This window comes from Elusimicrobiales bacterium (assembly GCA_041651175.1).
Taxonomy (GTDB): domain Bacteria; phylum Elusimicrobiota; class Elusimicrobia; order Elusimicrobiales; family Elusimicrobiaceae; genus JAQTYB01.
In genome coordinates this window covers 1-110,415 of record JBAZJT010000007.1, presented here as the reverse complement: position 1 = coordinate 110,415, position 110,415 = coordinate 1, and the positions used below count along the sequence as shown (strand labels likewise).

Genomic DNA, 110,415 nt, shown 5'->3' with positions numbered 1-110,415 from the left:
GCAGGAGAAAAAGGAAAGGCTGGCAAAGGTTTACAGACCAGCGGAAATGTGTTAAAAATGCATTAAGGGCGGGTCAATTTTCGTTGCAACTAATGGGTCATTTTTGGTTGCAACTTTACACCTTCAGGGTAAGATATGCGGGCGTGGTCTCAAAAAGCGTGGCTATCGGTTTTCCGTCGGCGTTCACCATTTTTACGGTGTTCTCTTTTTTCTTGTATTCGCCGCGATGAAGCTCATCTTTGCAGGCATATTTCAAAAGCTCTTTGTGAAAATGCTTTATCACGCTCTCGCTGAAGCCTATATGCCGCCACGAGTCAAACACGTTCTCCAGCAGTTCGTAATATCCTTTGACTTCCTGCTTGTCGCGGTTCAGAAATCTCTGCAGCGAGAGGCCGCGCACCAGCTTTTCCACGTCCTCATCGGACAGATGTGCGCCTTCGATACGCGTGGACGCGCCGGTGGAGGTCACCAGCACGGAGCGTTTCAGCCGCCCCAGAACTTGCGGATTAAGCTGCGCGCCGGCTATCCAGCGGCCTTTCAGCTCGTCTATCTGGACCAACTTGCTCCAGATGGCGGCAGGGATATTTTCAAGTCTTTGCTCAAATCGTTTGTTTCGGGTCATATATAATCCTATATTCCAACCATATAAGATTATATAAGATTACGGACCGGTTTTTTGTTTAACTCTCTTCCCGCTGGCGTAAGAGCCGATGCTGTAGCATTCCATCATTGAATCTTATATAACCGAAGCATAAGCTTCAGGGGGGGATACAATGGAATTAACCGCAAAAGACAAAGATTTCGAGGCTGCCAGAAAACGGCTGGAAGCCGAGTATGGTCACGAATTCACCGATGAGGAGGTGTGCAAAGCTATAGAAAGGCGCGAAAGACTTTGTGAGCTTATGCGCAGCTTCGAGTTAAAGCGGCAGGCCCTGCTTGAACGTCTGAAAAGCGAACCCAAAGGATTCCATTTAACGGAAACTTACCGGTGCCGCATCTGCGGCGACCACGTTAGCGGGGATGCCAGTTGGTTTGATCATAATGATCCCAAATGCATGCTGTGCCAAAAGGCGGTAGATGACGGCGTGGTTCCGCCGGAAGTCTGCCACGATGACGCTGGCTGGTATTCGATGGATGGGTTGACGAATCTTTACGAAGTCGGAAAGATGACGGTAAATAAATTGTTGCGCTTGGGCAAACTCAAGGCGAGGGTCATTCTCGATGCCGATGGGAACCCCCATTTTTACGTCTTTTTGATAGCGGAGAACTTGCCCGTGCTCGGGGCAAAACCGGAAATCGTAGGCATACGGGTTAGCCCGACCTGCACGACATACCAACGGCCCCTGCCGCGGGAATTGTTGGTGCCGGGTGTTACGATACCGAAAAGGCGCGCCACAGGCCCAAGAAAACCAGTTCCGCTCCCCCAAAACTGGGTGTGTATCTCGATATTCAACAAAAATTTGTGCGAAACGCCAATCCGCGACCAAAATGACACTATTTGGGACTGGACTGGCCGTCCGGATTCTGTCGCCCCAGAAAAGCGGGAAAGTATCGAAATGTAGCTTTGGTTTGGGCGCAATCGTTCAAAAGACCGGAGAAGGCTGCATCCGGTCTTGCTTTCATTTGTTGGAATAGCGTATAATTTTACTGCAAGTATGTTTTATAATGACTATGGGTAGATATATGGATATAAAACCGGCGAAAGGCCGATATCTTGAGATTTTGTTGCGGTCGCCCAAAACTGTCTTTTCCATAAAAGACATCGCTTTGCTATGGGCTGAAAACAGGGAAGTCAATATCCGGATAAGATTGAGCAGCTATGCAAAAAACGGGAAATTAATCAGAATCCATCGAGGCATTTATGCCAAAGACAAGAATTATGACAGGTTTGAGTTGGCTACCCGAATCTATACACCCTCCTACATCAGCTTTGAAACGGTGTTAACCCGCGCCGGAGTGAATTTTCAGTATTACGGGAACATCTTTGTTGCTTCTTATGTCACACGGGAAATAGAGGTCGACGGGCAGAAAATATCGTTTTTGCGCATGAAGGATTATGTTTTGAGCAACACGATTGGAATTGAACATCCAAACGATATCGCCACCGCAACAAAAGAGCGGGCGTTTTTGGACAGAATTTATATCAGCAAGGATTATCACTTTGACCAGTTGGATGTTTTGGATTGGGATAAGGTTTTTGATATTTTGCCGATATACCGCAATAAAAAAATGGCCAAAAAAGTTGAGGAGTATTTCAAGCATTATAAAAGAGAATAAGGCGGATAAAACCCCATGACATTAGACTATCCGAAGCACAAAAACATTTTGTTGCAGATACTGAAAGACATTTTTTCCGACACGTCTATCGCTCCCTATTTGGGATTTAAGGGCGGCACAGCGGCGTTGATGTTCTATGGCCTTAACCGCAGCTCTGTTGATATTGACCTCGACCTGTTAGACGAAAAAAAGAAGCGGGAAGTGTTTGAAAAAATCCGGAAAATAGCCGCAAGTTACGGTAAAATCGTGTATTCAAGAGTCAAACGATTCAATCTTGTGGCGATTATCTCTCATGATTTGAAATCCCAGAACATTAAAATTGAAGTAAATTGCCGGGATTTCGGCTCAAAATACGAGTTGAAAACATTGCTCGGCATCTCAATGCTGGTGATGGTTAAAGAAGATATGTTCGCCAACAAGCTGATGGCGATGTATGAACGCATCGGCAAAACAAGCCGCGATGTTTACGATGTGTATTTTTTTGCGAAAAACAACTGGCCGATAAACAGGAAACTGGTTGAGGCCCGCGCCAAACTATCTTTCAGTGAAGTTCTGAACAAGTGCGTCAAGTTATTGGAAAACATGGACAATCGCCACATCCTTGACGGCCTCGGGGAAATGCTTTCCGAACCTCAAAAAGGCTGGTCCCGCGCGAAACTACGGACAGAGACAATATTTTTGTTAAAAGCGTGGCTGGAAAGCGAAAAAAATTAGCGCGACGGTAGCTCCTATCGTGCGGATAAGTTTTGTCCAAAGGAAATCGATGAGTTGGCCGCCGTTTCGCGCTATCACGCCGACAGGCTGCGCCGCAGAAGCAGACTTCTGTATTCTTTCCTTGCCGAAACGCCTCTTTTTTCATGCCGCAAATAGGACATTGCTTATGTGAAGGTCAATAATTCAAAAATCACATTAACCCCAGAGGAAATTTGGACGATTGGAAATGCCCAAAACCGCGGAAGTTATGAAAGTATGCAATTATGATGAAATACTTTCTCCCAAAAATTTCGATTCACGAATTGGTTACAAATGCTGGCAGGAAAGATTTCACCGAGTGGTTACATCAACGCGTTCCTTAAACCAGTGGAATTGGGCGGTGAAAGTTCTTGATATTATACAGTCTGTCCCGCCAGTTTGCTAAAATCTACATGTGCTTGTGAGAACCGGCCTGTCGCTATGAAATGTCTGAATGTGGAAATCAAAGCAAGATGTGAAAATCCGCAGTTGATACGTTCAATCCTTCGTAAACATAAAGCGGAATTCAAAGGCACGGATAAACAAGCCGATACTTACTTCAATGTGAAAACAGGCAGACTGAAACTCAGACAGGGCAATATTGAAAACGCATTGATATATTATGTCCGCCAGAATAAAAAAGGACCTAAAGCTTCTTTCGTTCGCATTTTCAAAACGGTAAACGGGCCAATGCTGCGGGAGGTGCTGGTGTTGGCGCTCGGTGTGGCTGTTGAAGTTAAAAAAAAGCGGGAGATATATTTCATAGGCAATGTTAAATTCCATATAGATAATGTGCCGGGACTGGGTAATTTTGTGGAAATTGAAGCCAGAGATGAAACAGGGCTTGTCGGGCGCAAAAAACTGCTGGAACAATGCAATTCTTATCTGAAGCTGTTTCAAGTGCCAAGCGGCAACCTGGTGTCCAATTCTTATAGTGATATCATGCGCCAGAAGTTTGGTGAAAGAGGCCAAACCCTATGACATCATCAACCCCCCGTTTCCCGTTCGGCGAGAACTGGGCGGATTTTCTTAAAACCGTTGACGAGGAGAGGATTGTCTCGGCGCAGGCTTCGCTTGCCCGCATGCTGCGCGCGGATACTTTGTCCGGCAAAACTTTCCTTGACATCGGCTGCGGCAGCGGCATATTCAGCCTTGCGGCGCGCAGGCTTGGCGCAAAAACGGTTTCTTTTGATTTTGACGGGCGCGCCGTTCAATGCGCGGAGACTCTCAAACGGAAATATTTCCCGTCGGACGACGGCTGGCGGATAGAGCGCGGCTCCGTTCTGGACGGGCGGTATCTGGCCTCGCTTGGCAGGTTTGATATTGTTTATTCCTGGGGCGTGCTGCATCACACCGGCAATATGTTTGAGGCGGTTTCCAACGCGGCGGGGCTTGTCGCAGGCGGGGGGATGTTGTGCATTGCGATTTACAACGACCAGGGCGGCAGCAGCCGGCGCTGGCTTAAAATAAAGCGGCTCTATAACGCGCTGCCGGTTTCGCTGCGTCCGGTTTATGTGGCTTTTGTCGCCGCGGCATTTGAGTCTAAATACGGGCTGGCGAGATTGCTGCAGGGGCGCAATCCTCTTCCGTTTGCCGGCTGGCGGAGCAGGAAGCGCGAACGCGGGATGTCCGTCTGGCATGACTGGACGGATTGGGTGGGCGGGTATCCGTTTGAGTTCGCAAAACCATGCGATATTTTCCGCTTCGTCCGGGATATGGGGTTTACGCTGGTTGATATGAGCACCACAACGGGCTACGGCTGCAACGAATACGTCTTTGTGAAAGCCGCGTGTCCCGTGCCGGACAAATTGTAGAATTACTGGCGGATTGTTGCGCAATCCTTTTCCCGCTGAGAGGTTTTGCCCGTATGAGTTCGCTTGCGCTTGTTGTTATAACGCTTATTGTGTTCGTGCTGGCGTACCGGTTTTATGCGGCGTTTATAATCGCCAAAGTGCTGGCTTTCGAGCCGGAGCGCGCCACCCCCGCCCATGAAAAAGCCAACGGCTACGATTACAAGCCCACAAACCGCTGGGTTTTGTTCGGCCATCATTTCGCGGCGATAGCGGGGGCCGGGCCGCTGGTGGGGCCGGTGCTGGCGGCGCAGTTCGGCTATTTGCCGGGGTTTTTGTGGATACTTGTCGGCTGCGTGCTTGCCGGCGCGGTGCAGGACATGGTGATACTTTTCGCCTCCGTGCGGCTGGGGGGCGCCTCGCTTGCCGAAATCGCGCGCAGCGAAATAAGCCCCGCCGCCGCAAAAGCCACCGGCGCGGCGGTGCTGTTTATACTGATAACCTCGCTGGCGGGGTTGTCGCTTGTGGTGGTAAACGCGCTGGCGGAAAGCGCGTGGGGGACTTTTTCCATCGCGGCGACCATCCCGATAGCCATGTTCATCGGGCTTTACATGGAAAAGCTGCGCCCCGGCAGAATCCGGGAAGCCTCCGTAATCGGCGCGTTGCTGGTGCTGGGCTGCGTGATAGCCGGCGCGCCGGTGGCGCAAAGCGGGTATGCGGGCTGGTTCATGTTCTCCAAAACCCGGCTTTCGGTGATGCTGGCGGTTTACGGGCTGCTGGCCTCGGCCTTGCCGGTGTGGCTGCTGCTTGTGCCGCGGGATTATTTAAGCTCTTACCTTAAAATCGGAACAATCGCCATGCTGGCGGCGGGGATAGCGTGGGTCAACCCCGCCATTTCCGCGCCGGCTTTCAGCGCTTTTGTCCACGGCGGCGGGCCGATTGTGCCGGGCAGCGTGTGGCCTTTTGTCTGCATCACCATAGCCTGCGGCGCGATATCCGGGTTCCACTGCCTGATAAGCTCCGGCACCACGCCCAAGATGATAAGCAGCGAGAAAGACATCCGCTTTATCGCCTACGGTGCGATGCTGGCGGAGGGGTTTGTCTCGGTCATGGCGCTGATAGCGGCGGCGGCGATGTCGCAGGGCGATTATTTCGCCATTAACACCCCGCCGGCGGTGTTTGCGAAACTGGGGCTGGCCGTAGACCGCCTGCCGGAGCTTGGCTCCGCCGTGGGCGAGAGTTTGCAGGGCCGCACCGGCGGGGCGGTGTCGCTGGCGGCGGGGATGGCGCAGATTTTCTCCGCCGTGCCGGGGATGAAAAAGCTGCTTTCGTACTGGTATCACTTCGCCATAATGTTTGAGGCGATGTTTATTCTGACCACCATAGACGCCGGCTCCCGCGTGGCGCGCTATCTGGTGCAGGAGATTTTCGGCTATGTTTATAAACCGTTCGCGCGGGTGGACTGGTGGCCGGGCGTCATCATATGCAGCGTCTGCGTCAGCGCGGCGTGGGGGGCGATGCTGCTGGCGGGCAATATCACAACAATATGGCCGATGTTCGGCGTGGCCAATCAGCTGCTGGCGACGGCGGCTCTGGCGATAGGCACCACTTTCATACTGCGGCGCAAGGGGCTGCGCTGCGCGCTGGTAACTTTTGTGCCGTTTGTTTTCATGCTGGTTACAACCGCGGTCGCGGGTGTTTTGAATATCTCCGGCAATTATCTGCCGCGCGGCGACGCGCAGGGATATGTCAACGCCGCGCTGACCATGGTTATGCTTGCGCTGGTGGCGGCGGTGTCCGTCAGTTCGGGTTTAAAATGGATGGAATTGCTAAAAAAATAACCGCCGAATTCCGTTCCGCGGCGGCGCGGATTTTGCTGAACCGGTATTTCTTTTTTCTCTGCGCTTTCACGGCATATCTGATTATTCTGCGCCAGATGCGCGGCCTGCCTGTGTGCTTTCCGATGTTTTTCACGGAGGGGCCGCTGGTGCTGGCGATATACTGGTACTGCGTACGCATTCTGCGCCCCGTCAAATCCCGCAACGTGCTGGCGGCGCTGCCGGTTTTCCTGATATATGCGGTGCACGACGCATATTATCACGGCTATGGCGAGATGTTCCGTCTTGCCTATCTGCATGACGCGGCATTGCTGCTGGAGGCGTTGCCGGCGGGCTATTGCGCCGTTTTGCTGGCGGTTTTCGCGCTGCCCTGCGCGCTGTTCCTGTTTTATGTGGACTGGCGGCGGAAATACCGGCACCTTGCCGCTGCGGCGCTGGCTGCGGGATTGTGGCTGTTGTTTCCGGGGGTTTTTGTCCGTGCCTTTGCGGCGATTAACACCCTTCCGCACGACTGGGACGATTATGCCAACGCCAGCGACCGTGGCCGGCTGACGGTGATGCTGAACCGCGAGGCGCTGCGCCGTTTTGCGCTGCATGGGCTTGCAAAATTCAGGGATGGCAAGGATTTTTTGCGCGACGCGCGCGAACAGTCGGATTTTATACGCAAATACGGCAGCGGGCGCAATGTCCATCTGGTGATGCTTGAAAGTCTGCTGGACCCGGCGCTTTTCCGGGGGCTGGGGCTTTCGCACGACCCGTATCATCCTGATTTCAGGAAGTTTTTCGGCGGCAATATGGGATTTTCGGTGTCGCCGGTTTTCGGGGGGGAGACTCCCCAGGCGGAGTTTGAGCTTCTGTGCGGCGCGCCCGCATATAAGCGGCTTTACAGCATGGAGTTCAACGGTTTTACCGGCGCGCCGGTGCAGTGCCTGCCGAATGTGCTGCGCGGCGCGGGGTACCGCACGGTGGCCTCGCATCCGTATGTGCCGCAGTGGAATAATTATCTGCGCGCTTATCCGGCGCTGGGGTTTGGCGAGATGTATTTCCCGAAGCGTTATTTCAACGGGCCCACTTATTTTTCCATCAAAGGCGTTTCCCCGGCGGAGGGGCTGCTCTTTGACGGCGATTTGTTCCGCCAGACTTCCGATTTCCTGGAAAAGAGCAAAGGCCCGCTTTTTGACTACATCGTGGGCATATACGGACATTTCCCGTTCAGGCTGGACGCGAAGCTGCGCCCGCCCTTTATCGCCATGACCGCGGGCGGACAGCAGCTTGTGCGGGTGGTGAACCAGTTTTACTACCGCACTCAGGCCATATCGGAATTTGTCCGCCGGACCGTGAAACGCGAGCCGAAATGTCTTATCATCATGGTGGGCGATCACCTGCCCTCCGTGGACGGCGGGGTTGAAACCTACCGGCAGTTGCGCTATCTGCCGGAAAGCGCGGACCCGGTCCATACCACGCGGATTCTGATAGTAAAAGACGGCAAGCCCGTGAAGTATCCCGTGCTGCGCCACAGCGATATCCCAGCCGTGATAGCGGATTATCTGACCGGCGGGAAGTATTGCAAAAAATGGCGTTGCGCATACATGGGCAACCCGCCTGCGGAGGAGGAAAGCCTCTCCCGCTACATGCACATAATGGCCGACGGAGTAAAATAGCAATCTGCCGGAAAAAAGGAGCTTATATGGAAAAACTGCTTGCCGCATTGTTGTTTCTGCTGCCGTGCGAGGCGTTCGCCTGCGGCGCCTTCCGCCTGAAGGCGGCGGACGGGACCGTCATCAGCGCCCGCACCATGGAGTTCGGCTACGACGTCAAATACGCGCTTGCCGCGTCTCCGCGCGGCAGGAACTTTGCCAGCCCCGGCCCGGCGGACAAGCCGGCGATGAAGTGGAAATCCAGGTACGGCTATGCGGGTGTCTCCGTTTTCGGCAATGACGACATGATTGTGGACGGGATGAACGAGGCCGGCCTTGCCGCCAGCGGCCTCTGGTATGACGCCGGCGCGAAATGGCCGGAGATAAAACCCGGCGCGGAGGACAAAGCCCTCGCCCACACCATGCTTATTTCCTGGCTGCTGGGCAGCTTCGCAAATGTCGCCGAGGCAAAAGCCGCCCTTGCCAATACCACAGTGTTCGGCCTTTATGTGCCGCAGATGAAGGCGGTTCCGCCGTTGCATTTTGCCGTCTATGACGGTTCCGGCGCGGCCATTGTCATAGAAGCTGCAAACGGCGAAACCCGCGTTTACGACAATCCAATCGGCGTGATGACCAATGCGCCGGATTTCCCGTGGATGGTCTCCAACCTGCGCAATTATACCGGGCTTTCGCCCGCGCTTGCCCCGGCGGCGGACTATTCCGGAGTCAAACTGCTTCCCACGGGCCACGGCAGCGGGATGTCGGGGCTTCCGGGCGACATAACCCCGCCCAGCCGCTTTGTGAAGCTGGCCGCGATGCTGCATTTTGCCGACACTCCGGCGGACGCAAAAGCCGCGCTGAATCTGGCCGAGCATGTGTCCAATGGTGTGGATATAGTCTCCGGCATGGCGGTGGACCGCGACGAGAAAGGCGCAATCGTTTCCAGCGAGACGACGCAGTGGGCCGCCTTCCGCGATTTGACCAACCGCATCCTGTATCTGCGCACATACGACAGCATGACTCTGCGCAAAGTGGACCTGGGCAAACTGGATTTTTCAGGCGGGGTTAAACGGACGGCGCTTTACGGCGATGCGGAGGCGGTCATAGACATCACAAACCGCTTTTCCGCCCCTGAAATTGCCAAATAACGCGGATGGCTCAAGCGCGGCATTCCGCCTGTGGCGGGATGCCGCTTATCGGAAGGTTTTAAGCAGGGTTTTGCCCGCCGGGGCGCCCAGTATGTTGGCGGCCAGCCGGGAGAAACGGGCGGGGTCGTCGCTGGCGTAGATTTTTACGGAGGCTTTTCCGGCGGCGCGCGCCATTCTGGCGCGCGCCAGCAGCGCGGCGGCTTCTTCGGCGACGGCTTGGGCCGAATCCACAAGGGTTGCGCCGCGTCCCGCCGCTTTTGCGATAGCTTCCTTTATAACCGGATAATGCGTGCAGCCGAGTATAACGGCGTCCGGCCTGCGCGGTTTGAGGCGGTTCAGGTATTCTTCAGCCGTGAGCTGCGTTATCCTGTTTTGCCACCAGCCTTCTTCCACCAGCGGGACAAAAAGCGGGCAGGCGAGTTCTGTTACGGTGGCGGTTTTGTCCAGCTTTAGTATCGCGCGGCGGTAGGCGCCGCTGCGGACGGTGGCTTCGGTCCCGATTACGGCTATCCGTTTCGAGCGGGAAACCGACAGCGCGCGTTTTGCCCCCGGCTCTATCACGCCGATGACCGGGATGGGAACAGCTTTTTTCAGCGCGTTCAGGGCCAGCGCGGAGGCGGTGTTGCAGGCCACTATAAGCAGTTTTATCTTCCGCGCGCACAGAAAGCGCGCTATTTCCAGCGAATAGCCCGTTACCGTCTGCGCGGACTTGGAGCCGTAGGGGACATGCGCCGTGTCGCCGAAATAAATCAGATTTTCACGCGGCAGGGCGCGGCGCACCGCTTTTAAGACGGTAAGGCCGCCGAGGCCGGAATCAAAAATTCCAATCGGGTTGTCGTTTCGCATTGATTACATCTGTTCCGGCGCGCTTACTCCCAGCAGATCCAGCCCGCTTTTCACGACAGATTGCGTCGCCCTGCATAAAAACAGCCGCCCCATGCTGATTTGCTGGCTGCCTTTATCAACTACGCGGCAGTTATCATAAAACTGGTGGAACACGCCCGCCAGTTCCAGCAGGTAATTGGCCAGATGATGAACCGTCAAATCCCGCGCGCAGAGCTTTAGCGTCTCGTCAATCCAGAGCAGTTTGCAGACAAGCGCGCGCTCCTGCGGGGCCATGTCGGCCCAGATGCGGTGATGCGCGAATTCTTCGCCGTATTTCAGCCCGTTTTCCTCCGCAGTCTTGAAAATGGAGCATATGCGCGCGTGGACGTATTGCACATAATAAACCGGGTTTTCCTGGCTGCGTTTTTTTGCCAGGTCTATGTCCAGATTAAGATGCGTATTCGGCGCGCGTAGCGAGAAGAAGAAACGGCAGGCGTCTACTCCGATGTCGTCAAGAATTTCCCGCAGGCTTACGAATTCTCCCGCCCGCTTGGACATTTTCACGGCAACGCCGCCTTTGTTGAGCAGCACCATCTGGTGCACGATAAATTCCAGATTCTCCGGCGGCATTCCAAGCGCGGACATGCCGGCCTTCATCCTCGGCACATAGCCGTGATGGTCCGCGCCCAGTATGTTTATAAGCCGTTGCGCGCGGGAAAGCTTGTCGCGGTGATAAGCGAGGTCGGTCAGAAAATAAGTCGGCCTTCCGTCGGCGCGGACCAGAACGCGGTCCTTGTCGTCGTCTGCGGATTCCTCGGCGGTTGAGCCGAACCAGACCGCGCCGTCCTTTTCGTAAGTCTTACCGCGCCGTTTCAGCTCTTCCAGAGTTTGCATGACTGCGCCGGACTGGTGCAGTTCCGATTCCCTGAACCAGCGGTTAAAACTCACCCGGCAGCCGGCCATGTCGCGCTTGTGGGTTTCCAGCAGCTTTTCTATGGCGAATGCGGAAAACTGTTCGCTGTTCCAGCCGGAGGCCTCTGGCGGCAGCTCTTTTGCCATATCGCGCAGATAATCGCCCTGATAGCCGTCTTCCGGCGGCTCCTTGCCTTCGTATCTGGCTTTCAGCGAGACGCCCAGCAGTTTCGCCTGCGCGCCGGTGTCGTTTATGTAGTATTCGGCGGATGTGTCATAACCCAAAGCGCGGAAAATGCGGACCAATCCGTTGCCCAAAGCGGCGGCCCGCCCGCTTGCCAGATGCAGTGGCCCCGTCGGATTTGCCGATACGAACTCCAGCAATATTTTCTCCCCGGGCGCATTGTCCAGACGGAAGGCGGCGTTCCCCAGAGTTTCAAAAACCGCGTCTTCCGAAAATTCCACATTCACATATCCCGGCGGCGCAACCGAGACGGAGGAAACCATTCCGATGCTCTTGAACGCCTCCGCCGCCAGTTTTGCAAGCTCCAGCGGCGGTTTTTTGAAGGTTTTGGCCGCCGTCATCGCCCAGGGGATTGAGACATGCGCTTTTATATGCGCCGGCGGAAACTGGCAGGAGACGGGCGGGCAGGTTTTGGCCGCCTCGCCGAAGGTTTCAAGGAGTTTCTGGTTTGCCTGTGCGGTGAAGTTATCCAGTTTCATAAAGGTTGCGCGGCCATTGTCATGGCTATAAGCCGCTTGAGCGTTTCGGGCGACTGGGCTTTGAGCAGGGCCTGCTCCGCCCGTATGCGCCCCTGTACAACCAGCGCGGCAAGATTCTGGTCCATGGTCATCATGCCGAATTTTTTGCCGGTTTCCAGCGCGCTGTAAATCATGTGAGCCTTGTTCTCCCGTATAAGCGAGCTTACGGCATTGGTGTTGGCCATGAATTCCCGCGCCGCCAGCCTGCCGTTGCCGTCGGCGGAAGGCAGCAGTATCTGCGCCACCACGGCGCGCAGGGTAAGCGCGAGCTGTGTGCGCACCTGCTCCTGCTGGCCGGGGGGGAAAACGTCTATGACGCGGTCCACGGTGGAGGCGCAGTCCTGCGTGTGCAGCGTGGCAAAGCACAGATGCCCGGTTTCCGCCGCGGAGATGGCGAGCTGCATGGTCTCCAGGTCGCGCATTTCGCCCACCATAATCACGTCCGGGGCCTGGCGCAGCGCGCGGCGCAGCGCCTCCTTGAACGATTTGGTGTGCTGGCCCACCTCGCGCTGCATGATGACGCAGTTTTTAGGCTCGTAGACGTATTCCACAGGGTCTTCTATGGTGATTATGCTTTTGCGGTATTTGCGGTTGATAAGCTCCACCAGGCAGGCCAGGGTGGTGGACTTGCCGGAGCCGGTGGGGCCGGTTACTATCACAAGCCCGTTTGGCAAATCGGTAAGCGCGGACATCTCCGCCGTAAGCCCTATCTCCTCCGGCGAGGGGATATGCGCCGGTATCACGCGGTAGACGGCGGAAAGCCCCGTCCGCTGCGCCAGCACGTTGACGCGGAAGCGCGAGACCCCCGCGATGGTAAACGAGTAATCCAGCTCCCACTCGGCTTCAAAGCGGGCGCGCAGCGTCTCAAAAATCCCGGAATATATCAGCGCCTTGCATTCGTCCGCGGAAAGGGGGGAGGCGCCCGCCATCGGCAGCACCTGGCCGTTGACGCGCGCCATCGGCGGCCTGCCGGAGACCAGCATTATGTCGCTTGCGCCGGAGGCCGCGCCCGCTTTGAGTATTGTCTGGAGGTCCTGGCTCATTTGCGGGACATTTTGCGGGGCGCGCGCTTTGCCGGAGCTTTGCGTTTGCGCGCGGGTGCGGCGAAGCTGTATATTTTTTCCAGCGCGTAGAACTCGCGCGCCTGCGGCGTCATCAGATGCACCAGCACGCCGCCGTAATCCAGCACGCGCCAGGCCTCGCTGTCCGCGCCGTCGCCGTGGAGCCGGAAGATGCCGCGCTCCTTGAATTTCTTTGAGATTTCATGCTCCACCGCCTCTAGCTGCGGCGCGCTGTCGCAGGAGGCTATCACCACATAATCGGCCAGCGGCGACATTTCGCCCATTTTCAGCACTTTTATATCCTCGGCCTTCTTGTCATCGGCGATTTTGGCGGCTTCATCGGCAAGCCTTTTGAATTGAGCGGCTGTTTTTGCCATATCATCCTCTCTGGTATTTGCGGCGCATGAGCATGTCGCGCATTTTGTTTTCGCGGTTGTAGCGGATATTGTCCAGCATGGAGTTTGCCAGGCAGCCCAGCGTGGACAGCGCCACGGCCAGCGCGCGCCTGTCCTGCTCCGGCAGCGGCCCGGGCGCGGCGAAAACCATAAACCCGTCGGGACGTTTTTTGCCCGGAAGAATCACGGTGTAGGCGCGGTCGCCATGCCAGAAGTTGGGGATGTTGTCCCGTATCTGCGCCAAGTCGCGCGGCGGGGTGAAATTCTCGCCGGTCAGCGCGGACACGGACAGCTCCTCGTTGAACCGGTCGTAGATATAAAACCCGGCGGACCAGCCGCCTTCCAGATAGGGCATCGCCTCGTTCAGCAGGCGGGCGGCAAAAGCTTTTTCGTCCTCAAATTCCGCGAAGGCAAGCGCGCTTATGTCATAAACCATCGCCAGTTCGGCGGAGGTTTTGCGCAGCCGTCCGCTTACCGCCTGCAGCATCGCGCGCAGCGCCGCCATGCCGGATTTCGGCGAGCCGTGGAGTATTTCCAGCAGCTTTTCCCCCTGAATTCCGGCCAGAACGGAATCGGCCAGCGCCACTGCGCGGGCCGAACGCGGGCCGGTGTCGTCGGACAGCACGGCCATTTCCCCGAAAAATTCGCCGCCGCCCAGCACGGCCAGCGTTTTGAATTTGTCTATGGCGATGCTTTTTTCTATGGCCACCGCGCCGGAGAGCACGAAAAACACGTCCGTTCCGGGGGAGCCTTCCTTAAACAGCACTTCCCCCGCGGCCAGGCCGCGCCGCGAGGCGGCGGCGGCTATCGCCGCGGCGCAGTTGTCGTCAATGGCGGCGAAAACAGGAATTTCTTTTATCGCCGAAAGCTCCGTCATGTTCAGTTGTCGTCCCCCAGGGAGGAGGAGGCCGCGACCCCGGTTCCTCCGCAAAGCTGCCTGAACGTTTCGGCGCTGTGGGCCTTGGAGGCGGCCTCGTCGTATGTTATCAGCCCGCGGCGCACCAGATTCGCCAGCGATTTGTCCATGGAAACCATGCCGAATTTGGCGCCGGTTTCTATGGCGTTGTATATCATGTGCGTCTTGGATTCGCGAATCAGGTTTGAGATGGCTGGGGTTATGGACATGAATTCCCGCGCGGCCACGCGGCCCCGCCCGTCGCGTCTGGGCAGCAGCAGCTGGGATATCACGCCCTGCAGCGTGGAGGCCAGCTGTATGCGCACCTGCGTCTGCTGATGGGGGGGGAACACGTCTATCATGCGGTCTATGCTGCTGGGCGCGTCCTGTGTGTGCAGGGTGGCAAGGCACAGATGCCCGGTTTCCGCGGCGGTGAGGGCAAGCTGGATGGTTTCCAGGTCGCGCATTTCGCCTATCAGCACAACATCCGGGTCCTGGCGCAGCGCGGCGCGCAGCGCCGCCGAGAAGGATTTCGTCTGCTGCCCCACCTCGCGCTGCCGGAATATGGATTTCGCGTTGGTATAGACGAACTCTATCGGGTCCTCTATGGTGAGAATATTGAGAGCTTCCCGCTGGTTTATGATTTCCAGCAGCGCCGCCAACGTGGTGGACTTGCCGGAGCCCGTGGGTCCCGTAACCAGAATAAGCCCGCGCGGTATGTCGGCCAGCGCTATCATCGGCGGGGAGAGGTCTATCTCCTCGGCCTTGGGGATTTTGGAGGGGATTACGCGCAGCACCGCCTCCACCCCGTTTGTCTGCATGAAAACGTTTATGCGGAATCTGCCCAGCCCCTCCACGCCGAAGGAACAGTCCAGTTCCCAGGTTTCCTCGAATCTCTGGCGGTGGGATTCGAACAGCACCGCGTAAATGACGGCTTTGGTCTGCTCCGTGTCCATTGCCGGAAATCCCGGCACCGGCGCTATTTCGCCGTTGCGGCGCATCATGGGCGGCTTTCCGACCACGATATGAATGTCGCTTGCCCCCATGCCTACGGCGACCCTCAGAATGGCTATCATGTCCATTGGCATAATTATCCCCTCTTTTAAGCTGCTTCCATTAGGGTAGCATTTCCTGCGTTTTCCAGCCAGATGTTTTGCAGTCCATTCCCACTATGACTGTGGCGTCGGTGAAATTGAGGCCTCGCTTCTCCGATATTATCCTGCCGGAGACTATTCCCAGGCTGCGCGCCAGGCGGCTGGCGTCGTCAATCCTGCCGGAGCGGTCTATTATGCGGCTGTGCGGCAGCAGTTCCCCGTAATTGTCAAAACGCAGCACGTCCACTTTCAGCGGGCCGGTTTCGCTTATGCGGCGCAACTGCCGCGTTACCAGCGCCGCCATGTTTTTGTGCCCGCTGGCGTTGAGGACTTCCACCGTAAGCGGTTTGCCGGCGGACTGCGGCGCCTCCGGCACATTCGCGGCGGCGATGACGAAATCCGGCCACTCAAGCCGCGACAGTTCCATGACTATGCCGGCAAAATCGGCAAGCCCGATATTGCAGCGTCCGCCCAGCCGCCCCCCGATGTATCCGCTGAAAAAATCCGCCGCCAGCAGGGGCCTTGCCCGCCAGTTGTTGAAGCGCGTTTCCATTCCGTCAATGGCGGCCTGCCGGTCCGCGTTGCAGGGAACGTAATAGAGAACGCGCCCGTCGGGGCGGCGGAGGCCGGCCTGCTCCAGCGCCTGCGCGGCCCGCGCCGCATTGGTGGCGGAGGCGGCCCCGCCGCGCGCCATGCTGATAAAAGCTTTGCCCTCCGCGCTGTTGTAGGAGATTATCGCAGGGGGCGAGGTCAGCAGCGCCACCTGCACCGGGCGGCCTTTTGCCAGCCCGCGCGAAAAATCGGAGCGCAAATGCGCCGCCGCCGCGTATAGCACGGCGGCAAACGCCGCGCAGGCGATGGCGCGGCCTAGAATTTCGCCGACGCGCCGCCGGTCAGGGAGTTCCATAGCTCAATTCCTTTGGGGCAAAGCCATTTGCCGGTTTTTATCACCCAGGCCAGCTTGATTCGCGCTGTTTCCAGCAGCGCGGCGTCAATGTCGCGCAATGCCAGCGCGCGCAGCCGCCCGGCATGGCCGAAACCTCGGTCCTCGGAGGCGGCGTCGGAGACAAAAACGATTTTCTCCAGCAAAGACATCCCCGCGCGGCCCAGCGTGTGGTTTTCAATGGCGGATAATATATCCGCATCCCTGACGCCGAAGCTGCGCCGCGCAACGTCCGCGCTGATGTGCGAATGCAGCATCCCCGGCTGGCGCAGCGCGGTCTCGCGCAGCAGGGTGTTTTTCAGAACGCCGTATTTGCGGCAATATCTCAGCATCCACGGGATGTCCCGTTTTCCGGCGTCGTGCAGCAGCCCGGCCAGCGCGGCGGCATCCGCCGGAACGCCGTGCCGTTCCGCCAGGCGCGTTGCCAGCGCCGCCGTGCAGCGCGTATGTTCGTACCTGCCCGGCTTGAGCGCGGCTTTAAGCTGCCTGTGAATATCCAGCCCGTAAAGCCCATGCCGCCTGATATATTCCGCGGCCCGCGCCGGCACGTCCGCCGGAATTTCGCCGGAGCAGTAAATCCCGGCGCGCAGCGCGGTTGACGACACCGCCGGGAAGGCGCCTTTTAGCGGCATATAACCGCAGGCCGGGCGCAGGGCGCGGATGTCCGGCAAATCCTTCCTTTGCCCGACCACGATTTTGGCCCGCCCGCAAATCTCCCGCCAGTTGCGCCAGCGGGAGAAGCCGGCAAAGCAGTCGCTTCCCATAAGCAGATAAAACTCCGCGCCGGAATGCCGTTTGCCCAGCGCGCGCAGAAGCTGATAGGTATAGGTTTTTTTTCCGCGCAAAAATTCAAAATCGTCAATGGCAACCCTGTCGCCGGCGGGAATCAGCGCAGCCGCCAGTTTTTTCCGGTGGATAAATTCCGCCGCGGAGCCGTCCTTGAAAGGCGACACGAAAGCCGGAACCATAATGCATAAATCCGGCTTTACCTGCGTCAGCGCCGCCGTCAGAAGCCCGCCATGCCCGCGATGCGGCGGGTCAAAACACCCGCCATAAACAAGGATTTTTGTCATACTGTCCGTCTGCCGCGGATTCTAAGTTCTACCCCAAACCTCTGCGGATGCGCATATTATCCAAGGAACGTCTTCCAATTTTTAACCGGACGGATGTGTCCTGCTTGATGATTATACAAAATCGCTATTGTGCCAAAATCCGGCTGAAATAAGAGGAGGGTGGTTTTTTGGAATATTCTGTGGATGAAACGCCGTTAAATTATAAGGAAAAGCCGCTTTACGACTGGGAAGTTTTATCCGCAGAGGCAACACGGATTTACCGCAGATTTCCCGGACTTATTCTTAGCCTGAATGTTTCAGTTGGTTGCGAGGACCGAGGCGAAAAAGCGCGAAATAATGCCGAACAAAATTATCCGCGCGCGCCTCACTGCGCGAAAGGATAATTTTGTGAAGGCAGTATGAAGCGATTTTTCGCCGAATCCCGCAATCCAACTGAAACATTCAGGTTAACAACCAATTTCCCGCAAAAAAACGCCCCCGCTTTCGCGGGGGCGCAGGAGACGCGCGGCAACGCGGTTACTTGGAGACCAGCCACTGCGCGAATTTGGGCCACTTGCCCGCCTTGGCAAAGGCAAGCTCGTCGTAATTCTTGTCGTAAGTCTCGGCAGGCAGATACACCGCCAGGCCGTGCGAATCCGCATAATCCGACGTAACCCTGTTATGCCCGACGACGCTGCCGGACAGATAACTCATAAGTTCCGAGGCGGCGTCCTTTATTTTCTGAGCCGTATCCGCCGGAGCGGAAACAAGGGAGACGAAATGGTACAGGTCGGCGTTATCTTTATAACTGTAATTCACCGCGTAATGCTGGGTTGCGGCACGCGCCTTTCTGACGGCCTCCTTGTCGCCTGAGACCATAACGGCATCCGCGAACGCATCCATCTTTTTCACCAGCCCCGGCAGCGCGTCGCTGTTCACATACGACTGCGTGCCCATATAGGTGTAATGGTCCGTATAGCTGTCAACCGCAGCCTTGGCCAGCGCCTTGGGCGAGAGGTCGGAGGCGCGCGCTTTCTGGAGGAAAGCGTCATAGGTGTAGCCGTCCCCGGCTTCCAGCTCCTCTGAACCCACTACATAGGAGGCGTAATTTTTAATCTCGTAGGCGACTTCCGCCATCTGCATAAGGCAGGCGTCTGAGGCGTAAACATCAATCTTGCGGCCCATGGATTTAAGCAGCGCGCCCATTTGCGGAGTGTTGATATGGTTTCCCGTCTCGTCGTCTATGGAGATTATTTTGGCCGGCTGATTGTCCATGGCCTTGGTCCAGCCGCCGCCGTGATTCCAGAGGATGTACATGTAATGCTCGGCGGGATATTTAGCCATGGCCCACTTGCCGAAATCGGCGGCGTGTTTGTAATCACCCATGTCGCATTTGGGGATGTTTTCCAGCACGGGAGAGGAGATTTTGTCGGTGTCGTCGGCCTTCTGCACCAGATAGCGGCGGCAGCCGGACCATTTGCCGTCGTTGGCGGCATTGCCCATGCGCCCGAACTCCACCACTATCTGAATGTCCTTGTCCGAGCCGATTTTTTCCATCTGGTAAAAGTTCGTGAAGGCGAACCGTTCCAGGTCGTTCTTGCCGTTCATGAAAACCATGACGGTCCATTTCGCCTGCTGCGCCGGTTTTGCGGACAGGGAAGCGGGAGACGGGGTCGGCGCGGGCGGCTCGCCCGAGCGGGAGACAGCCTCGGATACGGAAACACGGCTGGCGGCTTTTGCGTCCGCGGGCGCGCTGTCGTAGCTGACCGCCGCCGCGGCGCAGGACTGGAACACGGCTGACACGAACATTGCCATCACAACGTTGCCGGACATGGACAGCCTCTCTTGGGCGGCGGTCTGGGTGCTGCGTCCGCCCGCCCCAATTATACAGTTTCCTGTTGAAATGTCAATGCCCTAAATCAAAGAGATGGCGGCATCCTTTCCAAGGACGCCCGCCATCTCTATTTTGCAGCCTGCCGGAAGAAACGGACCGCGGATTGACGCGCGGGGTGCTACCCCATTCGGCACATAACCCTGACTGCGCCGGGATCCACACTGCATTTGCCTTCGGAAAAGGAGGCGGAAAAATCTATCCACTCACCGGTATGTTCGGCGGAGGAGTATTCCCGCTTGCCGTCAGCCCGCGTGCGAAAGTATAATTTTTCCACTTCCATCTGGACGCCCAACCTGTTTCCGGAAATAATTTTGCCGGCGGCTTTCGCGCGTGTCGTGTAACCGGTTCCAGGACCGTTTATTCCGATATCCGTGTCAAATTCCGTTCCCATGAGTTGCTGAGGGTCGCTTATGCCGCCCAGCACCTCACTCAATGTCGCCGCTCCGCAGGAAACCGGGTCGGCCTTCACTTGCGGTGAAATTTCCCAAAGCGCAGAGACCGCATCTGCAAGAGCACGTCCGGCATAAGCGTCCAGATAATCCAGCGTATCCGCATTCGCCTTACCGGGCTGCGCCGCCGCGTTAAATACCGTCGCAAAAACAACCGCAACCGCCATTGCCACCAGTTTGCTACGCATCTTTTATCTCCTGACTGATTTGCGCCCAGTCCGCTATTCGTCCCGACGCAGCCGCATATAGTATCGCAAAGACGCCGGACGATGGCATGAGCCAAAAGTCCTACAAATTGTTACAATGCCTGCATGGCAATGGAACGGACGCTTGTGCTTATCAAACCTGACGGCGTGGCCCGGCGGCTGGCGGGGCTTACGCTGGACAAGCTGGAATCCTCCGGCATGGAGCTTGTGGCCGCGGCGGTGGTGAGGCCAAGCGATTCGCTGGCCCGCGCACATTACCGCGAGCATGAAGGCAAACCGTTTTTTAACGGCATAGTCAACTTCCTCAAGGGCGACCTGCACCCGCAGTCCGGCGGCAGGGTTTACGCCTTTGTATTCAAAGGCGAGGACGCCGTGACAGCGATACGGCATGTGGTCGGCGCGACCAACCCCGACGAGGCCGCGCCTGGCACCGTGCGCGGCTGTTTCGGCAAAATCCGCAACGGGCTGATGGAGAATGTGGTCCACGCCTCCAGCGGCGCCGCCGACGCCGAGCGCGAAATAGCGCTATGGTTTCCAAACCTCTGAAAACATTCCTGCTGGCATTTGCGGCCGCGGCCTGCCTGTGTGGTCCCGCGCGGGCGCAGGACGATTCTTACGAGGAAGCCGGCTATCAGGATTCCGGGGAGGAGACCGGCGCGCCCGCGGCGGAGGCCGCTCCGCCCGGACGGCAGTCCGGCATCACCGCGCCTGCGGGGGGATATAAAGGCTTTGCCGGACCGGACATAATCCTTGCGGCTGCCGATAACTGGAAAACCGCAGCCAGCTATTTCAGTCCGTCGGGCTCGCGCCCGGTGGTGATGCTGCTGCACTCCATAGGCAGGAACAAAAACGACTGGAAGCCGCTGGCGGCGGAACTGGCAAGGCAGGGGTTCGGATACATTGCGCTGGATTTGCGCGGGCACGGGGCCAGCATCAAGGACCCCTCGGGAGCGCCCACGGCGTGGCGCAATTTCCGCCGCGCCGGCACCGACAACGAATTCAACCTGATGACGCGCGATATTGAGGCGGCCATCTCTTTTCTGGCGGCGCAGGGCATAGACGAATCCCGCGTGGCGCTCATCGGCGCGGGGCTGGGGGCGAATCTGGCCGTCAAATTCGCGGCAATGCATCCGCAGGTTGCGATGACGGCGCTGCTGTCGCCCACGTTAAACGCCAGCAGGGATGTGCTGGCCGTGAACCCGATGCGCGTCTACGGCAGCCGCCCGCTTCTGATGCTCTGCGCCGCAAACGATCCACGCGTTTTCCAGGAAGCGCTGATACTTTATAATATCGCGAAATTCGGCACTGGCTCGTCCAGAACGGTATTTATGACCGCCGCAAAAGGCCCCAGCTGGCGTCTGCTGTCGCGGCAGATGATTGCGGTTCTGTTGCAGTGGCTTAAAACGCCGGAAATGCCGCCGGAAATACAGCAATCGCAGGCCGCCGCGCCGGCACAAGCCGCGCCAGCCCCGGAAAAAGAGGACGGCGGCGAGGAATCCGCCGACGAATTCACCATGCCCGACGATACGGAGGAACAACAATGAAAATACCGCTTTCAAAATACGCCGCCATACCGACCGAGCAGCAGAACCCGCGCACACTGGACATGGACCGCATTCCGCTGCGCAGCGTCATCGCCAAGATAAACCGCGAGGACGCCCTTGTCCCCGCCGCCGTGGCAAAAGTCATACCGGAGATTGAAAAAGCCGCCCGGCTGGCGGCGAAGTCTTATTCCTGCGGCGGGAAAATAATTTTTGTCGGCGCGGGCACAAGCGGCAGGCTGGGTGTGCTGGAGGCCGCGGAATGCCCCCCCACCTACGGCACGGACCGCAAACGGATAATCGCCATCATGGCCGGCGGGAAAAACTCGGTGTTCCGCGCAAAGGAAGGCGCCGAGGACGACCCCGTGCAGGGCGCAAAGGACCTGCGCGCTCAGGCCGCGCGCGGGGACTGCGTCGTCGGCATAGCCGCCAGCGGCATAACGCCGTATGTGGCGGGCGCGCTTAAGGCCGCAAAAAAGCTGGGATGCTCCACCGCGCTTGTAACCTGCAATCTGAGGCACGAGAACAAAGATGCGGATGTGATAGTGGCCCCCTTCCCCGGCCCGGAGGCCATTTCCGGCTCCACCCGCATGAAAGCGGGCACGGCGACAAAGCTGGTGCTTAATTCAATTTCCACAGGCGCAATGGTAAGCCTGGGCAAAGCGTACAAAAACTGGATGGTGGATTTGCGCCCCACCTCGCGCAAGCTGGTGGCGCGGGCGCAGCGGCTGGTGTGCCGCATAGCGGGAACCACGCCGCAGCGCGCGCGCACGCTGCTGGAGCAGACGGATTACGATATAAAAGCCGCCGTCATCATGGCGCTGCTGAATGTGGACCGCAAAAAAGCGGCGGAGCTGCTGGCCAGGTCTGGAGGTTTCCTTAAAGATGTCATTGAATAAATACGCGCTGGGGCTGATGTCGGGCACTTCGGCGGACGGGGTGTCCATCGCGGCGGTAAAAACCAATCCCTTCGCCGTGGCTGTGGCGAAAACATACCCCTATCCGCCCAAACTTCAGGCGGAGATAATACGCGCCGCCCGGCTGGACGTACGCGGCCTTTCGCGCCTGAACTTCGCGCTGGGCGTCATATTCGCCGAAAAAACCGCGCTGTTCCTCAAAGAACACGGCATCAGAAAAAGCGAGGTGGAGGTCATCGGCTCCCACGGCCAGACGGTGTGCCATTATCCGGCGGACAATCCCCCGCACACATTGCAGATAGGCGAGCCGTCTTTCCTGGCGGAGCTTGGCATCCCCGTGGTTTCAGATTTCCGACCGCGCGACATGGCCGCCGGCGGCGAAGGCGCGCCGCTGGTGCCTTTTCTGGACAACTATTTGTTCGGTTCCGGCAGGCCGAAGCTTTTGCAGAACATCGGCGGCATCGGCAATATCGCAATCGCGGGCAGGGGCGTTAAAACCTTCGGTTTCGACACCGGCCCCGGCAACTGCCTTATGGACGATGCCGCGCGCATAGCCACAAACGGCAGGCTGGCTTATGACCGGGACGGCAAGCTCGCCGCCGCCGGCACAGCCGACGCGGAAAAGGCGGAGAAATGGCTGAAAATGCCGTTTTTCAGGCAGAAGCCGCCTAAATCGCTTGACCGTGCGCAGTTCGGGCCGCAGTTTCTGAGCGAGAATTTCGGCGCGCTGACGCGGAAAAACATTTGCAACGTCATGGCGACGCTGAATTATTTCACCGCCGCATCCATAAGCCTCGCCGCAAAAAGATTCATGCCCGGAGCCGGAGAAATGATAGTCAGCGGCGGCGGCGCGCTAAACCCCGTCCTTATGAGTAATATTGGAAAGCTGCTGAGTCCCGTCAAGGTAAGCCGCAGTTCCGATTACGGGCTGGACGAGCTTGCCAAGGAGCCGGCCTGCTTCGCGCTGATGGCCCATTTCGCATGGAACCGCAGGACAAACCACTGTCCCGCCGCCACCGGCGCAAGGCATCCGCGCATACTGGGCAAGATAACGCTGTAAGCCGCCGCAACCGGCGTTCAAACGCCGCAGCTTTCACAACCCGCCTCCGGGAGAGGGTTTTGCCATGTGATTAAAATGGCATTGTGCGGTAGTACCATTTCTGTTATATTAACGATATGCGCATCAGGTTCTGGGGCGTGCGGGGCAGCATCCCGGTCTGCGGGGCGGAATACCTCCGCTACGGCGGCAACACCGCCTGCGTGGAGGTGCGCGATTCCAAAAACGAGCTTACAATCATAGACGCCGGCACCGGCATACGCAGGCTGGGCAAAGAGTTGCTTGCCGCCGGGGCAAAAAGCTGCCGCATTCTGCTGACGCATTCCCACTGGGACCATATAATGGGGTTCCCGTTTTTTGAACCGCTGTACCGCAAATCCTTCGCCATAGAGCTTATAGGCTGCCCCCATGCCAAAAGCGCCGTGAAAGACATGGTCGCAAACATAATGCGCGCGCCCAATTTCCCGGTGGATTTTGACGATGTGTCCGCCTCCGTCAAATCCGCCAGGTCCTGCAACGGCCTTTTCAGATCCATGGCGATAGAGCCGGTCCCCCTCAACCATCCCAACGGCGGCAACGGCTACATTTTCCGCGAGGACGGCAAAAAATTCGTTTTCCTGACCGACAACGAGCTTTTAAGCTCCCACAAGGGCGGGCTGGATTTTCCGGGATACGTGAAAGCCTGCAAAGGCGCGGACCTGCTGGTCCACGACGCCGACTATCTGCCGGACGAATACTCCTCAAGAATCGGTTGGGGCCATTCCACGCCGGAGCTTGCGCTGGAGCTTGCCATGCAATCCGGGGTGAAGCGGCTGGGTCTTTTCCACCACAATCAGGACCGCGCCGACAGCCAGGTTGACGAGATTGTAAACAACTGCCGCGCCCGCGCCCAGAAAGCGGGCCTGCGCCTTGAAATTTTCGCCGCCGCCGAAGACATGCGGATAGAAGTCTAACCCGCCGAACTTCCAGGCGGCATTCCCGCAATATATTGAGTGAGACATAAATAATGTCCCATGCAACAGCCCGACATGCGTGCGGACGGTGCTCATCGGCAATGTTTTGGGTGTTATCGACAATATTCCTAAATGACGCAAAGGGAGCAACGGTGACCGCAGACAGGGATGGGGTATATTGTTTAGAGAAAAGGCAGATACGCCATTATTTTGTTTGGCAATTCTTTATTATGTTTTCAGCTTCTAAAATGTAACATCCGACATCTTCCGGCTTATGCGCATCTGATGCGGCAATCAGTTTTACATGATGTGCGGCAAAAGAGGACAGCAGTCCTTGACATGGACCTATTGCATCCAGTCCATAATTTAATTTTAATCCGCCGCTTATTTCCGCATACATGCCATTCTTGGCTAATTTGGATGCGAGCATGGTATAAGTTTCCGAGAAATTTTCGCTGGGATGATATTTGAAGCATTTGATTGAATCCGGGTGTGCCAAATGGGTAAAAATCCCACTTTTTACTAAAAGCATCATTTCGTTATAGTAATCGCGGTAAACTGCATTCACATCCACCAATTTCCATTCCGCGACACTTTCCTTATGGTCGAACCCCCAGCCGTTTATCCAGTGGATAGCCCCTGTCATAAAATCCCAATTGAAGCCGCATAGGGCGGCTTTTATTTGCGTTTCCATTCCGGGGAAATAGCAAACCTCAAGGCCGAACATTACTTTTACCGGGAAGACTTCCTGCCGAGTTTTGAGAATAAGCCTTTGATAATCACTTAAAGATAATGTGGCCCTTTTCTCTAGCCAGTCTTTTTGCCGGTTGCCATACCGGGGATGGGCAATTGCTTCATTATAAATATCCTTAAATTCCGTAAACCGGAATGAATGCTCCAAAAAATGTATTTCAGTTATCTTTCGGCTTATGGCAGTGCTGATAAACCGCTTAAGCCAATCGAGAGTATACGGTCCGCGTTCGATATGAACATGGGCATCTATCATTAAACTATCCTAGCATGTCTTACCTAGGAAGTTCTTGCTACTGTCCAGTTCAGGCTACCATTCATGCGCATAGCTAGAACCGGAACTAGACGGAGAAGATTCTATCTATCGTACTGCTCGGGGATTTCCAAAAGAAGAGCACAGATTTCCACAGATTGTCCGGACTTTTTTCCTTGTGAAAATCCGGCAGGATTGTCCGCCTATCGCCGTCGAATTCCGCTGTCCGGCTGCAATTTGCGGGGTTGTGTGTTTAGTGGCGGGTTTGTTGCGCGGTTCAGGCGAAATCAAGCGGGCTGACGGTGTTATAGCGCGTTCCGGTGGGGTAGCCGGGCCAGGGGCCGTCATCCTTTTCCGGCGTGGCGGATTGCGGCGCGACGGGGGCGGCTTCCTGCTTTGACGGCTGCTGCTGCGCGTCGGTTTTTTTGGCTTTGCCGCCTGCGCAGCCGGAGAGCAGCACCGCCGCAACTGCGGCGCACAGCGCGAAAAAACCGCCTCCAAGCAGGGCTTTGGTCTCGCTTTCGGTCGCGCCGGCGCGTTTTGCCAGTTCCAGAAGTTTATTGTTCATGGTCTCCTCGCCAGGGAACACTCAAGCAAACTTCCGCGTCCCCGCGCAAACCGCCGCATTGCCGCGCGCAGTCCTTCCATCTTTCGCTTTGCTGATTCATTCCCAGCGCGGCGGCGCAATACGCCAGATTTATATAGGTGTCCGGGCAGTCGCGGTAATATCCGGCGGACAGTTCAAATGCGGACAACGCGGCATGATAATCCCCGCAGGAGGCGGCTTTGAGTCCCGCCGAGAATTCCTCCTGCGCCTTTAGCGAAAGCATTTTTTGCGAGAAAAATGCTTTCGCCCGCTTTTTGTGCGCGCCTTCGCCCAACAGGTCCGGCCCGCAGGAGGAGCAGGCTTCGCAGACGCTTTTGCCCGCCAGAATTCTGTCAATCGCGGCGCGGGACCAGGCGGCGGTTTTTGCAAATGCGGCGTCCTGCGACAGCGGCGCGGGCGGTATGGCCAGGAATTCCCGCTCGCAGCGGGCGCTGAATGCGCCGCCTTCCAGTATAAGCGCGGCGCGCAGATAAATGCCCGGCGAAAGCCCGGCGTTTTCAAGCGTTCTGAAAAATACGGACACCGCCGGCGCGCAGCAGGCGGATTCATAGAGGCAGGAAGCGAAAACCTTGCCGTCGCTCAAATCCACCAGCCTGCCGTCCGGCGCGGCAACGTTGCGCAGCCGGGTTACAAGGGCCTCCGTCTCGCTGGAAAGGGTTTCCTCGGAAAAATCCGCAAGGCCGCACACTGCAAGCCTGCGCCTGAAGCGGCAGAACAGCATTTCGCCGTCCCGGCTTTCGGTTTTCTCCGCAATGACGCGGACGGCGGGGTTGTCCGTTCCGGCTTCAAAACGCTCCACGGCTTTTATTTCAAAGCCCTGCGCGCGCAGTTTTTCCGCCAGCAGTTCCTCCGGGAAACAGAAAACATGGCCCATGCCGGCGGTTTCAAGCCCGTATATCCATTGCAGCAGCCGCTCCCGCCCGGCGCGCGCCGCGCCGCCGAAACGGGCAAAAGCTTCGGCTATATCCGGCGTTTCAATGACAAGCCGCCCGTCGGGGCGCAGTATGCGGTAAGCCTCCGCCAGAAAGAAAACCGCCTTGAAAAATCCCAGATGCTCTATAATCTGCGCGGCCAGTATTTCCTCCGCGCATTCGTCGGGGAAATCCATGCAATGCGCGCTGAAGGAGGCATCCGCGTTCGGGTTGAACGGGTCCGCGTTCTCGTATCCGGCGCGGTAATCGCGCCCGCTGCCGATGTTGATTTTCATTTTAGCAGTCTCCGCCACAGCCGCCAGAGCGGATTGCCGGTTTTTTCCGGGAACAGCTTTTGTTCTATCGCGCGAAAACAATAGGGGTCGTTGTGTTTTTTGCCGGTCAGCAGCGCGCTCATCTCGCCGCAGCCGCCCCTGCACGAGAACCGGTTTTCGCAGTTGCGGCAGTTGTCACCCAGCTCCAGCATGTTGAAATTGCGGTTGCAGGCGAAATAATCCGGCGATTCCCAGATTTGCTCCAGCGGGGTTTGGCGGACATTGGCTTCGGGCGGCTCTCCGTTGAGGGCGAGGCAGCCCTTGACCCCGCCGTCGCTCTGTATTCCCAGCACGGACAGCCCCGCCTGGCAGCCCTTCCATCCCCCCAAGCCCAGCTCCGGCAGGATGAAGGAATGGTATCCCAGGTCATGCGCGCCGATTACCGGCAGTTCCGCATTGGAGCAGCTTTTTTTGACGCCGCCGATGAACAGCCCCACGGAGTAAAACTCCTCCTCGTCCAGCATGAGGCCCTGCGGAAATCTGCTGCCTTCCGCGCCGGCGGTCTGTATCTGCCAGGCGATGTTTTTGCCGCGCAGCAGATCGCGCAGCGGGCCCAGCTGGGAGAGGTTTTTTTTGTGGACGGCGGTTATGGCGGTTACGGGCAGCCCGGCGTCGCGGCATTTAAGCAGGAAATTCCATGACTTGCGCCATGCGCCGGGGACGCCGCGTATCAGATCGTGAATCTCCGGGTCGGCGGCGTCTATGCTTACGGCCACCGCGCGGGGTGAAAGGGATTTCAACGTTGCCACATCCCCGTCGGTTCCCGCCGCGCCGTTTGTGATGACCGACAACTCCATTCCGTTATCCCGCACGCGCCGGGCGATTTGCGCCCAGTCGCCGCGCAGCAGCGGCTCCCCGCCCATCAGGGCGACGCCTTTTGCGCCGGCTTTCTTCAGCGAGTCGGCAAGGGCCAGCGCCTCGCGGGTGTCAAGCTCGTTTTCGCGGCATTTGCCGGCGGAGGCGCCGCAGTGGATGCAGCGCAGGTCGCACTTGAGCGTTATTTCCCATACCGTGCACCAGAGCGTGCGCCTCATTCCAGTTGTCCCGCCGCGCGCCGGCCAAGCGGCACGCTTACCGCCAGCCACAGCCCCGCCGCGCATACCGCAATCAGCGAATACGGCCCCGCCGCCCCGGTCAGCGCGCGCCAGGCGGAGAGCGAAACCGCAGTCGCGCCTTTTGAAAACCTGTAGGTGACCCCGTCCACAATCTGTTTGGCGCGGTAGCGCGCGTCATAGGAAAGTGGCACGTAAATAAGCTCCTTGGCGGCGCGGAAAATGGAATAATCCAGGCTTTTGAACGCGCCCAGCGCGAAGGCCGCCGTATACAGCGTCGGATGCAGCGCGACGGATGCCGCTGTCGCCAGGTGCAGCGCCGGTATGGCCGCCATTATCGCGGCATAAGGGACAAAGCGCAGCAGCGCGGGCGCGAGAACGAACTGCAATATCCCGGAGGAGATGTTGGCATACATCAGCACGCTGCCTATAAAGGCGGAACGCGCGTCCCTGCCGGAGATGGAGTTTTCCACTACCTCGTAGAGCTTGAGATTCAGCGCGGTGGCCACCATCTGGGACAGGAATATCGCGCACATCAGCAGCAGTAAAGTGCGGTTTTCCCTTATCAGGGAGAGATGCAGATGTCCCCCTGCCGCGCCGGTTTCGGTTTCGGAGGGGCGCGGCTCTCCCGCTAGGCGGTAGGACAGCCATATCAGGACGGCGGCGGGCAGTATGGCCGCGGCGGCCAGCAGAATCAGTTGCTCCGTGCCCAGAGAGGAGGCGTATGTCTTGATGAACCAGTCCGACAGCGCGGGGCCTATGGCCGCCCCGCCGGTGATGGGGCCGTTGTAGAGTTTCGCGCTGGCCGGGTTCAGCGTGCTGTTGATGAAAGACCAGTACTGCTCCACCAGCAGCACTATGTAGACTTCCGTGAACAGGTAAAACGCCGCCGGGGCCAGGCGCAGCCCCGGATGCCCTTTTGACGGAATGCAAAGATACACCGCGGCGAAAAATACGGCGGAAGCCGCCATGGACAGCAGCATTGCCCTCATCGGGCCGCGCGCGGACAGCACGCGCGCATAAAGGTAGACTGCCGCGAGCATCGCCGCCGGAACGGCTGAAAGCGCGTAAGGCATGCGCGAGGAACCGTAGGCGTCCATGAACACCGTCGCCGCCGCGATTCTGGCGAACTCGTAGCCTCCCACCAGAAACGCAGCCGACAGCGATACCGCCGCCATAGAGAAAAACAACCGCATTCCGCCGCACCGGTTCATCCGATGAAATTATATAAAAGTAGCCGGAAGGAAATTACAGATTTATCCGCAGGAAACCGGCGGTTGCTGCGGCTTTCGCAGTGGTCTCGTCTTTGGTGAGGATTATTACCTGCCAGCCGGTCCCGCCGAAATCCGCTATTGCGGACATGGCGTTTGACGCGCGCGCCCTGTCCAGCGAGGAAAACGGCTCGTCCAGCAGCATGAAGGCCGGGGTTTTGTAGCCGGAAGAGGCCATTGCCATCCTGATTGCCAGCCACAGCATGTCCGCCGCGCCGCTGGAAAGCCACTCCGCCGGACGCTCCCCCAAATCCTTATGCCGCGCGGTTATCGCGCCGGCTTCAAACGGCGAGGATTTTGCCAGCGACAGGCCGGTGTATGCTCCTCCTGTCATGCGGGAGAAGGCGGGGGCCGCGTTCTCAACGCAGTTGCGCAGCATCTCCATATTGGCGCGGGAAATGTCGCTTACTGTCCTGAAAGTTTCTTCCGCTGCCTGCCGCCACAGCGAAATTTCCGACACGGCGCGTTCCGTATTCTTTAGCTTGGCGAAAACCTCCGCCACCGGCATCCCGAAACTTCCCTCCAGCCGGGACAGGCTGTCGGTAACTTCGTTGTATTCGCGGTGCAATTGTTCGCGCGCCGCGGTTATTTTCTGCGTTTCCTGGGAAGCCAGGGTCATATCGGCCTCGGCCTCGCTTTGCGTCCGCAGCGCCGCCGGGGGGGGGAGGGTTTCAAGCTGGCGCTCCCGCTCCCTGATTTTCCGGTCCAGGTCAAAGCCGATGTTGCGCCGGGTTATGTCCGCTGCAAGGGTTATCTGGCTTTCCGCCTCGTCCCGGCTGCGGTGCAGGTATTCCAGCTTTTCTATGCGCGCCGCCAGGTCGCCCAGGTTCCGGGCGCCAAGCGCCTTCAGCCCTGATTCAAGCTGGCTTTTGAGTATCTCAAGCCGCGCTGATATCTGGGCCAGCGCGGCTTCTTCCTCGGCGCGGCGGGAAAGCGCGCGGGACAGAAGGGTTGCCAGCACATCGTGTCGTTCGCTCTGGGCGATGTGGACGCTGTCTTCCCTGCTGACGGCTTGGCGGACCTGGGCGCGGCTTAGATTTTTCCATGCAGGCCCCATGCCGGACAGCGCGCCTTGAAATTCGTTTTGTGCGGCAATCAGGGCGGCTTTGGCTTCCGCGGCGGGGCGGCCCCCGTCTACGGCCCGCAGCGCGGCGTAGGCCGCCAGCGCGGCCCCGGCGGACGCTGCCGCGGCCAGAAGCATCCCCGACAGTCCCGCAATACGTCCCGCAGCGTAAACTGCGGCTCCCGCGGCCAGCGCGGCAAAGGCCGGCGCAAGCGCGGCGGTTTTGCTTTTGTGGTAAAAGCCGCCGCAGACTTCCTCGCGGCTGGACAACTCCGCCTCCGCGCGCATGAGCCGTCCGCGCGCCTGCTGCGGGGCGATGGCTGCTAGGCGGGCCTCACATTCGCGCATCAGCGCGGAATTTTCCTCCAATGTGCGGGCTATGTCGCCAAACAGTGCGGTTTTTTCGGCGGATTTGCGGGCGAGGGCGTTTATCTCCTCCTGCAGCACATTGTAGCGCATGAGGAGGGACTGGTCTATTCCGCCCAGTTCCGCTATGCCGCGCTGAGTCTCGTCGTGCCGGCGCTGAAGCTGGCGCAGCATATCCAGCTTTATGAATTGCAGTTCGCGCTCCAGCCGGCTGACCTCGGCCTCCCGCGCTTCATGCTCCCGCTGTTTTGACTGAAGCTCCCGCGCAAGCTCGAATTTCCGCCGGGAGAGCGTTTCCATGTCGCCGCTCTGACTGAGCAGCTGGCGCAGGTCCGCGAGGGTTTTGTTTTCCTCCGTCCAACGTTTGCCCCAGGAGGTGGTTTCCTTGTGGTCGTATATTTTGCGCAGCTCGCCCAGCGCGCGCTGCACGTCCACCTCGCCGCCGGACATGACGCGGGCGGTGAAAAGCTGCATGAACCGTTTTTCCTGGCTTTGCACGCGGGCCTCGCCGGCGCGGATTACCAGCAGCGCGCGGAAAAGCTCCTGCGGGAAATCCCCCTGCGGGGGCGGCGCGCCCGAGGAGGCCGACAGCGCCGGCTCCGAGAATTCCGCCGACGCCGCCGGCGTGTCGCCGTATCTGGCGTAGAACTCCCTGCCGAAGGAGGAGTTGGCGCGCGGCAGGCCGTAAAGCGCGGCGCAGACGGCATCCGTAAAAGTGGTTTTGCCGGCCTCGTTTGCGCCGAAAATGACTGCCGGTTTCCCCTCCGGCGCGAATTCCCGCCCGGAGAGCGCGCCGAAACTGCCGGTTTTGAGTTTGAGCAGCTTCATAGCAGTTCGTCCGGGTCCGCTCCCGCGCCGGTCAGCGCGCGCCAGCCCAAGAACGCCACCCGCCTTGCCATATCCTGCGCGGCGGGGGTTTGCGCGGCGGCGGCGTTTTCACGCGCCCGGCGCAGGAAGGAAAACATTATCATGTCCGCGGCGCGGGACCGGGTGTCTTCTGCCTTCACGGAAATTTCCGGGCCGCCATCCGGTAGCGCGCTCCAGCGCGCCCTTGCGGCCGCAGCGGCCTCTTTCACTCGCGCGGCGTCGGCTATGCCTTCTATGACGATGCCGAGCAGCCTGTCCGGCGGGTTTGCGCGGGCCAGAGAGTCCAGCCTGTCGGCCAGGGCGGACTCGTCGCCGGGGAAGACGAATATCCTCTCCCGCCGCGCGCTGCGCGCGGATTTAAGCGGCAGCCGTGCCAGAGAGACATTGCCTTCCTCCGCCGTTACGGCATTGACGGTGTGCGGGCCGTCCTCGGTGATGCGCACCGCATCGGGAGAGCCGCAGTAGGAGGCCAGGCAGCCGTCCGCGTCCCACTGGGCGAAGCGGTGTATGTGCCCCAGCAGCGCGGCGGAGAAACCGGCGGCGCCCAGGTCGCGGTCCCGTATAAGCAGTTCCCCGCCCTCTTCGGCGTTTTCCGGGTCGTAGGCCCAGCCGGCAAGTTCCGCCCGGTCGCAGGCGACGCCGTGCATAAGCGCGATTTTGACAGGCGCGGACGCGACGCCAAGTTCGCGGAACAATTCGGACGAGGAGGCCGATCTGGCAAACGGAAAACCGTAAAACAGCGCGGGCCCCAATTGAAAAGTCTCAAACGGGGGCTTGCGCAGTATGCGCACATTGGCGGATTGTCCGATATCCAGCCGCCCGGAGAACGGGTCATCCCCGCGCAGGAAATCGTGATTGCCGGGGATTATCAGGACCGGAACCGCCAGCGGGGCAAACGTCTGGCGCAATTGCGTTTCAAGTGAGGATGCCTCCGCCGCGCTGTCAAAGAGGTCTCCGCATATTGCCAGCGCGTCGAAATCCCTGGCCAGCGCGCATATCTCCGCCAAGACGGCAAGCCGCCGCGCCCCTTCGGGCGAGGCGGGGTTTTTCAAATGCAAATCGGCGGTATGGAGTATTCGCACGGCAGTTTTATTCTAGCAGTTTGCGCGGGGCGGTGAGCCTGAAAATCAATGCTCCTGCCATGCAGGCCGCGCCGCTTATTGCGAAGGCGGCCCGCACCCCTATCCACTGCGCCACGGAGCCGGAATACAGCCCGCCGAAAGGCGCAAGCCCCAGAAACGCCATCGTGTAATACGCCATCACCCGCCCGCGCATATCGTCGGCGGAAATGGACTGGAGCATGGTATTGCTGGCGGCTATCTGCGTCATCATCGCAAAGCCAAGCAGCGCAATGACGCAGACCGCCAGCGGCAGGCTTTTGACTAAAGAAAGCAGTATCAGCGTCCCGCCGAAGGCCGCCGCCGCGACGGGTATGGCCGGCAGTAGTTTTCCCGGCGATTTGCGCGCCGCCAGCGCCACTGCGGCGCACAACGCCCCCGCCCCCGCCGCGCCCATCACAATGCCCAGAGTTTCCGGCCCGCCTTTTAGAACCTGTTCCACATAAACCGGCATCAGCACCTGGTATGCCATGCCGAACAGGCTCACCGTTCCCATAAGAAGCAGTATATGCGCCAGCGGCGGCGTGGCAAGCAGATATTGGAAACCTGCCATTATCTCCGGCAGGACGCTGCCGCGCCCCGGCGCGGCGCGGCGGCGGGGGATGTCCATTTTGTAGAGCGCGATTATCACGGCTATAAAGCTAACCGCGTTGAGGAGGAAGCAAAACCCCTCCCCGACCGCCGCCACCGCCAGGCCGGCCAGCGCGGGGCCCACCATGCGCGCGCCGTTGACTATGGAGGAGTTCAGCGCGATTGCGTTGTTCAAATCCTCCTTGCCGCCCAGCATTTCCACGATGAAGGACTGGCGTATGGGCATGTCAAAGGCGTTTACAAAGCCCAGAATCATGCCCAGAAATACTATATGCCATATCTGCACCCAGCCGCCCAGCACCAGCGCGGCCAGCGTAAAGGCCTGCAGCATGGCCGCGGTCTGCGCCGCGATAAGCATTTTCCTTTTGTCGTGCCGGTCCGCCAGGACGCCGGCTATCGGCGAGAAAAGAAAGGCGGGCAGCATGTTCAGAAAGCTGACAACCCCCAGCAGCCAGGCGGAGCCGGTCATCCGGTACACCAGCCAGCTCATGGCCAGCTGCTGCATCCAGGTACCCACCAGCGAAATGCCCTGCCCCGTTATAAAAAGGCGGAAATTGCGATGCCGAAGCGAGCGGAAAGCGGAGCGCATCCTGTCCATAGCCCTATTTTAGCATTGCGCCGGCATGGCAAACACCGTCGTATCAGGGTTGCTTCCGTGAAGGTTTGGCGGGGATGGGTCTTTTGGCCCTGTCCGGCGCATGAGCATTCCCGCTAGAATGGTTTCAGGAAGCAGGATGATTGTCCTTGCCTGCAAATGCTTGCGAATCTAAAGGAGTGGGTATATGGGAAAATTTGCCTTGGCCGCGCTTGCCGCAATACTTGCCGCCTCTCCGTGCAGTTGGGCCATGAAGCACGAGCTTGCCGCTGAAGACAACAATCAGCCTGTAGCCGCGGAACCGGGCGATGTAATTGTTGTTACGCTTGTGTCCAATCCTGAAACCGGCGTATGGAAACTTCTGCCGGCGACGCGTTCTGCTTTTATTGTGCTGCGGGAGGATTTCAGGCCTTTCCAGGGCGGACAGCAGGGCGAGGATGGCGAATATATGCTGGAGCTGAAGGTCCGCCGGCACGGCGCGTCAGTTATAAGTTTGCGCTATTTGTCATGGGAAAATGGTTCGTACAGCCGCAGCTTCGATGTCCCTGTCAGCGTAACGGAAAAAAATCAGGGAGAGAAAGACCTCGTGCCGCAGGCCTTTTGAGCGGTTTGAGTTCAGATATCAGAACAGCAGGTCAACCTCGCCCGTAACCGTATATCCGGGCGCCCTGCCCGGCACATAATTGGCGCCCAGGGAAATTTTAAGCGGCAGTATGAACTGCATCGGCGTCCATATCCAGCGGGGCAGTGTGTAATTGTCCAGCCCCAGCAGCGACCCCGGCTGTATCCCTATCGTCGGCGAGAATGCCAGGCGGTTCACGCTTTCCTCTCTGGCGATGCCGGCTTCCAGATAGGTGTAAACGGAAAAGTAATGCTTCCGGGAAACCCATATATCCCAGAAAAAACTCTTGCCGGCGGCGATTCGTGTCACGTTCGGCGCAAGTTCGCTTTCCAGCGCGGCCAGGTATGAGGCAGTGTAGCCGGACCAGTAATCCACGGAACCGGTTTTGTCGGCCATGTCGTGGTACCTGGAGGAGTCCATCACATTGAGGCGCAGCCCCAGGACGCCCCTGGTTTCGTAATCCGCGCCCTCGTCGTAAGTGCCGAAGAAGCCGGTTACCGTGTTGGCCACGCGCGAGCGTATGAAGTTGCGGCTCTGCGGCGGCGCGTTGGCCTGGTTTAACTGCTCAATCCTGTCCTGCGGCAGATTGTAGCGGCTCAGATCCGAGCCGTAGGGGACCGGCACGTAATGCAGCGCCCTGCAATTGTCCAGCAGGAATTTTTCCTTGGCGTCATCTCCATCGTCCGGAAACCGCTCGGCGACGGAAGGGGCATTGCCGCCGCGCAGCCCTGCGCGGTAGGCGGACCACAACTCCTCCAGCGAGACGCGCGCGGCGGCGCGCGCCATGGCCGCGTGCGGCGTGTCGGTGCTTGCCGCTATGGCGTCATAAGAGGCGGCGTTTTCCCACTGGTCCGGCACGCGGGCGAGCATGTTGTCCCCGTAGGTTTTCCAGATGTCGCCGTTGAGGTTCATGACAGTGAGGCCCAGCTTGCAGTAAAAATCGTGCATCGGCTTGTTGTTGACGGCCCCGCCCAGAAGCGAGCGGCGCACTATGATATGCCCGGAGGCGAAGCTGTCTTCAAGAAAATGGCCGCAGAATCCCTCGTAGAGGAACGCATAGGAAAGATAAATTTTGCCCCGCTCCGGGTCCGATGCGGCCAGTCGGCCCGCTTTGTCCGCCATTTCCATCGCGAAAAGATGCAGCGTCGCGTACGTGTCCAGCGAGTTGCTGCGCTCCAGCTCGGCGAATACCTTTTTGCCGTTCATCGGGGATTCAAGCAGCCGGAGGTGGTTTTTGTCCACCATGCCGAGTTGCTTGTCCAGCGCGTCGCCGTAATTGTAAAAGTGGGAGTAATTCCTTATGGCGAGATACGGAAACCTGGGATTTACGGCCGCTATCTCGGAATAAGATGGCTGGTCGGAGAACATGGCGTTTTTCCTGGCGTTGAGCGCGATTATCTGATTCATCACCGAATAGCGGTGCATCAGTTCCTCGCGCAGGCGCAGGGGGTTGTCCTCGTGATCGCCGGAGAGGCCGTTTATCACCCCGAAAGTGGCATAATTGGGCGGATTGGAAAGGGGGATGAAATACGGCGCCTCGTCCCCGGCGCATTTGATGGAGGCGGCGCTTTCAAAAAACGCGCACAGCTCATCGCGGCTTTTGAACTCGCCGGAGCGGACAAGCCCGTCCATGAAACCGGAAAATGCGGAGTCCCCAAGCGCGCGGTGCTCGCTGAAATTGAACGCGCGGGCCTCCCGCGCGCAGCCAAGCGCAACCGCTGCCGCGCATATGACAGGGAATAGAAACCGGCGCAAATAGATTCTGTGCATAGACTGCCGCAGCCGGCCTGGCGTTCCTGCACGTCCTGCCGGTTTATGAGAGTTTACAACTTTGCGCCGGAATTTTCAGCGTTACCGCGGATAGCCGCGCCGGAGCATTCCAATCATTTTCCAAGCTTTACGGCTATGGTCAGGCCAAGTATCCAGATATGGTCCGGGGCGTACCAGGAGCCGGCCAGGCCCATCTCCATCGGGGGCAGTTTTGCGAAAGACAGGTTGTTCCTGACCCATTTGCCCAGGGAGCCGTGCAGGGAGCTTTTCAGCAGCGCGGGAAGATTGTCAGGACGCACGCCTATCATTATAAGCGGACTGGCCTTGGTGTTTGCCACGTTGAGGCAGTAGCCTGCGCCCAGGCTTGCATATTCAACGGGGTCGGAGCCGTCGGCGGCCCGGTCGTGCAGCACCACAAGCGGAGCATAGGCTGTGGCCAGAGTCATCCCGTTGGGGGAAAAGGCTATCATCGTGCCTTCGCGCACGTTTTCAAACAGCGACGCCAGATTTATATCCGTCGGCGCCGAAAGGCTTCCCGCCGCGCCCGCAAGCGCGGAAGGGGCCGCAGTCTCTGCGGCGCGCGCCGCATACGGCATTATGGCAGACAACAGAAAGGCTCCAAGCATCAGTTTCTTTTTCACAGATTTCTCCTGTTTTATCCCGCGCAGCTTTCCGCCTGCGGCGGTTTCCCCGCTTCTCCGCCCGACGGCAGATGATACAGCTTTCCCGCCAGCGAGGCGAACCATTCGTTCACCGCGTCCGGCCCGCCGTCTGCCGCCGGGGAAAATTCTTTTGTCAAAGCGCTGGCGATATGGTAGCCCAGCGCGCGGTAAGCCTCGAACTGCGCCTCGTCAAAGAACTGGTCGGCGGTGGTTTCATGCGGGAAGGCGGGATTGCGCTGCCAGTATTCCCGCACGTATTCGTCCATATCCGCGGGAAGCGAGGACTTGATATAAAGCAGCCAGCCTTCTTCCGCGTCGCCGCCGTATTTTATCCGTCCCAGCGCATAGGGCCGGCGGCTTATGCCCTTGCCGTCGCGGCGAATATCCCGCAGGTTGATGTCTATCTCTATGCCGAAGTCTATGCGCGCCTGCCGTATCACCTCGGCCAGCCCGCCGAAGCGGAGCTGCGGGTCGGCCTCGCTGTCGCAGGCGATTATATAACGGCAGCGCCGCCGGAGCAGTTCGTAGATGCCGAGATTCTCTATATGCCCGCCGTCGCTGACGTTCACATACGGCGAATTCTCGTCCAGCCGGCCCAGATATTCCCGCAGCAGATACGCCGGCCCCACTCCCAGGCGCGGCGGCCTGCCGGCGTTGAGCCGCGCGGGATTGGGCAGCCAGTAGTCCAGCCTTATGTCAAGCAGCGTCAGCAGCAGCGCCAGCGGCCTTGATGCCGCATCCCCCATGTTCGGCGCGGCGGCGGCGCCGGAAACCGCCATGGCGGTTCCAAGGTTCAGATGCGCGTCGGCCTCCTCCATTGACTTGGTGGGGCAATAGCCGGTGCTTTCGCTTCCGGTAAACAGGCTGCTGAAGACGAAATAATCCGCTCTGCGCGCCTCCACGCGGCTGGTCCTGCTGTGCTGAAGGTTCAGCGCGGCGTTTATCAGATGATACGGCGCCCAGCAGCCGTGCTCGTAGAGCGAGGATAGCTTCTGCCCGTCGTTATGCAGCGGCGCGCCGCCCGGCCCCCGCCTGAAAAGGTACGCTTTGCTGAGCCGGTCGCGGTAAAAACTGTGCAGCGAGGTGTGGTTTACATCCGCCGCCAGCGTGTAAATCGCAAGCGCGATCAGCAGCAGCGGTATGGCGCATAACGGCCCCGGCGCGCCGGCAAGGAACGCCGGCGTCCAGACGCGCCCGATGTTGGAAAGCGCTTCCCCCAGCCAGGCCGGCCCGCCGCCGAACAGGAACACGTTTCCGGCGAAGATAAAAAGCAGCCCCGCCGCCGCAAGCCCGGACAGCGCGGCCAGTATTTTCCCCGCGCCGCCGCCCCTGCCGCCGGCCAGCTGCGCCAGCACCGGCAGCGAAAGAACCGGGACCAGCGCCTTCCAGCCCCCGATTATTTCGGGAACGCCAAGCTGCCTCAGCTTGATGTTGAGGTATTTAACCGCAAGAATGGCGGCGGGAAAAGATTCCGCAAGCGCGACGCCGGCCAGAGCCATAAGCAGGAAAGCGTAGAAATACTCCGCCCTGTTCCTGCCGCGCCAGCAGCCGCAGACGCTTCTTCTGGCCAGCGGATATATAAGGACTCCCGCCAGAAACAATCCCAGCGCCCAGGGCGTCCATCTGTAGAAATCCGAGCAAAGCGCCTTCAGCGCGGCAAAATCCAGCCCGCTTTCCGCCAGCGTCCTGCCGGCTGTCGCTATCGCGCCGCGCGACAGCGCCCATTCCGCCAGTATGAACAGCAGCGCGTAAGGTAGCACCAGCAGCAGATTTGACAGTATGCCGCACAGCAGCAGCGCCGGCATTTTCGCCGCGCTGGCAATGCCTCTTGGCGCAAGGTAGGAGCCGCCCAGCCGCAAATGCTTGAAAGCCGGGCTTTCCTCCACGCCGGGATAGTGCGCGAAAGGGAATTCCCTGCCGAACACGGCGGGGTCGGAATCGTTAAGCAGCGAACTGAGGCAGGAGCCTGTGTAGCCCCCTCCAGAAACGGTGGACAAGTAATCCGCCCGCCACAGCAGTTTTTCGCGCGCCAGCACCTGCAGCACGCCCAGATTGAATGTGGCAGAGCGTATGCCTCCGCCGGAGAGGGCTATGCCGCATATATCCCCGGGCGTATTTTCGCGCGGACAGATTTCAGGTGTGCTCCGTGCCGCCTGCCGCAGCCGGGCAGGCAGCCCTGCCGCCCAGCCGGTAATCGTTTTCCAGAATGCGGCTGCCATCCCGGCGGCGGACGCGGCCTGCTGCCCGCCGGAAACGGCGCGCCGCTCTTGTGCGCCGCTGAAAGCGGGCTGCCATGCGGCATTTATCCGTTCCCGCCTGCCGCGTATAAATTCCATCTCCGCCGGGAAAACCGTTTCGTCAAACTGAGCCGCGCCCGCGCCGTGATATCCCTGGTTTTTCTTCATCATCCCCTCCTACTACATCAAAAGGCTAACAAATAGTAACCCGCGGAACAATCACTCAAACTGCCTATAATTCAAAATAGCGGGCAATGAGAATTCCGGGGCTGCAAAAACCCCCGCTTTTGGCGGGGGTTTTTGATTTCGTCCGCGAAATGCGCGCTACCGGGGTTGGCTTAACTTTTTCGCGTAACCGGAGTGGAACGCCTTCATTTTGTCCACAAGCGACTGAATATCGCCTTTGGGCGGCAGGAATGTGGTGCGGAAATGCAACGTGCCGGGCAGTTGTCCGAAACCCGACCCCGGCACCACGCAGATGCCGGTTTCCTCCAGCAGGTTCAGGCAGTAATCCGAGTCCCGCGCGGATTCATAGGCCAGCCTTTGCGCCGGCAGCATTTTCTCCGGGTCCGCGCCTTCGGGGTGCGGCAGGCGGAACCGCACGAAAGCGTACATCGCGCCCTGCGGAATGCAGGTTTCCATGCCCTCAATTTCGTTGAGGCCCCTGCCAAGTATTTCGGCTTTTTCCCTGAGGCCGGATAGTATCGCGTCGCGCTCCCTGATGTAAAGCTCGTAGCTTTCCGCGCCCTTTTCCGGCGGCGCGACCATGGCGTAAGTAACAATCTGCCCCGGCACGTTGGAGCATAGCCCGATGGATTGCAGCTTCACCAGTTCGGCGTAAACGTCGTCTGACATATTGCGCACTTCCATATATCCGCCCCGGTGCCCGCATTCGCCCAGAAAGCCCTTGGAAACGGAATGAAAGCTGAACAGCGTAACTTCTGTCTCGCCCATTTCGTGCATCACCCTGGCGAAGGAATGGAATTTCAGCCCTTCGGCATAGACGTTTTCCTGATACACCTCGTCGGCCAGAATCGCCAGCCGGTTCCGCCTGGCGAAGCGGACTATCATGGCGATATTGTCTTTGGAAAGCACCGCGCCAGTCGGGTTGCCGGGGTTTATGACCGCGATGGCGACGGGGTTTACGCCGTTTTTGCGCGCGGATTCTATGCTGCCTTCCAGTTCCTTTTCGCTTAGCTGCCAGTTGTTGGCCTCGTCCAGGAAATAATTTATCTGCCGCGCGCCGTAGAGCGCGATGGTCGCGCTGTAAAGCGGGTACTGCGGGATGGGAATCATGTACCCGTCGTTTTCGCGGTTTGTCAGCAGCGTGAACACGGCCTGCACGCCCTTGCTGGCGCCGTCGGTCAGCAGAATGCGGTTAGGATCTGCGGGAATGCTGTCGCGCCTGTGTATGAAATCGGCCACGGCCTTGCGGACGAAAGGCATGCCCGCGCTCTGCGAATACGCCCCGGTGCCGGATGGATTTTTTTCCAGTATCATCTTCGCGCGGCGCAGCACGTCGGGCGGAAAAAGCCCGGACAGGCCGGGCGAGTCTATCAATTCCGGGTATTCCAGCAGACTCAGCAACTGGCGCACGAAAGTGAGCGGTTTCTGCTTGAGCGCCTGGGGATTTCCGATGTTGCAGTAGATGATTTTTCTGCCCTGCGATTCCAAATCATGGGCGCGGGAGACTATCTTGCCGCGCACGGCATAATGCGCCTTCAGCAGTTTCGCGTTTACATCAGTCAGCTTTATCATACCGGCATTATATAATTTCCACGGCGCGCCAGTCTCCGCAGCGCAGGCCGAAAATAGGCCCTTTGGCCCATGAAAACCGCGCTTTGGCGGCGTATAACCGTACTATGCAAATAACGAAAACGCTTGTGATCGTGTCGCTCTGCATTTCCGCCGGCGCGGCGCGCGCGGCGGCCGACAGCGCCGAGGAGATGAAGGCGAAACTGGACAGAAGCACCGCCGCATCTGCCAGCCGCAGTTCCAGAATGGCCTCCGTGCTGTCGTCAACCGGCCTCGGCAGCGCCAAAGACGCAAGTCTTTCAAGACGCTCCCGAAGCATGGGCAGTCTGAATTCCTCGGGGAACGGGACGTTTAGTACAGCTTCCGCAGGTTCCTGTCCCGGTTGCGCCAGTTTCACCGCCAGACACGGCGGCGTGGCATATACCAAACAGAAATCCGGCTCCGGACACAGTTCCTCCGCGGGAGCGAGCCCGTCGCATAATTGGGGGCCGCACTATTATGAACCCGATCCTGACCACAGCTTCACCCACGGATACGGCAACGTAGCCTATACCAAACAGAAATCCGGCTCCGGGCGCAGTTCCTATGCGGCCAGGAGTTCCGCTTCCAAGGCTGGACGCAGTTCAAGTGTCAGCAAAAGCTCGCGTTCCGGCGCCTCCCGGTCGGCGAAAAGCTCAAGCGTCAGCAAAAGCTCGCGTTCCTCATCCTCTTCCCGCGCCGCATCGCGCGGCTCTAAAGGCAGCGGCGCATATGACGGACTCATAAAGAAGTATGCCTCAAAATACGGCTTAAGCCCCAATCTGGTAAAGTCCGTGATGGCGCAGGAATCCAGCTTCAACCCCAAGGCGCGCTCCAAGGTCGGTGCGCAGGGTCTTATGCAGGTCATGCCCAAAACCGGAGCGTGGATGGCCAAAAAAATGGGATTGAAGGGCAAATTAAACCTTTACAACCCGGAAACCAGCATCAACATCGGTTGCGCCTATCTTAAATACCTCAAAGGCCGCAAGGGCGGAGGAAGCGCTACAGGCATTCTGCGCGGCTATAACGGCGGGCCAAGGCGCATGTACAAACCCAGCAAACAGACTTCCGCCTACGCAAGCCAGGTTCAGAGACGCCGCAACACCGTAAAATAAATCCGCTCACGGAAAACGGAACCCCGCCTCCGGCGGGGTTCCGCCGTTTTCCGGCAGCGAATAGGCCTTTTGGCCCATGCGGGCCGCCGCTTCAAGGGCTATAAGTTACCTATGAAACCGATATTCCTGCTAATCAGCGTTTTTGCCTGTACCCCCGGCGCCGCGCGCGCCGCTGCCCAGGATTTTGACGACATATCCTTTGCGGAATCGCCGCAGCAAGCTGCCGCCGCGGCGAACGCCTATGAGATGAAAGCCCTGCTGGACAGTTCCAGCGCCGCATCAAAAAGCCGGAACGACAGGATGGCGGCGATGCTGTCCGGAGCCAGTTTCAGCAGCAAGGGAAATGCCAGCCTTTCCGCGCAGGGCTCAAGCATGGGCAGCCTGAGATACGGGGGCAGACAGTCTTTTTCATTCACATCCGCGGGAGCGGGCTCGTCGGGGGCGGGGGGAGGCTCGCGCGCCGCGCAGGGTTCAAAGGGAGCGGCATACTCCAAATCCGCCGGTTCCGGTTCCGGCCGGAGAGGCTCCAAGGGCGGCGGCTCCTCGGCTTATGACGACCTTATAAAAAAATTCGCGAAGCAATACGGGCTGGAGCCGAAACTGGTCAAATCCGTTATGAAAGTGGAATCCGGCTTCAATCCCAAGGCGCGCTCCAAGGTCGGCGCGCAGGGCCTTATGCAGGTCATGCCGGCAACCGGCAAGATGATGGCCAAAAAAATAGGACTGGGCGGCAACCCAAATCTTTATGACCCAAAAACAAATATTCAGATAGGTTGCGCTTACCTTAAATACCTCAAAGGCCGCAAGGGCGGGGGCAGTACGGCAGCCATTCTGCGCGGCTATAACGGCGGCCCCCAATGCATGACCAAGCCGACGAAGGCCACTTCCAAATACGCGCGGAAAGTGATGTCCCAGAAAGTGTCAATATAAACCTGAAAGTTTCAGTTGGCCGCGGGATTCGGCGAAAAATCGCTTCATACTGCCTTCACAAAATTATCCTTTCGTGCTGTAGGGCACGCGCGGATAATTTTGTCCGGCATTATTTCGCGCTTTTTCGCCTCGGTCCTCGCGCCAACTGAAGTATTCAGGTTAACCTTGCCGCTATCACTACCCCCGGCTAAATTACATACTCATTGCCGTGCGCAAATCTGCGTTATTCTGGGGAATGTGGCCACAAAATGCTTGTCGCCTATTAATTGATCAAGCTTTTTCCCGAATTTACGCGTTTCATCGTCGTTCGCGAACGGCTTGCCTTTGCCGGTCAATTGCGGGCAATACTGATCAAACACTACTCTCAAATATGACTTCTGGAATTGCGAATGCAATGCCGGTTGGTGGAACTTAACCGTCACATCCTTAAAGCCCGCTTCATAATGCCGCAGGTGAATGTCATAGCCGCACTTTGTGTTGAACTTCAAAACCGGCGGGGCTTGGCAATTAAGCCAAACATCGAAAACATCTGAATGCGGGGTGCAGAAAATGGTGGTCATGTCGCTGGTTTCCGAAATCAGCCTGCCGCCGGGCTTAAGGCATTTTTTCAACAGTTTCAGCGATTGCGGCAAATTGCGCAGGTGTTCAAACAGAAACCGCGAATAAACAACGTCATATTTTCGCTCAAATTCGGGGGCCAGAGTGTCAGCAGAGGCGTTAATAAGATTTGCATTGCGGACAGAGTTTTTCTTCAAATACTTTCTGGCCAGTTCTAATTGTCTGTCGCTGGAGTCTACGGCGTCGATCTTGCCGCCGGGTAAAATTTGTTTTGCGATAAGCGCAGCCATCTGCCCCATTCCGCACCCAAGTTCTAGAAAGCGGGTCCCGGGCTTTAACGCGCCGGACTCCGCCAAAAACGCCAGGCTGCTGCCGTTGCAGGAATCGTTCATAACAGCCAAACGGGTTTCATCGCTTTTGCCGACCGCGAGCGTGTATTTTTCCTTCATGATACATTCTCCATGGGGTTCGCGCATTCTAAATTCGCTGATAGGCCCCCGCCTGAATGTAAAGTAGAAAATTTATCAGGTCAGGGCAACATATTTGGGGAAGCCGTTTCGCAACAGGCTTAAATCAGCTTCGCAAAACGCGGCGCCGCCGGATTTGCAGGACAAATCCGGCGGCGCTGTTTTGAATACCTGTCCCGCTACTTGCCGAGGCCGGCGTATATCAGGCTGCCCCAGGCAAGCTTCTTGACGACAAAATCGCTGACGGATTCGCTGACCGCGAAACAGCCCCAGGAACGGCCCGGGCGGACGCTGCGCTCCTGCACATAACTCGCGCCGTGCACGACAACGGCGCGTCCCCGCACGTTTGAGTTGGTGGCGGACAGGCCGTCCAGCCGCAGCGAATAGCCGTGCTTGCCGGAATAGGTTTCCGCCGTCAGGTAAAAGCCCAGCGAGGACATGTTGGAATCCGGCGTGTTGCTGAAGTATTTGGCATAGCCGGTGTTGCCCGGGTCGGAGCCGGAGCCGTGCGCCACATGCAGCGCCTTGACGGAGCCGAGGTCCATGTCCACCATGTAAAGACGGGCCTCCGAGGAGTGTTTGCTGAAATCCACCACGGTCAGATAATCCGGGTTGCTCAGCCGGTTCAGGTTGGCGTGATAGAACAGCAGGGCGGGTTCCAGCAGCCGTCTTGAAATCAGACGGCCACGGTCAATGTTGCGGTATTTCGCGAGAATCTGTTCCCGCTCACCGGGGCCGTAATTAGGCGTTTCAAAACGGATGTTCCGGCCAGCCCGTTCCTGCCCGCCTCCTCTGAAATGTTCCCTGTCCGGGTCGTCAGGCAAAGGAGGCTCGTCTTCCGCAATGCCCATTTCGGGCGTCGGGATGTCCGCTTTCACAGGGGGGGGCGCCGCCGAGAATCCCTGCGTCATAAGCGAGCGCAACGCAGGCAGTTCCTGGGCGCGCGCCGGGGTGTTTGCCGCAAGTGAAGCGAGAAGCCAGACACAGTAGAGCATGGCGAATTATATCTTTTGTTTCTAAAAAAAGCTACAATAATTTTCGAATTTTATGAACGCTGAAAAGGCAGTTGAAACTCTCAAACGCGGCTGCATTGATTTCGTGGGCGCGGAGGAGCTTGAAAAAAAGCTCGTCTCCGGCAAAACGCTGCGGGTCAAGCTGGGCGCGGACCCCACCAGGCCGGACCTGCACCTGGGGCACGGCGTCGCGCTGTCCAAAATGCGCGAGTTTCAGGATATGGGCCACACGGGCATACTGCTTATAGGGGATTTCACCGCCTGCGTGGGCGACCCTTCCGGCAGGGACTGCACCCGCCCCGTCCTCTCCATGCAAACGGTGCGGGAGAATGCGGAAACCTACAAGGCCCAGGCCTTCAAAATTCTTGACCCGGCGCGCACTGAAATCCGCTGCAACAGCGAATGGCTGGGGGAATTCACCGGCTCCGGGCTTTGCGGCGGCGCTGCGCCGGAACTGCTGAACGCCCTGAAAAGAATCACGCTCTCCCGGCTTACCGAGCGCGACGATTTCAAGCAGAGAATAGCCAAAGGCTGCCCCATTACCATGCTGGAACTGCTGTATTCCGTTTTCCAGGGTTATGATTCCGTGGCGCTCAAAGCTGATGTGGAGCTTGGCGGCTCGGACCAGATTTTCAACCTCCTGGTGGGCCGCGACATGCAGAAGGACTACGGGCAGGAGCCGCAGGCGGTCATGACCATGCCCCTGCTGCCCGGCACCGACGGGATGCGCAAAATGTCCAAATCCTACGGCAATTATATCGGCCTTACGGAGGCGCCCTCCGAGATATTCGGCAAGGTCATGTCCATACCGGACCAGACCATGTGGCAATATTATGAGCTGCTGACGCGCGAGGATATTGCCGCCGTCAAGGCCATGCATCCGATGGCGGCCAAGAAAAAGCTCGCCGGCATACTGACGGCCCGCCTGCATTCCGCTGAGGCGGCGGCGGAGGCTCTGTCCGGGTTTGAGAAGCAGTTTTCGCGCAGGGAATTGCCGCAGGATATGCCGCAGCTTGCCGTCAACGACGGGACGCGGCTGTCCAGGATACTGGTTGACGGCGGCATGGCCCCCAGCATGAATCAGGCCAGGCAGCTTATCAGCCAGGGCGCGGTGCGGCTGGACGGGGAGAAGCTTGGCAAGGACCAGTACATTGTCTTTCATTCGCTGCCTTATTCCCCCGATGTCCGTGTCGGTGGCGAGGCAGCTTTGCTGGTAAGTCCCGGCGCGGTGCTTCAGGCGGGCAGCCGGCGGTTTTGCAGGCTGGTTAGAGGCTGACCCGCGGGGGGGGAATATGCAGACCTTGTTTACCGCATTATCGCTCCTGATGCCGGCGGCATGGCCCCAGTCCGCGGACCAGCAGCAGAATTACCAGAAACTGCTTAACGAGATGCTGAACACCGCCTCCAAAACCCAGTCCTCCGCAACCGCAGCCGCGGACGAGGACAAGGGATGGCAGGCCATGGTTTTGCGCGCCAGGGACGCCTCGCTGCATCCCATGGAGGAGCCCGACAAGGACATCTCCCTGTCCGGCGGAATGCTGGTCAAGCAGTCTGATACGATACAAACCGGGCCCGGCGGCTCCGCCGAAATCATGCTGGACGGCGGGGAATGCGCGCTGCTCGTCGGCGCCGGCAGCGAAGCCGATTTTGACGATACCGGCTATCAGACAGCCACTGTCACGTTGAAAAGAGGCTATATCGTTGCGCGGGTAACCGGCCTTGCGCTGAAAAACAGGAGTTTCCTTGTCAGCACGGTCAATGCGTCCGTATCTGCGCGGGGGGGAGAACTCGGTGTGATATATTCGGAAAAGAGCGGCGAGACCGTTGCCGGCGTATTTTCCGCCGGACGCATAGCCGTAAACGCCCAAAGCGGCGCCGCCGCCGGCAGAAAAGAGCTTGTGCTGTCTAAAATGCAGGAAACACATGTCGCAAAAGACGGCGCCGGTTTTCTCCGTGCGGACAAAATGACGGCGCTGCAGCCTTATTTGCCCAAAGCCGCCGCTCTGCGCAAACACATGGACGCTTCTGTTAAAACATGGAAAAGGATGGACAGTAAGAAGCGAAGGCAATTGCGCAGGAAAATGCTTTCCCTCGCTTCCGTGAAAAAAGCGGCGTCGGTGGCAACGGAAGTTCCGAGACTTAAAATTTATGACATGCGCACCCGCCGCGAGCGCGACAGGGAAGGCGACACCGCCTCTTCCTCGGCGCCGGCAACTCCGCCCCAATCTGAACAACAGCAGCAGAAGCAGTTGAAAAGCATTCTGGATATCGCGGGACAGGAGCAGAAGCTAAAGTGAGGCTATTCATCGCGCTGGAGACGCCTCCGGCGCTGCGGCAGGCCGCCGCGCGCGCGGCGGAACTGCTGAAAACCGCCCAAGCAGACGTCAAATGGACCGCGCCGGAATGCATGCATTTTACTCTTCATTTTCTGGGGGAAGTCCCTGCGGAGCGCGCCGTCGCTGCCGCTGCCGCGCTGGACGCGGCGGAGGCAATGCCCGCTTTCCCCGTGGAGTTGTCCGGCATAGGCGCGTTCCCGGATATGGCGAATCCGCGCGTAATCTGGCTGGGGGCCGGCAAGGGAGCCGCTGAAATGGCGGCATTGAGCGAAGCGGCGGGCGCGCGCCTGCGGGAACTGGGATTTGAAACCGACAGCCGCCCTTTTGCCGCGCATCTTACAATCGGGAGGCTGAAAGGGCCGCGTGGCGCGGACAGGCTTGTGAAAATGCTTTCGGAATTCCGGACTGAAGCCGTCTCCGGCATGGCCGGGCGGGTCTGCCTTTTCGAGAGCCGGCTGCTGCCCTGCGGCCCGCAGTACGGCATTCTGCGCGCGGCGGAGTTGCTGCGATGAAACGCGGAATTCGCATCGCCGCCGCGCTGGCCGCCATGGCGCTCCTGGCGGCGCATTATTTCCAGCCGGGCGGGGAAGTCCTTTTTGATATAAAAGACGGCGCCTCCGGCGCGCAGGTGGCGCGCGACCTCCGCGACCATAAAATAATCCGCAGCGCGACGTGGTTCAGGGTTTTGCTGCGCGTTACGCGCACAAAGCGCAAGCTGCGCTCCGGCAGGTACAGGCTGAAGACGAACATGTCCTCCGAAGAGGCGTTGTGGGACCTGCTGCACACGGACGGCAGGTTTTACGTGCGAGTTTCCATCCCCGAGGGCTGGCGCGCCGAGCAGATAGCCGAAAAGCTCCAGGCCATGCGCGTTACGGACGCCGCGGAATTCATGAAAATCGTCCGCGCGGAGCGGCTGGAGGGGATGCTGTTTCCTTCCACCTATTTTTTTGAAGAGGGTATTCCGGCCAGCCAGCCGGTTGCAGCGATGAACAGCGAATTCAACCGCGCCATACGCCCCATACTCGCGGCGGACAAATCCGGCAATTTAAGCGCGCCGCACGCGCTGGCCATGGCCTCCATAGTGGAGCGCGAGGCCGTGGTGGCGGCGGAACGCCCGCTTATAGCGGCGGTATATCTCAACCGTGTCCGGCAGAACATGCTGCTGGAGGCGGACCCCACCGTGCAATACGCGCTTGGATATATTCCGAAAGAGAAATCCTGGTGGAAAAAGCGGATTCTGCTGGCGGATTTGCGCGTTGATTCTCCTTACAATACCTATATGTACGCCGGTATACCGCCGGGGCCGATATGCAATCCCGGATTGGAATCCGTCAGAGCCGTGCTGAACCCCGCCGCGGTGGACGCGCTCTATTTCGTGGCTGACAGGCGCGGCAACCACATATTCAACCGCACGTATGCCGAGCATCTCAAAGCCAAAAAAATGATAGAGCAGGCTTTCCGGCGCAAGCAATGAAATACTGCAAGGTCGCGCTTCCGGTGCCGCTGAGGCGGGAGTTTGATTATGCGCTTCCGCCCGGCGCGGAACCCTCGCCCGGCGCGCGGGTGCGCGCGCCTTTCGGGCCGCGCGCGCTGACCGGTTTTGTAACCTCCGTCTCGGACAAAACGGACGCCGCCCCCGGCATACGTCTGCGCGAGATTTACTCGGTGGAGGATGCCCGCCCCCTCTGGCCGGCGCAAACTCTGCTGCCGCTTGCGCGCCATATAGCGGGAAACTGGGCCTCGCCGCCGGGCCAGGTTTTGGACGCGCTTGTGCCCTCTTTTGTTCGCGCGCCCGGGGCGGATTTCTCCGCCGCGTCCGCGGCGGAAAAATCCGCCGCCGCGCGTCCGCCGGAATTTTCGCGGGAGCAGCAGGACGCGCTTGCGGAACTGGAATCCCTCCTGCGCGCGCCAAACCCCGCCCCCGCGCTGCTTTTTGGCGAGTCGCTCTCCGGCAAGACCGCAATCGCGGCGGAGCTTATGCGCCGGATGCTGAAAAACGGCGGGCAGGGGCTTATGCTGCTGCCGGACATAGCGCTGACCGGCAGGCTGGTGGAGGAAATCGCCGCGCTGGCCGGGAACATTCCCGTTTATTGCTGGCACAGCCGGCAGGGCCGCTCAAAACGCGAAAAAATCTGGCACGAGGCCAATTCCGGGCGGGACGCGCTGTTTCTTGGAACACGCTCGGCCTGCCTGCTGCCTTTCGGGCAATTGCGCCTGGCCGTCATAGACGAGGAGCAGGACGACGTTTACAAGCAGGAGGAAAGCCATCCCCACTATCACGCGCGCGAGGTGCTGGCCTGGCGCGCGCGCAGGGAAGGGTTTGCGCTGCTGCTGGCCAGTTCCGCCCCGTCGGCGGAAACCATGCGCGCCGCCGTGGACGGCGCCGCCGGCATGGTCCGGCTGAAAGGCCGCGCCGCGCCTGTCTGCGTGAAAATCGCGCCAAAAAGAGGCGCCGCCTCTCCGGCTATATCCGACGAGCTTAAAGTTTCGCTTGAAAAAACGCTGGCCGGAGGCGGCCAGGCGCTTTTGATACTCAACCGCATAGGTTTTTCCGGCGGCTGGAGCTGCCTCAACTGCGGCTGGCTGGTCCGCTGCGCCAAATGCGCCCGGTCGATGGCTTTTGACCAAGCCCGGACCGCGCTGTTCTGCGGACACTGCGGCGCGCGCCAGGCCCCGCCGGAAAAATGCCCGCAATGCGCCAACCGCATTTTCAAAACCGCCGGAAGCGGCACTTCCCGCGCCGCCTCCGAGCTGAAAAAACTGCTGCCTTCCGCGCGGATACTGCGTTTTGACAGGGAGACGCTGCGCCTGAAAAGCGGGGAGGGCCGCCTGGCATATGACGCCATGCGCGAGGACGCCGCCGACATAGTGGTGGCCACGCGGCTGCTGGCGCGGGGATATTTTTTCCCGAGGCTGAGGCTGTCCGCCGTGCTGGACTCGGATACGGAGCTTTACGGTCCCGACTTCCGGGGCGCGGAGCGCACCTGCCAGTTGCTCATACAAACAAAAGGCAGGCTGGCAAACGGGGGGGAGTTTATCGCGCAGACCGCGCACCCGCAGGAGCAGGCCATAGCCGCAGCCGCAGGCGGCGGCTATATGGAATTTATCATGCGCGAATTTGAGGCCAGAAAAGACATGGGCTATCCGCCGTATTCGCGCCTCGTCCGCGTGCTGGCGGAAAGCGCGGACGGCGCCGCCGCCGAAGCCGCATGCCAAATCGCCCTGGAGACAATCTCCAAAACCGCGGAATTATGCGGCTGGAAAACGCCGGAGGATTACGAAATCGCCGGGCCGGCGCAGTGCTATACGCCTAAAACCTCCAAAATGCAGCGCTGGCATCTGCTGGTCAAATGCCGGCGCGACTCCATAGCGCCGGAAATCCCGCCGCTGTTTGACAAGAAGCCGAAATCGGTCCGCCTGCGCGCAATCTGCGACCCGTACTCTTTCAGATAAAAACAGACGCGCCGGCCCTTTCGGGCCGGCGCGCTTTGCGGAGGAGGACGGGGGATTATATCGGATTGTTGCCGGGGCCGCCGTCGTAGTCGCTGTCCGGGCCGTCATAATTGCCGCCGGAGCCGGGGTTGTTGCCGGGGCCGCCGTCGTAATCGCTGTCCGGGCCGTTGTAGTTCTGGTTGTTGCCGCCGTCGCCGTCATCCACGCAGTCGGGGCCGTCGCAGCCGTTCGGCGAATTCTGCCAGTGCCCGCCGTTGTTTGAAGGAGAGGAGTCGCTTCCGTCCGAATAATAGCCGCTGCCGGAAGAGGCGCCGCCTTCCGGGGTTTTGCCGGCGGACTGCACCACCTTCGCGTATCCGCGCGGGGTTATATAGCCGCCCGTGCCGTCGTTGGAGGGGGCGTAATATTCCTTCGTTTTCTTGTCAACGCAGCCGCCATAGTAGTACTTTCCTTTGTAAAGGCCGCCGTCAACCCTGTAGACCCAGCGAAACCCGTTGCGCGCGGCTATAACCTGCGCGGTGCCGACTCTCGGATATTCCGGTTTTGAGGCAGCCGCGCGGGCCTGGGCCTGCGGCACGGCTTTCGCGTACATATCATAGGAACCCGCAGCGCATAAGCCGGGCGCCAGCACGGTCATCAGCATAACCAAGGGTGTTTTCATGAGTCACGCTCCTTTAAGGATATGTACATTTTCGCAAAACCGCCGCCAGTGCGCATGGGCCGTAAGTCCTATGCCTGCCGTGAGAAATTCGGTAAACTGTGGTATGGCGAATTTACGGGAAGCGATGCGCGGGCGCATTCTTATTGCCGACGGCGCGATGGGAACCGAGTTGGACAGGCTGGGCCTGTCCGCGCCGGATTTCGGCGGGGAGCAGTTCCTCGGCTGCAATGACCATTTGCCGGTTTCAAAACCGGAAGCGGTCCGCGCCGTGCATGAGGCGTATCTGCGCGCCGGGGCCGACATTATAGAGACCTGCTCTTTCTGCGCCTCGCCCGTGATGTTGCGGGAGTTCGGGCTGGAAACCCGCGCGCGCGAAATAAACGCAGCCGCCGCACAGGTCGCCCGCTCCGCCGCCGGAGAGTTCTCCTCGCCTGAAAAGCCGCGTTTTGCGGCGGGCTCCATGGGGCCGACCTCAAAATCGCTTTTTCTTTCGGAAGGGATTTCCTTTGACGAGCTGCGCGCCGGTTATCTGGAGCAGGCGCTGGGGCTTGCCGAAGGCGGCGTTGACGCTTTCATCATAGAAACCGCCACTGACATCCTTAATATAAAGGCCGCGGCGGACGCGGCTTTTGAGGCCGCGCGCGTCTCCGGGCGGGACATTCCGGTTATAATCTCGGCCAGTCTGGGCGCCGGAGGGAAAATGCTCAGCGGCCAGGACGCTGCGGCGTTGTATACCGCGCTGGCGCATTACCCGCTGCTGGCGCTGGGCTTTAACTGCGCCGCCGGGCCGGATGAAATGGCCGGCAGCCTGGGACGGCTGGCCGCTTTGTCCAAATTCCCGCTCACCTGCATGCCCAATGCCGGAATGCCGGACGAGAACGGCAGGTTCCGCCTCTCTCCTGAAATTTTCTCGGAAAAGATGGCCGCTTTCGCGCGCGGCGGGCTGCTCAACATCGCCGGCGGCTGCTGCGGCACCACGCCGGAGCATATAAAGGAATTATCCGCCGCGCTGCGCGGAATAAAGCCGCGCGTAATTCCGTCCGGGCCGGGGTTTGCGCTGTCGGGCATAGAGGCTGTTTTCGCGGACAAGGTTCCGCCGCCAATGCTTGTGGGCGAAAGGGCCAACTCCATAGGCAGCAGGGATTTCAGGAATTTGATTGCCGCCTCGGACTGGAACGGCGCGGCGGCGGTGGTGAAAAGGCAAAGCTCCGCCGGGGCGCATATCATAGACGTCTGTCTCTCCAACCCGGAGCGTGACGAGGCCGCAGACATCGCGGCATTCGCGCCGCTGGCGGCGCGCTCCACCCGGCTGCCGCTGATGATAGACACCACCAGTATCTCCGTGGCTGAGGCCGCGCTGAAACTCTGGCCAGGAAAGTCTGTCTGGAATTCGGTAAATCTGGAATCCGGGCCGGATAAGATGCAGGAGGCCGCGCGGCTCAACCGCCGGCATGGCTGCGCGCTGGTCATCGGCTGCATAGACGAAAGCGGGAAGGATTCAATGGCCGTAACCCGGCAGCGCAAGCTGGAAATCGCGGAGCGCGCCGCCGCCATTCTGCGCGAAAACGGCGTGCCGGACGAGGATATGATTTTCGACGGGCTGGTTTTCCCCGCCGCCTCCGGCGACGATAAATACAGGGGCGCCGCGCTGGAAACCGTCAAAGCGCTGGAACTCTTCCGCGAGAAATTCCCGCGCTCGCGCACTTTGCTGGGGGTGAGTAATGTCTCCTTCGGGTTGCCGGCTGCGGCAAGGGAGGCTCTCAATTCCATATTCCTGCATCACTCAGCGAAAGCCGGGCTGGGAATGGCAATTGTGAATGTGGAAAAACTGCGGCCATATGAATCCCTGTCCGCGCAGGAACGCGAATTGGGGGAGAAGCTGCTGTTCGCGCCGGAGGCGGACACGGCGGCGCAATTTGCCGGACTCTACAGGGACAAGGCGAAGGTTCAGCAGACTCCCGCCGCCTCCGGCCCGGGGGAAAAACTTTTTAATGCGGTGAAAAGCGGCGACGCCGCCTCCGCCGCGCAGTCCGCCGGCGAACTGGCAAAGACCATGCCCGCCGACCAGATAATAAACGGCCCGCTGGCCCGCGCAATGGCGGAGGTGGGCGTTTCGTTTTCCAAAGGCGATATGATTGTTACCGAGGTGCTGCAAAGCGCCGAGGCCATGCGCGCCGCCTCCGCCGCGCTAAAGCCGCACCTGCAATCCGGGGGGCAGGTTCCGCGCGGAAAACTGTTGCTGGCCACCGTGCGCGGCGACGTGCATGATATAGGCAAAAACCTCGTGCGCATGATTTTTGAAAGCAACGGTTTTTCCGTTGAGGATATGGGTGTGAAAGTCCCCTCGCGCGACATTGTGGGGGCGGCGCTCCGCCTCAAGCCGGACATAATCGGGCTTTCCGGGCTGCTTACAAAATCCGCCGAGGCGATGACGGAAGTCTGCGCGGAGCTGTCCGCCGCCGGGCTGGAAATTCCGGTGCTGGCGGGGGGGGCGGCGCTGTCGCGCAAATTCGTGGAATTGAAACTGGCCCCCGTATGCAAGGGCGGCGCGCATTACGCCGCAGACGCGATGATCGGGCTGGCCGTCGCGCTGGATATTGTGCGCCATGACTGATATCCCGACCCCGCCGGATTTTGAGCGGCATATAGTTGATGATTTTGATTCCGCCGAACTTGACCGCCGCCTGAACCGGAGAATGCTCTACAATGCCCAGCTTGGCGTGAAGGGCGATGTCGCCGAGCTTGAAAAAACGGGGGACGCGCGTTTTCTATCGCTGAAAAAACAGGCAGGAGCGCTGCTTGGCGATGCCGTGGCGCGCGGCATTTTCGCGCCGCTTGCGGCATACCGCTTCCTGCCCGCGCAGAGCGGGGGGAACTCAATAACCGTCTACAATCCCGCCGACCGGACATTCGCGCCCGTGATTTTTGACTTTCCGCGCCAGCCGGAGGGGGAAAAGCTTTGCCTGGCGGATTTCGTGGGCCCGTCCGCCGGCGGGAAAATGGATTATATTGCCATGTTTGTCTGCACCTGCGGCGGAGGTTTCGCGCGCGAGGCCGCCAGGCTGCGCGAGGCCGGCAGACTGGCGGATTCCCATATCCTCAACGCGCTTGCGGCAGTCTATGCGGAGGCGATAGCCGAAGCCGTTCACGCCCGTATCCGCCGGGAATGGTTCGGTTGCGACGAGGAATCGTCCCGCTCTGCCTCAACAGGCTGCGGCGGGAAATGCGCGCACGGCGGGTTTTGCGGCCCGGCCCCCAAAGGCCGGGGCGAGCGGTACAGCTTCGGCTACCCCGCCTGCCCCGCGCTGGAGCAGCAGGAGAAACTGTTTTCGCTGCTGAGCCCCGGTGACATCGGTGTAACCCTGACCGAAAGTTTCATGATGGAACCGGAGGCAAGCGTAAGCGCGCTGGCGCTGCACAACCCGCGCGCCAAGCTGTTTGCGATATGAAACTTCTTCCCAAACGCCGCCCCTGCGGGAACAAGGGCGATTACGGCAAAATCCTCATAATCGCCGGCTCGCGCGGCATGACGGGCGCGGGGGTGCTGGCCGCGCGCGCCGCGCTTAAATCCGGCGCCGGGCTTGTAACGCTGGCGCTGCCTGAAAGCTCGCAGCCCATAGCCGCCGCCTGCCTGCCGGAGACGCTGACGCTGCCCCTGCCGCAGACGGCGGACGGCATGCCCGCGCGCGCCGCGCTTGAAACCGTGCTGGACTGGCAAAGCCGCCGTAAGGCGGATTTGCTGCTTATCGGCCCCGGGCTGGGCGCCGGCGCGGAGACGGCGGCTTTCGTCTCCGCGGTCGTTAAACAACTGGAAATCCCTTTTGTCATGGACGCGGATGCGCTGAACTGCATTGCGCTGCGCGGCGGGGCTGAAAAGTTTTTTTCCGCCGTAAGGGCGCCGCGTATAATCACCCCGCATCCGGGCGAGGCTGCGCGGCTGCTGGGAACCGCGATTCCCAAAGGCCCGGCGGCGCGCCGCGCGGCGGCTGCGCGGCTGCGCGGAATTTGCGGCGGGGTGGCGGTGCTCAAAGGCGCGCGCACCATAACCGCCGGGGACGGCGATTTCGCCGTCAACAACACCGGCGGCCCCGCGCTGGCAAAAGCCGGAACCGGAGACGTGCTGGCCGGAATTATCGCCGGATTGTGGGCGCAGGCCGGAAAGAGGAAGTCTTTTGCGGAAACAGCCTTCGGCTGCGCGCGCGCCGCGGTCCTCATCCACGGAATCTGCGGCGACATGGCGGCAAGGGAAATGGGGGACCGCTGCGTTCTGGCGGGCGAACTGGCGCAATATCTGCCGCAAGCAATGCGCGCAGTGGAAAAAGGCGGATTTTTATAATAAACTCTACTTGTCATGGGCACTGAGGACGCGCTGGTAGGCACTGAGCTTGCCGGTTGTAAAATTGTATCCAAGATAGGCATGGGGGGCATGGGAGCCGCCTACAAGGCCCATCACACCCTGCTGGATAAAATCGTCTGCATAAAAGTGCTGGCCCCCAATCTCGCCAACGACGACAGATACGTCCAGTTTTTCCTGCGCGAGGCGCGTTCCGTCGCAAAAATAGAACATCCCAACATAGTCCAGATAAACAATGTAGGCGTGGACAAGGGCATTTATTTCCTGATAATGAGCTACATAGACGGAAGCCCGCTGTCCGACATGATAACCAAAACCGGCGGGCTGCCGATGGACAAGTCGGTGGCGATTATCTCCGGCGTGCTAAGGGGCCTGGCGGCGGCCCACGCGCAAAGCATAATACACCGCGATATAAAACCCTCCAATATCCTTATTGCAAAAGACGGCGAGCCTAAGATAGTGGACTTCGGCCTGGCGCGCAAAATCCACGAGGAAAAGCAGCTCACGATTTCCGGCGAGATGGTGGGCACGGCCTATTTCATGGCGCCGGAGCAGGGGCTGGGCCGCGCGGTGGACCACAGGGCGGATTTATATTCGGCGGGGGTAACGCTGTATTACATGATATCCGCCAAGTATCCCTTTGACGGCAAGACCTCCATAGAGGTGGTGCACAAGCATATCAGCGAACCGCCCCCGAACATAATACAGGTCCGCCCGGAAGTGCCGTTGTGGCTGGCCGGCATCATAGAGCGGATGATGAAGAAAAAACCGGAGGACCGCTACCAGTCCGCCAGCGAGGCGCTGGATGCCCTGTCCAAGGGCGCAGCCAGGATGGGATTTCCGGACACAAGCGACAGTCTCAACCTGAACATCGGCGACGGCAAGGATACGCTTTCTGTTTCCGGCGCGCCCGCGCCGCGCAGCGGTGAAAGCGGCGCGGCAAGCTCGCGCATACCGGAAATCATTTCTTTCGACGAGATGCTGCGCGAGCAGATGGAATCCCGTCCGGCTCCTCCGCCGGAACCGGCGCCCCCGTCCGCGCCGTCCGAAAATCCGCCCGAGCCGCAAGAGGAGCCGGAGCCGGCCCCCGCGCCCAGGCCGCCGCAGGAAGAGGTTGTAATCACCAATCCTTCCGCGGATGCGCCGGAGGATACAGGCCTGCCTGCCGAGGATATTGCGCCGTCCGAATCGGAGGAGGCGGCGGAGCCTCTTGTGGACAGCCCCCAGGTGGAAACCCCGCAGATGGACGATGCCGACACGCGCGAGACCATAACCCTTTCTCCTCCGAAGAAATCCAGGCGGCTGCCGCTTCTGCTTGTGTTCATGCTGCTGTCGGGCCTTATGATACTGCTGTTTGCCATGTGGGGGGCTGCGGTTACCGCCCCGTCCTCCGACTCTCTGGCGGCGCAGGTGGGATTTATGTCAGGCGGGGTGCTGCTGCTGGGCGGGGCCATATATGTGAGCGCGGGCGGCGCGTTTGAGGCGGTCTCGTTTGCGTTGTACGCCGCGTGCGCCTGCGCATATGCCGCCGGCGCGGCATACTCCCCGTCAGCGGGCGCGACGCCGCTTACCACTCTGGCCGGAGCGGCAAGGGGCATTGCGGATAATCCGCTCGGAACCGCCAACATGCTTGTTTACGCTGCGCTGTCTTTCTGCCTTGCCTGTCATTTCATGTGCAGGGACGACAAGCGCGTCGCCGGCAGATGGGCGGGCGCGGCTTTTGCCGGGTTTTTCATGATGTTTTTATGGCGTTTTGTCTCTGTTGAGGCCGCGGGCGACAGTCTCACCACTGCGCTGTTCCTGGCGGTGTTTCTGTCCGCGGCTGCGGCGTTGTCCGGCTTTGCCAAGAAAAGCACCATAACATCGCTTCTGGCGCCGCTGGTCCTCATCTCAGCCGCCGGCGCAATGATGTGGATTTACGGCGTCAGCGCATATTCCGCGCAGCTCTATTCGCAAAAAGAGGCCGACCAGGAAGCCATGGTAACCAAAGCCTATGCCGAGCGGCAGGAGCAGATTGAAAAACTGCGCCGGGAAAACGGCGGGGTTGCGCCTCCGTCCGATAAACTGGTGGATATTCCCCGGAGAAAACCGCTGGAACTTCTGAAATCCGAGGCATGGCGCGAAGCTGCCGCAGAACCGGCCGGCCGCTTTCAGGCCAATGCGGGGCGTGAGGGTTCGTACCTGCTGGCGGCGCTGCTTTTTGCGCTTTTATCCTGCGTTTCGCTGGCGGCGCAGCGCACCGAGGTTTTGCGGTATTCGGACAGGTTATGATAGAGATATCCCTTATCCCGGAATTCGCTTTTCTGAGCGACAAAGGCAAGGTTCGCAGCGACAATCAGGACAGCGTCGTGGTGGACGAGTTGCTGGGCCTTGCCGCGGTAGCCGACGGGATGGGCGGGCATAACGCCGGAGAAATCGCAAGCGACATAGCCATAACCGCCATAAAAGAGAGTTTGATAGCGCTGCGCAGCGGCGACATGCGCGTGAAAAACAAGGACCCGCATCTTTCCGAATCCGTAAATGACATACATTTCGCCGCCATCAAGGCCAACGAGGCGGTTCACGCCGCGTCCATGGAACAGACCAACCGCAAAGGCATGGGCACCACCCTGAGCGCGATACTGCTGGGCTCTCGCAGCGCGGCTATCGCGCATATAGGGGACTCGCGCATTTATCTGTATCGCGAAAGTAATATGGTCCAGCTTACCAGCGACCATTCGCTGGTGATGGAGCAGGTCCGCAAGGGCATAATGACAAAGGAGGAAGCCGAAATTTCCTCCATGCAGAATATCCTCACCCGGGCGATGGGAATAACCAAGGCGGTCAAGCTGGATGTGGGCGAGGTTACACTGGCCGACGGCGACAGGCTGCTGCTGTGCTCCGACGGGCTGTTCAAAGCCGCTTCTGAAACAGATATGCGCGGCGTCCTGTCCTCCGCCCTGCCGGCGGCCATGATGTGCCGCTACCTGGTTGACAAGGCCCTGGAAAACGGCGGGCCCGACAACGTCTCCGTTGTAGTTATAAAGCTGCGCAATCCGAAATTCATGGAAAAAATCGCCCAGCTGGCGCGCGCGGCTATAAACGCCTTCGCAAATCCATAATTAGCGCTCCCCTTAAAAGACTGCTATTGACACCCCGCGCGGTTTATGCTAAATTATCAGTCAGACGCAATGACTGCTAACATTGCCCGCGCCTTCCGCCCGACGGACGGGCGCGGAAAACAACAGGAGGAATGATATGGCAGAAGTGAAAATCCAGCCTTTGGGCGACCGGGTTCTGGTAAAGGCGGTTGAACCCAAGGAAGTCCGCAAAGGCGGCATCATCATCCCGGACACGGCCAAGGACAAGCCGCAGGAAGGCGAAATCATCGCCGCCGGCCCCGGCAAAATGACCGAGGAAGGCAAGCGGCTCAACATGGACGTCAAGGCGGGGGACAGGATACTCTACGGCAAATACTCCGGCACGGAAATAAAGATTGACGACGTGGAGTATCTCATCATGCACCAAGACGATGTTCTTGGCGTGCTGCGGTAATTATTAAGGAGACATCCAAATGGCGAAACAGATCATTTTCGGCGAAGAGGCGCGTGCGCGTATCAAATCCGGCATAGACCAGGCCGCCAATGCGGTGAAGGTTACACTGGGCCCCAAGGGCCGCTGCGTGGTGCTGGAGAAAAAATTCGGCTACCCGTCAATAATTGACGACGGCGTCACCGTCGCCAAAGAGATAGAGTTGGAAGACCATTTCGAAAACATGGGCGCCCAGCTCGTAAAGGAAGTGGCCACCAAGACCAATGACGTCGCCGGCGACGGCACCACCACCGCCACCGTGCTGGCCCAGGCCATTCTGGCAGAGGGCGTCAAAAACATCGCTTCCGGCGCGAACCCGATGCAGGTAAAACGCGGCATTGAAAAAGCGGTTGAGGCCGTCTGCGAAGAAATCAAGAAAATGCACAAGCCGGTCAAGACGCGCGAGGAGAAGGCGCAGATAGCCACCATCTCCGCAAACGACCGCGTCATCGGCGACCTCATCGCCCAGGCGATGGAAAAAGTCGGACACGAGGGCGTCATCACCATAGAGGAAGGCAAATCGGCGGAGACGACGCTGGACGTCGTGGAGGGCATGCAGTTTGACAGGGGTTACATCTCCCCGTACTTCGTCACCGATGCCGAGCGCATGGAATGCGCGCTTGAGGACTGCTACATCCTCATCACCGACAAGAAAATCTCCTCAATGAACGAGCTTATGCCCGTCCTCCAGAAAATCGTGGAAGCCGGCAAGCCGTTTATGCTTATCGCCGAGGATATTGAAGGCGAGGCGCTTGCCACGCTGGTATTCAACAAAATGCGCGGCACAATCAAAGGCTGCGCCGTCAAGGCCCCCGGCTTTGGCGACCGCCGCAAGGACATGCTGGCCGACATCGCTGTGCTGACAGGCGGGCAGGTCATCAGCGAAGAGACCGGCTCAAAGCTTGAAAAAGCAGGCATTGAAATGCTGGGCCGCGCCAAGCGCGTGGTTGTGGACAAGGAAAACACCACCATCGTAGACGGCGTGGGCAACAAGGACGAGATTAAAAAGCGGGCAGAGCAGCTCCGCCGCCAGATCAAAGACAGCACCTCCGACTACGACAAAGAGAAACTGGAAGAGCGGCTTGCCAAGCTCTCCGGCGGAGTGGCCGTCATCAGCGTCGGCGCAGCTACCGAGACCGAGATGAAAGCCAAGAAAGCCAAAGTGGAAGACGCCAGAAACGCAACCCGCGCGGGCGTGGAAGAGGGCCTTGTCGCCGGCGGCGGCGTGGCGCTCATCCGCTGCGAAAAAACGCTGACAACGCTTAAGGGCGCAAACGAGGATGAGCAGACCGGCATCAACATCGTCCGCCGCGCGCTCAGCGCGCCGCTGCGCCAGATAGCCACCAACGCGGGCCATGACGGCTCCGTGGTCATAGAGAGAGTGCGCGCCCTCGGCGAAAATCAGGGCTTCAACGCCGAGACGGGCGAGTACGGCGACATGCTCAAAGCCGGCGTCGTTGACCCGGCCAAAGTGGTGCGCTCCGCGCTCCAGAACGCCGCCTCCATCGGCGCGACGGTGCTGCTCAGCGAGGCGCTCATCGCCGACCTGCCGGAAAAGAAAGAGAAAATGTCCGCCCCCATGCCCGGCGGAGACATGTACTAAGCCGCAAGGCAAGCCTCCGCAAAAGCGGAAGCAAAAATCCGGCGCCCCTGCATGGAATTATCCATGCAGGGGCGCATCATAACCTGAGTGTTTCAGTTGGTTGCGAGGACCGAGGCGAAAAAGCGCGAAATAATGCCGAACAAAATTATCCGCGCGCGCCTCACTGCGCGAAAGGATAATTTTGTGAAGGCAGTATGAAGCTATTTTTCGCCGAACCCCGCAATCCAACTGAAACATTCAGGTAATAGAGGTCACTGAAGCTCAAGCGGTCAGGTATCCGGCTATTTTTTGCATTTGTTGATATCCGGGCCACAATGTGTCCTGCGGGAAACCCGCAAAACACATGCGAAGCCGCGCTATGTGCTAAAATATTCCTGAATGGCGAATTTGAAGACCGTTTTCATGGGGACGCCGGAGACGGCGGTCCCTTTTCTTGATTTCATGTGCCGGGAACACCCGCCGGCGCTGGTCATCACCATGCCCGACAGGCCCGCCGGGCGCGGGCTCAAGCTAACGCCGTCGCCGGTAAAGGTTTTTGCCGCCGCGCGCGGCATTCCGGTGGAAACGGCGGATAATTCCGCCGCCGTCGCCAGCGCGCTGCAAAACGTAAAGCCGGACGTGGCCGTGGTCGTCGCTTACGGCAGGCTGCTTAAACAGGATGCGCTGTCGGTTCCGGCCATGGGCTGCCTCAATATCCATTTTTCGCTTCTGCCCGCTTACAGGGGCGCGGCCCCCGTGCAATGGGCGCTTATAAACGGGGAAACCGAAACCGGAGTTTCCGCCTTCTGGCTTGACGAGGGGATGGATACAGGGCCGCTCTGCCTTGCCAAACGGCATCCCATAGCGCCCGAAGACAACGCGGCCTCGCTGATGAGCAAACTGGCCGCTTTCGGCGTGGATATTCTGGACGACGCGCTGGAGCTGTCCGCCGCCGGCAGTCCGCCGCGCATCGCGCAATCCGGCAAGCCGTCTGCCGCGCCGCTGCTGCGGACGGAGGATTCCTTTCTTGATTTTTCGCGCCCCGCGGCGGAGATTCACAACCGGGTGCGCGGGCTTGCGCTGGGGCCGCGCGCGCGGGTGTATTGCCCTGCGGGGGGGCGCAAAACGCTGGTGCAGGTGCTGAAAACATCGCTTTCCCCCGCCGGCGCGGGCGGCGCGCCGGGGACAATCGCGCGCGTTGAAAGGGGCAGGGGTTTTATAGTAGAATGTTCAGACGGAGCCGTATTGGTGGAGTCTGTCCGCCCCGAAGGCAAAAACACCGTTTCAGCGTGGGATTTTGCAAACGGCCTGAGGCTGAAGGCAGGGGATGTTTTTGCCCTCCCTTGCGCCGGGCGGGCGGACGGCGCCGCATGAACGCCGTATGAAACGATTTGTCGAAACCCTGGTTGTTCTTGCAATCGTCTGCGCCGCAGCCTACTTTTCGCTGGACTGGGCTTTCGGCGCGCTTGTGCATGACAGGGCGCAGGTGGCCGCGCCGGACATAACCAAACGTTCCGCCATGGCCGCGCTGGACACGCTGTCGGGCGTCAAGCTGGCCCTGCAAAGATGCGGCGAGGAGTTTGACAATTCCGTCCCGGTGGGCGCGGTCATCCGCCAGCTTCCGCCGCCGGGAACCATGGTGCGCGAGGGCAAGGTGATACGCGCCTGGTTCAGCCAAGGGGGGGAATCGGTTTTCGCGCCCAACCTGTCGGGGCTGCCGCAGCGAAACGCGGAACTGCTGCTCCGCCAGCAGCAGCTGCTGCTGGGCGAGGTGGGCGAGGCGTATTCGCTAAAGTTGGACAAGGGCGTGGTAATCGCCCAGGACCCGGCGCCGGACGCCAGCGTGGCCAAAAATTCGCTGATCAATATAACGATTTCGGCGGGGCCGCCGCCTTCGGGGATAACGTTGATGCCGGATTTCCGCCAGAAATCCGTCATGGAGGCAAACCACTGGGCGGCGCAGAACAGATTGTCTTTTGATATAAAGGAGGAGCCGGCATCGCTTTTCCCGAACGGGACCATACTTTCGCAGGACCCGGCTCCGGACACCGCGCTTAACCCGGACATCAGGATAACGCTTGTGATAAGCGGGCGCAGGGACACCGGCGCGGCGGCTGCCAAAGTGCACCGCATCCATTACGAGATGAGCCAGGGCAGCTCCCAGAGCCGGCTGCGCATAGTGATGATGGACAAATCCGGCGAGCGCGAGATTTTCAACGGGCTGCGCGCCCCCGGCACCAAGGTTGACCTTACCGCGCCCTACGGCGGGCCGGCGAAGGTGCGCATTTTCGTAAACGGCGTGCTGGTGGAAGAAAAGGAGATGCAATGACATTTCATCCGCCCTCCGGCAGAACGGCTATAGTGCCCTCCGTTCTCGCCGCAGACGCGGCGGACCTGGGCCGTGCCGCCGAGCATGCCGAACTTGCCGGCGCGGACTGGCTTCAGGTGGATGTGATGGACGGGCATTTCGTGCCCAATATCAGCTTCGGCCCGGCGGTGGTGGCCGCGTTGCGCAGGCGCGTAAGCCTGCCGCTGGACGCGCATCTGATGGTGGAGCGCCCGCTTGATTTCGTTGAGGCTTTCGTGAAAGCCGGCGCGGACCTGATAACCGTGCATTACGAGGCTAAAAATTGCGCCGCCGCGCTGGATAAGATACATCAGCTGGGCGCAAAAGCAGGCCTGGCGCTGAACCCGGACACCCCGCTTGAAAAGGCGCTCCGGTTTCTGCCGAAGATAGACCTGCTGCTGGTGATGACGGTGAATCCGGGTTTCGGCGGTCAGGCGTTCATGCCCCAGTCGCCGGAGCGCATAGCGCAGGCCCGCCGGATGATAAACGACTCGGGCCGGAAAATCTGGCTTCAGGTGGACGGCGGCATAAACGCCCGCACGGCCAGGATGGCGGCGCTTTCCGGCGCGGATTCGCTGGTGGCGGGAAGCGCGGTCTTCGGCCCGGACGGCGCGCAGGCCGCGATGAGGATTTTGAGAAAAAACGTCTGAAACCCGGATGGGTTTCGGACTCGGAGGAGAAAATGGCAGTAGCTCTCAGGCTGCAAAGGACAGGAAAACCGAAGGAACCGCATTACCGCGTGGTGGCGATAGCGCGCACGCGCGCGGTGCGCGGCAAGCCGCTGGAAGTGGTGGGACATTACCATCCCGCGCTTGGAAAGGAAAACGCGCAGCTCTCGCTGAAGCTGGACCGCGTGGAACACTGGATAAAAACCGGCGCGAAACCGACGGAAACAGTGGCCTCCCTCATCCGGCGCGCCAAACGCGCGGCCGCGCCCAAGGCTTGATATGCAGGAGCTTGCCAGCTATCTGCTGAAGGCGCTTGTGGACAAGCCGGAGGAAGTCTTCGTCGAGACGGCGGAGGAAGGCGGCATAATCCGGCTCAAGGCCAAAGTGGCCGATTCGGACAAGGGTAAAATCATCGGCAGGGACGGCAAGGTCATAAAGGCCGTCCGGGCCGTGCTGTCCGCCGGGGCGGAGCGGGCGGGGAAAAAGGCGTTTCTGGACATAGACTAGATGCGCATAGACGTTGTTACGCTGTTCCCCGAACTGGTGGATTTCCCGCTGTCCAAAAGTATAGTCGGGCGCGCGCGGGAAAAGGGCATTCTGAAGCTGGGTTTCGCCAGCCCGCGCGACTTCACCGCGGACAGGCACAAGACGGTGGATGACAGGCCCTACGGCGGCGGCGCCGGCATGGTGATGATGGCGGAGCCGCTTTACCAGGCCGTAAAAAGCGTAAAGCGCCGCGGCGCGGCGGTGGTGTTTCTCGGCCCGCAGGGCGAAAAGTTCACCCAGCAAAAGGCCGCCGCGCTGGCGCGCAGGAAAAATCTGGTGCTTGTCTGCGGCCATTACGAGGGCGTGGACCAGCGCTTCATAGACGGCTGCGACGGGCAGATTTCGCTGGGCGATTTCGTGCTTACCGGCGGCGAGCCGGCGGCGGTGGCGGTGATAGACTGCGTAACCAGGCTGCTGCCGGGCGTCTTCAAAAAAGAGGAGGCGCCGCTGATAGAATCGTTTTCGGACGGGAAGCTGGAGGCGCCGCATTACACCAGGCCGGCGGTGTGGCGCGGGAAGAAGGCTCCGCCGGAGCTGATGAGCGGAAACCACGCCGGCATAGAAAACTGGCGCAGGCGGCAGTCCGCCGAGATTACCCGGCGGCTCAGGCCGGACCTGGCGGGAATTTGACACGGAGGAATGACTTGTATGGAAATCAAGCAGGAAGGCCTTAAAACCGGTTTGCCGGAGTTCCGGCCCGGAGACACTGTGCGCGTCCACAACAAAGTCGTGGAAGGCGACAGCGAGCGGATACAGTGCTTTGACGGCGTTGTCATCGCGCGCAGGGGCAGCGGAATATCCGAGACTTTCACCGTCCGCAAGACCTCCTTCGGCGTGGGGATAGAGCGGATATTCCCGCTTCATTCGCCCCGCGTGGAGAAGATAGAGGTTCTCAAGCAGGGCAAGGTGCGGCGCGCCAAGCTGTTCTTCCTGCGCGAGCTGGCCGGAAAGGCTGCCCGCCTGGCCGAGCGCGTCTCCGCCGAGCAGGAGAAGGCCGCGCCCGCGCAGCCCAAGGCTGAAACCGCGCAGGCGACTGCCCAGCCGGAAGCCGCCGCAACGGCGGCCCCCGCGCAGAGCCAGCCCGCGCAGCAGTAGCCCGCGGTGTGATTTCCCGCCTCGCGGTTTTTGACGAGACCGCAGCGCGGCAGCGCCGCGCGGCCGTCCTCGTCGGCATAGACGAGGCGGGGCGCGGGCCGCTGGCGGGGCCGGTGGTGGCCTGCGCGTGCATAATCGCGCCGGAGCTGTATCCGGTTTTAGGCGAAGTCAACGACAGCAAAAAGCTCTCCCCCAAAAAGCGGGAAGAGCTTTTTGATTTGCTGAAAACCTCCGGCGCGGCCTGCGGGCTGGGCTTTTGCGGGCCGGAGGAGATTGACCGCATAAATATTCTCCAGGCCACATTCGCGGCGATGCGCGCCGCGGTCGCGCAGCTGTGCCCGCCGCCCGGCGCATTCGCGCTGGTTGACGGAAACAATGCCATACCCGGGCTGGAGCTGCCGCAGACGCCGGTGATAAAGGGCGACGGCAAGTCGCTTGCGGTGGCGGCGGCCAGCATTATCGCCAAGGTTACGCGGGACAGGCTGCTCTGCGGGCTTGACGCCAAATACCCCGGCTACGGCTTTGCCAAACACAAAGGCTACGGCACGGCGGAGCATATCGCCGCCATTGAAAAGCTGGGCCCCTGCCCGGAACACCGGCGCACCTTCCTGCCGGACAAGCTCCCCTTTTATGCCTGAAAATCTCGGCGCGCGCGGAGAGGACGAGGCCGCGCGCTTTCTGCGCTCGCTTGGCATGAAAATCCTGGCGCGCGGCTGGCGCTGCCCGCTTGGCGAAATAGACATAATCGCCGCCGACGGACAAACCCTGGTATTCGCCGAGGTGAAAACCCGCTCTTACGCGGCTTTCGGCGGGCCGGCGGCGGCTGTAACAAAATCCAAACGGAAAAAAATAATAAACTGCGCGCAGGCATATATAAAGTCAAAGCCGGCAATCGCGGCGGCGTTTTCCGGCGGGGAAAGCGAAGGCGGCGTTTTCGTCCGCGCGGCGGGTAAAATCCGCGCCGCGCTGGGCGGGGAAAGCCGGTTTTCCCAGGCCCGTTTCGACGTGATTGCCATAATCGCAGGCGAAAAGCCAGCGCATATAAAAGACGCTTTCCGCTCAGGCACCGGCTGACTTTGATACAATGGATTCTTTCCCGCAAAGGATTTATGAAGCGAAAAGACAGTGTTCCGGTTTTCGGAGCCGACGACGAGACCAGCGGCGGCTGGCGCGGACGGTTCGGCGCGGAGCTTGACGCGCATGCGCGTCCGGCAGGCGGTGGAAATTCCGCGCAGGAACGCCCCGCCAGCCGCCGGCTAAACCGCGATGTTTTGGCAAGACGAGTTGCGCCGTTTCTGGCCGCGGCGGTTGCCGCAGCGTTATTCTGGCCCTCGCTGAAAGGCGGTTTTCTCAACGGCGATGATTACAATTATATTACCGCCAACTCCATGGTTATCGGCAACGGGAAGGGTATTTTCACCACTTCCACGATGGGCTATTACCATCCGCTGACAATTTTCTCATACAGGCTGGAATGGCTGTTATTCGGCTCTGATGCGGCGGCGTTTCATGCGGGCAACATAGCGCTTCATGCGGCAAACTGCATTTTGTTTTACTATCTGGCAGCTGCATTGGGAGCTGGCATCCCGGGAGCTTTGCTCGCGTCGCTGCTTTTCGCGGTTCATCCGCTGCGCGCCGAACCCGTCGCATGGATATCCGGCAGAAAAGACCTTCTTTCCTGCTTTTTCCTGCTGGCAATGCTGCTGGCGTATATCAGATACGTCAAATCCCGGGACTGGCGGAATTTAGCATTATCCTGCGCGCTGTTAATCGCGGCCATGCTGTCCAAGCCGACAGTAGCGCTGGGCGTAGCGGTTCTTGTGCTGCTGGACTGGCATTTCAACCGCATACACATGGAGCCTGCTCAAAATCTCCGCATTCAGCCGCAGGCGCCGTTTTTGTCACGGATGCTCCGAAGTCTCAGGCTTGCGGCCCGTCCGCCCCGGTCCGCCGCAGACGAGGGGCAGGTCCTCCCGCAAACCGCCGTTGTTCCTGCGCAACAGGGCGGGCGTGAAACGCTATTTGGCATTGCCGCCGAGAAAATCCCCTTCATCATTGCCTCGTCCGCGGTATTGGCGCTGTCTTTTACCGTCGGGAAATTCTATTTGTCCCCGTCCGGCGTGGGCGGGAGAATTTCCCTCGCGGACAAATTGGCGCTATGCGGATACGGGGAGTGGTTCTACCTGTGCAAAGTGTTGTTCCCCGCAAAACTTTGCCCGCTTTATCCGCACCTGCAGCCATCAGGCAATTTCTTGCTTAAATATCTGCCGGCGGCGGCTTTTGCGGCGCTGCTGGCGCTTCTTGCCAGGTATTGCAGGAACTGCTGCACCGGCGTGGCATTTTTCGGGCTGATGCTGCTTGCCGTGCTGCCTTTTCAGATATTGCCGGCAGACCGCTACACATATATTCCCGCGGCGGGAGTGTTTCTGGCTCTTGGCACAGTGTTTGATATGGCTTTTGCAAAATTCAAAATCACGGCTGCGGCTTGCGCGTCCGCGCTGCTGCTGGCGCTGTCGTGTATCTCCGTGGAAAGAGTGAAATTATGGGGAGATTCCGTGCTCCTTTGCAGCGATACCATCAGCAAATACCGCCGGTACGACAACTGGAAATCGGACATTACGGTTTTGACTGACGCATTCGCCCACAGGAGCGTGGCATACTTCCTGCAGGGAAAATATGCCGAATCCATTGCGGATATCAACGCCGCGCTTTCCATAGACCCGTCCTATGGCGCGGGATATGGCGCGCGCGGCGCGGCGTACAGCAAGATCGGGCTTTATGCACAGGCCGAATCCGATTACAATATGGCCGCCTGCCTGGCCCCCGGATTTGCGCAGAATTATGTAAACAGGGCCAGATTGCGCTACTACGCGCTGAAACAATACGCCGCGGCAATGGCCGATATAACCCGCGCGGCGGAAATCAGCCCGGACTGGAGCGTTCCCTATCAGTTGCGCAGCGAAATCTGCGCCGAAAAAGGGCTTTTTGACCAGGCCCTGGCGGACGCGGACAAGGCCCTGGAACTGGCCCCTTCTCCTGGACTTTCTGAATTGCGGGCGCGGATAGAGTCCGCGCGCCGCAGCGCGCGCAATTCCGGGCATGTCGCGGAAACCGATGCGACGCCGGGCGCGCGCGAGTATGCGGTCAGGGGATACGCCCGCATACTGTCAAAACAATTCGGCGACGCCGTGTCGGATTTAACCGAGGCGCTGCGGCTTAATCCGAATGACGCGGAGTCGCACTTCAACCGCGGCATCGCTTATGGCAACATGGGCCTGCATGAGAGGGCGCTGGCTGATTTTGATGTGACCCTGTCCATAAATCCGAAAAACTCGGCCGCCGCGGCGGCCAAGTCCTTCGCGGCGCGCATGCTGCGCGCCAACAGGTAGCAGCAGCGCCGGTTGTTGTGCCGCCGCAAACTATTTGTTAGTTTATATCCATGACCGACTGCCGAGAACATATTTGCCGGGCGGACAGAATTTCCGGCTGGCTTAAATCGAAACTTGGAAACTTCAGGCCGCAGATTGCCGCGATAATGGGCAGCGGCCTCTCCGACTGCGTGCCCCCGCTTGAAGACAAAATCAGCATTCCCTACGACAGCATAGACGGCTTCCCGAAATCGTCGGTGTCCGGCCATGCGGGGAATCTGCTTTTCGGAAAATACAACGGGCTGGGCGTGGCTGTCATGCAGGGACGATTTCATTACTACGAAGGCCACGAGCTTGGCGATATAGCGCTGGTCGTGCGCGTTCTTGGCGAGTTGGGGGTGAAAACGCTTATCGCGACTGCGGCGGTGGGCTCTTTAAGAAAAACGGCGCCGCCCGGCTCGCTGGTGGTGCTTAGCGACCATATCAATCTGATGGGCGCAAACCCGTTGCGCGGCGTCTATGACAAACGTTTCGGCCCCATGTTCACCGACATGAGCGCCGCCTACGACCCGGAACTGCGGCGCGAGACCCTCGCGCTTTGCAAAAACCTGGGCATACACGCCAGCGAGGGGGTTTATATCGCCTCCCCCGGCCCCTCCTATGAAACCCCCGCCGAGGTGCGCGCCTACGGCATATTGGGCGCGGATGTGGTGGGCATGTCAACCGTGCCGGAGGTGATAGCGGCGCGGCAGCTTGGAATGCGGGTGCTGGGGCTGAGCTGGGTCACAAACCTTGCCAGCGGGATAGCGGAACGGCCGCTAAGCCATCAGGAAGTACTTGAAGAAGGCCGCAAGGTGGCCGACAATTTCCGCAAACTGCTGCGCGAAATTCTGCAACTGCCCCTATTGATGTCGCATAAATAAAAGCCTATGCGACTGAGCCGATTTCGCAGCGAAACAAGAAGCCAAAGGCTGGACATACTGTCCGTATGTCCGGCCTTTGGCGACGCGGTTGCAGCCCGAAAGCGGCTCGGCCCCTTCGGGGAGGCCCGCCTTCAGGCCGCGCGCGTCGTTGCGGCTGTTTGCAGTGCGGACAGCACAGCGGCGCAGCCGCGCCTGGCGCGCGGCCTGAATTCGGGCCTTCGCATAGGCTTTTATTTATGCAGCCATCAATAATGCGATGAGAATGCAGGAACTGATAATAAAAAAGCGCTCCGGCGGGAAAATGACGCCGGAGGAGTTTGATTTCATAGCGAAAGGCGCGGCGGGGGGCGGCGTCCCGGATTATCAACTGTCGGCCTTTTTAATGGCGGCTTTTTTCAACCCGCTGGACGACAGCGAGACCGCCGCTTTCACCAGAGCGATGGCCAGTTCCGGCAAAAGACTGGATTTCGGCGCGGCGGGCGGGCCCAAGGTTGACAAGCATTCCACCGGCGGGGTGGGTGACGGAGTGTCGCTCGCGCTTGCGCCGCTGGCGGCCAGCATAGGCCTGCCGGTGCCGATGATGTCGGGCAGGGGGCTGGGACATACCGGCGGCACTCTGGACAAGCTGGAATCAATCAAAGGGCTGCGGGTGCGGCTTTCCATGGGCGAGGCGCTGCGGCAGATGCGCGCCATCGGCGTGTGCATGCTGGGCCAGACCGGAGAGCTTGCGCCCGCGGACAAAAAACTCTACGCCCTGCGCGACGCGACGGGAACCGTGGAATCCCGCCCGCTTATAGTGGCCAGCATTCTTTCCAAAAAATACGCCGAAGGGATAGACGCGCTGGTGATGGATGTCAAGTTCGGCTCCGGCGCTTTCATGCGGGATTACGGCGAGGCGAAACAACTGGCCATGTCGCTTGTGAGCACGGCGGAACTGCTGGGCATGAAGTGCGTGGCTCTGCTTACCGACATGAACCAGCCGCTTGGCCGGGTATGCGGCAACAGCAACGAGATGGAGCAGGCTATACGGATTTTGAGAGGCGAGAATATCGCGCCGGATTACGCGGAGCTGATGTACGGGCTTGGCTCCTGGATGGCGGTGATGGGCGGCAAGGCGAAATCGCCCGCCGCCGCGCGCAGGCTGCTTGAAAATGCCGTTTCTTCCGGCGCGGCGCTGGAGAAACTGCGCCAGCTTGTGAAATGGCAGGGCGGAGACGTCTCTGTAGTGGATAACCCCGCAAAGCTGCCCAGGGCCAAACTGTCGGCGGTAGTAAAAGCCCCGGCTGGCGGCTATATCCGCGCGCTGGACGCAAGAAAGACCGGGCAGGCTTGCGTGAAGCTCGGCGCGGGGCGCAATGCCATGGAAGACCGGCTGGATTACGGCGCCGGCATCTGGCTGGAGAAGAAAGCCGGCGACGCCGTGTCCCGCGGCGAAACCATAGCCGTGCTGCGCGCAAGCGATGCGAAACGGCTGGCGGAAGGGAAGGCCGAATTTGCAGGCGCGGTGGATATTTCCGATAGAAGGCCGCGTCCGGGACTGCTTATCAGGGAGCTGATACGATGACCACAAACCTGTTTGTCTCAAAGCATCCGCTGGTGCAGGACAAGGTCGCCCGCCTGCGCGATAAGCGGACGATTTCCGCGGATTTCCGCCGCATCGCCGGCGAAATAGCCGTTTTCCTCACATACGATGCGCTGGGCTCTGCCAAAACCTGCGCCGACACGGTCAAAACCCCGCTGGGAGACTGCGCCGCCGTCAGGCTGGCGCAGGAGCTTACCGTGGTTTCAATACTGCGCGCCGGGCTTGCCATGTCCGAGGCGATAATGCGCGTGGAGCCTAACGCGCGGTTCGCGCATATCGGCATTTACCGCAACGAGGACACTCTGGAGCCGGTGCGCTATTACGCCCGTTTTCCGAAAGACATAAGCAATGACTTCGTGCTGCTCTGCGACCCGATGCTGGCAACGGGCGGCTCCGCCGTGGAGGCGCTGCACATCCTGAAGGCGCGCGGCGCAAAGCATATAGCCTTCGCTTGCATCATCGCCGCCCGGCAGGGCGCGCGGCGCGTGCACCAGTTCCATCCCGAAGTGCCGATATACGCCGCCGCGCTGGACGAGCAGCTCAACGAAAAGGGCTACATCATCCCCGGTCTGGGCGACGCGGGCGACAGAATGTTCGGCACCGTCTGACGGCGGCGCGTCCGCTGCGGATTCCACCATGTCTGAACGCGCTCGCATTCCATCCGGCATCTGGATTCTCTCGTCGTGCAACGCGCTGCTGACGACGGGGTACTCGCTTTCCGTCCCGTTTTTTTCCATTTATCTAAGCGTGGAGCGCAACGTGCCGATGAGCGTAACCGGCGCTTTCCTGGCGTTTTCCATTTTCATTTCCTCGGCGGGGATGGGCGTCGGCGGCGAGGTGTCGGACGCGCTGGGCCGGCGCAGGGTGATGCTGTTTTCACTGGCGGCGCGGGGGATTATTTTCGCGCTGATGGCGGCGGGGATTTATTTCAACATCCACTACGTCTGGCTTGTGCTGCTGCATGTTTGCGGTTCTTTTATGATGGCCGGCTACGCGCCCGCCGCGCAGGCCTGGGTGGCCGACAATTTCGACCCGCGCCGCCGTCTCGAATTTTTCGGGCTGCTGCGCATAGGCACAAACCTCGGTTGGGCGCTGGGGCCGATGCTGGGGGGCTTTGCCTCCCCGAAGGCATATCCGCTGATGTTTGCCGTTACGTCGGCGGTATACGGCATCGGAACGGCCATAATGTTTTTCACCGTGCCCGAATCGCTTCCCGGAACCGCCGCCAAGCGCGCCCATTTCGGCGAAATGCTGCTGGAACTGCGCGACGCCCGGCTTGCCAGGCTGTGCGTCGTCGGATTTATAATCTGCACGGCGATGAGCCAGCTTGTGGTGGGGCTTTCGCTTTTCTGCGCCAGGTATCTGGGTTACCCGCAGCACAGCATCGGCTTGTTTTTTTCAATAAACGGTTTCGCTGTGGTGTTTTTGCAGCAGGCCGCCGCAAAGCTGGCGGCAAGAACGCGGATTTCGTCGGCTATGGCGGTAGGGTCGCTGTTGTACATGGCGGGATACGCAACAGTCGGATTCTCGTCCGTGTTTTTATGGACGGCGGCGGGGGTGTTCATCCTGTCGCTGGGCGAGCTTTTTATCGCGCCGGGGCTGCAGACGCTTGGCTCCAACATCGCCCCGGCGGAGAAGCGGGGGCGTTATCTGGGCATTCAGGGGCTGGCGCAGCAGCTCGGCGCGGCTTTCGGGATTTTTCTGGGCGGCGCAAACATGGAGCAGCTTGCCCCGATATGGCGGCAGGGCCCGTGGATGCTAATCGCGCTGATAGCCTTCTGCGCCGCCATAGGTTTTTACGGCATGCGCAAACACCTCACCCCCGAAGAAGACGGCCTGCGCAACCCTGCCGCCAATGAACTGGTTCTATAATTTAATTACTGTTGCCTATTGTGATGCCGTCCCATCCCAGTGAAACGGGTTTGCCGGAGCAGGATATTGACGCGCTGGTAATTGCAGTTCCCGGGCAGACGCCGTCGGCTTTTTCGCCCAAGTCGGACGTCATTGTCTGTAAATCAAACTGACGCGGACGCCAATCGGTTTCCGAGGCGAAATCCTCCTCATAATCCCACGATTGCTCGCAAACTCTGAATTTGCCGTCGCCGCCAGCCGGCAGTATTTTCGCCCCTTCGGTCAACTTAACAAATGGCTTGAAGTGTTTAAGCTCGTTGGCGCTGCAATCAAAAACAGCCACGCCATTGTTGGTCTCCACAAGTATGCGGTTATCGCCCGCCTGCGCTATAACCCGCTTATAACTGACCTCCGGCAGATTTATGGTTGCCTTTGTCTCATATTGCTGTTCTGGCCCGTCTCTTTCCATTAATTCTCCGTCTTTCAAATAGCCATTGGCAAAACCGTAATATCTCTCTCCCGCCAATCTCCGCTGCTTAACCGCCTGCTGAAATCTGACGCGCGATATTTCCACTGCTTGAGGGAATGCGGCGCTTTCATCTGAAGAATCACCGGTATTCCAAAACACGTCATAAAAACCGGACCTGCCCCAGCTTAACTGCGGCAATTCCGCAAGCACAATTTCCATTCCTGTACTCAACGTGTCTGCATGGTATGTGCGCCAGTTGCCTCCGGTTTTATCCGCTATAAACAGAAAAACATCTCCGGCATGATGCCATATGCCTTCAATGAAAATATGTTTATCAGAAGATGCAATCAGATTAAACGAAAACTGGCCATCCAAATTACCTATTGGATTTAATAGTTGATGCGCAAAAGACTTCCACTGCCGTTTTTGCTTGTCAAACGCAATCAGGGTGGAGTTGTTTCTATAGCTTCCCGCCATCCATATATATTTTTCGTCTGCAGCAACAATTTCAGCACCGCTCATTGCGCGAACACCCAGCGTGTTGGAAATGGCGTCGTCATAATTTGTCCACACTTTTTCAGCGGCGTGGAAACAATCCACATGCCCATAGGTGGGCAGCCATATATCGCCAGTATACGGGTCTGTGATAAAAGAAACCAGATTTTTCCGGCCTTCGAACAGATGGCCGGTGAACTTGGTTTTTTCAACGTCAAACACAAGCAGAGGCATCCCCATAACACCTGCAAGCACGTTGCCATTATATGGCGCGATATCGCCAAAGCCGTATATCGTCGAGCCCGAGAGAGGTTTTACTCTGTAAAAATCATATTCCGCCTTTTTCATATCATAGCGCACAAAAACGCCCTGTAAGGCGAAATAGCGAAAATTATTATACGCGATAACAGATTTTTCCCTGGCACGCTCCGGCAATGAAGTATCAGGCAGCCACCTGACATCCGGTGAAATTTCCACCACAACCCCTTCACCGGTTTTTAACGCTTTTGAACCCCAATTGTAATCCGGCACGGCCTGCTGTTCAGCCGGCGACGGTTTGGAAGACTGGGGGAGGCGCGACTTTAATTCCTGCGCCATCGCATAGTCCGCCTGAGCGGCGATGGCATTGCGGTTGTAACTATATGCCCGCCCGCGCGCAAGGTAGCCGGTATATTGGGCAGGGTTTAACTCTATGGATTTTGAAAAATCCGCAATCGCGTTTTGATATTGCGATTTGTTCAGGTACGCAAGTCCCCTGTTGAAATAGTATGCCTCGTTTTTGGAGTACAAAGAAATAGCGCGCGAGTAATGTTCAATGCTTTTGTCCCATTGTCCGGCCCTTAGTTCCGACAACGCCGTTCTATGCAGGGTGGCGGCTTCTCCTTTTTTGGAAAATTCTGCAATATCTGAGTTTTGCCAGCGCGACGCGCCAGCCGCATTTTTTCTTCCTGCAAATAAATACCAAGACAGACAAGCCGCCGAAGTAACCGCAACAACGATTATGGCATACCGCAATCCGCTGTTATTTGTCAAATTCATCCAATCCCCCTGCGAAATTACATGGCTTGAAACCGTCCGCGTCAACTCATCGTCAATTCCACATTATTTTTTCCGGTCAGATGGGCGTAGAGGCCGCAGGCGGCGAGCGCGATAAACGCGCAGCCGGCGAAATCGGCGATTCCGCCTAGCAGGATGTCATGTTTCAGAATGCCGAGTCTCCCCAGCATATAATTCCAGTCATGCTCGCCGCCGCCGACAAGGGGCAGTTCCATCGCGCGCGCGTCCGCGATATACCAGCCGACATGCAGCAGCGCCGTTCCTTCCCAGAACAGACAAAAGTCCGACGCGACCCTTTGCCCCTGCCGCAATCCGGCGAAGAAGAATATGAGAGGAAACGCCAACTCAAAAATGGTGCCGCCGGCAAATTGAAGGAAATCGCTTCCGAAAATCCCCAGTATCGGGTGGCCGGCCTCGTGGATAAGCAGATTCGTCCCGTCCATGAACCAAAGCCAGCCGCGAAAAACGCCGCGGCTGAAAAACAAACCGCCGGCCAAGCTTAGAAAAACCAGTACACGCGGCAAATTCCAGTCAAACCGCCAAAAGCCGGCATCGCCGGGGTCAAGCCACGAGAGGAACTCCCCGATTTCAGCCCTCACCTGACCTCCTGGCTATTCATCGTCCGGGCGGTAGAATTTGCCGGCGGCTTCGTCGGTCTGTTCCCATTTCGCGCGTCTGGATTTTATTTCGGACTTGGCCTTTATTTTGGCTATGCCGGAAAGCCTGTCTATGAAGAGCTTGCCGTCAAGATGGTCTATCTCGTGCTGAAGGGCCTTGGCCGCCAGGCCGCGCGCGGCGATTTCAACCTCCGCGCCTTTTTCGTTGAGGGCGCGCACGCGCACTGCCTCGCTGCGCGGCACCCTGGCAAACAGCCCGGGCAGGGAGAGGCAGCCTTCCTCCTCCATCATCCTGCCGCCGCTTTCCACGATTTCGGGATTGATTATGACCAGCTTCACGGCGCTTTTCTTGTCGGGAGCGGGAACGGCTATCACCGCCAGCCGCAGCGGCAGGCCGATTTGATTGGCGGCAAGGCCCTGTCCGCGCACGGCCTCGCAGGTGTCCCACATATCCCTTAAAATAGAGGGGAGGTCCTTTTTAATTTCCCCGTAGACGCAGGGGGGGAGCTTTTTGCGCAGAATATCTTCGCCGTATTTGCAGACACGTTTTACCGCCATGCACCCTCCCGGAACCCGCCGGCGTCCTGCGGCGGGTTGGTTTATGTAAGTTCAAACGACAGTTCGCGCCCCTGCCATATCACCCTTGCCAGAACCGGCTTTTCCGGCGCGTCGCTTCGGACCGCGCCCCAGGCCATTACCAGCCGCTCCAGCTGCGAATCCGCGCCGTGCGCGCCGGAGACGCCCATCACTATCTGGTCCGCCTTCATGGCGCAGGCCACCTGCGCCATGGCGTAAAACGAATCGTTTGACAGCACAAACAGCGGGATGACGGTCCGTCCGTATTTCTCGGCCAGCAGGATGACGCGGGTGAAAAGCTCCGTCTCCTCCGCGCCGGGGGAGGCTTCCTCCGGCCCCAGCTGCAGCCCGCGCGCAACCCTTGAGGTCAGCACCACTATGTCGGTATTGTCGCGGTCTGCCGTCTCAAGCGTCTTTTGCAGATGATACAAATTTTCAGGATTGCGCGCGGCAACCAGAATTCTGGACGCCTTGCCGGATTTTTCAAGCTCGCGGCTTATGTCGGAGACTTTGGAGATGTTGATTTTCTCCTCGTGCGGCTGGTCCGCCGCCTCCGGGCCGCGCGCCCGCCTGTGAGAGAACTGGAACAGCGCGTAAAACACCGCCGTGAACGCCACCCCGGACACCGTGGCCGCCTTCTTGGTGACAAGATTCATCGCCGCCACCGAAACTAGCACGACAAGGATTGCCGCCACGCCCAGTGGCAGCTTCCAGCGTCCGGCGGACAGATTCAGCGGCACCATCCACTCCCGCGCGGAGGCGTCTTTGAAGCGCAGCACCAGCACTGAAAGCGTCATGAAAACAAAACTCCACATCACGCCAAATGCGTAAGCCTCGCCCAGCAGGTAAACGTCGCCGCGGCAGAGCAGTATTATGACCACCTGTATCAGCGCGATGAGGTTTATTATCCTGCCGGTGGTGCCGTATCTGGGATGGAGCCTGCGGAACCAGTCGTCCAGCACGCCGTCTTCGGCGACGCGGCCCAGCACCCCGTTTGCGCCGATTATGGCGGTGTTGACCGCGCCGGAGAGCATCACCACCCCGCCCGCCACCACAAGCGCCTGCATCAGCAGCCGCGACCACATCGGCCCCGGCAGCGACATCGCAAGGCCGGAGAGCATATTGTCCGCATACTGCGCTATTGAGGCCGGCGGTATCAGCAGCGCGCACAGGAAAGTAAGCACGCCCGTGAAAATCAGCGCGTAGGCAAACACCGAAACCGCCGTCTTTTTGAGATTTTTCATCTTGGGCGATTCCATCTCGCGGTAGACCTGCGCCATTGTCTCCAGCCCGCTTAGCGCCAGCACCGAATGGCCGAAAGCCATGATTACGCCCGCGAACCCGAACGCCTTCAGCCAGTCAACCGACGCCCAGCCCAGAGATTCTTTGGTGAAAGCCAGTTCAAACGTCGGCATTTTAACCGGCGAGGAGGCCACCGCATACGCCGCCCAGCCCAGCAGCACCGTGGATATGACGGTGGTATAGGCCACAATGCCCACGCTTATTTCGCTGGATTCATGCACCCCGCGTATGTTCTGCCGCCAGAAAAAAGCGGTAACCGCCAGCGCGAAAAACACCGCGAATTTGTTGGGCGAGAAAGTCCAGCTTATATCCGCGTACGGCAGAAGCGAATTCAGCAGCCCCGCCAGATAATGCCCCGCGGAGACGCCGCTTATCGGCCCGGTAAGGCAGTAATCAAACATGATGGCCGAGACGGAAACCTTCGCCAATGTGTCGCCCAGCCCGGCCTTGACCACCTTGTAAACCCCGCCGCGCACGAACATCGCGCACGATTCCAGATACACCGCCAGCATCGCGCCGGAAAACAGCATCACCGCCATCACATACCACGGGAAAGCCGGCCCGAAAGCCTGCCACGCTATGCCGCCGGCGTAAAACGCGCTGGAGCCGAAATCGCACAGCACCACAGCCGCCGCTTTCCAGAATGGAATAAAGGTGAGCATCGCGGTGGTAAGCACCAGCGTCTGGCGGACGCGCATGGAGCCGCCCGGTTGGTATGAATTGCTCATTTTGCGCTTACTGCCGCGAAAATCTCTTCCGGGGAGGACAGGGAGGATATTTTATCTATGAAAACCGGCTGGAAAGCAGAGGATAATGCCGCCAGCAGCCGCAAATGCTTCTGGAAGAACGCCCCATCCGACGGCGAGACGAACAGGAACACCGCCTTGATGGTTACGCCGCCGTGCACCGGCTCGGCAATGCCGCCGGGAATAAGCGCCAGCGCGCCCAGGAAATCCCTGGCAATCTCCAGCCGGGCATGGGGGATGCACAGACCGGTGTCCAGTGTGGTGCTTATGCCGGCCTCGCGCTGCATGATTTTCCCAAGCAGTTGTTCCGGCGAGATGTCCGGCAGCTGCGCGGCGACAAGCGGGGACAGCCGTTCTATGACGGTGTTCTTTGAAAGGCCGGATTCCAGTATCAAAATCCGTTCCGGCGACAGTATTGAGGCCAGATTAAAGCGCGGAGCAGGTTGTTTTGCCATATTTGAGGGAAAACAAAGGAAGCATACTTTCAATTATGGTATCATAACCTTTAGCTACAGTCAATGACACTCTATGAAGAGCTTTCCGGCGGCAGAATGCCGGACCCCGCATCGGATTTCGGCGCATCGCGGCTGTATACGCTTCTTGAAAGCCCTTTTTCGCTCTGGTGCGACTATCACGCCCCCCGCCAGGAACTGAAAGACGAAACCAACCGTTACGACAAGCTCCGCTTCCGCCAAAGCCGCAGCGCCGCGGACCAGTGGCTGATGTCGCTTTACCCTAGCGTCGTATCGGCCTACCGCCCCGCGCCGGAAGACAGTTTCCGCGTCACTCTGGAAGCCATGGCGGCGGGCGCGCCGGTCATCTCGCAGGCGTTTTTGTGGAATCATAAAAAAGCGATGTTTGGCAGGACGGTTCTGGTTAAAAAAGAGGGGGGAAACTCGGTTTTCGGCCAGTATCATTACGAAATCACGCAGCTGAAGCAGGCTTTGGAAATAAAAGAGCATTACGCGCTTCAGGCGATGTTTCTGAACGAGATTTTGTCGGACATGCAGGGCTTTGCCCCGTCGTCGGCGACAATCCACCTGAAATCCGGCGACAGGGTTATTGAGCGGACGGAATGGGCGCACAGGCTGGACGCCGAACTTGAGCGCTGGCGCGACATCAAAGCCGGAACACTGGAGCCGGAGCTTGGCCGCCCCCCGCTTGCCGCTCTTTCGCCCTGGCGGCAATACGGCAACAAGCTGGCATTTGAGCGTAAAGAGCTTACCCTGCTGGCCGGCTATAAATGGGATGTGCGCGACAAATTGCGCCGCGCAGGCATCAAAACCACGGACGACGCCGCCACTGCCGGTCTGGCAAAGCTTAAAGAGGCTGTCGGCGGCGATGCCGTTGGCGTCTATGGCAATGCGCTGGCATACCTCCATAACAAACCGGTGCTGAAAAACCGTCAGGCATTTCCGCCGAGGCGTGGCGCGCGCAACCTGTATTTTGATTTTGAAACGTCGGACAGCCTTTCCTCCAGGTACCCGCCGCATGTCTATCTCATCGGCATTTGGGACAAGGAAGCCGCAAAATACGTGGCATTCACCGCCAAAGGCGCGGAAGAGGAAGAAAAGATTTTCAAGGATTTCGCCGCCTATGTGGGCGACGCGAATCAGGCCGCGCTATACCACTGGACCGAATACGAAGTAAACCAGATGCGCGCCATCGCCGCCAAGTATCCGGCGATAGCCGGCACAATCAATACGCTTATTTCCGCCTGCGTGGACCTCAAGGAAGCGGTGAAAAAAGCCTTCTACATCCCTGCGCCGAGTTTTTCGCTCAAGGCGGTGGCCCCGGCTTTTGGTTTCAAATGGCGGCAGAGCGATGTGGGCGCGATGGACGCGATGGTATGCTACTGGGACTGGCTGGCCGGCGATGAGCAAGCCATCAAAAAAGCGCTGGACTATAATGAAGACGACTGCTATTCCATGCTTCACATAGACCAAACTCTGGAAAAACTCCAGCCGGTGGAATTCCCCACAGAAAAATCTTGAGCGGATATCAGCATAGATGAGCCAAGCGGTTTATATCGGAATTGACAGGGGGGGGACCTGGGTCCGCTTCCGGGGGTTGGACGCGCGGCTGAAAACGGTGTTTTCGGAACGGCGGCCCTCGCCGCTGATAAAGCGGTTTCCGGGACTGATAACGGAAGCGCTGGACAGCTTCAATGTGCCGCGTTCCGCCTCCTGTGTCATTGCCACGACGCGGGCTTGGACTTACAGATGGAAACGCGGTTTTTTGCGCTCCGCGCTGAAAGGCCGGCTCGCCCATGTGGAGGTTTTGCCCGATATGGAAGCGTCGCTGCGCGCCGCGCTGGGCGGCAGGCCGGGTATCGCGGTTCTGGCGGGGACGGGGTCGGTGGTATTTGGGACCGACGGGAAACGGTTTGTCAAAACCGGCGGGCTGGGACCGGAATTGGGCGATGAAGGCTCCGCCTATCACGCGGCGAAAGTCTATAAAATTATAAAAACCGGCAGGATGCCGCCGTTCCGGCGGGAGAATGTCGCGGCTGTTGCCTCCGGCGCGAAATCGGTTCTCGCCAAAGCCGGGGCCGGCGACCGGGCCGCCCTCGCTGCCGTCATGCTGGGCGCGGTGAAGCTGGGTCTTCAGGCGCAGGCCGCCGCGCGCGGGCTGAAACTGAAGCCGCCGGTTGCCGTAACCTATGACGGCTCCATGATGAAAAACGATTTTTTCCGCGCGGCGGTGTTTGGCATGATTGGCTGCCCTCTGCGCGTTTACGGGCCGCAGGACACCGCGCTCTGGTGCGCAAGGCAGGCGCACGAATTATGGAAATGAAAATCATACGCCGCTGCCTTCTGGGGGCGGGGGAAATTCTCAAAAAGCATTTCGGCAAAGTCGGGTATTCGCTTAAAAGCAGGGCGAATCTGCTTACCAAGGCGGATTTGCAGTCGCAGCGGCTTATACTGCGCGAACTGCGCCGCAATTTCCCGCAGGACGATTTTCTGGCCGAGGAGGATTTCCGCAAACTCTCCGGCGCGCGGCGGCTGTGGATTATAGACCCGCTGGACGGAACCACCAATTACGCGCACGGATTTCCGGCATCCTGCGTTTCCATAGGGCTGACCGAGGACGGCAAGCCTTTCGCCGGCGGGGTATACGACCCGTTCCGGGACGAGATGTTCACCGCCCGGCGCGGCGGGGGCGCATTCCTCAACGGCAAGAAAATATCCGTCTCAAAAACCGGCAAGCTGAAAGATTCGCTTTTATTCACCGGATTTCCGTACGACCGGGCAAAGCGCGGCGCGTTATACTGCGCCTTCATAACCCAATTCCTGAAAATCTGCCATGATGTGCGCCGCACCGGCTCCGCCGCGCTGGACATGGCCTGGACCGCCTGCGGCAGGGTGGACGGCTACTGGGAACTGCTGCTAAATCCCTGGGACGTCTGCGCCGGGCGCATAATCATAGAAGAAGCCGGAGGAAAGGTTACGGATTTTTCCGGCAGGCAGTGGGGGGAACCGCTTGACTGGGGGAAACAGACGCTCTGCTCCAACGGACTTATTCACCGGGAGATGATGGGCGTTATACGCCGCCGCGGCGCGAATTGACGGTTTCCAGAAAACCGGCGGCGTCGTCCGGGCTCAGCACATAGGTTTTGTCCGCCCGCAGCAGCACCAGATTATCGCAGCGGGTCGCATAAAGCAGATAAACCCCAAGGCCGGGCTTCCAGTGCAGCCCGTAAAAGCCGAACAGCCCGCTTACGCCCCACAGCCTCACGGACCATCTTAGCGCCGCTCTTTCAATGGGGGCGGCTTCGGTTATGCCGGACAGCGGCAGCTTTATCTCCCGCAGCGGCCTTTTTATTGTCAGGAAAGCCCCGTCTATCTCGTATCCCTGCGGCGCGAAGGCATAGCACAACGCATAGACAGCAAATAAGACCGCGCCAAGAATGAGGAAAGGAACCCGCACGGTCAGCGAGGCCCACTCAAACCCTTTTTGCGCCGTATAGCCCGCCATGCCCAGCAGAAGGGCGGACACCAGAACCGTCATCACCTTAAGCCCCTCGCTCCAGGAGGCGGCGAAGTATTTTTTATCCATAATCCAATCCTATAACTTTGCCGGGCATGCTTCAAAACTGATATAGTTGTATAGGTCCAATGGCCCGCGCCGCGCCGCCGGGTTTATGTTAAAATAGTCCTATAACGGCTTTTCAGGAGAGTGAAACCAAAATGGGAAAATTGCTGATGACTGTTGTGGCCGCATATGTCCTCATCGCGCCGGCGGCATGCAAAGCCGGCCCGCTTGAGCAGGATGTTATGAACGCCCGCAAACGGTTTGACGGCGAATTCCGCAGCGCGGTAATTCTTCCCGGCAGTTTCAGCGGACAGTCAACGTTGCTGGATGGCGCGGCAAAACCCCGGTCAAAATCGGCAGGCGCAGCCAATGCCGCGCAAAGCGGTGTGGCGGAGAAAATGCGCCGCAAACCCGCCGCAGTGGGAGGCCAGGCGATGGCCCAGCTTTCTAAAATGCCGGCGCCCTATGCGCCCCCTCCCGCGATTGAGCCTGCGCCGCAACCGGCGCCCGCCCCCGCTCCGGCCCCCGCGCCGCCGCCTGCTCAGGACGATACGGGCATACATCTTTCCAAAAGCGATGTTACGATGGGCGCCACGGGCGCGATACTGGCCTTCTGCCTGCTGGGCGGCCCCATGGGCGGCATGCTGGCGATAATGGGCGCAATGATGGGCGCTGCGGCCTTCATCAAATTCAACAGAATGAAATAGTCCCGCTACGGACGGCGCGAGAGCGATGCCTGCCCGGTTTTGTAGGCTGCCAGCGCGCCGTCTCTTGAGAACTTCTCCAGAAGATAGCTTAAATACTCCGTTCCCAGGTTTATATTGATTTCCGGCTTTGTTATATCCGCCGGAGAAAATCCGATTCCGGCCCGCCGCGCCGCCCATGCTGCGACCGCCGGGCTTATCTGCATCAGCCCCGCCGCTCCCGCTGGCGATACCGCCTTCGGGTTAAATCCGGATTCCGCCTCTATCAGCCCGGCAATCATTTCCGGCTCCAGGTTTTTTTTCCGGGCGCATTCGGCTATGATTGCGGCGTATTCGGGGCCGCCGCGCTTCTCCCTGCGGGCCGTGCTCGCCTTCCCGGAGGGGTAACCGCCCGCGTCCGAACGGTCAAGGCTGCGCTCCACGGCGGGTATCGCCGGCGCATCGCCCATCACGCGCAAATCAATGGAGCCGTTGACGGAAGCGCGGCTCAATTCGTCCAGCGAATTGAAATTCATTTTCCCGCAGGCCTCGCATATGACCGCCTTGCCGTCATCTTTTTCGGGATGCGCGACCACATGCGGCACCGGCTGCGGAATCTCAAAAGAACCCGTTTGCTGCGCGAAGCAGTCCGCCGCAAACAGCAGAATTATGGAAACCGGCAAGATATGCATCAGCTAATCAGCACAATGCGCGGCTTGTGGGACGGAGCCTCGCTCTCGTCCAGCTGTGCGTAAGCGGCGATGATAACCTTGTCGCCTTTGTGCGCCAGCCGCGCCGCCGCGCCGTTGACGCATACCTGCCCCTTTTTCCCGTACAGCGCGTATGTGGTAAAGCGCGCGCCGGTGTTTACGTTGTAGACGTCCACCTTCTCGTACTCGTAAATCCCGGCCCGGCGGCACAGCGCCCTGTCTATGGTGATGGAGCCTTCGTAATCCAGCCGCGTCTCCGTGACCGGAACGCGGTGGATTTTGGCTTTAAGCATTTCTATCTTCATTTTTGTCGCCCCTGTTCATTTCGTAAGCAAGGCGCAGTCCGGTAAGCACCAGGTCCGGCACCAGCGCGTCAAAGACATTCTCCTGCTCAAACAAATGGGAAAAGCCGCCGGTGGCTATGACGATGGCGTTTTCGCCGCCGAAGCAGCCGGCCTTCATCTCGCGCGAAAATTCCCGTATAACCGCCAGGTTGCCGTAATAAAGCCCGGACTGTATGCTGGAAGCCGTGGTCCGGCCCACTAGTTCCGGCGGCCTGACTATTTCAACCGGAAACAGCTTCGCGGTTTTTTCGGCAAGAGCTTCCATCGCCGTGCGCAAGCCCGGCAGAATGACGCCGCCCAGATAATCCCGCGTCTTTGAAACGGCGCAGAAAGTGGTGGCGGTGCCGAAATCTATAACCACCGCGTTTTTCCCGGGATAGAGATGCGTTACGGCGACGGCGTTGGCTATCCTGTCCGCGCCGACTTCGGCGGGATTTTTGTATTTCACGTTAAGCCCGGTTTTAACTCCCGGCCCCAGCGTGAAGGGCCGCGCGCCGAAATACTTCTCGCAGCAATGGCGTATGGTATATGCCAGATCCGGCACCACCGAGGCTACCGCCACTTCCCGCACTTCCTGCGGGTTCACCGAATTCTCGCGCAGCACCGAGCGCAGGAACAACCCCAGCTCGTCGGCTGAAACCGGCAGCTTGGAGGTTTTGCGGAATTCGCAAAGCGGCTTTTCCCCTTCAAACACCGCGCCGTATATCTGGCTGTTTCCGACGTCAAGGGCGAGCAGCATGTTTCTCTCCCAGTTTCTGAAGTTTCCGCGCAAGACTTTGCGCCCCGGCGCAGGTTGCGGCAAGGACGCCGTTTTCATAAACATTGAACCTGCGGATGCCGGCCCTTATGTCGCGCATGTCGTTTTGCACCGTTATCCGGGAGGACACTTTCCGCGCCGCCGCCTCCCTGCTGGCGGGGCTGGCATCGTCTGTCAGCTTGAAGCCGGCTATAAGCGGCTTTCCCGCGCTCCATTCCGGCATTTTATCCAGCAGCTTGAAATTGGGTTTAAGCTTTATTTCCAGCCCGCTACCGGAAGGCAGCTTGCCCCTTTGGGCCGGCAAAAGCCTCCTGCCGCCCAGCCGGATTGCCGCCACCGAATAATCGCTCACCGCCGCGCACATGACAACCATGCCAAAACGCCGCCGCAGCAGTTTTTTCAGCTTTGCGCCCAAATCCGTAAAATCCGAGAATATGATTTCCCTTACGCCTTTTGCGGGGCGCGCCGCCTCGCCGCGCAGCAGCAGCACCTCATGCCCGCGGCTGAAATGCCGCGCCAGCACCGCGCCGGTGGCGCCGGTGCTGAAATTGGTTATAAAGCGCACGCCGTCAATATATTCGCGCGTCGCGCCGGAGACAACCAGTATCCTCATGCAGCCTCCGCCGCCGACACTATTTCCTCCGGCTCGGAGAGGCGGCCCCTGCCCTCGTCTCCGCAGGCCTGATAGCCGGCGCCCGGCTCTATTATTTTCACGCCCCACTGCCTGAGGGTCTCCACCGAACGCCGCGTCGCCGGATGATTCCACATGTTCACATTCATCGCCGGAGCGACAAGAAAAGGTTTTTTAAAATCGTGCGACAGAAACAGCGTTGTAACGCAGTCGTCGCCGATGCCGGCGGCCATTTTGCTGATTACATCGGCGGTGGCCGGACAGACAACGGAGACATCCGCCCATTTGTTGAGCGAGATATGCTCCAGCCCGGTTTTCCTCTCAAACATATCGCAGTAAACCGGCTTGCGGGTCAGGCCTTCCAGCGTCGCCTCGCCGATGAATTTCAGCGCCGCCGGGGTGCAAACCGCCTTGACCTCATGCCCGCGCTGCACAAGTTTTGAAATCGCGCTGCAGGCCTTGTAGCACGCGATGGAGCCGGAAAGCTGGAACAGGATATTTTTAGATTTTGACATTGTCTATAAGCCTCACATCGCCCAGCTTCGCGGCGGCAAAGCGGCGGCCGAAGCGGTCCTCCACATAATCCACCGCAAAGCCCAGCTTTTGCAGAGTTTTTTTCGCGGCGGCGGCGTTTCCCGCCCCGCGCAGCGCGCGGCACAGTTCCGGCGCAAGCGCAAGATGCCGCTCTTCCAGCCTGCGGTTGCGGGAGCTCATGGCCAGGCCGCTTTGCTCGCGCACCGTCGGGCAGGGGACGATTTTTGTTTTCAGGAAAAACGCCTCCGCCATGCCTTTCACAAGCAGATACTGCTGATAATCCTTCTCGCCGAAATAGGCGCGCTGCGCCCCCGCGATATTTAGCAGCTTGAGAACCACGGTCAGCACCCCGTAAAAATGCCCGGGGCGGAAAGCGCCGCAAAGCGTTCCGCTTAACTTGTTTTCCGAGACTTTGTAGCGGTAATCGTCGGGATAAAGCGCGTTGTAAGACGGGGCGAGCAGATAATCCGCCCCGGCCTTTTCAAGCAGGGCCATGTCCCGCCCAAGCGCGCGCGGGTATTTCGCCAGGTCTTTTTTGTCGTTGAACTGGGTCGGGTTGACGAATATGCTGACCAGCGTTATGTCGTTTTCCCTTTTGCTGCGCCGCACAAGCGAGACATGCCCCTCGTGCAATGCCCCCATCGTCGGCACAAAACCGGCGGTTTTGTTTTTAAGCGCGCCTTCGCGCAGTTTCCGCCAGGCGGCGGGGGATTTTATAAGGGTTGTCATTTATAACAATGCTCCTCCGCCGGGAAGGCGCCGGATTTGACCTCGCGGTCAAAGCGGCGCAGCGCCTTGTCCGCCTCGCCCGCGCCGTCCATGTAGCGCTTTAGAAAGCGCGGCGCGTTTTCGCAGAAACCCAGCATGTCGGCTATCACCAGCACCTGCCCGTCGGTATCCGGCCCCGCGCCTATGCCTATGACCGGGATTTTCAATGCGGCGGTTACCGCTTTGCCAAGCGCGCGCGGCACGCATTCAAGAACAAGCGCAAAACAGCCCAGCCGCTCCAGTTTTCTGGCGCAGGCCAGTATCGCCGCGGCGGCGCGCGCCCGCCGCCCCTGCACCCGGAACCCGCCAAGCAGGTTAACAGACTGCGGCGTAAGCCCCAGATGTCCCATCACCGGCACGCCGGAGGCGATGATGCGTCTTACCGCCTCCTCATGCGCCGCGCCTTCAAGTTTTACCGCCTGCGCGCCCGCGCGCGCCAGCCGGCCCGCGTTTTCAACCGCCTCGGCAGGCTCTTTGTGATAGGAAAGGAAAGGCATGTCGCCCACCAGCAGCTTGCCGCGCACCGCGCGCGCGACCATAGCCGTGTGCCGCTCCATCATGCCCATATCCGCGTGTATGGTGGAATCATGCCCGTAGACGGTCATTGAAAGGCTGTCGCCAACAAGCACGCAGTCAACCGGCGCGCGCTGCGCCAGTTGGCCGGTGATATAATCGTAGGCGGTTATCATGGAGATTTTGCGGCCCGCCTTCCTGTCGTATTCGTAAAAGTCGGTTATTTGCATAGAACCCGCCTGAAAGCCTTGTATACCGGAAGAAACGCATCCCCGTCCAGCGCGCGGAGATTGCGGGCTATGGTGCCGTAATCGCCGCGGGCGAATGGTCCGGTCAGCGCGGTTGTGTGGTTTGACTCTATGTTTCCCAGCACCGCGCGGAGATACGGCTTTGCCGCTTTTGCGGGCAGGCCCAGCTCGTTTTCCAGCCCGGAAAACAGCTTCTGCCATAAAGCCGTGGAGAAATTGCCCGCCATCACGCACAGCGCATGATAATAGGGTTTCAGCGCGGGGTCTATGGCATAGGAGGGGTTTTTGAGCATCGGGAAGATATCGCGGAAAGCGGGGCGCCCCTTTTCCGACACGAAGGCGATTTCCCGGCATTGCGCCAGCGAAAGCGGCTTGCGCCCGAGCGAACACAACGGATGCAATCCCGCCGCCCTGCCGCTTACATGGCTGCCGGAGAAATGAACCAGGGTTTTGCCATGCAGCCCGGGATGGGCGGAGATGAAATCTTCAATGGCATTGTCGCTTATCAGGAGAAGGATGGTCCGGCAGTTTTTGAAAGTCGCTTCCGGCGCAGCCCCGTCCGCGCGGCTCCATTGTGTAAACGGAATGCGCGACAGCCGCAAATACCGCGCCATATGGCGCGCCGCCAAGCCCCTGCCCGCGATGCCGTAGGGCGGGATTGAAAGTCGTTTCATTTTTTCCTGGTATCCGCCTTAGCAGGTCGGACCCATCTACAAAATAGCAGTAAAAGCCCCTTTTGTCCAGCATGGCTTTCATGGAAAAGTCATTATCGCCCGCCGCGGGCACAATCAACAATTTACTCAATGCATTGAGTAAATTGTAAAAACCATTATTTCGCAAGTGGCATGCTGTCTTTTTACCGCAGAGGAATAATAAAAAGACAAGGCTTCGGCGAAATCTGCGCCAAAGCCCTGCTAATTTTTGCAAGTGTTATCCCCGGGCAGTACGATAGGCCTCTTCAATATGTCGTCTGAATTCTTGGGCTGACATCTTATCGTGGCGAGCATCATATGTACCTGGGTTTGCATTGTAAGTGGATCCCTTCGCAAATACCACAAAAGCCCCAGAAAAATATCGGGTAACTATTCGTGCGGATTTTGGAAACAGTATTGCATTGCCCATTTCATCCTCTTTCATAACTCCCGAATCCCAAGTGGAACGGTCTTGGTACTTTCCCGGTTCGATTTCTATCAGTTCTTCGTGTGCATGGGGCGAATTATTGGGATATATACCCGTTGGGTTTAAAAGCAAAAGTTCCAACCTAAAATAAGCCCATTCGAGATTCTCTTTTCCAAATGACTCAAACATTAGCTGAGATGGTTTGACAATTGCAGCATTTCTTTCAAAATCCAATTCAATGCAGTCCGGTTCATTTGATAGCCGAGCTGTTTTTAGGTCCAGTCCGCCGCCAGGTTGTGGGAAAAAAGTGTGGTTCTGATTTTTATTATCGCCGAGAACGCTTAAGACTCTTATCATAGACTCTTTATCATTCCACCTGCTTGTAGTCGGTATTACTCCATCGAATATTCTATTTAGAGCATCTCCCCATTTTCTTAAACTTTCCTCTTTAAATTCCGGACGCATTCTCATAATTCCCCCTATTAATGTGGTTCACAGGAGCTTGTCCCGAAATTAGTTGGAAATCCTATTGAGGCGGGACGATTTATTCTAAGCCTTTAGCCTCCCACTGTCAAATTTAACTCAATCACCTGGGACCTTCGGCCCTTCCGGATTTCGCCGTATTTTGGGATAATTTAATCAGCGGCGGGAGACAAGCATGGCACACTTGAAAAAAACGACTCAACTGAGAAAGCTGATACAATCCGGGCGCACCGAATTCCTGATGGAGGCGCACAGCGGCCTGTCCGCCAAAATAGCGGAGCAGGCGGGGTTCAAGGGGCTTTGGGCGAGCGGACTGTCCATCGCGGCGTCGCTTGGCGTGCGCGACGCAAACGAAGCCTCCTGGACGCAGGTGCTGGAAATTGTGGAATTCATGAATGACGCCGTGAATATCCCCGTCCTCCAGGACGCCGACACCGGCTACGGCAATTTCAACAATGTCCGCCGGCTGGTCAGCAAGATGGAGCAGCGCGGTATCGCCGGCCTGTGTATAGAAGACAAGATTTTCCCAAAAAACAACTCCTTCGTGGACTGCGACGCCACCCATCTGGCGGGCGTGGAAGAGTTTTGCGGCAAAATAAAAGCCGCCAAGGACACCCAGCGCGACGCCGACTTCGTTGTCGTCGCCAGAACCGAGGCATTCGTCATGGGAAGGGGCCTTGACGAGGCGCTGCGCCGGGCGGACGCTTACCGCCTGGCTGGCGCGGACGCGATTCTGGTCCACAGCAAGCGCCAGGACGCCGGGGAAATAGCGGAATTTTCCAAATGCTGGGGCAAACGGCATCCGGTGATTATAGTCCCCACGAAATACTGGCGCACGCCGCCGGAGGAATTCGCCGCAATGGACATCAGCGCGGTGATATGGGCCAACCATCTGATGCGCGCCTCGGTAGCGGCGATGCGCAAGGCGGCGCAGCGCATATTCAGCGACAATTCCGTGGCCGCGCTGGAAGGGGAAATAGCGCCGCTGGACGAGATTTTCGCGCTTCAGAACGCAGCCGAGCTGATGGAAGCCGAGGATAAATACTTCCCGCGCGGCATGGCCGGCGCGCGCAAATCCTGCGGTGTCAGGCCCATCACGCAGAAATGCTGCTCGCGGGAGCGCGCGAAATGACGGGGCCTGCCCCCGCGCGCAACGCCGTGCGCGGCGTCCCGCCGGTTTGCGCGGATTTTGAAAAGGTCCGCGCCCGCTTTGGCGCGGCGGCTGACATCCTTAACACTTTCTCTTCCTGGAAACTGGTGGAGGCGCGCGATTCCATGGCCGTGGCCATGCTCAACCCGGAACTGGACGCCAAAACCTGCCTTTTCGGTTATATAGATTTTCCCGACGATATGGCCGCCGCGCGCGGGCTTTTTCCCGGCATAGAGGCGGCTGCGCGCGAGTTCGGCGCCTGCGCCGTTGACGGGCCGGTCAATTATTCCACCGGCATGGGCTACAAATGGAAAATCTCCGGCTGGCAGCACGGGCAAATCCCGCCGGAGCCGGACAATCCGCCGCATATGCCGCGTATCGCGGCGGAACTGGGCTGGCGCATCCGCCAGCGCTATTTCAGCGACCTGATAGCGCTGAACCCGGAGAGGTACGGCCAGCATTTGGACAACTGCCTCTGGCGCGGCTACAGGTTTGAACGTTTTTTCGGGCAGCAGTGGCGCGGTGCGCTGGAGGCGATGTTTGAGCTGACCAAAGCCTCCTTCGCGCATGTCCCGTATTACGCCCCGCTGCGGCGCGATTATTTCCGCGACGTGTATCTGTCGTTTTTAAGCGAAACGGAGCCTGTGGCGGACGTCTGCCTCCGGGGGAGCGAGGCCTGCGGCTTCATACTGCACTACCGGAATCCGCGAAACCCAAAGCAGTGGGTGGTTCCGCTGGTCGCCGTGGCCGAAAATCACCGCCGCAGGGGAATAGGCTCGGCGCTGGCCTATTGCGCGCATTCCGCCGCGCGCGACGCGGGGGCGCAATTCTGCGTGCATCACCATATGCACGAATCCAGCCTGTTCCGCAACTTCACGGGCAGGAATATGACAATAGCGGAATATGCCGTTTTCGGCAGGGATTTGACATGAGCGCCGGCCTTGACCCAGCCGGATTTGGCCGCGAGCTTAAGCGACGCGGCTGTTTTTTATTCACCGGAGTGCCCTGCTCCTCGCTGGGCGGGCTTATAAATTCCGCCATAAACGGCGGCGATTACCTGATTTCCTCCAACGAGGGCGACGCCGCCGCGCTGTGCGCGGGCCTGCATCTGGGCGGCAGGCTGGGCATTGTGCTGATGCAGAATTCCGGACTGACGAATGCGGCCTCGCCGCTGTCGTCGCTGCATCATATTTTCCGCATACCGCTGCTGGCCTTCATAAGCCTGCGCGGCGAGCCGGGCGTAAAAGACGAGCCGCAGCACCGCCTCATGGGCCGCATCACCGGGAAAATGCTGGATTTGCTGCAAGTGCGCCATGCCCTGCTTTCGCCAAATTCCGCCAGGGCGCGCACGCAGCTTGAGACGGCTTTCCGCCATATCGCGCGCGGCGGGAGTTTCGCGTTCATAGTGCGGGACGGCGTTTTCAACTCCGCGCCGCTTTCGCCGACGCCGCGCCCGCAGGCGCGGCGGCGCGCCGCGATAACCGGCGCATATTCGCAAGCTCCCAGCCGGCTGGACGCGCTGCGCGCAATAGCCGGAACCGCCGGAGGGGATACCGCCATTCTTGCCGCGACGGGCAAAACCGGCAGAGAGCTTTGCGAGCTTGGCGATTTGGCGCGTAATTTTTACATGGTTGGTTCCATGGGCTGCCTGTCCTCGCTGGCTTTGGGCGTTGCGCTGGCGCGCCCCGGGCGCAGAATAATAGCGGTGGACGGCGACGGCGCGCTTCTGATGCGGCTTGGCGCGCTGGCCTCTGTCGCCCGCGCCGCGCCGCCGAACCTGTTGCATATCGTGCTGGACAACGGGACCTGCGATTCCACCGGCGGCCAGCCCACATTGTCGGATTCCGCCGATATAGCGGGCGCGGCGGCGGCGCTGGGCTATCCGCGCGTCCGCCGTTGCGGCGGAATCGCCGATTTGAAGCGGCAATTGGCGCGCTGGCGGGGCAAAGGCGGGCTTGAATTTGTGCATCTGCCCGTCGCGCCCGGCTCCAAACATCCGCTGGGCAGGCCGGCAATCCCGCCGGAGAAGCTGAAAGAGCGTTTTATGGAATTTTTGAATGGCTAAAATTCTTTTTCTGCAAAGCGGGCTTAACGAGAGCATGGCGGCGATGCAGCTTTCCGCCGTGCTTAAATCCGCCGGGCACCGTTGCGAAGCCGCCATAGCTTCTCCCGCGCCCCCGCTGGAGGAGATTGCGCGCTTTCAGCCGGACATAATCGGCATGACGGTGATGACGCCGCAGCGCGCCTGGGCCGCCAGCGCCGCGCGCGCGCTGAAAGCGGCGGGCGTGAAAGCGCTGCTGGCCGCCGGAGGCCCGCATCCGACATTCTTCCCGGAATATCTGGAGCAGACCGATTTTGACCTTGTAAACATCGGCGAGGGTGAAGGCTCCCTGCTTGAACTGGCCGACAAGCTTTCCGCCGGGCAGGACTGGCGCGGAATACGCAATATCCACTGTAAGGACGGCGGCGCGGTCGTCAAAAACCCGCTACGCCCGCTGGCCGACATCAACGCGCTGCCCGACCCCGACCGCGAAATTTATTTCCGCTTCCCGCAATATCTCAAGCAGGGCGGCTATTACGCATACACCTCCAAGGGCTGCCCGTTCTCTTGCAAATTCTGTTTCATCCCGCAATTCAAGCAGGTGTACCGGGAAGACCCTTTGCGCTCAAGGCTCCGCCTGAAATCGGTTGACCGCTGCATGGCGGAGCTTGCCTCCATGCGCGAGAAAATGCCGGTGAAGTTCATCACTTTTCTGGACAGCACGTTTAACGGCGACAAGGCCTGGACGCTGGAATTCCTGGGCCGCTACGGCAGGGAAATACGCATTCCGTTCACCATCAACCTGCGGGCGGAACTGGCGGACGAGGCCGTGGTTTCCGCAATAGCTGCGACAGGCTGCTGCGACCATATCCGCCTGGGCGTGGAAACCGGCGACCAGGAACTGCGCCGCAATCTGCTAGGCAAGCAGACCACGGACGCCGCGCTGCTGGAGCTTGCGCGCCTGCTCAAAAAGCACAAAATCAAATTCCTGACTTACAACATGTTCGGCCTGCCGGGGGAGACCTTGGAGCAGGCCGCCAAAACCGTGGAGCTTAACCTGAAAATGCGGCCCGATTTCTTCGTGCCGCTGGTGTTTCAGGCGCTGCCGGGGCTGGAGATTACAAAAGAAGCCGCAGCCGCCGGTTACATAGACGAGGCCGGGCTTGCAAAGCCGGACTCCGGCGTCAACGAAATGCTGGAAAGCCGGCTGCGCCAGCCGGATATTGTCCCGGCGCTTAACCTGTGCAAGCTTTCTATAATATCAGTCCGGCTGCCCCGGCTTGCGCCGCTTGTGAGGCGGCTGGCGAAGCTGCCGCGCAACCCCGTCTTTGACGCGCTGTTTGTGCTTCTGTTTTCGGCCCAGGCAAGGCGGATGTACAGGCTCAGTCTTGCCGGAGCCGTGGGCTTCATGCTGGATTATTTCTCGCTGCGGAGCCGCAAATGATACGCCGCTGGATTTCGTTCCTGCGCGAAAGATGCCTTTTTTTCACCGCTTTCGTCCTGTGGGGCTGCGCGCTGGACGCGCTGGTGCAGCGCGCCCACGGGCTGAGCCCGAAATACTCAATGGCGACGGTGATGGTGGTCGTCTGCGCGCAGCTTATGGGCGCGGCGATACGCGCGCGCGACGAAATCAAGGACTTTGAGTCCGACAAGCGTTTTTATCCGGACAGGCCGCTTGTCTCCGGGCGGATTTCGGAGCGCGAGCTTGCGCTGCTGGAGCGCGTTTTAATCGGCGCGATGCTGGCCCTGAACCTGCTCTGGCCGCTTGCGCCGGCCTACATGGCAGTCGTGGCCGCATATCTCGTCCTGATGGCGAAATGGTTTTTTATGCCGGGGCTGATTTCGGGCAACAGGCTGCTTGCCCTGGCGACGCACAGCCCTGTAAATCTGCTTTTCAATATCTACGCAATGGCTTTTCTGGCGCGTTACCACGGGCTGGGAGCATGGGGGGGGAAAGAGCTTTTCATCGCCTCCTGGATGATGATGCCGGTTTACGCCATAGAATTCGCGCGCAAAACCTTCGCGCCCCGGCAGGAGCGGGAAGGGCTTGATTCATATTCTTCCATAATGGGGCCGCGCGCGGCGGCTGCGGCGGCGCTGGCTCTGGGTATCGGGCATTGCGCCCTGCTGGCGATTTTCGCCGGCTGGCTGGGAATTCCGGCTTATGCGGCAATCGGAGCGGCGCTGTTTGCGGCGGGTTTTGCAGCCGCCTGCGCGCGCTTCCTGCTGCGACCTGAAACCGGCAACTTGAACATGACGGTCTGGTCCGTCCGCTACAGGCTGGCGGTGTGCGGGCTGCTGGCATTGTCGGGGCTTGCATGAAAAAAGTGATGCTTATATCTCCCCGGATGGCGGGAGAGGCGGGCGGCGTAAACCGGCTTCAGCCGGGGCTGGGGCTGGGTTATATCGCCGCCATGCTGGAGCAGGAGGGATTCTCCGTCCGCGTTTTTGACGCCGCGCTGGCGGGGGAGTCAAAAGACGGCTTTCTCGGCTGCTCCGACGGCGAAGCGGCGGCGGCGATAGCGGATTTCGGTCCGGATTTTGTGGGGATAACAATTCCGTTTTCCAGCGCGGCGCGGGACGCCTATGCGCTGGCGAAAATTTCAAAAACCGCCGCGCCGCGCGCGCCGGTCATACTGGGCGGCGCGCACTCAAGCGGCGTGCTGCTGGATTATTCCGCCGGTTTTGGCCGGGGCGCGCTGGAAATGGCGGCCTCCGGCGCGGATTATGCGATGTGCGGCGAATGCGACGCCGCCTTCGGCCAGCTTTTGGGCGCTCTCTCATCCGGCGCGGACGCGGCCTCCGTCCCCGGCGCGGCGGCAATGCGCGGGGGGGAACTGCGGCTTTCGGGCAAGCGTCCGGCGGCGGACATAAACTCGCTGCCGGAGCCGGCCCGGCATCTGATGGATATGGAAGGCTATTTCCGGCACGGAAAATTCCACTCCTCCAAATCCACGGGAAGGCGGGTGCTTAACGTAATCACCTCGCGCGGCTGCCCGGAAAACTGCTTTTTCTGCTCCACGCCCTCGGTGTGGGGGCGGCGGCTGCGGCTCAGAAACCCAGCCTCCGTCCTGGCGGAGATTTCCGGCGCGGTTTCGCGCTACAATATAGAGGAAATACAGTTTGAAGACGATTCCCTCACCGCCAGCGCGGAGCATATAAACCAACTCTGCTCCGGGCTTGAGCGGCTGGGCCTGCCCTGGTGCACGCCCAACGGGATACGCGCCGATTATCAGGCCAAAGACCGCAAGGCGCTTTTTTCGCGCATGAAGCGGGCCGGCTGCTATCAGATAACGCTGGCCTGCGAATCCGGTTCGCAGCGCGTGCTGGACGGGATTATAGGCAAACGGCTGCGCGCGGAGGAATTCCGCCCCGCCATAGACGCCGCCAAAGAAGCGGGTTTGTTCGTGCATACCTTCTGGATGGCGGGTTTTCCCGGAGAAACGCGCGCGGAGATGGAGCTTACCGCAAAAACCGCCGCCGAAAGCGGGGCGGACAGCTTTTCGCTTGCCATAGCCGCGCCGCTGCCCGGCACGCCGCTTTACCGCATGGCGGAGGCGCAAAACCTCTGGTGGCCGGGGATTGACACGCGGCGGGCGGGCAATTACCGCCGCTCCGCCATAAGGGCGGACGGGTTTTCCGGCCCGGAGGAATTTGAGCTCTGGGCGGACGGGCTTAACGCCGAACTGAACCTGAACGCCCGCCGGCAGGACCCGCAGCGCGCCAAGCGTCGCGCCGCCATGGTTTATGACGCGAAACTGGCGCAAAGCGCGGTGAAACAGACATGACAACAATGACTGACATCAGGCTGGGAGAGTTTTTCGCGGAGAAGGATTTTTCGCGCGCGCTGGCCGGCGGCAAGGCGCATAATCTGGCCCGGCTGGAGGGCTGCGGCGTCCGCGTCCCGAAATGGACGGCGGTTACAGCCGAAGGTTTTGAACGGTTGCCCGGCGGCGCGAAATACGCGCCGGACATGCGGCAGCGCCGCCAATTCGCGGCGGACGCGCGGCAAAAGCTGGGAATGTGCCGCCTTGTCGCGGTGCGTTCCTCGGCGGCGGACGAGGATTCGGCGCAGCACTCCTTCGCCGGGCAGCTGGACAGCTTCCTGTTCCAGCCGGTGGACGACAATCTGCTTGAAACCGTACTTCGCTGCCACCGCTCCGCCTTCGGGGAGCGCGCCGCGGCCTACCGCCGCGCGCGGGAACTGCGCGGGAAAACGCGGGCCGCCGTCATCATTCAGGAGATGGTGGCGGCGGATGTCTCCGGCGTGGCGTTCACCGCGAATCCGCTTACCGGCGACCCGGAGACAATGCTTGTCAGCGCGGTCTACGGGATGGGGGAGGGGCTGGTCTCCGGCGCGCTGGACGCGGACTTGTGGACGCTGGACGGGGAAGGCAATATACTCTCCGAAACGATATGCGACAAGCGCGAAAAATTGGTTTTCAACGAGGAATTCGGGCGCGGGCTTGTGAAAATCAACGTGGACGAAAATCTGCGCCTGCGCCCCGCGCTTGGCAAAAAGCAACTGGCCGAGCTGGCGCGGGCCTGCCGGGAAATTGAAAAGACAGCCGGCGGCTTTGTCCCGCAGGATATTGAATTCTGCTTCAGGGGCGATGAGCTTTTCATACTGCAAACCCGGACGATAGCGGCTTTCTCCGGCCTGCGCAAAGAACCGCGTCATGCGCTTTTTGACAATTCCAATGTGGTGGAAAGCTATGCCGGGGTGGTAAAACCGCTGACATTCTCTTTTATAAGCGAAAGTTTCCGGGCCACATATTCCGGCGTGCTGGAGCGGCTGGGATTCTCGCGCGGTTTCCTTGAGGCCAATGCCGCGCTGCTGGAAAACATGCTGGGCACGTCCGGCGGCAGGGTTTATTACAATCTGCTCAACTGGTATGCGTATTTAAGCCTCATTCCCGGCCCCGAAAGCACCATAGCCGACCATAACCGCATGATAGGCGCGCAGGATTGCGGCGGCGGCTTCGCGCTGCGCCGCGCGACCCGCACGGAGGAGATGCGCGCCGGGCTGCTGCTGCGCTGGAAAATCCTGACGGCGCGGCGGGGCGCGGAAAAATTCGCCGCAAATTTCCATAAACAGAACGCGCGCTGGCTTAAAAGCGATTTTGCGGGGATGGGCAATGGCGAGCTGCTCGCCGCCTACCGCGAAGTTTTCAGCAACTGTTCCGCCCGCTGGGACGCGGAGATTATAAACGCCATAGGCGTGCTGCGCTGCAGCGGGGAACTGCGGCGGCTGCTTGCCGCGCTGGGGCCGGAATGTCTTGCGCTTTACAGCGATTTGCTGGGGGGCGGCGGCTCCATAGCCAGCCTGCGCCCCGCGCTGGAAATGGCGGCCATTGCCGGTAAAATACGCGGCAACCCGCAATGGCGGGAACTGTTCGCCTCAAAATCGCCCTTGGAACTGCGCGTGGAAATACTGGAAACCGGCAAATGGCCGGAGCTGCGGAAACGGTTTTCCGCCTTCCTTGAGGAATACGGCTGCCGCTGCATGAACGAGCTCAAGCTTGAGGAAGACACCCTGCGCGAGAACCCGGATTTTCTCTTTGAGACGGTTAAAGCCTATGCGGCAAAGCCGCCGGATATTCTGGGCAAATCGCTGGACGCACAGGCAAAGACCCGCGCAAAGGCGGAGGCCGCCGTGTTCGCGCGCGCAGGGTTTTTCGGCGGGTTGCGGCTGCGCCTTGCGCTGCGCCGGACGCGCTATCATGTTTACGCGCGGGAGGAACTGCGCTTCCTGCGCGGCAAGTATTTCGGCATTGTCCGGCGGCTGGTTAACTCCGCCGGGCGCAACCTGCACGCGGACGGGGTTATAGACAACCCTGCGGACATATTCTTTCTCAAGATTGCGGAGATATTTGAACTGGCCGAGGGCCGCTCGCCGGACCTGCGCCATGTCAAGCGGCTGATAGCGCTGCGAAAAGAGGAACATGAGGAGCATCTGAAGCAGCAGCCGCCCGGACGGTTTTACGCCTATGGCGACGTGTGCGCATTGCGCTTTGCGCCGCTGCGCGCCGCCGCAACCGGCGGCGCGGACGGCGTTTTGCGCGGAACCCCCTGCGGCCCCGGCAGCGCGAAGGGAACCGCGCGGGTCGCGCTTTCCGGCGCGGACGCGCGCGGCTTAAACGGCGAAATACTGGTGGCCGAACGCACCGACCCCGGCTGGATACCGCTTTTCCCTTCCATATCCGCGCTGGTGGTGGAAAAGGGCAGCGTGTTGTCCCACTCCGCCGTGGTGGCGCGGGAAATGGGCATACCGGCAGTGGTGGGCGTGGCGGAGGCGGCTAAAAAAATATCCTCCGGCCAGACGGTTGAGGTTGACGGCAATGCGGGAACGGTGAAAATATGCGGATGAAAGCCGTCATCATGGCGGCGGGAAGGGGAACGCGGCTTCATCCCCTGACGCGCAAAAAACCCAAATGCCTGCTGGAAACGGGCGGGCAGACTCTGCTGGGCCGTTCGCTGAAAATCCTGCGCGGCTGCGGCATAAAAGACATCGGAATTATAGTGGGCTTTGAAAAAGAGCAGATAATCGCGCGGCACGGCAGGGGCTGCCGCATTATCGTCAACCCGTTTTATCCGCTGTGCAATAATATGGGCTCGCTGTGGTTCGCGCGGGATTTTGCGGGCGGCGGGCCGTTTGCCGCGCTGCACGCCGATTTGGTTTACGAGCCGGAAATCCTGACTGGCGCGCTGCGCGGCTGCCGGGCCGGCGAGGCGGCCTGCCTTGCGGTGGATTTCGGCCCCGTTGACGCGGAGGCGATGAAGGCGCGCGTCAGCGTCCGCGGGCTGCTGCTGGACGGAGGCAAGGACATCGCAAAACCGGATGGCGAATGGACCGGCATATCGCTTGTGCGGGACAGCCGGGGTTTTTTCAAGGCGATTGAGGACGAGCTTATGTCCGGCGGGCACGGCAGCTACGACATGGCTGCCTATCTGCGCCTTGCGCGCGCGGGCGGGAAAGTGCGCTGCGTTCCCACCGGCGGGCTGTGCTGGAAAGAGATAGATTTTGCCGATGATTACAGAGTCGCGCGGGAGCTGTTCAAATGAGCTTCATTTTTCATAATCCCGTCCGCATTGAATTCGGCTGCGAGGCCGGTCCCGCGCTGGAGCGGCTGGCAGGAAACCGCGCCGCCGCTATAATCACCTGCCGCTCGCTTGCGGATTCGGCGGCGGTTAAAAAACTTGCGGCGGGCAACCGCAGGGTATTCGCGGTATCCGGCGGGGCGGATGTTTTTGAGCTGGAAAAACTTTACGGGGCTGTCCACTCGCAGCCTGTGGAAGTCATAATCGCTATCGGCGGCGGCAGCGCGATTGACGCGGCAAAAATACTCTCCGCCCCGCCGGAAGGCGGCGCGGCGGCGGCATTCGCGCGCCAGCGCGCGCTCTGGCTGGAAGGCAAGCCGTTTTCCGCGCGCAGGCTGCCGGTTCTGGCCGCGCCGGCCACGGCGGGCAGCGGCAGCGACGTAACGCCGTGGGCGGTGGTATGGGACAAGGCGGCGGGGCGCAAATACTCGCTGGAATCGCAGAGTTTATGGCCGCAGGCCTCGGTCTGCGACCCGGAGCTTGCGCTTTCAATGCCGAGGGACGCGGCGCTGCATTCCGGGCTGGACGCGCTGGCGCATGCGCTTGAGGCTTTGTGGTCTAAAAACGCGAATCCGGTTTCGGATACGCTGGCCTTTGCCGCCGCAAAAGGCGCGCTGGAATCCCTGCCGGCCGCGTTGCGGGAGCCGCCCGGTATTGAGCCGCGGACGCAAATGATGCTGGCTGCGCTGCGCGCGGGGCTGGCATTTTCAAACACCAGAACCGGCATGGCGCATGCGCTTTCGTATTATCTGACGCTCAAACGCGGCGTTCCTCACGGGCTGGCCTGCGGGGTGATGCTGCCGCTTGTGGCGGGGGCGGCTGAAGACAAGGACAAAATCGCGGAATTCGGCGCGGAAAAACTCTCGCAATTCACCGCGCGGCTTGGCGTTCCTTCATTGCGGGATTTGGGCGTCTCGCGCTCCGACCTGGCGGATATGCGGCGTTGCGGCGCGGAAAGCGGGCGCGGACAGAACAGCGCAATCAATGAAACCCGATTGTGGGAACTGGTAGATGAGCAATTATAGCGCAGTCATAACCGGCACGGGCCGCGCCTTGGGCGAACGGAGAATCACCAACGATACGGTCGCCCGCGAATGCGGAATTTCCATGGCGGAACTGGAAACCGCCAACAAAGACGGCTACACCGTCCGCTGGCGCGCGGGGGAAAACGTCTTCACTTCAACGCTCATGGCAGAGGCGGCAAAAAACGCGCTGCTCCGCGCCTCGGTGAAACCGGAAGACGTGGATTTGCTGATTTGCGCCACCAACACGCCGGATTTCACCGCGCCGCCAACCTCCGCGCGCGTCCAGCACGAGGCCGGGCTGCGCAATGCCGGTTTTTTTGACCTCAACAGCACCTGCGCCGGTTTTGCGATGGCGCTGGCCGCCGCTTCCGCCATGCTCAGGCGCGACGGCGGAATGCGCCATGCGCTGGTTGCCGGCGGCAATATATACTCCCGCTTTCTTGCGCCGGACGATGTTGCGGGCCGGCTGCTGTTCAGCGACAGCGCGGGGGCCGTTCTGTTATCGGCTTCGCCGGAAAAGGGGCGCGGGATTTGCGCCTCGGTCATGCGCGGCGACGGGCGGCACTGGCGCCGCTGGGGTATTTTCGCCGGAGGCGGCTGGAAAGGGTTTTCGCCGGAGACGCTGGCGCGGGGATACCAGTATGTGAAAACCGTGGAGCCTTACGAGAAGGGCATAAACGTCAGGAACTGGCCCCTCGCGGCGCGGGATGTCATTGAAAAAGCGGGCTGGAGGCCGGAAGAGGTGGAACTGGGGTTTTTCAACCAGTCGCGCCGCAGAAATATAGAGGCGGTGTGCGCCGGATTCGGCTGGCCGCTTTCCGTCTCGCACGATACGATACACAAGTACGGCTACTGCGGCTCCGGCTGCGTGCCGGTGGCCATGGACGACGCGCGCGAAAACGGGCTGCTAAAACCGGGGAGGAAAACGATTATACTGACTTCCGGCACGGGATACGCGATAAGCGCGGCGGCGCTGATTTTATGATTATAACCGGAACCGGGCGGGCTTTCGGCGAAACCAGGCTTTCCAACGAAGATATCGCCCGCGAATGCGGAGCGGAGCCGTCCTCCCCGGTATTTGAGGCGGCGGAGGAAAACGGCTTTGCCGTCCGCTGGCGCGCGGACGCGGATACCTGCGTTTCCACTCTGATGGCGCGCGCGGCAAAAAAAGCCATAGCCTCCGCCGGACTTGCGCCGGAAGACATAGGCCTGCTGATTTGCGTTACCGACACGCCGGATTTCGTCTCGCCGCCTACGGCGGCGCGTGTGCAGAGCGAGACCGGCGCGCACAACGCGGGGTTTTTTGACCTCAACTGCTCCTGCTCCGGCTTTGTCTCGGCACTGGTTGCCGCGGACAGCCTTATGTGCTGCGACCAAAGCCTGCGCCATGTGCTGATTGCCGGGGGAAACCTCTACTCCCGCGCGCTTGCGCCGGACGATGTGCTGAGCCGGCTGATGTTCAGCGACAGCGCGGGGGCGGTGGTTCTCTCCTCCGGGGGGGAGGGGCGCGGGCTTTGCGGGTTTTCCATATGCGGCGACGGCAGCCACTGGTGGCGCTGGGGCATTTTCGCCGGGGGAAGCTGGAAGGGATTCTCGCCGGAAACGCTGGCGCAGGGGTTCCAGCATCTGAAAACGGTGGAGCCGTACAAAAGCGACATAAACCTCAAAAACTGGCCGCTGGTCGCCGGAAAGGCTTTGCGGAAAGCCGGCTGGGACGCAAAAGACGTGGAACTGGCGTTTCTGACCCAGTCCCGGCGCAAGAACATAGAAACTTTGTGCAGGCGCCTGGGCTGGCCGGATGAAATATCGCATGACACCGCCGGCAGCTACGGTTACTGCGGCTCCGGCTGCATCCCGATAGCGCTGGACGACGCGCGTGAAAAAGGCAGGCTCCGGGCCGGGCGGAAATTGCTTATTCTCGCATCCGGCGTGGGCTACGGCTGCGCGGCGGCGGCTTTCACATGGTGATAGGCATCTGGAACCCCGCCAATGCGCTGACGCTGGCTGGCTGCGCGCTGGCGGCATTGTCGGCTTTTTTCACGCTGGCCAATCGGCCCTCGGCGGCGGTAATATGCCTGCTATGGTCCGGCGTCTGCGACCTCTACGACGGCACAATCGCCAAGGCCCGCGCGCGCACGGATTTTGAGAAGTCTTTCGGTTTTCATCTGGACAGCATTGTGGACATGGCCGCCTTCGGCCTTGCGCCTGCGGTATTGCTGCGCGGCTTCTGGCTGCAGGCCCCGGCGGACGCCGCGCTGCTTGCGGGCTATTGCATCTGCGCGGCGGCGCGGCTGGCTTATTTCAACGCGCTGGCTGCCTCCGGCGGAGGGGAGGGGTATCGCGGGCTGCCGGTTACATTCGCGGCATGGATTTTCCCGGCGGCGCTGCTGGCGCGGCTATTTATGCCGGCAACCGCTTTTATATGGTGGCTGCGCGCCGCAACGGCGGCTGCGGCGTTTTTGTTCATACTGGATTTCCATATCCCGAGGCTCTCGCAGCGCGCCAGGGCGGTTCTGGCGGCGGTGGCTGCCCTGCTGACGATTGTATGGCTGTAAATCCACGCATACCGCTTTTTGACCGCGCCTCCGGCAAGATGACGGAGGAAACCGTTTTCAAGGGCAATTTCCTGCTGTTCCATTACGGCCACTGGTTCGGGCGGCTGCTGACATGGCTGCTCTACAGCCGGATTTACTATTCAAAAATTTACGGGTTTTTCCAGCGGACCAAATCCAGCCGGGCCGGGATAGAGGCTTTCATCAAAACCTACGGCGTCCGCGCAGACGAGGCGGAAAAGCCGCCGGACCAGTACCGCGATTTCAACGAGTTTTTCACGCGCAGGCTAAAGCCGGGGCTGCGCCCCGTGGACCAAAATCCCGCCGCGCTGATAGCGCCCTGCGACGGGCGGCTGCTGGCCTACCGGCTGGACGGGGATACCGCCGTTCCGGTAAAGGGGCGCGCCATTTCCGTGCGCGCGCTGCTGGGGGACAATACGCTTGCCGGCAAATATCAGGGCGGGCTGTGCCTGGTGTTCCGGCTGGCGCCGGCGGACTATCACCGCTTCTGCTATGTAGACAACGGGTGGCACGGCCCCGTCCGCAGGCTGGGCGGCAGGCTGCATTCGGTGCATCCGTTGTGCCTCTCAAGCGGCGCGCCCGTCTTTGAGGTGAATTACCGCGAACTGTGCGTGCTGGAAACCGAAAATTTCGGCGACGTCGTCCATATTGATGTCGGCGCGATGCGGGTGGGGAAAATATGCCAGTCAAAGCCGGAGGGCGGCTCCTTTTCAAGGGGCGAGGAAAAAGGATATTTTGAATTCGGCGCGTCAACCGTAATACTGGTTCTGGCAGCAGGTATGGCGGAAGTTGACGCGGATATAGCGTTGCGCTCCCGCGAGGGCATAGAAACACTGGTGAAAATGGGGGAGAAAACGGGCTATAGACTTGCTCCCGGATAAGTTGATTTTACTGTCTGGGAAAACCGGCATTGTTATAGGCTAGACAGGCTCAACGACTTTTAACCACGAAACACACGAACCACACGAAACACTGCGGGCGCAAAAAAAGAAAAACACCGGCTCAGGCCATTTGCAACGTTTTGCCTGCCGTTGTCGTTTGCAAGCCCGGAAATCGCAGTTGATAGCGAGAACCGAGACGAAAAAGGGCGAAGCAGATTCGGCACAAAAAAGTGCGAGCAGGCCCGCAGGCCTGTAAACACTTTTTTGTGCCGGAGATGCGAAGCCATTTTTCGTCGAATTCCGCTACTCAACTGCGATTTCCGGGCAAGCACACCACAGCTTTTCAAAAAACGGGTGTGTCGTAGCGACCGTATGGGTCCTTTGGCCCCTGAAAAAATGAAGAATCCCTGCTAGACTACTGCGTGAAGACAAAAAATCGGTTGGCGGGACAAGGAGGCGGTGAGGTATGAATAAGCTGATGTCATGTTTCGCGGCAATCATAATGGTCTGCGGCAGCGCGTTCGCCGGGCTGGAAAGCGACAAGGCGGGCAGCGGCCTTAAATTCAGGGAATCGGCGGGCAGTTCCAGGTTCTCGTCGCGCTCAGGCGGCGGAAGCGGCGGCGTTTACATAGGGGGAGGCTCCTCCTCGCGCTCAAAATCGGCCAGACGGTTCAGCGCGTCCGAGATATCCCGCTCCCGCACCGGCAGCAAAAAGCTGGCGATGGAAGTGCCGGCTCTTGCTAAAACGCAGCAGGCGTCTGCCAGCTCCGCATCCAATGAGTCGGGCGGCAAGCCGTCCATTTTCTCAAGGGCGGGGGCGGCTGTGCGCAACCTCGCTTCAAAAGCGGCCAAAGCCGCGACCAGCCCCACGGGAAAGAAAGTCCTGCTGGGAGCCGCATTAGCCGCAGCCGCCGCGGTGGGGGGATACGGAGCTATTAAGCTGCAAGGGAAACTGGCGGCAGGCGCAGCGGCGGCCAAGGAACTTAGCAAAGCGCGTACAACAATTGCCCAGCAATCGAGCCAAATTGCCGAGCAATCGGGGCAAATCAGCAAGCTTGCCAAATGGATAGACAAGGTAGTGAATGAAGACCTTACGCGCATAGCAGCCAGGAAAGTTGCCGATAGCGCTGCGATTGACAAAGCTTTGAAACAGGTTTCGGCTGTCGCATCCAAGTATTAAGACGGACGAATAGATGTCGGCACACTGTCCAAGCAAATGCGGTTGTATCGTCCTGTGCCGAATGGAGAGCGCGATTATGGAAAAGTTGACAGCATGTTTTCTGGCGGGAATGATGATATGCGGCAGCGCGTTCGCCGGGCTGGAAAGCGACAAGGCGGGCAGCGGCCTTAAGTTCAGAGAATCTGCGGGCAATTCCAGGTTTTCGTCGCGCTCAGGCGACGGAAGCGGCGGCGTTTACATGGGGGGAGGCTCCTCCTCGCGCTCAAAATCGGCCAGACGGTTCAGCGCGGCGGCGATAGCCCGTTCCCGCACCGGCAGCAAAAAGATGGCGATGGCTGTTCCGGCTTTGAAATCCGCCAGCAGCGAGAGTAACGGTAAAAGAAAGTTCTCTCTCAGCAGTCTGAATCCTATCGGCAAAGCCCATGCGGCTGATAGCAGTGGTGTGGCGGGAGCGTCCAATGAGGCAGCTTCACGCAACAAGAGCATAATAGGCAAGGCTACGCGCGTAATGGACAAAGCCATGGACAAACTTACTGAGATGGGGAGAAAACACCCCAAAACTATGATAGCCGCGGGGTTAGCTCTCTCAGCGGTGGGTGTAGTAGGCGCAGGTGTCGCCGGATATGTGGCCGCAGCTGGCGCCCTCGGACTAAGTTTCCCCACCGGAAGTGCCGTCAGTGGTGCGATGCTGGCTTCGGTGCCGAGCCTTATTGCGGGTGGTCCCATGCTGGCAGCCGGTGTAGAAGGAAGGAACTTCTCTAAGCCATGGGGCGCCGAAGGCCTGCCTCGCATATATGGCCGCAACTAGCGCCTTCGGACTAAGTGTCCCCAGTCTCTGGGATGATGCTGGCTGCGCCGCCAAGCCTTCTTGTGGGTTCTAACGTGCTGGCAGCCGGTGTAGAGGAACGCATCCAAGCCATGGCGCTGGCAGCCATAGTCGGCGATTCAGCATCCCGAGTTTTAAATATCGCGGCGGAATGAGGCGGGGCTGTGGAAAATACCGGCGCCGTTTCATCCCGCCGCTATTTTACGAGGCGGCAGCCGGTCAAATTCAAAGCCTGCCGACAAGCTCGCGCAACAGCTCGTCAACGGAGCCGTAGCGCTTGCTGCGGTCCGCATCCAGGCATTTGGCGATGACGGCGTCTATGTCGCGCGGCAGCTCCGGCGCTATTTCCGACGGCGGCGAGAAAACCATCTTTTCCTTCTGCAGATAGAAATTGGGGCCGCGGAAAGGCAGGTCGCCGGTGAGCATCTCGTACATCATCACGCCGAGGCTGTATATGTCGGAGCGCACATCGCAGGAGCCAAGTTCCTGTTCCGGCGACATGTAGGCCAGCGTGCCCGTGGAGGCGCCGGTAAGCCGCATGATAGTGTCCTTGGCGGTGCGGGCTATGCCGAAATCGGTTATCTTGACCAGTCCGTCTTTTGCCAGCATTATGTTGGAGGGTTTGAGGTCGCGGTGTATCACGTTGTGATTGTGCGCGTAGGAAAGGCCGTTGCACACCTGCTCCACTATGCGCAGCGCCTCGTTATAGCGCATCCCGGAAGGCGAACTCTCCAGCACCTGCTGAAGCGACTGGCCGTCTATGTACTCAAAGAGGATATAGGCCATCTCCTCATGCTCTATAATTTCGTAGACCACCACTATGTTCGGGTGGCTTAGCTGTGCGGCCATGCGCGCTTCGTTGAGAAACTTGTCGGATTCCTTGCCGGAGATGTAAAGCTCCTCCCTCATCCGTTTCAGCGCGGCCTTGCGGTTAAGCGTCTTGTCAAACACGCTGTAGACTATGCCCATGCCGCCCCGGCCTATTTCCTTTATAAGCTCCATCTTGCCGCCCTTTAGCAGGGCGACGCGGCGGGTGTCCTCGTCCGCGTTGCGTTTTTTGCCGGAACGCGGGGCGGCTTCCGGCTTTGCCTCTGCGGCTGGCTGCGGCGGGGCGGCGGCCTCCGGAAGGGCGGCCTCCTCCCGAACGGGCGGCCTGGTTAAACGTATGCCCTGCTCGGCCAGCTTGTCGCGCAGCGCGGGATAGCGGGTTACGACATCCTTGAAATCCAATCCTTTTGCGGCGAACTGCTTGTATATCTCCAGCGCGCGCAGCGGCTTGCCCTGCCGCTCGGCATATTCGGCAAGGCTGTAGTAAAATTCAGGCAAAACGCCGGCGTCTTTTTCGGGAGGAAGCGAGGTGGCCATTTCCTCGGCCAAATCATACATATCCAGTTTGGAATAAAGCTGCACGCACAGCGCGTATTCGCTGTCGCCCCATGTTCCGCGCCCGCCGGAGGAAAGCGCCTTCAAAGCGGCGGCGGGCTTGTCCGCGTCAAAGAGAGCCTGCGCCAGTTCGGCCCGCGCGGCGGGGGGGATAAGCTCCAGGCGGATATTATCCAGACTGTCCAGCGTCTTGCATGCGGCAACAAGGGTTTCAGCATCGCCCTGCGCCAGCGCGCCGTGCTTGCCGGACAGAAATTCCAGAACCTTTGCCGTATTTTCATTTTTGCCGGAGGAAGCAAACGCCGAGGCCGCCGCGGAATAAACCGCCTGCGCGCATTTTTCGGATTCCAGCAATTTCAGCAGCTCGCCTTCTTTGCCCAGCGCCACCAGCGTCGAAACCGCGCCCTTTGCAGCCTCCGCCGGAATATCGGCGCACAAAACCTGTTTTCGCAGCAAAACGGCGGCGGCATCGTCTTTTTTGCCGTATGCGGCAAGCTGCGCGCCGTAGGCCGCCGCGCCGGCGGGAGATATGGGTTCCTTGTCTATGGCGGCGGGTGAAGGGGAGGAGGCGTATAGTTTGAGCGTCTCTTCCTCGCTTATAAGGGCCGGGATATACGGTTCCGAATAGCCAGCCCTGAATTTGGAAAACATCAGCCACGCCGCGCCCATATTGCCGGCGGCAAGCAGTTTTCTGGAGAAAGCGCAGCAATACTTCGCCGGAAGCGCGTCTTTCTCAAGCGAATCCCAAACGGAATTTTTGTCAAAAAGCCCGAACAGCGTTTCCTCCGCTATTTCGGCCGGGTCGCCGCCGGAGGCGGCATATTCCCGCCAGGCCTTCAATGCGGCCCCGGCCTTGCCTGAAGCAAGCAGCTTCTGAATTTTATCGCCGGAGGCGGCTTTATCCGGCGCGGCCTTTTTCCTGCGCCGCAGCAGCGCGAAAATCGCGGCCCCCAGCGCCAGAAGCAGGCCTCCCGCAGCCTCGCCCGCCAAAGTGTAGCCCTTGCGCACCATTCTGTCGGCGCGGTTGAAACCGTCGCGCGCCTCGGCGCTTTCCTTTATGGAAAGGGCCTGGCGGAACTGCTCGCGCGCGGCGGAATTGGATTTAAGCTCCAGCGCGGAAAAAGTCAGCAGCCGGTTTCCCTCGTCTATGTTTTTGCGGGAGGGGTCCGGCTCCTCGGTTTTTTTCGGCTGAGGCGCGGCGGCAGCCGGGGCGGGAGGCTGATGCGCCAGCTGTGCCGGCGTTGGAACCTGCCAGACGCGCACCGTCTTGTCCTCCCCGCCGGAGACGAGGTATCTGCCGTCCGGCGAGAATGCCAGCGCGCCCACGGCGGCTTCATGACCGGGCAATGTAAGCGCGGGCTTGAAATCCCCCGCCAGCCAGAGGGTTACGATTTTACCCTCCCCGGCAGAGGCCAGATATTTCCCGTCGGGCGAAAACGCCAGCGCGGCGACTGGTTTGCCGTCCCCGGGCATGGAGGCGGCAAGAGTCAAATCCGGCATCGCCCAGACCCTGACGGAGCCGTCCCTGCCCGCGGTGGCCAGGTATTTCCCGTCCGGAGAAAACGCCGCGGCCCACACATAATCCGGCTGCGCGGCGGCGGACTTGACCAGTTTGAATGTGCGCCCGTCGTAGAGGCGCAGCGCGCCGTCCTCGCCGCCTGCGGCCAGCAGCTGCGAATCCGGGGAGAAGGCGATGCAGAACGGCTTTGCCGTCTCGGTAATAACGTTCACAGGCCTGAAAATTATGCTGCGGAAAACGCGCACGGTCCCGTCCATTCCGGCGGAGGCCAGATATTTCCCGTCCGGCGAGAAAGCCGCCGCCAGAACAGACTTGGTATGCGCCTTTACCGTAACGGCGGCATCCATTATATCGGTGCGCCAGATGACGACGCTGTTGTCCCGCGCGGCGGAAGCCAGATATTTCCCGTTGGGCGAAAAAGACAGGGAGGTAACCGGTTTTGTGTGCCTGCGCAGGGCCTTCAACTGCGAAAAAGACGCCGCGTCCCAGATGATGACAGCGCTGTCCTGTCCGGCGGAGGCCAGATATTTCCCGTCGCTGGAGAAAGCGACGGCCCAGACCCCGCCGGCATGGCCGGAAAGGGTTTTGAAAGGCGCTTCCTGCGCGGCGAACGCGGAACAGGAATACAAAAGCGCCCCCGCCATCAGGGCGAGAGCCCTGCCGGATTTCAGCAGCGGTTTGACCGGCGCGATTACACGCATCATCTCACTTTAATTATAGCAACAATTGCGCGCGCTTTTCGCAACGGCCCGGACAGCGCAGTGGGAGCGCAATTTTGCTTTTTTGGTATAACTCCTTTGCATTGTATATTCCATGAGAAAATCGGGACTGTTAACAGGTGTGTTCAGATGGCATCTTGTCGGCATTTTGCACACTAAGGAATAGCATTTTCTAATTGAATAATGAGCCTGAAATCTCTCGTCGTGGCTCCGTCGGGATATTTTTTGCCATGCCTCCCGTTTTGATTGATTTTACCGTGTCTTTTTCCTCCGCTTCGCGCAGAATTCTGT

Annotated in this window: 105 protein-coding genes and 1 pseudogene; 62 read left to right on the top strand and 44 right to left on the bottom strand. The window is 59.6% G+C overall.

Translation table 11 applies throughout. The features are described from left to right. Positions 1-115 precede the first annotated feature (115 nt). Positions 116-622 (bottom strand): hypothetical protein, encoded by a 507-nt coding sequence (locus tag WC421_05800; GenBank protein MFA5161740.1) that lies wholly within the window; start codon positions 620-622, stop codon positions 116-118. A gap of 151 nt (positions 623-773) precedes the next feature. Between WC421_05800 and WC421_05795 the strand changes: the two genes are divergently transcribed. The 8 genes from WC421_05795 (at position 774) to WC421_05760 (ending at position 9,422) form a co-directional block, all read left to right on the top strand. Next, a complete protein-coding gene (locus WC421_05795) occupies positions 774-1,562 on the top strand; it encodes a hypothetical protein (protein MFA5161739.1) in 789 nt (262 codons plus the stop codon). Between the two features lie 109 nt (positions 1,563-1,671). Further along, positions 1,672-2,277 (top strand): type IV toxin-antitoxin system AbiEi family antitoxin domain-containing protein, encoded by a 606-nt coding sequence (locus tag WC421_05790; protein ID MFA5161738.1) that lies wholly within the window; start codon positions 1,672-1,674, stop codon positions 2,275-2,277. A 15-nt stretch (positions 2,278-2,292) separates the two neighbouring features. Beyond that, positions 2,293-2,991 (top strand): nucleotidyl transferase AbiEii/AbiGii toxin family protein, encoded by a 699-nt coding sequence (locus tag WC421_05785; protein ID MFA5161737.1) that lies wholly within the window; start codon positions 2,293-2,295, stop codon positions 2,989-2,991. A gap of 474 nt (positions 2,992-3,465) precedes the next feature. Further along, entirely contained in the window at positions 3,466-3,990 is a 525-nt protein-coding gene (locus WC421_05780) for a class IV adenylate cyclase (GenBank protein ID MFA5161736.1), read from the top strand. Beyond that, on the top strand, positions 3,987-4,823 hold the full coding sequence (locus WC421_05775) for a class I SAM-dependent methyltransferase (GenBank protein ID MFA5161735.1): 837 nt from the start codon (positions 3,987-3,989) through the stop codon (positions 4,821-4,823). Before WC421_05780 ends, WC421_05775 begins: the two co-directional genes overlap by 4 nt. A 53-nt stretch (positions 4,824-4,876) precedes the next feature. Further along, positions 4,877-6,640, top strand: coding sequence for a carbon starvation protein A (locus WC421_05770; protein MFA5161734.1), 1,764 nt, complete (start codon positions 4,877-4,879; stop codon positions 6,638-6,640). Continuing rightward, a complete protein-coding gene (locus tag WC421_05765; protein ID MFA5161733.1) occupies positions 6,616-8,298 on the top strand; it encodes an LTA synthase family protein in 1,683 nt (560 codons plus the stop codon). Before WC421_05770 ends, WC421_05765 begins: the two co-directional genes overlap by 25 nt. A 26-nt stretch (positions 8,299-8,324) precedes the next feature. Next, a complete protein-coding gene (locus tag WC421_05760) occupies positions 8,325-9,422 on the top strand; it encodes a choloylglycine hydrolase family protein (protein MFA5161732.1) in 1,098 nt (365 codons plus the stop codon). A 45-nt stretch (positions 9,423-9,467) separates the two neighbouring features. Here the strand turns inward: WC421_05760 and murI are convergent, their stop codons facing one another. Genes murI through yqeK form a run of 8 tightly spaced genes read right to left on the bottom strand, consistent with a single transcriptional unit; the run spans position 9,468 to position 17,382 of the window. Beyond that, positions 9,468-10,268 (bottom strand): glutamate racemase, encoded by an 801-nt coding sequence (murI, locus tag WC421_05755; GenBank protein MFA5161731.1) that lies wholly within the window; start codon positions 10,266-10,268, stop codon positions 9,468-9,470. Between the two features lie 3 nt (positions 10,269-10,271). After that, positions 10,272-11,882: an arginine--tRNA ligase gene (gene argS, locus WC421_05750; protein ID MFA5161730.1), complete on the bottom strand. Its 1,611-nt coding sequence runs from the start codon at positions 11,880-11,882 to the stop codon at positions 10,272-10,274. Next, on the bottom strand, positions 11,879-12,964 hold the full coding sequence (locus tag WC421_05745) for a type IV pilus twitching motility protein PilT (GenBank protein MFA5161729.1): 1,086 nt from the start codon (positions 12,962-12,964) through the stop codon (positions 11,879-11,881). Before WC421_05745 ends, argS begins: the two co-directional genes overlap by 4 nt. Continuing rightward, a complete protein-coding gene (gene rsfS / locus WC421_05740; GenBank protein ID MFA5161728.1) occupies positions 12,961-13,359 on the bottom strand; it encodes a ribosome silencing factor in 399 nt (132 codons plus the stop codon). The genes WC421_05745 and rsfS overlap by 4 nt, the downstream gene beginning before the upstream one ends. A 1-nt stretch (position 13,360) precedes the next feature. After that, on the bottom strand, positions 13,361-14,254 hold the full coding sequence (locus tag WC421_05735) for a cyclic nucleotide-binding domain-containing protein (GenBank protein ID MFA5161727.1): 894 nt from the start codon (positions 14,252-14,254) through the stop codon (positions 13,361-13,363). A 2-nt stretch (positions 14,255-14,256) separates the two neighbouring features. Beyond that, a complete protein-coding gene (locus WC421_05730) occupies positions 14,257-15,354 on the bottom strand; it encodes a type IV pilus twitching motility protein PilT (GenBank protein ID MFA5161726.1) in 1,098 nt (365 codons plus the stop codon). A 34-nt stretch (positions 15,355-15,388) separates the two neighbouring features. After that, the gene (locus tag WC421_05725) at positions 15,389-16,273 is read right to left on the bottom strand and encodes a LytR C-terminal domain-containing protein (GenBank protein MFA5161725.1); all 885 of its coding nucleotides are present in this window, start codon (positions 16,271-16,273) and stop codon (positions 15,389-15,391) included. Next, positions 16,234-17,382 (bottom strand): bis(5'-nucleosyl)-tetraphosphatase (symmetrical) YqeK, encoded by a 1,149-nt coding sequence (yqeK, locus tag WC421_05720; GenBank protein MFA5161724.1) that lies wholly within the window; start codon positions 17,380-17,382, stop codon positions 16,234-16,236. Before yqeK ends, WC421_05725 begins: the two co-directional genes overlap by 40 nt. Positions 17,383-17,549: 167 nt before the next feature. On the opposite strand from yqeK, the gene WC421_05715 reads away from it, so the two are divergent. Further along, complete coding sequence (locus tag WC421_05715) at positions 17,550-17,765, top strand: hypothetical protein (protein MFA5161723.1); 216 nt, start codon at positions 17,550-17,552, stop codon at positions 17,763-17,765. A gap of 133 nt (positions 17,766-17,898) precedes the next feature. Here the strand turns inward: WC421_05715 and WC421_05710 are convergent, their stop codons facing one another. Both WC421_05710 and WC421_05705 read right to left on the bottom strand, forming a co-directional pair. After that, positions 17,899-19,194, bottom strand: coding sequence for a clostripain-related cysteine peptidase (locus tag WC421_05710; GenBank protein MFA5161722.1), 1,296 nt, complete (start codon positions 19,192-19,194; stop codon positions 17,899-17,901). Between the two features lie 179 nt (positions 19,195-19,373). Further along, the gene (locus WC421_05705; GenBank protein ID MFA5161721.1) at positions 19,374-19,892 is read right to left on the bottom strand and encodes a hypothetical protein; all 519 of its coding nucleotides are present in this window, start codon (positions 19,890-19,892) and stop codon (positions 19,374-19,376) included. Between the two features lie 123 nt (positions 19,893-20,015). Here WC421_05705 and WC421_05700 point away from each other — a divergent pair, with 123 nt between their 5' ends. From WC421_05700 to WC421_05680, 5 genes are all read left to right on the top strand, one after another. Then, positions 20,016-20,456, top strand: coding sequence for a nucleoside-diphosphate kinase (locus tag WC421_05700; GenBank protein ID MFA5161720.1), 441 nt, complete (start codon positions 20,016-20,018; stop codon positions 20,454-20,456). Further along, a complete protein-coding gene (locus WC421_05695; GenBank protein MFA5161719.1) occupies positions 20,438-21,454 on the top strand; it encodes an alpha/beta fold hydrolase in 1,017 nt (338 codons plus the stop codon). Before WC421_05700 ends, WC421_05695 begins: the two co-directional genes overlap by 19 nt. After that, positions 21,451-22,350: an N-acetylmuramic acid 6-phosphate etherase gene (gene murQ / locus WC421_05690; protein ID MFA5161718.1), complete on the top strand. Its 900-nt coding sequence runs from the start codon at positions 21,451-21,453 to the stop codon at positions 22,348-22,350. Before WC421_05695 ends, murQ begins: the two co-directional genes overlap by 4 nt. Beyond that, positions 22,337-23,428, top strand: coding sequence for an anhydro-N-acetylmuramic acid kinase (locus tag WC421_05685; GenBank protein MFA5161717.1), 1,092 nt, complete (start codon positions 22,337-22,339; stop codon positions 23,426-23,428). The genes murQ and WC421_05685 overlap by 14 nt, the downstream gene beginning before the upstream one ends. 116 nt (positions 23,429-23,544) lie before the next feature. Continuing rightward, positions 23,545-24,378 (top strand): MBL fold metallo-hydrolase, encoded by an 834-nt coding sequence (locus tag WC421_05680; GenBank protein ID MFA5161716.1) that lies wholly within the window; start codon positions 23,545-23,547, stop codon positions 24,376-24,378. Positions 24,379-24,583: 205 nt separating this feature from the next. On the opposite strand, the gene WC421_05675 is transcribed toward WC421_05680, so the two are convergent. The 8 genes from WC421_05675 to WC421_05640 form a co-directional block, all read right to left on the bottom strand. Continuing rightward, complete coding sequence (locus WC421_05675; GenBank protein ID MFA5161715.1) at positions 24,584-25,384, bottom strand: hypothetical protein; 801 nt, start codon at positions 25,382-25,384, stop codon at positions 24,584-24,586. Positions 25,385-25,658: 274 nt separating this feature from the next. After that, complete coding sequence (locus WC421_05670; GenBank protein MFA5161714.1) at positions 25,659-25,949, bottom strand: hypothetical protein; 291 nt, start codon at positions 25,947-25,949, stop codon at positions 25,659-25,661. Continuing rightward, positions 25,939-27,195 (bottom strand): hypothetical protein, encoded by a 1,257-nt coding sequence (locus WC421_05665; protein ID MFA5161713.1) that lies wholly within the window; start codon positions 27,193-27,195, stop codon positions 25,939-25,941. Before WC421_05665 ends, WC421_05670 begins: the two co-directional genes overlap by 11 nt. Next, complete coding sequence (locus tag WC421_05660; GenBank protein MFA5161712.1) at positions 27,192-28,268, bottom strand: radical SAM protein; 1,077 nt, start codon at positions 28,266-28,268, stop codon at positions 27,192-27,194. Before WC421_05660 ends, WC421_05665 begins: the two co-directional genes overlap by 4 nt. Beyond that, entirely contained in the window at positions 28,265-29,500 is a 1,236-nt protein-coding gene (locus WC421_05655) for an Npt1/Npt2 family nucleotide transporter (protein MFA5161711.1), read from the bottom strand. Before WC421_05655 ends, WC421_05660 begins: the two co-directional genes overlap by 4 nt. A 34-nt stretch (positions 29,501-29,534) precedes the next feature. Beyond that, positions 29,535-31,814 (bottom strand): AAA family ATPase, encoded by a 2,280-nt coding sequence (locus WC421_05650; protein ID MFA5161710.1) that lies wholly within the window; start codon positions 31,812-31,814, stop codon positions 29,535-29,537. Beyond that, positions 31,811-32,935 (bottom strand): metallophosphoesterase, encoded by a 1,125-nt coding sequence (locus WC421_05645; protein ID MFA5161709.1) that lies wholly within the window; start codon positions 32,933-32,935, stop codon positions 31,811-31,813. The genes WC421_05650 and WC421_05645 overlap by 4 nt, the downstream gene beginning before the upstream one ends. 7 nt (positions 32,936-32,942) lie before the next feature. Then, positions 32,943-34,160, bottom strand: coding sequence for an MFS transporter (locus WC421_05640; GenBank protein MFA5161708.1), 1,218 nt, complete (start codon positions 34,158-34,160; stop codon positions 32,943-32,945). Positions 34,161-34,344: 184 nt separating this feature from the next. On the opposite strand from WC421_05640, the gene WC421_05635 reads away from it, so the two are divergent. Next, positions 34,345-34,761 (top strand): protease inhibitor I42 family protein, encoded by a 417-nt coding sequence (locus WC421_05635; GenBank protein ID MFA5161707.1) that lies wholly within the window; start codon positions 34,345-34,347, stop codon positions 34,759-34,761. 18 nt (positions 34,762-34,779) lie between these two features. On the opposite strand, the gene WC421_05630 is transcribed toward WC421_05635, so the two are convergent. From WC421_05630 to WC421_05605, 6 genes are all read right to left on the bottom strand, one after another. Next, positions 34,780-36,549, bottom strand: a complete 1,770-nt coding sequence (locus tag WC421_05630) for a hypothetical protein (GenBank protein ID MFA5161706.1) — start codon at positions 36,547-36,549, stop codon at positions 34,780-34,782. Between the two features lie 113 nt (positions 36,550-36,662). Beyond that, complete coding sequence (locus WC421_05625) at positions 36,663-37,190, bottom strand: hypothetical protein (protein MFA5161705.1); 528 nt, start codon at positions 37,188-37,190, stop codon at positions 36,663-36,665. 14 nt (positions 37,191-37,204) lie between these two features. Beyond that, positions 37,205-39,619: a hypothetical protein gene (locus tag WC421_05620; protein MFA5161704.1), complete on the bottom strand. Its 2,415-nt coding sequence runs from the start codon at positions 39,617-39,619 to the stop codon at positions 37,205-37,207. A gap of 153 nt (positions 39,620-39,772) precedes the next feature. Further along, positions 39,773-41,206, bottom strand: a complete 1,434-nt coding sequence (locus WC421_05615) for an aminotransferase class I/II-fold pyridoxal phosphate-dependent enzyme (protein ID MFA5161703.1) — start codon at positions 41,204-41,206, stop codon at positions 39,773-39,775. 7 nt (positions 41,207-41,213) lie between these two features. Then, positions 41,214-41,522, bottom strand: coding sequence for a hypothetical protein (locus WC421_05610; GenBank protein ID MFA5161702.1), 309 nt, complete (start codon positions 41,520-41,522; stop codon positions 41,214-41,216). 264 nt (positions 41,523-41,786) lie between these two features. Further along, the gene (locus tag WC421_05605) at positions 41,787-41,966 is read right to left on the bottom strand and encodes a hypothetical protein (GenBank protein MFA5161701.1); all 180 of its coding nucleotides are present in this window, start codon (positions 41,964-41,966) and stop codon (positions 41,787-41,789) included. 52 nt (positions 41,967-42,018) lie between these two features. Here WC421_05605 and WC421_05600 point away from each other — a divergent pair, with 52 nt between their 5' ends. Further along, positions 42,019-42,336 carry a transglycosylase SLT domain-containing protein gene (locus WC421_05600; protein ID MFA5161700.1) on the top strand — a complete coding sequence of 106 codons (318 nt, stop codon included), beginning with the start codon at positions 42,019-42,021 and terminating at the stop codon, positions 42,334-42,336. 111 nt (positions 42,337-42,447) lie between these two features. Beyond that, positions 42,448-43,266: a lytic transglycosylase domain-containing protein gene (locus WC421_05595; GenBank protein MFA5161699.1), complete on the top strand. Its 819-nt coding sequence runs from the start codon at positions 42,448-42,450 to the stop codon at positions 43,264-43,266. Positions 43,267-43,466: 200 nt separating this feature from the next. Here the strand turns inward: WC421_05595 and WC421_05590 are convergent, their stop codons facing one another. Together WC421_05590 and WC421_05585 are read right to left on the bottom strand one after the other, a co-directional pair. Then, positions 43,467-44,273 (bottom strand): class I SAM-dependent methyltransferase, encoded by an 807-nt coding sequence (locus WC421_05590; protein ID MFA5161698.1) that lies wholly within the window; start codon positions 44,271-44,273, stop codon positions 43,467-43,469. A 197-nt stretch (positions 44,274-44,470) separates the two neighbouring features. Continuing rightward, positions 44,471-45,286, bottom strand: coding sequence for a murein L,D-transpeptidase catalytic domain family protein (locus WC421_05585; GenBank protein MFA5161697.1), 816 nt, complete (start codon positions 45,284-45,286; stop codon positions 44,471-44,473). Positions 45,287-45,338: 52 nt separating this feature from the next. Between WC421_05585 and tyrS the strand changes: the two genes are divergently transcribed. From tyrS to priA, 5 genes are read left to right on the top strand one after another with little or no spacing between them, the layout of a single operon-like run. Then, positions 45,339-46,580: a tyrosine--tRNA ligase gene (gene tyrS, locus WC421_05580; GenBank protein MFA5161696.1), complete on the top strand. Its 1,242-nt coding sequence runs from the start codon at positions 45,339-45,341 to the stop codon at positions 46,578-46,580. A gap of 16 nt (positions 46,581-46,596) precedes the next feature. After that, the gene (locus WC421_05575) at positions 46,597-47,601 is read left to right on the top strand and encodes a FecR family protein (protein ID MFA5161695.1); all 1,005 of its coding nucleotides are present in this window, start codon (positions 46,597-46,599) and stop codon (positions 47,599-47,601) included. Then, positions 47,598-48,152 (top strand): RNA 2',3'-cyclic phosphodiesterase, encoded by a 555-nt coding sequence (thpR, locus tag WC421_05570; GenBank protein MFA5161694.1) that lies wholly within the window; start codon positions 47,598-47,600, stop codon positions 48,150-48,152. The genes WC421_05575 and thpR overlap by 4 nt, the downstream gene beginning before the upstream one ends. Beyond that, positions 48,149-49,114, top strand: coding sequence for an endolytic transglycosylase MltG (gene mltG / locus WC421_05565; GenBank protein MFA5161693.1), 966 nt, complete (start codon positions 48,149-48,151; stop codon positions 49,112-49,114). The genes thpR and mltG overlap by 4 nt, the downstream gene beginning before the upstream one ends. Continuing rightward, a complete protein-coding gene (gene priA, locus WC421_05560) occupies positions 49,111-51,093 on the top strand; it encodes a primosomal protein N' (protein ID MFA5161692.1) in 1,983 nt (660 codons plus the stop codon). The genes mltG and priA overlap by 4 nt, the downstream gene beginning before the upstream one ends. Positions 51,094-51,148: 55 nt before the next feature. Here priA and WC421_05555 read toward each other — a convergent pair whose 3' ends face one another. After that, a complete protein-coding gene (locus WC421_05555) occupies positions 51,149-51,754 on the bottom strand; it encodes a hypothetical protein (protein MFA5161691.1) in 606 nt (201 codons plus the stop codon). A 103-nt stretch (positions 51,755-51,857) separates the two neighbouring features. Between WC421_05555 and WC421_05550 the strand changes: the two genes are divergently transcribed. From WC421_05550 to WC421_05450, 21 genes and pseudogenes are all read left to right on the top strand, one after another. Continuing rightward, positions 51,858-54,368 carry a homocysteine S-methyltransferase family protein gene (locus WC421_05550; GenBank protein MFA5161690.1) on the top strand — a complete coding sequence of 837 codons (2,511 nt, stop codon included), beginning with the start codon at positions 51,858-51,860 and terminating at the stop codon, positions 54,366-54,368. Next, positions 54,361-55,203 carry a vitamin B12 dependent-methionine synthase activation domain-containing protein gene (locus WC421_05545; GenBank protein ID MFA5161689.1) on the top strand — a complete coding sequence of 281 codons (843 nt, stop codon included), beginning with the start codon at positions 54,361-54,363 and terminating at the stop codon, positions 55,201-55,203. Before WC421_05550 ends, WC421_05545 begins: the two co-directional genes overlap by 8 nt. Beyond that, positions 55,200-56,090: an NAD(P)H-hydrate dehydratase gene (locus WC421_05540; protein MFA5161688.1), complete on the top strand. Its 891-nt coding sequence runs from the start codon at positions 55,200-55,202 to the stop codon at positions 56,088-56,090. The genes WC421_05545 and WC421_05540 overlap by 4 nt, the downstream gene beginning before the upstream one ends. 15 nt (positions 56,091-56,105) lie before the next feature. Beyond that, positions 56,106-58,379 carry a serine/threonine-protein kinase gene (locus tag WC421_05535; GenBank protein MFA5161687.1) on the top strand — a complete coding sequence of 758 codons (2,274 nt, stop codon included), beginning with the start codon at positions 56,106-56,108 and terminating at the stop codon, positions 58,377-58,379. Further along, positions 58,376-59,209: a Stp1/IreP family PP2C-type Ser/Thr phosphatase gene (locus WC421_05530; protein ID MFA5161686.1), complete on the top strand. Its 834-nt coding sequence runs from the start codon at positions 58,376-58,378 to the stop codon at positions 59,207-59,209. Before WC421_05535 ends, WC421_05530 begins: the two co-directional genes overlap by 4 nt. Before the next feature lie 145 nt (positions 59,210-59,354). Next, positions 59,355-59,642 carry a co-chaperone GroES gene (locus WC421_05525; protein MFA5161685.1) on the top strand — a complete coding sequence of 96 codons (288 nt, stop codon included), beginning with the start codon at positions 59,355-59,357 and terminating at the stop codon, positions 59,640-59,642. Between the two features lie 19 nt (positions 59,643-59,661). Continuing rightward, the gene (groL, locus tag WC421_05520) at positions 59,662-61,281 is read left to right on the top strand and encodes a chaperonin GroEL (GenBank protein ID MFA5161684.1); all 1,620 of its coding nucleotides are present in this window, start codon (positions 59,662-59,664) and stop codon (positions 61,279-61,281) included. Between the two features lie 378 nt (positions 61,282-61,659). After that, complete coding sequence (gene fmt / locus WC421_05515) at positions 61,660-62,634, top strand: methionyl-tRNA formyltransferase (protein MFA5161683.1); 975 nt, start codon at positions 61,660-61,662, stop codon at positions 62,632-62,634. A gap of 7 nt (positions 62,635-62,641) precedes the next feature. After that, positions 62,642-63,589, top strand: a complete 948-nt coding sequence (locus WC421_05510) for a PASTA domain-containing protein (GenBank protein MFA5161682.1) — start codon at positions 62,642-62,644, stop codon at positions 63,587-63,589. Beyond that, the gene (rpe, locus tag WC421_05505; GenBank protein ID MFA5161681.1) at positions 63,586-64,257 is read left to right on the top strand and encodes a ribulose-phosphate 3-epimerase; all 672 of its coding nucleotides are present in this window, start codon (positions 63,586-63,588) and stop codon (positions 64,255-64,257) included. The genes WC421_05510 and rpe overlap by 4 nt, the downstream gene beginning before the upstream one ends. Positions 64,258-64,289: 32 nt before the next feature. Continuing rightward, positions 64,290-64,553 (top strand): 30S ribosomal protein S16, encoded by a 264-nt coding sequence (gene rpsP / locus WC421_05500; GenBank protein MFA5161680.1) that lies wholly within the window; start codon positions 64,290-64,292, stop codon positions 64,551-64,553. Between the two features lies 1 nt (position 64,554). Beyond that, positions 64,555-64,782 (top strand): KH domain-containing protein, encoded by a 228-nt coding sequence (locus tag WC421_05495; protein ID MFA5161679.1) that lies wholly within the window; start codon positions 64,555-64,557, stop codon positions 64,780-64,782. Continuing rightward, the gene (gene trmD, locus WC421_05490; GenBank protein ID MFA5161678.1) at positions 64,783-65,451 is read left to right on the top strand and encodes a tRNA (guanosine(37)-N1)-methyltransferase TrmD; all 669 of its coding nucleotides are present in this window, start codon (positions 64,783-64,785) and stop codon (positions 65,449-65,451) included. A gap of 9 nt (positions 65,452-65,460) precedes the next feature. Continuing rightward, positions 65,461-65,790: pseudogene (rplS, locus tag WC421_05485) on the top strand (50S ribosomal protein L19). 134 nt (positions 65,791-65,924) lie between these two features. Beyond that, positions 65,925-66,554: a ribonuclease HII gene (locus tag WC421_05480; protein MFA5161677.1), complete on the top strand. Its 630-nt coding sequence runs from the start codon at positions 65,925-65,927 to the stop codon at positions 66,552-66,554. Then, positions 66,547-66,990, top strand: coding sequence for a YraN family protein (locus WC421_05475; protein ID MFA5161676.1), 444 nt, complete (start codon positions 66,547-66,549; stop codon positions 66,988-66,990). The genes WC421_05480 and WC421_05475 overlap by 8 nt, the downstream gene beginning before the upstream one ends. A gap of 35 nt (positions 66,991-67,025) precedes the next feature. Continuing rightward, a complete protein-coding gene (locus WC421_05470; protein ID MFA5161675.1) occupies positions 67,026-69,305 on the top strand; it encodes a tetratricopeptide repeat protein in 2,280 nt (759 codons plus the stop codon). A gap of 50 nt (positions 69,306-69,355) precedes the next feature. Beyond that, a complete protein-coding gene (locus WC421_05465; protein ID MFA5161674.1) occupies positions 69,356-70,207 on the top strand; it encodes a purine-nucleoside phosphorylase in 852 nt (283 codons plus the stop codon). A 262-nt stretch (positions 70,208-70,469) separates the two neighbouring features. Then, entirely contained in the window at positions 70,470-71,771 is a 1,302-nt protein-coding gene (locus WC421_05460) for a thymidine phosphorylase (protein MFA5161673.1), read from the top strand. Continuing rightward, positions 71,768-72,397 carry a uracil phosphoribosyltransferase gene (gene upp, locus WC421_05455; protein MFA5161672.1) on the top strand — a complete coding sequence of 210 codons (630 nt, stop codon included), beginning with the start codon at positions 71,768-71,770 and terminating at the stop codon, positions 72,395-72,397. The genes WC421_05460 and upp overlap by 4 nt, the downstream gene beginning before the upstream one ends. Positions 72,398-72,425: 28 nt before the next feature. Then, the gene (locus WC421_05450) at positions 72,426-73,661 is read left to right on the top strand and encodes an MFS transporter (protein MFA5161671.1); all 1,236 of its coding nucleotides are present in this window, start codon (positions 72,426-72,428) and stop codon (positions 73,659-73,661) included. Between the two features lies 1 nt (position 73,662). Here the strand turns inward: WC421_05450 and WC421_05445 are convergent, their stop codons facing one another. Genes WC421_05445 through WC421_05425 form a run of 5 tightly spaced genes read right to left on the bottom strand, consistent with a single transcriptional unit; the run spans position 73,663 to position 79,356 of the window. Then, on the bottom strand, positions 73,663-75,642 hold the full coding sequence (locus WC421_05445) for a tetratricopeptide repeat protein (protein ID MFA5161670.1): 1,980 nt from the start codon (positions 75,640-75,642) through the stop codon (positions 73,663-73,665). A gap of 41 nt (positions 75,643-75,683) precedes the next feature. Next, on the bottom strand, positions 75,684-76,259 hold the full coding sequence (locus WC421_05440; protein MFA5161669.1) for a hypothetical protein: 576 nt from the start codon (positions 76,257-76,259) through the stop codon (positions 75,684-75,686). Positions 76,260-76,271: 12 nt separating this feature from the next. Next, entirely contained in the window at positions 76,272-76,835 is a 564-nt protein-coding gene (gene def / locus WC421_05435) for a peptide deformylase (GenBank protein ID MFA5161668.1), read from the bottom strand. Between the two features lie 41 nt (positions 76,836-76,876). Next, a complete protein-coding gene (locus WC421_05430) occupies positions 76,877-78,883 on the bottom strand; it encodes an amino acid permease (protein MFA5161667.1) in 2,007 nt (668 codons plus the stop codon). Continuing rightward, a complete protein-coding gene (locus tag WC421_05425; protein MFA5161666.1) occupies positions 78,880-79,356 on the bottom strand; it encodes a PTS sugar transporter subunit IIA in 477 nt (158 codons plus the stop codon). Before WC421_05425 ends, WC421_05430 begins: the two co-directional genes overlap by 4 nt. 63 nt (positions 79,357-79,419) lie before the next feature. Here WC421_05425 and WC421_05420 point away from each other — a divergent pair, with 63 nt between their 5' ends. From WC421_05420 to WC421_05410, 3 genes are read left to right on the top strand one after another with little or no spacing between them, the layout of a single operon-like run. Beyond that, the gene (locus WC421_05420) at positions 79,420-80,895 is read left to right on the top strand and encodes a TM0106 family RecB-like putative nuclease (GenBank protein ID MFA5161665.1); all 1,476 of its coding nucleotides are present in this window, start codon (positions 79,420-79,422) and stop codon (positions 80,893-80,895) included. 16 nt (positions 80,896-80,911) lie between these two features. Then, positions 80,912-81,697: a hypothetical protein gene (locus WC421_05415; GenBank protein MFA5161664.1), complete on the top strand. Its 786-nt coding sequence runs from the start codon at positions 80,912-80,914 to the stop codon at positions 81,695-81,697. Continuing rightward, on the top strand, positions 81,688-82,470 hold the full coding sequence (locus tag WC421_05410) for an inositol monophosphatase family protein (GenBank protein MFA5161663.1): 783 nt from the start codon (positions 81,688-81,690) through the stop codon (positions 82,468-82,470). The genes WC421_05415 and WC421_05410 overlap by 10 nt, the downstream gene beginning before the upstream one ends. Here WC421_05410 and WC421_05405 read toward each other — a convergent pair. After that, positions 82,445-82,960: a PH domain-containing protein gene (locus WC421_05405; GenBank protein ID MFA5161662.1), complete on the bottom strand. Its 516-nt coding sequence runs from the start codon at positions 82,958-82,960 to the stop codon at positions 82,445-82,447. The genes WC421_05410 and WC421_05405 overlap by 26 nt on opposite strands. A 131-nt stretch (positions 82,961-83,091) precedes the next feature. Between WC421_05405 and WC421_05400 the strand changes: the two genes are divergently transcribed. Then, positions 83,092-83,643, top strand: coding sequence for a hypothetical protein (locus WC421_05400; protein ID MFA5161661.1), 552 nt, complete (start codon positions 83,092-83,094; stop codon positions 83,641-83,643). 5 nt (positions 83,644-83,648) lie between these two features. On the opposite strand, the gene WC421_05395 is transcribed toward WC421_05400, so the two are convergent. The 9 genes from WC421_05395 to WC421_05355 form a co-directional block, all read right to left on the bottom strand. Next, the gene (locus WC421_05395; protein ID MFA5161660.1) at positions 83,649-84,311 is read right to left on the bottom strand and encodes a transglycosylase SLT domain-containing protein; all 663 of its coding nucleotides are present in this window, start codon (positions 84,309-84,311) and stop codon (positions 83,649-83,651) included. Next, positions 84,311-84,634, bottom strand: coding sequence for an aspartate 1-decarboxylase (gene panD, locus WC421_05390; protein ID MFA5161659.1), 324 nt, complete (start codon positions 84,632-84,634; stop codon positions 84,311-84,313). The genes WC421_05395 and panD overlap by 1 nt, the downstream gene beginning before the upstream one ends. After that, entirely contained in the window at positions 84,615-85,412 is a 798-nt protein-coding gene (locus WC421_05385) for a type III pantothenate kinase (GenBank protein ID MFA5161658.1), read from the bottom strand. The genes panD and WC421_05385 overlap by 20 nt, the downstream gene beginning before the upstream one ends. Beyond that, entirely contained in the window at positions 85,396-86,043 is a 648-nt protein-coding gene (locus WC421_05380; GenBank protein MFA5161657.1) for a phosphopantothenoylcysteine decarboxylase, read from the bottom strand. The genes WC421_05385 and WC421_05380 overlap by 17 nt, the downstream gene beginning before the upstream one ends. Further along, positions 86,040-86,576 carry a flavoprotein gene (locus WC421_05375; protein MFA5161656.1) on the bottom strand — a complete coding sequence of 179 codons (537 nt, stop codon included), beginning with the start codon at positions 86,574-86,576 and terminating at the stop codon, positions 86,040-86,042. Before WC421_05375 ends, WC421_05380 begins: the two co-directional genes overlap by 4 nt. Further along, on the bottom strand, positions 86,563-87,324 hold the full coding sequence (panC, locus tag WC421_05370) for a pantoate--beta-alanine ligase (protein MFA5161655.1): 762 nt from the start codon (positions 87,322-87,324) through the stop codon (positions 86,563-86,565). Before panC ends, WC421_05375 begins: the two co-directional genes overlap by 14 nt. Further along, positions 87,321-88,106: a 3-methyl-2-oxobutanoate hydroxymethyltransferase gene (gene panB, locus WC421_05365; GenBank protein MFA5161654.1), complete on the bottom strand. Its 786-nt coding sequence runs from the start codon at positions 88,104-88,106 to the stop codon at positions 87,321-87,323. The genes panC and panB overlap by 4 nt, the downstream gene beginning before the upstream one ends. After that, positions 88,097-88,798 (bottom strand): DUF2520 domain-containing protein, encoded by a 702-nt coding sequence (locus tag WC421_05360; protein MFA5161653.1) that lies wholly within the window; start codon positions 88,796-88,798, stop codon positions 88,097-88,099. The genes panB and WC421_05360 overlap by 10 nt, the downstream gene beginning before the upstream one ends. A 256-nt stretch (positions 88,799-89,054) precedes the next feature. Continuing rightward, complete coding sequence (locus WC421_05355) at positions 89,055-89,714, bottom strand: hypothetical protein (protein MFA5161652.1); 660 nt, start codon at positions 89,712-89,714, stop codon at positions 89,055-89,057. Between the two features lie 187 nt (positions 89,715-89,901). Here WC421_05355 and aepX point away from each other — a divergent pair, with 187 nt between their 5' ends. The 15 genes from aepX (at position 89,902) to WC421_05280 (ending at position 106,485) form a co-directional block, all read left to right on the top strand. Next, positions 89,902-90,858 carry a phosphoenolpyruvate mutase gene (aepX, locus tag WC421_05350; GenBank protein MFA5161651.1) on the top strand — a complete coding sequence of 319 codons (957 nt, stop codon included), beginning with the start codon at positions 89,902-89,904 and terminating at the stop codon, positions 90,856-90,858. Next, positions 90,831-91,808 (top strand): GNAT family N-acetyltransferase, encoded by a 978-nt coding sequence (locus WC421_05345; GenBank protein MFA5161650.1) that lies wholly within the window; start codon positions 90,831-90,833, stop codon positions 91,806-91,808. The genes aepX and WC421_05345 overlap by 28 nt, the downstream gene beginning before the upstream one ends. Then, entirely contained in the window at positions 91,805-92,941 is a 1,137-nt protein-coding gene (aepY, locus tag WC421_05340) for a phosphonopyruvate decarboxylase (GenBank protein ID MFA5161649.1), read from the top strand. The genes WC421_05345 and aepY overlap by 4 nt, the downstream gene beginning before the upstream one ends. Then, positions 92,934-94,361 (top strand): radical SAM protein, encoded by a 1,428-nt coding sequence (locus WC421_05335; GenBank protein MFA5161648.1) that lies wholly within the window; start codon positions 92,934-92,936, stop codon positions 94,359-94,361. Before aepY ends, WC421_05335 begins: the two co-directional genes overlap by 8 nt. Beyond that, a complete protein-coding gene (locus WC421_05330; GenBank protein MFA5161647.1) occupies positions 94,358-95,239 on the top strand; it encodes a UbiA family prenyltransferase in 882 nt (293 codons plus the stop codon). The genes WC421_05335 and WC421_05330 overlap by 4 nt, the downstream gene beginning before the upstream one ends. Further along, complete coding sequence (locus WC421_05325; GenBank protein MFA5161646.1) at positions 95,236-96,705, top strand: radical SAM protein; 1,470 nt, start codon at positions 95,236-95,238, stop codon at positions 96,703-96,705. Before WC421_05330 ends, WC421_05325 begins: the two co-directional genes overlap by 4 nt. Beyond that, positions 96,702-99,287 carry a PEP/pyruvate-binding domain-containing protein gene (locus WC421_05320; protein MFA5161645.1) on the top strand — a complete coding sequence of 862 codons (2,586 nt, stop codon included), beginning with the start codon at positions 96,702-96,704 and terminating at the stop codon, positions 99,285-99,287. The genes WC421_05325 and WC421_05320 overlap by 4 nt, the downstream gene beginning before the upstream one ends. Further along, entirely contained in the window at positions 99,284-99,982 is a 699-nt protein-coding gene (locus tag WC421_05315) for a phosphocholine cytidylyltransferase family protein (protein MFA5161644.1), read from the top strand. The genes WC421_05320 and WC421_05315 overlap by 4 nt, the downstream gene beginning before the upstream one ends. Further along, positions 99,979-101,043 carry an iron-containing alcohol dehydrogenase gene (locus WC421_05310; protein MFA5161643.1) on the top strand — a complete coding sequence of 355 codons (1,065 nt, stop codon included), beginning with the start codon at positions 99,979-99,981 and terminating at the stop codon, positions 101,041-101,043. The genes WC421_05315 and WC421_05310 overlap by 4 nt, the downstream gene beginning before the upstream one ends. Further along, complete coding sequence (locus WC421_05305) at positions 101,030-102,028, top strand: 3-oxoacyl-[acyl-carrier-protein] synthase III C-terminal domain-containing protein (protein ID MFA5161642.1); 999 nt, start codon at positions 101,030-101,032, stop codon at positions 102,026-102,028. The genes WC421_05310 and WC421_05305 overlap by 14 nt, the downstream gene beginning before the upstream one ends. Continuing rightward, on the top strand, positions 102,025-103,011 hold the full coding sequence (locus WC421_05300; GenBank protein MFA5161641.1) for a ketoacyl-ACP synthase III: 987 nt from the start codon (positions 102,025-102,027) through the stop codon (positions 103,009-103,011). Before WC421_05305 ends, WC421_05300 begins: the two co-directional genes overlap by 4 nt. Then, a complete protein-coding gene (locus WC421_05295) occupies positions 103,005-103,598 on the top strand; it encodes a CDP-alcohol phosphatidyltransferase family protein (GenBank protein ID MFA5161640.1) in 594 nt (197 codons plus the stop codon). Before WC421_05300 ends, WC421_05295 begins: the two co-directional genes overlap by 7 nt. Beyond that, positions 103,589-104,497 carry an archaetidylserine decarboxylase gene (gene asd / locus WC421_05290; protein MFA5161639.1) on the top strand — a complete coding sequence of 303 codons (909 nt, stop codon included), beginning with the start codon at positions 103,589-103,591 and terminating at the stop codon, positions 104,495-104,497. The genes WC421_05295 and asd overlap by 10 nt, the downstream gene beginning before the upstream one ends. 466 nt (positions 104,498-104,963) lie before the next feature. Then, a complete protein-coding gene (locus tag WC421_05285; protein ID MFA5161638.1) occupies positions 104,964-105,677 on the top strand; it encodes a hypothetical protein in 714 nt (237 codons plus the stop codon). Between the two features lie 76 nt (positions 105,678-105,753). After that, positions 105,754-106,485: a hypothetical protein gene (locus WC421_05280; protein MFA5161637.1), complete on the top strand. Its 732-nt coding sequence runs from the start codon at positions 105,754-105,756 to the stop codon at positions 106,483-106,485. A gap of 243 nt (positions 106,486-106,728) precedes the next feature. On the opposite strand, the gene WC421_05275 is transcribed toward WC421_05280, so the two are convergent. Further along, positions 106,729-110,109: a protein kinase gene (locus WC421_05275; GenBank protein ID MFA5161636.1), complete on the bottom strand. Its 3,381-nt coding sequence runs from the start codon at positions 110,107-110,109 to the stop codon at positions 106,729-106,731. Between the last annotated feature and the right edge of the window lie 306 nt (positions 110,110-110,415).

What these genes read in the sequence shown, in the direction of transcription:
- WC421_05800 (MFA5161740.1), bottom strand. Translation starts at nt 622, where the DNA reads ATGACCCGAAACAAACGATTTGAGCAAAGACTTGAAAATATCCCTGCC.
- WC421_05795 (MFA5161739.1), top strand. Translation starts at nt 774, where the DNA reads ATGGAATTAACCGCAAAAGACAAAGATTTCGAGGCTGCCAGAAAACGG.
- WC421_05790 (MFA5161738.1), top strand. Translation starts at nt 1,672, where the DNA reads ATGGGTAGATATATGGATATAAAACCGGCGAAAGGCCGATATCTTGAG.
- WC421_05785 (MFA5161737.1), top strand. Translation starts at nt 2,293, where the DNA reads ATGACATTAGACTATCCGAAGCACAAAAACATTTTGTTGCAGATACTG.
- WC421_05775 (MFA5161735.1), top strand. Translation starts at nt 3,987, where the DNA reads ATGACATCATCAACCCCCCGTTTCCCGTTCGGCGAGAACTGGGCGGAT.
- WC421_05770 (MFA5161734.1), top strand. Translation starts at nt 4,877, where the DNA reads ATGAGTTCGCTTGCGCTTGTTGTTATAACGCTTATTGTGTTCGTGCTG.
- WC421_05765 (MFA5161733.1), top strand. Translation starts at nt 6,616, where the DNA reads ATGGATGGAATTGCTAAAAAAATAACCGCCGAATTCCGTTCCGCGGCG.
- WC421_05760 (MFA5161732.1), top strand. Translation starts at nt 8,325, where the DNA reads ATGGAAAAACTGCTTGCCGCATTGTTGTTTCTGCTGCCGTGCGAGGCG.
- murI (MFA5161731.1), bottom strand. Translation starts at nt 10,268, where the DNA reads ATGCGAAACGACAACCCGATTGGAATTTTTGATTCCGGCCTCGGCGGC.
- argS (MFA5161730.1), bottom strand. Translation starts at nt 11,882, where the DNA reads ATGAAACTGGATAACTTCACCGCACAGGCAAACCAGAAACTCCTTGAA.
- WC421_05745 (MFA5161729.1), bottom strand. Translation starts at nt 12,964, where the DNA reads ATGAGCCAGGACCTCCAGACAATACTCAAAGCGGGCGCGGCCTCCGGC.
- rsfS (MFA5161728.1), bottom strand. Translation starts at nt 13,359, where the DNA reads ATGGCAAAAACAGCCGCTCAATTCAAAAGGCTTGCCGATGAAGCCGCC.
- WC421_05735 (MFA5161727.1), bottom strand. Translation starts at nt 14,254, where the DNA reads ATGACGGAGCTTTCGGCGATAAAAGAAATTCCTGTTTTCGCCGCCATT.
- WC421_05730 (MFA5161726.1), bottom strand. Translation starts at nt 15,354, where the DNA reads ATGGACATGATAGCCATTCTGAGGGTCGCCGTAGGCATGGGGGCAAGC.
- WC421_05725 (MFA5161725.1), bottom strand. Translation starts at nt 16,273, where the DNA reads ATGGAACTCCCTGACCGGCGGCGCGTCGGCGAAATTCTAGGCCGCGCC.
- yqeK (MFA5161724.1), bottom strand. Translation starts at nt 17,382, where the DNA reads ATGACAAAAATCCTTGTTTATGGCGGGTGTTTTGACCCGCCGCATCGC.
- WC421_05710 (MFA5161722.1), bottom strand. Translation starts at nt 19,194, where the DNA reads ATGTCCGGCAACGTTGTGATGGCAATGTTCGTGTCAGCCGTGTTCCAG.
- WC421_05705 (MFA5161721.1), bottom strand. Translation starts at nt 19,892, where the DNA reads ATGCGTAGCAAACTGGTGGCAATGGCGGTTGCGGTTGTTTTTGCGACG.
- WC421_05700 (MFA5161720.1), top strand. Translation starts at nt 20,016, where the DNA reads ATGGCAATGGAACGGACGCTTGTGCTTATCAAACCTGACGGCGTGGCC.
- WC421_05695 (MFA5161719.1), top strand. Translation starts at nt 20,438, where the DNA reads ATGGTTTCCAAACCTCTGAAAACATTCCTGCTGGCATTTGCGGCCGCG.
- murQ (MFA5161718.1), top strand. Translation starts at nt 21,451, where the DNA reads ATGAAAATACCGCTTTCAAAATACGCCGCCATACCGACCGAGCAGCAG.
- WC421_05685 (MFA5161717.1), top strand. Translation starts at nt 22,337, where the DNA reads ATGTCATTGAATAAATACGCGCTGGGGCTGATGTCGGGCACTTCGGCG.
- WC421_05680 (MFA5161716.1), top strand. Translation starts at nt 23,545, where the DNA reads ATGCGCATCAGGTTCTGGGGCGTGCGGGGCAGCATCCCGGTCTGCGGG.
- WC421_05675 (MFA5161715.1), bottom strand. Translation starts at nt 25,384, where the DNA reads ATGATAGATGCCCATGTTCATATCGAACGCGGACCGTATACTCTCGAT.
- WC421_05670 (MFA5161714.1), bottom strand. Translation starts at nt 25,949, where the DNA reads ATGAACAATAAACTTCTGGAACTGGCAAAACGCGCCGGCGCGACCGAA.
- WC421_05665 (MFA5161713.1), bottom strand. Translation starts at nt 27,195, where the DNA reads ATGAAAATCAACATCGGCAGCGGGCGCGATTACCGCGCCGGATACGAG.
- WC421_05660 (MFA5161712.1), bottom strand. Translation starts at nt 28,268, where the DNA reads ATGAGGCGCACGCTCTGGTGCACGGTATGGGAAATAACGCTCAAGTGC.
- WC421_05655 (MFA5161711.1), bottom strand. Translation starts at nt 29,500, where the DNA reads ATGAACCGGTGCGGCGGAATGCGGTTGTTTTTCTCTATGGCGGCGGTA.
- WC421_05650 (MFA5161710.1), bottom strand. Translation starts at nt 31,814, where the DNA reads ATGAAGCTGCTCAAACTCAAAACCGGCAGTTTCGGCGCGCTCTCCGGG.
- WC421_05640 (MFA5161708.1), bottom strand. Translation starts at nt 34,160, where the DNA reads ATGGACAGGATGCGCTCCGCTTTCCGCTCGCTTCGGCATCGCAATTTC.
- WC421_05635 (MFA5161707.1), top strand. Translation starts at nt 34,345, where the DNA reads ATGGGAAAATTTGCCTTGGCCGCGCTTGCCGCAATACTTGCCGCCTCT.
- WC421_05630 (MFA5161706.1), bottom strand. Translation starts at nt 36,549, where the DNA reads ATGCACAGAATCTATTTGCGCCGGTTTCTATTCCCTGTCATATGCGCG.
- WC421_05620 (MFA5161704.1), bottom strand. Translation starts at nt 39,619, where the DNA reads ATGATGAAGAAAAACCAGGGATATCACGGCGCGGGCGCGGCTCAGTTT.
- WC421_05615 (MFA5161703.1), bottom strand. Translation starts at nt 41,206, where the DNA reads ATGATAAAGCTGACTGATGTAAACGCGAAACTGCTGAAGGCGCATTAT.
- WC421_05610 (MFA5161702.1), bottom strand. Translation starts at nt 41,522, where the DNA reads ATGCTTCGGGAGCGTCTTGAAAGACTTGCGTCTTTGGCGCTGCCGAGG.
- WC421_05605 (MFA5161701.1), bottom strand. Translation starts at nt 41,966, where the DNA reads ATGAGTCCGTCATATGCGCCGCTGCCTTTAGAGCCGCGCGATGCGGCG.
- WC421_05600 (MFA5161700.1), top strand. Translation starts at nt 42,019, where the DNA reads ATGGCGCAGGAATCCAGCTTCAACCCCAAGGCGCGCTCCAAGGTCGGT.
- WC421_05595 (MFA5161699.1), top strand. Translation starts at nt 42,448, where the DNA reads ATGAAACCGATATTCCTGCTAATCAGCGTTTTTGCCTGTACCCCCGGC.
- WC421_05590 (MFA5161698.1), bottom strand. Translation starts at nt 44,273, where the DNA reads ATGAAGGAAAAATACACGCTCGCGGTCGGCAAAAGCGATGAAACCCGT.
- WC421_05585 (MFA5161697.1), bottom strand. Translation starts at nt 45,286, where the DNA reads ATGCTCTACTGTGTCTGGCTTCTCGCTTCACTTGCGGCAAACACCCCG.
- tyrS (MFA5161696.1), top strand. Translation starts at nt 45,339, where the DNA reads ATGAACGCTGAAAAGGCAGTTGAAACTCTCAAACGCGGCTGCATTGAT.
- WC421_05575 (MFA5161695.1), top strand. Translation starts at nt 46,597, where the DNA reads ATGCAGACCTTGTTTACCGCATTATCGCTCCTGATGCCGGCGGCATGG.
- mltG (MFA5161693.1), top strand. Translation starts at nt 48,149, where the DNA reads ATGAAACGCGGAATTCGCATCGCCGCCGCGCTGGCCGCCATGGCGCTC.
- priA (MFA5161692.1), top strand. Translation starts at nt 49,111, where the DNA reads ATGAAATACTGCAAGGTCGCGCTTCCGGTGCCGCTGAGGCGGGAGTTT.
- WC421_05555 (MFA5161691.1), bottom strand. Translation starts at nt 51,754, where the DNA reads ATGAAAACACCCTTGGTTATGCTGATGACCGTGCTGGCGCCCGGCTTA.
- WC421_05550 (MFA5161690.1), top strand. Translation starts at nt 51,858, where the DNA reads ATGGCGAATTTACGGGAAGCGATGCGCGGGCGCATTCTTATTGCCGAC.
- WC421_05545 (MFA5161689.1), top strand. Translation starts at nt 54,361, where the DNA reads ATGACTGATATCCCGACCCCGCCGGATTTTGAGCGGCATATAGTTGAT.
- WC421_05540 (MFA5161688.1), top strand. Translation starts at nt 55,200, where the DNA reads ATGAAACTTCTTCCCAAACGCCGCCCCTGCGGGAACAAGGGCGATTAC.
- WC421_05535 (MFA5161687.1), top strand. Translation starts at nt 56,106, where the DNA reads ATGGGCACTGAGGACGCGCTGGTAGGCACTGAGCTTGCCGGTTGTAAA.
- WC421_05530 (MFA5161686.1), top strand. Translation starts at nt 58,376, where the DNA reads ATGATAGAGATATCCCTTATCCCGGAATTCGCTTTTCTGAGCGACAAA.
- groL (MFA5161684.1), top strand. Translation starts at nt 59,662, where the DNA reads ATGGCGAAACAGATCATTTTCGGCGAAGAGGCGCGTGCGCGTATCAAA.
- fmt (MFA5161683.1), top strand. Translation starts at nt 61,660, where the DNA reads ATGGCGAATTTGAAGACCGTTTTCATGGGGACGCCGGAGACGGCGGTC.
- WC421_05510 (MFA5161682.1), top strand. Translation starts at nt 62,642, where the DNA reads ATGAAACGATTTGTCGAAACCCTGGTTGTTCTTGCAATCGTCTGCGCC.
- rpe (MFA5161681.1), top strand. Translation starts at nt 63,586, where the DNA reads ATGACATTTCATCCGCCCTCCGGCAGAACGGCTATAGTGCCCTCCGTT.
- rpsP (MFA5161680.1), top strand. Translation starts at nt 64,290, where the DNA reads ATGGCAGTAGCTCTCAGGCTGCAAAGGACAGGAAAACCGAAGGAACCG.
- WC421_05495 (MFA5161679.1), top strand. Translation starts at nt 64,555, where the DNA reads ATGCAGGAGCTTGCCAGCTATCTGCTGAAGGCGCTTGTGGACAAGCCG.
- trmD (MFA5161678.1), top strand. Translation starts at nt 64,783, where the DNA reads ATGCGCATAGACGTTGTTACGCTGTTCCCCGAACTGGTGGATTTCCCG.
- WC421_05475 (MFA5161676.1), top strand. Translation starts at nt 66,547, where the DNA reads ATGCCTGAAAATCTCGGCGCGCGCGGAGAGGACGAGGCCGCGCGCTTT.
- WC421_05470 (MFA5161675.1), top strand. Translation starts at nt 67,026, where the DNA reads ATGAAGCGAAAAGACAGTGTTCCGGTTTTCGGAGCCGACGACGAGACC.
- WC421_05465 (MFA5161674.1), top strand. Translation starts at nt 69,356, where the DNA reads ATGACCGACTGCCGAGAACATATTTGCCGGGCGGACAGAATTTCCGGC.
- WC421_05460 (MFA5161673.1), top strand. Translation starts at nt 70,470, where the DNA reads ATGCAGGAACTGATAATAAAAAAGCGCTCCGGCGGGAAAATGACGCCG.
- upp (MFA5161672.1), top strand. Translation starts at nt 71,768, where the DNA reads ATGACCACAAACCTGTTTGTCTCAAAGCATCCGCTGGTGCAGGACAAG.
- WC421_05450 (MFA5161671.1), top strand. Translation starts at nt 72,426, where the DNA reads ATGTCTGAACGCGCTCGCATTCCATCCGGCATCTGGATTCTCTCGTCG.
- WC421_05445 (MFA5161670.1), bottom strand. Translation starts at nt 75,642, where the DNA reads ATGAATTTGACAAATAACAGCGGATTGCGGTATGCCATAATCGTTGTT.
- def (MFA5161668.1), bottom strand. Translation starts at nt 76,835, where the DNA reads ATGGCGGTAAAACGTGTCTGCAAATACGGCGAAGATATTCTGCGCAAA.
- WC421_05430 (MFA5161667.1), bottom strand. Translation starts at nt 78,883, where the DNA reads ATGAGCAATTCATACCAACCGGGCGGCTCCATGCGCGTCCGCCAGACG.
- WC421_05425 (MFA5161666.1), bottom strand. Translation starts at nt 79,356, where the DNA reads ATGGCAAAACAACCTGCTCCGCGCTTTAATCTGGCCTCAATACTGTCG.
- WC421_05420 (MFA5161665.1), top strand. Translation starts at nt 79,420, where the DNA reads ATGACACTCTATGAAGAGCTTTCCGGCGGCAGAATGCCGGACCCCGCA.
- WC421_05415 (MFA5161664.1), top strand. Translation starts at nt 80,912, where the DNA reads ATGAGCCAAGCGGTTTATATCGGAATTGACAGGGGGGGGACCTGGGTC.
- WC421_05410 (MFA5161663.1), top strand. Translation starts at nt 81,688, where the DNA reads ATGGAAATGAAAATCATACGCCGCTGCCTTCTGGGGGCGGGGGAAATT.
- WC421_05405 (MFA5161662.1), bottom strand. Translation starts at nt 82,960, where the DNA reads ATGGATAAAAAATACTTCGCCGCCTCCTGGAGCGAGGGGCTTAAGGTG.
- WC421_05400 (MFA5161661.1), top strand. Translation starts at nt 83,092, where the DNA reads ATGGGAAAATTGCTGATGACTGTTGTGGCCGCATATGTCCTCATCGCG.
- WC421_05395 (MFA5161660.1), bottom strand. Translation starts at nt 84,311, where the DNA reads ATGCATATCTTGCCGGTTTCCATAATTCTGCTGTTTGCGGCGGACTGC.
- panD (MFA5161659.1), bottom strand. Translation starts at nt 84,634, where the DNA reads ATGAAGATAGAAATGCTTAAAGCCAAAATCCACCGCGTTCCGGTCACG.
- WC421_05385 (MFA5161658.1), bottom strand. Translation starts at nt 85,412, where the DNA reads ATGCTGCTCGCCCTTGACGTCGGAAACAGCCAGATATACGGCGCGGTG.
- WC421_05380 (MFA5161657.1), bottom strand. Translation starts at nt 86,043, where the DNA reads ATGAGGATACTGGTTGTCTCCGGCGCGACGCGCGAATATATTGACGGC.
- WC421_05375 (MFA5161656.1), bottom strand. Translation starts at nt 86,576, where the DNA reads ATGTCAAAATCTAAAAATATCCTGTTCCAGCTTTCCGGCTCCATCGCG.
- panC (MFA5161655.1), bottom strand. Translation starts at nt 87,324, where the DNA reads ATGACAACCCTTATAAAATCCCCCGCCGCCTGGCGGAAACTGCGCGAA.
- panB (MFA5161654.1), bottom strand. Translation starts at nt 88,106, where the DNA reads ATGCAAATAACCGACTTTTACGAATACGACAGGAAGGCGGGCCGCAAA.
- WC421_05360 (MFA5161653.1), bottom strand. Translation starts at nt 88,798, where the DNA reads ATGAAACGACTTTCAATCCCGCCCTACGGCATCGCGGGCAGGGGCTTG.
- WC421_05355 (MFA5161652.1), bottom strand. Translation starts at nt 89,714, where the DNA reads ATGAGAATGCGTCCGGAATTTAAAGAGGAAAGTTTAAGAAAATGGGGA.
- aepX (MFA5161651.1), top strand. Translation starts at nt 89,902, where the DNA reads ATGGCACACTTGAAAAAAACGACTCAACTGAGAAAGCTGATACAATCC.
- WC421_05345 (MFA5161650.1), top strand. Translation starts at nt 90,831, where the DNA reads ATGCTGCTCGCGGGAGCGCGCGAAATGACGGGGCCTGCCCCCGCGCGC.
- aepY (MFA5161649.1), top strand. Translation starts at nt 91,805, where the DNA reads ATGAGCGCCGGCCTTGACCCAGCCGGATTTGGCCGCGAGCTTAAGCGA.
- WC421_05335 (MFA5161648.1), top strand. Translation starts at nt 92,934, where the DNA reads ATGGCTAAAATTCTTTTTCTGCAAAGCGGGCTTAACGAGAGCATGGCG.
- WC421_05330 (MFA5161647.1), top strand. Translation starts at nt 94,358, where the DNA reads ATGATACGCCGCTGGATTTCGTTCCTGCGCGAAAGATGCCTTTTTTTC.
- WC421_05325 (MFA5161646.1), top strand. Translation starts at nt 95,236, where the DNA reads ATGAAAAAAGTGATGCTTATATCTCCCCGGATGGCGGGAGAGGCGGGC.
- WC421_05320 (MFA5161645.1), top strand. Translation starts at nt 96,702, where the DNA reads ATGACAACAATGACTGACATCAGGCTGGGAGAGTTTTTCGCGGAGAAG.
- WC421_05315 (MFA5161644.1), top strand. Translation starts at nt 99,284, where the DNA reads ATGAAAGCCGTCATCATGGCGGCGGGAAGGGGAACGCGGCTTCATCCC.
- WC421_05310 (MFA5161643.1), top strand. Translation starts at nt 99,979, where the DNA reads ATGAGCTTCATTTTTCATAATCCCGTCCGCATTGAATTCGGCTGCGAG.
- WC421_05305 (MFA5161642.1), top strand. Translation starts at nt 101,030, where the DNA reads ATGAGCAATTATAGCGCAGTCATAACCGGCACGGGCCGCGCCTTGGGC.
- WC421_05300 (MFA5161641.1), top strand. Translation starts at nt 102,025, where the DNA reads ATGATTATAACCGGAACCGGGCGGGCTTTCGGCGAAACCAGGCTTTCC.
- WC421_05295 (MFA5161640.1), top strand. Translation starts at nt 103,005, where the DNA reads ATGGTGATAGGCATCTGGAACCCCGCCAATGCGCTGACGCTGGCTGGC.
- asd (MFA5161639.1), top strand. Translation starts at nt 103,589, where the DNA reads ATGGCTGTAAATCCACGCATACCGCTTTTTGACCGCGCCTCCGGCAAG.
- WC421_05285 (MFA5161638.1), top strand. Translation starts at nt 104,964, where the DNA reads ATGAATAAGCTGATGTCATGTTTCGCGGCAATCATAATGGTCTGCGGC.
- WC421_05280 (MFA5161637.1), top strand. Translation starts at nt 105,754, where the DNA reads ATGGAAAAGTTGACAGCATGTTTTCTGGCGGGAATGATGATATGCGGC.
- WC421_05275 (MFA5161636.1), bottom strand. Translation starts at nt 110,109, where the DNA reads ATGATGCGTGTAATCGCGCCGGTCAAACCGCTGCTGAAATCCGGCAGG.